The following is a 102,002-nucleotide window of genomic DNA, read 5'->3' as shown; positions in this document are numbered from 1 at the left end:
AATCTAAATAGGTCGTATAAATTACAAGGGACAAGGCGATTTGTCTCTTGTACATTCTATAAGCTAAAGGTTGTTGCGCGTGAACAAACCAAACATTTTCAAACGAGAAATCAATTATGTTCTGCTTCTTCTTCCTGCCTTATTTATTGTACCTTTTTCATATAACCGACGCTAAAGAGATTGAGAATCACCAAGGATTGTGCAAGTAATTCAACAAAAGAAAAGTTCAAGTGGTATCTCTACTTGAACTTTAAATGGTTATATTGAGGTGAATCTGGCGTTAAATCAATTCTTTCTCACTATCAACACACAGCTTTACCGCATATATGCTTATATATAGTTTAATTCTTCCTGTGTTATTCGTAACTCTACTTTCCGCTGTACCAAACAATATACGCTAAACGCATTTTACCAATAAAGCGAACGAACAAAATGCTTATTTTCGGATCGAGGCATTATATCGGTGAGTGTATACTAACCATGTTATGCTTGCTGTTAATAATGCCGACGAAATCAGAGCTGTAAGAATACTATATGTTTGCCAAATAAGTATCGTTGGCCAATCTAATACACAGCACATTATACATAGGGCAATCGTAGCAATCAGCAAAATAGCTGTTACGATTATTCGCTTTTTTGTCATTGGCTGCCGCTCATTCGTTTTCCTTCTATGTAATCCTAAGAGAAAGAACAGAACGGCCAATAAGCAAAGAATAATTGTGGTAGACGATAAAATGATGTCCAAAAGCTGTATGCCGCTTATTTCATATGACTGCGTTAGATTGCCGTCTAATATATCTTTAACTTTTAGTACCATGCTTCTATTGATATTTGCGCCGTTGGTCAGCAAGCAGACGGCTGTTCGTTCATTTGGCAGTATGATCACTTCGGTTCCAAAATTGGGATTGCCCCCTGGGTGCTCTATAATCGTTTGGTTGGCGTTTACCGACCAGCCCGCCGCATAATACATTTCGTTTACAGCCGGAACAGACATATCCCCCTGATGTGACTTTTCGATAACCGTATGGAATATTTCGGGTATGTCCTGCACAATACCCATCTGTATGCCCATCCAACGCGCCATATCTTTTGTACAAGAAATGATGTAGCCTGCGGGTTTATTCCCGGAATAATCCGGCGCGTTATATGGAGTTGTCATAAAAAAGGAGGAACGGTAGCCCTGTGCCATCTGTCCGGTGGCTTGAGCATCTTCTTTATAAACATACGTCTGGTGAAGACCTAACGGCTGAAATACCTGTTCCCTCATAAAGTCTTCATATCTTTGTCCTGACACAATCTCAATAACCAAACCCAATACGTCATAATTAACGGTCCCATAGCTATACTGTTCACCGGGAGGGAACGCCAACTCAGCATCTACCAGCATTTCCACAGTCTTTTGCAGCAAATCTGGTGTATTGCCTTGTGGAATATTTTGAGAATGCCTACCATTTGTTAGACCGCTAGTATGGTGAAGAAAGTTATTGAGTGTAAGGCTTTGCATATCAACAGGTTCCCCTTGATACTTTAACGTAAACCAAGGTAAATATTTTTGGACAGTGTCAGTCATTGACAGTAGCCCTTGTTCCTCCAACAGCAGAATACCCATGCCGGTAAAGGCTTTACTGACCGAGGCCAACTCATATAGTGTATTTTCACTTGCAGACACCCCACTTTCACGGTCTGCATACCCGGAAGAAAAGTAGAACACTTCATCATCAGCAAGTATAGAGATTGACATTCCCGGCACACCTGATATACGACTGGCATCATCCAGCAACGCTTGTATTGCCCCAGATTGCGTATCTGACAACGACGCATAACTTTGTGTTGCGAATCCTGATAATAATATAAGTATCGTTAATACAAAAACAATAGACTTTTTCATAAACTCTCCATTTCGAAAAAATTATGCGAGGATAATATAAACAACCCGCAGTACGCCTTATCTGCCTAATTCGTCGTTCCATTATACTTAATGCTAGACGTTCAATGATTAGTTTACTATTGTAAACTTCACAGACCCATGTATATATTTCTTGTTTCGCAAAAAAGGCCCCTCTGTCCCATCTTCCATATCCTTTATAGTATTTTATTAGGTATAGGGGGCTAAGCCCTATTTATGATACGTTTTCCCGCGTTTGAACTTCAACTATCCTGCCCGTTTGCTGAATAAAGGCAGCCGATCACATTGACTGACCGGCTGCCTTATCGTGTTTATTGAGCTATCGTTACCCGTCAGATCAATAAGAAAGAAAAACAGTATCCTCCTAATGTGACAAGAAAAAGCTTTACTTTGATCGTTGATACAAGGATCAGAAGGTTCAGAAGTTCAACGAATTAACAAGCACAAGTAACGTCTTTTAAATTTCTTATAGCTATAGCATTCAGTCGAAGCGCTTCTACGATTGAATCTCTTACTGCTAATAATTCAAATCTTTCACGACTACCCATAGGTAATCTGCAAAGCAATGCTTCAATTCTTTTAAGACTTTCCTTCAGAACCACTCTTTGCTTACGCAAAGCATTCAAAGCTCTTTGAATTCTTCTCTTCTCTGCTGCAGTCATATACTACCACCTCTTTTCGATTGTGATAGTATAAGAGATGCGACAGAGCTTCTATCTGCTTGTACAATCCGGAAGGTAAATAATTGATTTCACTGCTTTTTGCTAGCTTCCATGATAGGAACGGACCAGTCTACATTGGTATACAACCGGTTGACTATTGTGCGTATTAATTGAAGCTGATCAGGAATTTGTGTAAGGCCTTCAGCACGGAATTGGAAATATTTCTTTTGATTATTTGACTGAGACTCGATAAATTCAATATAACCATCTTTCCATCCTACCCCTTTAGTAGTAAGAGCTCCTTGTTCAGTGAGTTTGTACTCCTTGCCATCAAGTGTCTTAAATATCCATTCACTATTTATAAACTCATTTCTCAATCTTCCTCTAAAATGTAATACACCTTCCTTCGCTGATACATTGTTATCGGGAGATGACTCCACTGTAAAATCATTTAACATCAGTTCATCCCCGTCAAATGCAAAGGGAATCGGCTGTTCTTTCAACTTGGCAGGCTCAAATTGCACACTAGAACCATCCTTCTCTGGGATAAAGTATCCATCCAATACGAAAGTATAAGGCGTATCCTGCGGTAAATATTTAAATGTATAGCTCCAGTGCATAAGTCCCTTTGTTTCCCCTGGTACATTAGAGTTGGACATAACGCTATCCCTATTAGGAAACTTTCTAGCATTAACACTGTGAATCTCTTCTCCTGTTGTATCCTCAAAGTGGAATTTCAAGCCCTGTTGCTTCCATAGTTCGCCGGGAGAACGAGTCAACGCTTCTTCACTCAATTGAGTATCGAACTCAAAACGGACACCTTGTACCATATGAGTTAATCTTTTCAAGGTCAATGTCAAACCATCCGGAGAAGTGTAGCTACCTGATAGTGGCATAGAGGACGTTTGTTTATTGGCTTCTGTCATATCCATTGAAAAATTGAAGTTCCAATCTCCTTTAAGAAGAGGGATGTTATTTCGTACATTTCCCAATTCAGTAATATGACCATCGACCGTAATTCGATCGGTTTGCAAAGGTTCAGAAAAATTAACAATCAAATAGTAAAAGTCATTGGTAAATCCAATATCAGATAACTTCCCTAAAATCTTCCCTTGATCATCTTTAATCGCAATACTGTTTCCTTCATTTAGGACTAACCTCTTTTTTTCATGCTTCCCATCAGGTCCGAACAACTGTAGAGCAACAATTACCCGCGTAGGATCTGCCACTGCTTCATCTATTTTGACCGTATAGCCTTTATCCTTCACCTTAATATTAGGATGTTCTACCAACCCAAATTCTTGTGCTCGTAAAAGGCCAATGTCCACATTATCTTTTACAAAAAGAGAACGTAACGTATCTGCCAGTGTGGGTACAGAATATAAAATCGCGGCACTTAGTACAACCAGTAATAATGCCGCACCCGTGGTTAATCTCAGTAACCTCTTAAGCTTCGGGTTCTTTCGCTTCCTGTCAGGAACCTTTACTTTCTCTAGTTCAACAAATTCTATTGAAGCCATAACTTGAGACGTGAAGGAATCTGGTAACTTCTCCTCAAACAAAGCTTGCGACCACTCCCCTTGTTCTTCCAAAAGCGTATGATAGATTAAATTGCAATGCGCACAAGCAGCAACGTGGTCAGTGACCTCCAAAGACCGTAAGGTGGGTGTATTTAGGATGTATTGCTCGATCTCAAATGGACTTAAGCACTTCATCGCTCTTCACCTCCTGGTGTGTCATGATTTGCTTCAATCGCTGTTTTGCACGATAAAGATCATTTTGGATCTTACTTAAAGGAACCTCTAAGAGCGTACACATTTCTTCATAGCTTAAATCATTGGTGTAACGAAGCAGCAAAGTCGTACGATAATTAGGCGGTAGCTTCTGCATTAACTGATGCAGCTCTGTGCGATGCTCCGATCGAATGAATTCTTCTTCTGGATTATCTGAAAGAGATAGTTCAGCAAGATCGTCTGGTAAGCTCGCTATAGGACGAGTTTTTTTCCACAAATCCTTCAGTAAATTAGTCGCGATCGTATACAGCCAAGCCGCAAAGTTTTTATCCAGATCATGTGAGGCTAGCTTACGATAAGCTTTTATAAAAGTTTCCTGAGTGATGTCTTGCGCGTCTTGATGATCGGCCCCCATTCCTCTCAAAAGGCCATAAATTTTATTCTTATATCGATTCACAAGGTACGAATAGTCTTCCTTTTGCCCATCCAGAACGTTTAGGATCCATTGCCTTTCTTCCTCTTTTCCAACTTTTGGTACATGTCCTTTCACCTTAAAGCCTCCTTGAAGCACGATACTGTATAGACGATTCCTATCAGAAAAACTCTCACTTTTATCCAAAAAAAGTAGATCTTCAATTATATTGAAGACCTACCCTGTTATTTAACCATATCGTTTAAGTACTAACTATACGAATTGATCACCGCAGTACCTGTAAATTTTTCTGGTTTCATCTCCTATGTTAAGCACACGATCAACCCACCCCTGGTAAAACTGTTCTTCATGAGAAACAAGAATCACAGATCCTCCAAATTGGATTAAAGCTTTCTGTAAAGCTTCTTTTGTTTCAGCATCTAAGTGATTGGTCGGCTCATCCATAATTAGAAAGTTATATTCTGAAAGCAGTAATAGGCACAACTTAACTTTAGATTGCTCCCCGCCGCTGAGTGTACGTATTGACTGTATTACAAGGTTATCTTTAACAACACACTGTGCTAGATAGCGACGTATCTCCTTTACAGTCAGTTTGGGATCATAAGCTGAAATCACCTGAATAGGGGTCATGTTATCGTCTTCCCAAGTTAAATCTTGTTCAAAATAACCCACTTTAATTTGTTCTGCGAACTGAAACCTACCGCTAACCCCTTGGATCTCTCCAACCAACGTCTTTAGCAATGTTGATTTCCCGATTCCGTTGAACCCGGTAATCACCAGCTTTTGACCACCGCGAATGGAGAACTTCAATTTAGGCAACAAAGGCTTATCGTAACCTACGACTAAGTGATCCACTTTAAGCGCCACTTGTGACATGCATGGAAGCTCCTTAAAGCGAATAGACGCTTTGGAGACAAATGTCGGAGCAGCGATTCGTTCCATCCTATCCAGCTGTTTCTGGCGGCCACGGGCAATTTTGGAATTAACACCTGCACCGTTTTTTCGAATGAATTGCTCAGTGGTTTCTATTTTTTTCTGCTGTGCATGATATTGCCGGATATGACTCTCTCGTAAATGTTCCTTCTGCTTCACAAAATCTGAGTATTTCCCGTGGTATTTTTTAATCGTTTCACCCTCAATGTCGCAAATACTAGTGGATATTTTATCGAGAAAGGCATAGTTATGAGATACCACAATGAACGCTTGATTGAATGCAATCAGATACTCAGCGAGCCAGTTAACATGTTCCTTATCCAGATAATTGGTTGGTTCATCGAGCAATAGCACATCAGGTTGTTGAAGTAAAAGCTTGGCCAGTATAACTTTCGTCCGTTGCCCCCCACTTAATTGCTCGATGGGACGGTCAATTCCAATTGCGTTAATCCCAAGACCCGTAACCAGCTTACTGATGTTGCTCTCCATCGAATAATAGTCTAGCGCTTCTAAGCGTTCCTGGTAGTCTGCTGCCTTTTGTAATAACGTTTCGTCGCCAGTTACAGCGCATGTTTCATAAAGCTCATTCATTTTTCGTTCTAGCTCGTATAATTCTGAGAAAGCCTGTCTTAAATAATTATGAACCGTACGGTTTCCGTCCATGACAGCGTATTGATCGAGATGACCGATTGTAATATTGGGCTGCCACTTTATCATTCCATCATCCGGGATCACTTCGCCCGTCAAAATGCTAATTAACGTACTCTTCCCCGTTCCGTTCTGCCCAACAACGCCTACATGCTCACCCTTGTACAGTTCCATAGAAACATTCTTGTATAGAACCTTATCTCCAAAGGCATGTGATAAATTAGAAACCTCAAGTAAACTCATTTTCTATTCCTCTTTTCTGGAATTAATTAAGAACGCAAAAAAGCAGAAGACACTGCACCTTTAGGTGCAAGCCTTCTGCTTGTCAGTACACGATTGAACGGCACAAACATACAAATGTCAGTGTAGAAATTGAGCACTATAACACAAAAGGCTGTAGACGAAAATTGTCTACAGCCTCTTAATCATTAACACCGAAAGATAGCATAACCAAATAAGCATGAAATTTCACACTAAATTGGACCACTATCCTTCGATGATATAAAAGCATTACGCTTTTGATTAAGCTCCGGACAACGTTTCATCGTTTGTATCCGTTTGTTCGGAGCAGCCTCTTGTACATAACTTTTCAGTTTCTACATGAATCATGTTAAACCATCCCTTCGTTTGGTAACAGTTTAAAACGCATGCCGTTACTTGTCAACTTAGCGCGGGAAATCATACATGATTTTGGTCTCTAACAGTTGAATAACTTCTTTTGCTTTATCTATCGCTTCTTCTAGAGAATAAATTAAACGATCCGTTACTGTGACAATATCTTCGAACTCTCCAGGCGTATCTAATATTTCTTTGATGCTTTGTTCCTTTGAGTGTTCAGCTGTATTTATTAGTCGAAGAATAGCATTCATTGAATAGTGCGCTGCTCGCAATGTACGAATAATCTTCATTCTGTTTAATTCTCGTTCAGTATAAATGCGATAACCATTCGGTAGTCTAGGAACCGTTAATAAACCATTTCTTTCCCAGTTGCGTAGGATCTCAGGCGATAAATTCAATAACTGAGTGACTTCACTCCGAGTATAGGTTTGATTAGACGATGATTCCTTGCCACTGAGCCATTGTTCAACCAATTGAATCGCTTCTAAAGCTAATTGATATTCTTGTTTAAGATGAGCCAAATAGACATGAGCAAGTTTAAAAGCCAGCTTGAAATCGCTTGTACCACTGGCTTCTGCAATTGCACGTGCTTTTGCTCGACTATGACCTTGAATAATCTCACAATGAAAAGCTGTTCTTGCTACTTGAAGCTGAAATAAATGGAGCTCTGAAAATACTCGATATCCATTCTCTGCACGAGGAACTGGAGAAATATACTTCCACTCTTCATAAATGCGAACGGTATTCGGATGTACGTTAACAAGATTCGCGATTTCTTTGGTGCTATACATCTGTATCCCACCTTCACTTCCATTTAAAGAATTTGATAGCGCCGCCTATACCAATCAATATACATAAACCAAGAATTATAATGCTAATGAATAAGTGCTGAATAGGTTCTCCAATTGAAACTTGTTTTAGTAAATGAATGCCATGTGAAAGTGGTAAAATATCCATTACCCATTGAAAAAATCGTGGCATAATCTCATACGGAATCGTCGCACCCGAAAATAGAAGCATTGTGAAGTAGGCAACTGAGCTCCATAAATTTGCAGACTTTTGATCAGGAACGACACTGCCGATAAGAATCCCAATACTGTACATCGCACACACTACAAATGCATATGTGAGGAGAAAGACTGTCCATGAACCGCCCATTTTATAATCAAATAATAAAGTATATACAACAGTTACGCCAATAAACGAAACAAGTGCTGAAGATAACTGGATAACGACTTGTGCAAATAATATGTGTAAAGGGGACACGGGTGTTACTTGGAATCTTTTTAAAATCCTCCGGTGGCGATAGTCAGCAATAGTAAGGGGTACACCCATCACTCCTGTTGCAAGTACCCCTATACAAATGACAGCAGGGTAGGAGATTTCAAACATGGATGTTCCGCTGGCTGGCACTTCTTTACTCATGACATATCCAAAAAGAGTCGCCAATATGATCGGGAGTATGATCCCGAATATAAGTATATCCATGCCTTTCCAAACAAGCTTACCCTCTATTTTTAGTAGTGTCCAAAATAATTTCATTCCCATTCCTCCTCACCTGAAAAATATAAATAAGCATCCTCTAACGTTGCTTGTCCACTAAGCTTTATAATTTCTTGAACAGAACCAGACGTGACTGTTTTCCCATCTCTTAAAATGATTAAATGATCGCAGAGAGCTTCTACTTCGTCCATATAATGAGAGGTGAGTACAATCGATAGTCCTTTTTCTTTCATAGTTAAAAGCTGTTTCCACAGCATTTTACGCGCCTTAGTATCAAGACCCGTTGTTAATTCATCTAAAAAGACGAGCTGAGGATTGGGCAAGAGGGCCAACAAAACGGCTAACCGCTGCTTTTCACCACCAGAAAGTGATTTCACAACCTGCTTTTTCTTTTCATGTAATCCAAAGGTATGGAGTAAGGGATCGATAGCTTGTGGTTTTTTGTACAAAGCACGCCATTGAATACAAGCTTCTTCTAGGGTTAGGCGATCTTGAAAATTCGTATCTTGAAATTGCACACCAACTTTTTGAAACACTTCCTTTCGTTCTGTGATCGGTGATTTCCCAAGTAATTCAAGCTCTTGGAATTCACTTTTTTCGATGCCTAGAATTGCAGCAATACTCGAAGACTTCCCAGCACCATTTGCACCTGATAAACCAATTACTTCTCCTTCACCTAAATGAAAGCTTAAATCCTGGACAGCCAATTTATCTCCGTATCGTACAGAGAGATCTTTTACGGATAAAACCATATTCCCACCTCATTTCAGATATTAGGTTTACACTATATCAAATGAAGTAAAGGCTGGTGTTATAATGGAGAGTTTGTTTTTTGAAACAAAAAAAGAGGAGGTCAGCTCGTATTACGAACTAACCATCCTCTGTCAGGTACTTATATAATTCAAAAATCCAACAAATTTATTTTCTTTTTTTAAAATCACTTATCCTCGTCCCTTGTGGAACTGAAATGAACTGGCTCTTCGATACACCAACAAGCTGTGAAGTATAAATACTACTATGTCCAGAGAATAAATAACTCACTACACAAGCTATGAACATGTATACAGCTCCCTCTGACCCGAACAGCTCAATCCCCATTAAAAAGCAAGCGATAGGCGTACTAGTAGCTCCACAGAAGACAGCAATGAATCCGAGAGCAGCCAGAAACGGTCCATATACATGTAAAAATCCAGCCAAAGCATTGCCTAATGTGGCTCCAATCGCAAATAGCGGAGTTACTTCACCACCTTGAAATCCTGTTCCTAAGGTAAAAGCGGTAAAGATCAGCTTCCATAAAAAAGCAAACGGTGAGACATCTCCCTCAAAAGAATCCTTGATTAATGGAATTCCAAGGCCTAAGTAATCACGGGACCCTATAAGGAAAACTAAGGCAATGATAATCAAACCACCCAGTGCACCTTTTATCATTGGATTGCTTATCATGGCGGTAAAGGTTCTTTTTAGAAAATGAGTCAGTTCACTGAAAAGCATACTCACGAGACCAAAAATCACAGAGGCCAATACCACTTTTAGAATAATCAATAAATTTAAGGCTGGAAATTCATTCACTACATAGTGAGTATGATGAACGCCCCACAATCGAGTGGTGACCAGATCACCAACAAAGCTAGCCACAAAACATGGAAGTAATGCCTGTTGGCTAATAAGTCCAATGGTTACTACCTCTAGACCAAATAAGGTTCCAGCCAGCGGTGTTCCGAAAATAGAACCAAAGCCTCCGCTAATCCCGCACATTAACAGTATTTTACGATCCAACGGGCTGATTTTGATTAATTTTCCAAACCACTCCGCGAGGCTTCCTCCCATTTGTACAGCTGTTCCCTCACGTCCGGCAGATCCACCAAACAAGTGAGTGACCAGTGTTCCTAACAATACTAAGGGTGCCATGCGTAAAGGAATGGTCTCTGTCCCATCCTGAATTTGTTCTATAATAAGGTTATTTCCTTTAGCGCTGTTTTTTCCGTAACGCATATATAAGAAACTAACAAATACTCCCCCAAGAGGCAGCAAATAAAGTAGCCACGGATGCTCTAAACGTACATCTGTTACATAGTCTAAGCTTTTCAGAAAGAAAGCCGAGGCAGTTCCTGATAAGAGTCCAACCACACTTCCGAGTACAATCCATTTGATAAATGTACTCCAAAGTGCAAAATGACTCCTTTTCTTCACGAATTCATGCCATGGTGCAGACCATTGATTCATAACAGCAACTCCTAAAGTCAGTATAAATGAGTCTCTACAACAAAACAGACTCCTACCAGTGAAGCACACTCTGGTAGGAGTCATTAGTCTGAAGAGACGGTTGTGGCGAACTCCATCGCCTTGTTATATGTTATTCTTAGTCCTCAGAATCTACGTTATGATACACTTGTTGAACATCTTCTAAATCTTCTAAGGCATCAATCAATTTCTCGAATTGAGCTTGTGCATCTTCAGGAAGTGTTACATAGTTCTGTGGTAGCATGTTAAGCTCAGCAACAGTAAACTCAGTGATTCCTGCATTTCTGAATACTTCTTGTACAGCATGGAACTGATCAGGTTCAGCATACACGATAACCGCTTCATCTTCTTCTAGAACATCACGTACATCAAGTTCTGCATCGAACATCATCTCAATCACTTCATCGGCAGTTTTACCTTCTACACCGATAACAGCCGTTGAATCAAACATGTAGGCTACAGATCCGCTGACACCCATATTCCCGCCATTCTTACTGAATGTAGAACGGATCAAAGGCGCTGTACGGTTAACGTTATTCGTAAGTGCATCGACGATGATCATCGAACCGTTAGGTCCAAATCCTTCGTAACGAAGCTCCTCATAGTTCTCATCACCGCTGCCTTTGGCTTTATCCATCGCGCGGTCAATAATGGCTTTTGGTACATTGTAAGTTTTTGCACGTTCTAAAACAACCTTTAAGGCCCGGTTTGCTTCTGGATCGGGTTCACCTTTCTTGGCTGCTACATAAATCTCAACACCAAACTTTGCATAGACGCGACTTGTGTTGGCGTCTTTGGAGGCTTTCTTTTCCTTAATATTATTCCACTTACGACCCATATTGTTCCCGCTCTCTTTCAACATGAATTAAAAACAATTGTTACTTATTATACCCTTGATTAATAGCTCTAGTAAAGTGCGCTGGTAGGTTAATCCTCTAAGCTGACACAATACACGCATAAAAAAGGCCCCTAGATCAAACAGGAGCCTTCTAAAAACTTATTTTATTTATAACCAAACCTCTTGGGCTGTTTCAATTACGAGACGTATTTTATCCCACTGTTCTTCTTCGGTTAGGATATTTCCTTCCTCGGTGGAAGCAAACCCACATTGAGGACTTATGCAAAGCTTCTCAATATCTACATATTGTGCCGCTTCTTCAATACGTGCTTTGAGCTGCTCTTTGCTCTCAAGACCACCATGTTTCGTAGTTACTAGTCCCAATACCACAAATTGATCTTTAATAAAACGCAAGGGTTCAAAATCGCCCGCCCGCTCATTATCATACTCCAAGAAGAAAGCATCCACTTTAGTATTCGAAAAAAGCTCTTCGGCCACAGGCTCATAACCACCAGCTGCGAACCATGTGGAGCGGAAATTACCTCGGCATACATGAAGCGCGATCGTCATATCATCTGGACAACTGGCAATGCTCTCGTTAATCAGCCTAACGTAATCCTTAGCCAATTGATCTGGATCTGTACCTCTACTTCGTAAATGGGCCCTATGTCTGCCACTACACAGCGTTCCCCAAGTTGTATCGTCTAACTGGAGGTAACGGCAGCCAGCATCATAGAACGCTTGGATTGCAGTTCGGTAAACAGCAATAATATCTTGGAATAGGGTTTCTTGATCCGGGTAAACTTCATTCCCGTTAAAATCCTCCACAAAGTGAAATAAAGCGGGTGAAGGGATCGTCATTTTCGGAATTCGGTCTCCCGCCATTTGTTTCAAAGCGATAAATTGGTCGATCATTGGATGATCTTCAAAGGCAATCCGGTCCACGATTCGAAAAGATTCCGCGCGCTGAGCGGCTTCCGCTCTTCCTTGATTTAAGTTAATCTTCTCAGTTCCTTTAATCCCTATAAAGAAATCGAGATGCCACCAGGAACGGCGAAATTCCCCGTCTGTGACCGCCAATAAACCCACTTCTTTTTGCAGTTCCAGTAGTTTGGCGATTTCAATATTCTCTATTTCATGAAGCAGACTGCCCGTGATTTCACCATTGTCATATTGGAGGCGGGCCGTTTTAATCTCATCCGTTCGTAAGAAGCTGCCAACGATATCGTATCGAAAGGGTGGAGCATTTCTCTGGGTGCCAATTACGGGTCTAATCATACCGATCCTCCTACTGCTATAGTAAAAAATGATTTAGATCAAAATAACTTCCAGAAACCAGGTCATTCAAAATCTCGATATACTTAGATGCCATTACACTCGGTCTGCGATCTTTATGCGCTATCCAGCCAACCGTAAATACTTCATTGCTCTCAAAAGGAATCGTCTTCAGTCCATCACCATTTAGATCGGATGCCAGAATTCCTGTGCCTACCGTATAGCAATCCGTACCCATTAATAAATTGGTCAGTGTCGCCCGGTCATTCACCTTAATATTCTTCTCAATTTGTGAAAAGCTTAACATTTCCTCTGAGAAGTGCAGTGAATTGTTCTCACCCTGTTCAAAAGTGATATAAGGGAACGGCACAATATCATCCTGAGTAATAACTTCCTTACGAGCCAGCGGATGTCCAGTTCGAACATAAAGATGCGGATCGGTATTAAAAAGTGGTGTGAATTTCAGATTGCCATCACTAAACAGTTTATTCATATGCTTATAGTTACTCTCGTTAATATAAAGAATTCCTAAATCACTGCGCAAGGTACGTACATCTTCGATAATCTCGTAGGTTTGCGTCTCTCTCAAGCTAAAGTTGTATTCTGAGACGTCATTGTGCTTCATGAGATTTACAAAGGCGTCAACCACAAAGGCGTAGTGCTGCGTAGAGATGGAAAAATAGATCGGACTACGCTTTTTCCCCGTATAACGATTCTCCATAAGCTCCGTCTGTTCAATAATTTGGCGGGCATAACCCAAGAATTCCATTCCCTCAACGGAAATACTGATTCCACGGTTAGTCCGCTCAAAAATCGTTATCCCCAGTTCACTTTCTAACTCTTTAATGGCATTGGACAGGCTCGGTTGAGAAACAAAGAGCTTCTTTGCCGCCTCATTCATGGAGCCACTATTTGCAATTTCGATAGCGTAGCGGAGTTGTTGCAACGTCACTCCTATTCCCCCTGTTCCAGACCTGTTAGTTCTGTATTCTGTTCTTGCTAGGTGATATCGTAGCATATTTTCATATGGCAATCCAAGATAATCCTTATCTTATTTACGTATTAAGAGTGCTTTAGCGTGTACGCTTCTTAGCAGCATCAATTTTGGAGGGGTCAAGTCCCTTCCAAATATTCGGCATATCGACTTGCTCAGGGTGCTCAAATACAAGAAAAGCCGTAGGTAAATATCGTTCCCCATATTGAGAAGATGGCTTGTTCATAATCTCGTTGTCTTTTACCAGAACGGTAGAAGAACCTCCATCCAAGTTTGCTGCAATCACAGCCCCATGCTTAAGAAGGATTTGTTGCACATCGTATAGATTTGCCCCAATACTATAAGTAGGTTGTCTTCCATCAATAACAACAAATATAATCGCTCCGTCAGCACGCTGACCCATCGCTGTTCGAGGAGCAATACCCCAGCCTTCTGCCGCGTTCTTAATTAATCCTTTTCCATTGACGATCAGACGAGGGCTAAAAGTAACCGCCTCCTGAACACCCATATTGTTAATCTCATCTAAAGTATAATTTCCAGCAACCATCTTCCCTTGTTTATCTAGACCTACGATTTGCGTGGATTTCTTGCCACCGAGACCGTTGTAATATAACTTACCTTGTGAAATCACAATACCGATAGGTTTAAAGCCGTTACCTTTCCAGTTGGGGTCAGCGAATCCACCACCGTTAACTCCAGCGATAGCACCTGTGCGCTTCACCATACTAGTTACTTTCTCACCTGACCCTACTTTATCCGGAATTCCCAAACGGACTTTAGTAGGATCATTAACGATCATGACATATCCTGAATATCCAGTACCTGAGACATTTTCTATCTCGACCAGTGGTTTCTCTTTTACTTCAGGTTCAGGAGTAATGGTATGTGTATCCTTTTCGACCCCCATCTCTTCAAATTGGGCGCTATATTCAGTCACTCTGTTCTTTAATCCGTCCTCACCAATAATATATTTAGCCATGTAGCGGTGCTGTGTTGTAATCAGTGTATCAGCGATTGAATAGCGCAGATTTTTAGCCGAAGGTGCAAAGTAAAACCAACCGCCTCCAGCAATCAACAAAATTAAGCAGAATAAAAACACTTTGGATAGTGTTCGGAAGAAGCTCCGTTTCTTACGTTTTTTTGTTGGCTTCTTTTTGCGTACGGTGGAACGTTGAGGTAATGATGAAGTGCTCACTTCTTTTTCCTCCCTGACTATTTCGGAATTTGAAAATAAATGTCTAACTTTATCATAGACGATAATTTCCATGAAAAGTTTCTGTTAAGGGAATTACTAGTTATACGTAAGTTTCTGAGCATACACAAAAATATCGCCGCACGATTCTAATCATACGACGATTGTTAGTTTTCTTTTATAATTTCGCCATTATTTGTGGTCTCTTTATTCGCTGCAATACATAACAAATGAAGAATAGATTTATTCCCAGCAAAATAATCATAATCCCCGCTGACCATACTAATGGATGCTTTACACCAAAGGTAACCAGTAAAGAAGGTCCCAACGTCAAGAAGCTTAGTGCTGAAGCAATATGTAATCCTTGTCGTGGATTTTGCATTACCATGGATAATATTCCTGTTATAAAGATCATGAATATGCAAATCAGAAGATTATCAAAGATTAATATACTTTGTGCTGTTGAGAACCAAATGAGGCTGGTTTCATGCATGAAAACATATTGGATGAAGTTTGCGCTGAGCCAAGTAAACAATGACGATATTACCAGCATTACTAGTGAAATCAGGATTGCAATCATACTCTTCCCAATGAACATTGACTCTGTTCGTATTGGCGTTGACAATAAAGATTCAAAGGTCTTATATACTTTTTCTCCTCCAATCGAATATGAGATCATATTTACTGTTATTCGAGGCACACCTAGAGCCATAATGATGATTGGATAATAAAAGTTCAATTTACCAAAATAAATATACGCTAACATCATAAAGATAGCTGGTGCAACGATTATGAAAAGCATGCTAAACCGAAATCGCTTTAAAGCTACGAAATATTTCCATTCATGATGAAGGACACTAGACATTTGTGATTTCATCAGATACACCTACCTTTTTATATGACTCCGCAAAATACGAACGATCCATTTTCTTCACTTTTATAAAGATAAAATAAGAGTTAACCCCCATCAAAACGACTAAAAATACTGCTGATAGTAAATAAGTAGCCACCATCAAATGCTGAGTAAATAAATTAAAAAGAATAACAATATAAATGTAAATCGGATAAAAAACTAAGGTTAGCTTACTATTAGCCGTCCGGATATCATCAGAAGTAATGGATCTATCTACTCCGATTAAAGTGACGGTTAATAAAATATGAATAAATAGAATCAACATACCTACCCATTCCCAAAAATTTATTTGAAAATACTCTTTTGTGAAAATCTTCACTAATAGCATTAGAATGAATATGGATAAATAACAAACTCCACTGCTAACGATGCAATACATACATTTTCCATAAAATAGGCTTCTGCTCTTAATTGGTGAGGATAATATTGTTTCTATCGTTTTCATTTCTTTCTCACCCGCAAAGCTATGGGCTGTCCATTGCTTTAACAGAGTAAGCGGAAATAAGATTGATCCGCTCAACAAGACAATATCATTCAATCGAAATAAAGGAGCAACGATCCCTATGAGAACTACAGCACATAAATGAAAGATCAGGGTGCCTTTATCCTTGAAATACTCTTTTATCTGCATCCTAAAGACGGTTTCTATTTCATTCATTTGGTTTCTCACCATTTTCCACCTGCATATACAGCTTTTCGAGGTCAAATTCCTTAGTTTCAATATTCTTCACATCTATCCCTAATGTGGCTAACACTTTAATCAAATTCGAAATCGCAATATTTTCTGTTAGTTCAACGATAATCGTGTTTTGCTGCACCTTATATTCAATATTTATTTCAAGACTAGACAACGCCTTATGAAGGCGTTCCAAATCAGCGGACAAATCTTGGTTGCAGATAATACGGACTTTACTACTGGCTTGCTCTTTCAATGCTGCCATTGTGTTAGTATATACGTTTTTCCCATGTCTCATTATTGTGATCTTATTACAGATCTTTTTTACTTCTTCTAAATTGTGTGTGGTCAAAATAATGGTGGTCCCATACTTCTGTACTAAATCATGCAGCATTACTCTTAAATGATCGATGCTTACTGGATCTAGTCCATTCGTCGGCTCATCTAATAGAAGGATTTTGGGTTTGTGAAGTAAGGCTCTAGATAAAGCAACCTTCTTCTTCATCCCTGTAGAAAAGCCCTTTACAGGCAAATGCTTCTTATCTAGTATTTCAAAATCACTCAATAGCTCGTCTATTCGTTTGTCGTAATCACTACGTTTCATACCATATATTTGAGCAAAATAACTTAAGTTATCATATATACTCAAAGGCTCATATAACCCAACGTCTTCTGATAAAACACCACACATTTTACGAACAGTGTCACCCTCTAGATTGGGATTACAACCAAATACAGATACTTCTCCCTCATCAGGCTCTAAAAGTCCTAATAAGAAACGAAGAGTAGTTGTTTTCCCAGCTCCATTATGTCCCAATAAGGCGTAAACATCTCCCGTCTGAATGGTAAGGCTCAATCCATTGATAGCATTCACATTCCCGAATGTCTTTTTCACATCTTTCAGTTCAATTTTCCGCATCGAATATTCCTCCTTAAGAAACCCAAAATAAGTATAGCAGACTATACATTAATTGTATAGTCTGCTATACTTATTTTTGATTGTGATAAAATTTTTTATTGATACAATAAGAAAGTACGACGTTGTCGCATTTGGTTTTCATCAAGAAAGCAATTTTCGATATTAATTATTACACGGGAGTGTGACATGAAAACAAGAATAAGAGAATTACGAAAAGAGCGAAAAATATCTCAAGAGGAATTAGCAAAAGCGGTTCGTGTCACTCGTTTAACCATTATTTCAATTGAGAATGAAAAATACACAGCTTCTTTAATCCTTGCTTATAAAATAGCTAAGTATTTTGGATTAATGATTGAGGAAGTATTTGATTTCTCTGAGGTGGAGGAAAATGATGAATCAAAAATATAAAGCGCGGATTCAAAAACGCCTACGTGCCAAAATAGTTATCGCTGTTATTGGTGGACTTGCTGTAATAGGTACCTATATCATTAAATTGCTTAATACCACGGCAGATTTTGCTTCTATTGATGCGTATATCACAGGATTTTTCTTTGGTATTGAGGGCGTCTGTGTGATGAACATAATACAGCTTAGAAAGCTGCTTAAAGACGAGAATGCGCTTGAAGAAATGGTGATATATGAAGAAGATGAAAGAAATCAAAGTATCAAATTAAAAAGTTACAACTCCACTATAAATTTTATGATTTGGTTGCTTTCATTTGGAAGTATTATCTCATCTTTCTTCAATCAGGTTATCTTTTTCACATTGGCAAGTGTTCTTGTGGTCTTGTTAGTCATGTCTTCATTATTCAAATGGTTTTATACTAGAAACTGAGTGGGATTCAAAGCTTTTTTCCATTTAAGTAGCTGTCTCAGTAGTAGAATTCCTACTTGTGAGACAGCTCCTTTGCACTTCTTTTTAACTGCATGATTGTTTAGTGTCTTCCCGCTCCGCCACCACTGCTGGCGCTACCTCCACCACCTGATGAGCCACCGCCGCCGGAAGAGCCTCCTCCACCTGATGAGCCTCTATCATCATTAGAGTAACTGCTGCTGGAAGAACTTGAAGAATGTCTTCCTGCGCCTCCGCCACTGCTGGAACCTCCTCCACCACGGTTCTCGTTGCTTGAGGAATAACGTCCTGCTCCGCCACCTCTAGTAGATCCGCCTCCACCACTGTTTCCCCAGAAGCTTGACTGTGAGTTATTGGATGGTGTGTTTCTATGATGGTGGTGGTGATTATTATAACGTCTGTGCCAACGTCTACCATAACCGTAATCCGCTTGACCGTACCAATTCCCATACCGACGAATATTTCTTGGGCTATACGGATTAAATGGCAAACCGTACATTTCAATATATTTATTGCGTCGTGAAACACCATATCCGAACAGTATGAGCGGAGCAAATATCAATAAGTAAATTAGAAGACCTTTGCCTACACTAACACTAGTCTCCTTTGATGAAGTGGTTGTTGAGGAAGAATTGGCGGCTGTAGTACCTCCACTATTTCCCGTCGCTCCAACGGATTGATCCGCTCTAGCCAATAAGAAGCTGTACAAAGCATTAGAAGTTGCCGTAGCTCCCGTTCCGTAATCTTTTTTCACAAATTGGGGCTCAAGTACAGTATCCAAAATATTGCTGATTGCATCATTAGTTAGAACCTTGTCGATGTCCTTCCCTTGCAGAACATGATAGTTGTCTCCACCTATGTCTAGCACGAGCATAACATCCTTAGGGCCAGCAGCAACGGAGGCAAACTTCATGTAGGTATAATCCTGAAGTGTTTTATCTCCTGCATTCTTTACAGTAACCACATAAATTCCGCTGCCAGTTGTAGTTTTATATCTGTTGCTAGATTCGTTCAAATAATCCTTTGTTACTTTTTTGAGTACACCGGCATTATCGGATACATAGTTTTTGGTGCCGACATTCTCCACCCAGGTCCCACCCATGGCTTGGATAAAAGCGCCATAAGTTTTACGTGCACCGTTACTATAAGTTTTAGCTGCAAAATCCGGTTCAAGATATTGAGAGAGAATATCTTTAATCTTACTGTTAGGCAACGTGTCCTCAATACCCTTACCTTGTACCGCCCAGTAGTCATCATCTTTTATAGAAAGCAGTAGCAAAAGCCCGTTATTCTTATCCGCAGAGCCTACGCCCCAGCTATTGAATAGCGAAGTTGCATACTCTTCCATCGAAACTCCATTTGTAGAATCGACTGTCACCACTACGACTTGAGCGCCCGTATCCTGATGTAATCGAATCCCATAGTTCACCATGTAATTCTCAGCTTTCTCGTCGATCACATTTGCAAAATCATTCACATAAAATGACCCGGTATGCTTAGGTACAGCTGTCTTGGCTGAAGTTAAAACCGGAAGAAGCAAAACACTTAACATCAGGGTGGCAAGTATGGTAAAAAGCATTTTTCTGAAAATTCTGTAGTTCATATGTACCTCCTGCTCTATCATAATCTCTTTTATTTATCGGTTACGCTCAGTTTACACAATAGTTCCATTTTGTTCTATTCGATAAACCACACAGTAATATGTTATATTAAGCCCCGGCCTCCTGATTCACACAAAAAAATTAGCGCTTTCAGATTTAGATATAGCTATAATAATAAAAATAATAATCATCAGGTTAATCAATATGCTTATGAAAAACTCTGATAATTTATTTTGATCTCTACGAAAAACTAATCGATTTAACTGAAACCCTAATGATATTCCCTCACCTATTAAGTTGATTGGTAAATCTATAAACGAATAAAGCGCTATTACAAATAGTAATTCCCAAAGCAAATGCCCAGCAAAAAAAGAGAAGATTACAATACCAATATGTATCAACGGCCACATTAAAATGATTGTACTGAACACGGATTTCCCTTCTATTAAAAACCCAAGCATCATTCCAACACTAATCAACAAACAAATAAAACTCAAAGAGGACCCTAAGGGTACAGCCGCGTGGCTCAATAACTTTCCATCGAATTGATCAAATACTTCAGTACCATATATAATTTACTTCTCAATTCAGCTAAACGATATGTACTTATTTCACTATCATGAAATCTTTCTCTCCCTCATGAATAGGCAGATCGCTCATCGTCACTTTTTTTACTGATGCCCGTTTCAATGATTGCATGCAATCAACTAAAAAAGAGATTTGCTGCTCTTCTCCTTGTACCTCTACCTCTACACTTCCGTCGTTTAAATTTTTCACCCTACCCGTTAATCTCATTCTTACTGCAATCGTATATATTTCTAACCGAAATCCCACATTTTGAACTCTACCCGAGAAAACCACTTTCTTTCTAACGATAGGGCTTGAAGGAAAATCCAGTAACTGAATACGATTGGCATGCCAAATCACATAATTATTTCTAACTTTTTTGAACACATTCACACGTTTCATACTCCTTTTTTAGAACTTCTACGATTTATGCTATATTGTACCATAGCCGTTGGTAAAATAAGGGGATAAAATGATCACTCTTCAATCACTAAATACACAAAAAGACTCAGCTTTCCGCTGAGCCTCCAATTTCGTATTAACTTCAAGTCAAAGGTTAGTTCAAGCTATTCGTTAATATCAAACAGAGTAGTTGTTAAGTAACGTTCACCCGTATCCGGCAGAATCACCACAATCGTCTTCCCTTTATTTTCTGGACGTTTAGCAATTTCTGTGGCTGTATATACCGCGGCACCCGACGAGATCCCTACAAGCAATCCCTCGGTTTTGGCAATTTCACGCGCTACATTAAATGCGTCTTTATTCTTCACCTGAAAAATTTCATCGACAACCTCTTTATTGTAAATCTCCGGAATGAAGTTAGCCCCAATTCCCTGAATCCCATGCGCACTAGGCTTGCCCCCAGATAGGACTGGTGAATCAAATGGCTCGATTGCGACAATATGCACCGAAGGATTCTTAGCCTTCAAAGCTTCCCCAACCCCTGATACGGTGCCGCCAGAACCAACACCCGCAATAAAAATATCAACATTCCCATCCGTATCCCGCCATATTTCCTCTGCAGTTGTTGTTCTATGAATTTCAGGGTTAGCTGGATTGCTGAATTGTTGTGGAATGTATGCATGTGGGGTTTGAGCAGCCAATTCCTCCGCCTTTCTCAAAGCACCGCTCATCCCTTCAGCTCCAGGTGTTAATACAAGCTTAGCACCAAGTGCAGCCATTACCTTACGGCGTTCAATACTAAACGTATCCGGAAGAACGATAATCAGCGAGTAGCCAAGACTGGTCGCAGCCATGGCAAGGCCGATGCCGGTATTGCCACTTGTTGGCTCAATAATTACAGAATCTTTATGAATTAAACCTTTATCTTCAGCATCTTTGATCATCGCATAACCTATACGATCCTTAACGCTACCTCCAGGATTAAAAGACTCTAGCTTGGCAAGGATTTTTGCTTCAACATTCTGAGATTTACTATATTTCGAAATTTCCAATAACGGTGTGTTGCCAATCAAATCAGTTATGCTTTTGTATATATTAGCCATAATATTCTCCTCATTTCTTATTACCCCATCAGCTTACTTTGTATTAAGTCTAACAGGGTTTAGAGTATATTATCAACTTGTTGTATTCCGTCTAACAGAAACACTGGACTCTCGCACGATTAAACGCGGATCAAGCTGCACCCTCTGATACTCTCCAGTAATATTATCCTGTATCCGTTGTAAAAGAAGCTGCGTAGCTAATCGAGCCACTTCATTCCCCATGATAGAAACGGAACTAATTTGAGGCGTTGTGATGGTTGTCCAAGAGTTATTATCTACCCCAACCACAGCTACATCTTCTGGAACACACACACCCAGTTCTTTAAAACGGTTTACAATCCCTATAGCGACCATATCATTTACAGCATATATTGCATCTGGCATATGGGTCAGGCTGTAGAAATAATCTGCGGCTTGTACCCCCGTTTGAAGGGAGAAATCCTCTCCAAAATAAACCAAAGAAACATCCACTTGATTCAAAGCCTGCTGATAAGCAAGATATCGATCCTCAATGAGGTCTTTCTGAGCACCCGCATAAGCAATTCTAGTTCGACCAATACTATTTAGATGCTCCATAATTAGCTGACCTTCAAAACGTGACAGGCTAACGATATCTGCTTTCACATTCTCCGTAATACGCTTACCGTAGTTAATGATGGAGACCGGAACACTAGATTTATTAATTAGCTCTACCATCGTCTTTGGATAAGCAAGAGGCATGATAATGAGTCCATCGACATGTAATTTCTTGATCTCACGAATCATTTCGAGCTCTGTCCGCGGATTTCCGGAAGTATTAATCTGAATGACTCGATAACCGTCCTGTTTAGCGGCTTGCTCCACGGACCAGGCGATATCTGGAATGATAGCATTTCGAATATCAGGAACAGCCAAGGCAATTTGCTTCGTTTGGCGAATCTTTAGGCTTTGTGCAGAGGTGTTTGGGGTAAATCCCATCTCCTCGATCACTTGAAGAACCAATGCCTTTGTCTTGGAACTGATTCCCTCGGAATTATTTATAGCTCTGGAGACAGTAGCAATCCCTACTCCCGCTTTTTTTGCTACATCCTCTATGGTTACTTTGTTTTTATTAGCCAAGTTGATAGTCCCCTCATTTTCGGAATCGTTTCCGTTATCATTGCTATTATTAAATCTGCCCGTCTCCTTCAAGCCGTTTTTCCAATATATTTATTATAACATACAAGTGCTTATAAAAGCACTTGTAGCAAGTACAACACAGTCTATATATGCCTCATATCGCTGAGTTTAGGTGAAAATTTTCACTAATTTTCGATATTAATATTTTAGTATTTAAATTTGACAATATGAAAATTGTGTGACATATTTGATTCGGAAACGTTTCCTCTTTTCCGGAATAAACACACTATTTATTATCAATTTATGAATCTAGGAGATGAATGATATGCAAGCATTAAGATGGCATAACGTCAAAGATCTACGTTTAGAAACGATTGATGAACCCGCTGCGTTTGAAGAAAAAGTGAAAATTAAAGTGGAATGGTGCGGAATTTGTGGCAGTGATCTTCACGAATATGTTGCCGGTCCAATTTTCATTCCTGAAGGCACGCCTCATCCCCTCACAGGCGAAAAAGCTCCAATCGTGATGGGCCATGAATTTTCCGGACAAATCGTTGAAGTAGGCCAAGGGGTTAGCAAGTTTAATGTTGGTGATCGAGTCGTCGTCGAACCTGTATATGCATGTGGAGAATGTGTGGCGTGCAGACAAGGCAAATACAATCTTTGCGATAAAATGGGCTTCCTAGGTCTCGCCGGTGGTGGAGGTGGATTCTCAGAATACGTTGCAGCAGACCAACATATGGTCCACAAAATTCCTGACAGCTTATCCTATGAGCAAGGCGCTCTGGTAGAACCTTCTGCAGTGGCTCTGCATGCTGTTCGTTCCAGTCAATTGAAGGTTGGAGATAAAGCTGTAGTATTCGGTGCGGGTCCAATCGGTTTGCTTGTAATTGAAGCTTTGAAAGCATCTGGCGCGGCTGAGATCTATGTTGTAGAGCTTTCTGAGGAACGTAAGAGTAAGGCTGGGGAGCTTGGGGGTATCGTAATCGATCCTAAGCAATATGATGTGGTTGAGGAAATTCAAAAACGTACAGATGGTGGCGTGGATGTTGCTTTTGAAGTCACAGGTGTCCCTCCCGTTCTAACACAAGCTATCAATTCCACTAAATTAAGTGGTCAAATTATGATCGTTAGTATTTTCGAGAAAGATGCTACGATTACACCTAACAACATCGTACTTAAAGAACGTAATTTAACGGGTATTATCGGATACCGTGATGTATTCCCAGCAGTAATTAGCCTGATGGAACAAGGTTACTTCCCTGCGGACAAATTAGTGACTAAAAGAATTAAATTGAACGAAGTAATTGAACATGGGTTCGAGGCGCTTTTAAAAGAAAAAAATCAAGTGAAGATTCTTGTAAGCCCTAAACAATAACCATAAGCAGCCAAGTGGCTGATCTATAGAAGAAGAGTCCTTCTCAATATGAGAGGGACTCTTTGCTTCTTTTATCAAATCACGCGTACTTCTCATTTAATAAATAGTGCAGATTCTCTTTGACCGATGGCCATTCTTTATCCAAAATACTAAAGACAACATTATCATGAATCGAACCGTCAGATCTGATTCTATGTTGGCGCAGAACCCCTTCTCTTACAGCCCCTAATCGTTCTACTGCTCTTTGCGACCTCAAGTTAGTCTTCACCACTGTAAATTCTACACGTATGAGCCTTAGGTCTTCAAAGCAATAGTGAAGCAGTAATGACTTAGCCTCGGTGTTCACACTAGTTCTCCAATATTCAGGCGAGATCCAAGTACATCCGATTTCAGCATTACGATGAACCAAATCCGGATGCATGATTCGAGTGGTACCGACGATTTGTCCAGTAGCTTTATCAATGATGACGAATGGAATTTGCGATTCATTATTTTGATTTGCGAATGCGGTTGTGATTAAATCCTGCACCTGCTCGTCCGACGTTATTTTTCGCCAGGTAAATTCCCAGATGTTTGGATTTCTTAATACTCTCGCTAGCCCTTCTACATGGCTGTCATCCATTGGAACCAGCTTGACTGTGTTGCCCTCCAAAATTGAATTACGAGGTTGGATCATTTCGCACACCGCTCTCTTAATGATATATGTTGGATGATAGCCGCAATTTCTTCTACTCGATAAGCGATATGATCTGCTCCAGCATGCTCTAGTTCTCCTTTAGGACCGTAGCCAAACGTCACACCGATAGATTCTACTCCACAACCAATAGCTCCGATGATATCATGTTCGCGGTCTCCAATCATCACAGCTTCTTCTGGAAGAATGACATTCTGATCGAGGACGTACTGTATCACATCTTTCTTTTTAGAACGGGTGCCGTCTAGATTACTACCACCAATATGATCAAAATAATGATCTAGTTTGTAACGCTCAAGAATTTGTTCTGCAAAAACAGTAGGCTTAGAGGTAGCTACATACAACGAATATCCGTTATTCTTAAGACCTTCCAGCAATTGCGGTATACCATCAATCACCCTATTCTCATACAGTCCAACGACGCTGTAACGCTCACGGTAGAAGATAACCGCTTGACGCGCTTGTTCCTCTGAGAACTGATGTAGCTCAATAAAAGAATCGTAAAGAGGTGGGCCTATATAAGGAAGAAGCATATCTAAATGCTCGATTTGAATATCAAATTTGTTTAATGCGTATTCGACGCTTTTTGTAATCCCTTCTTTAGGGTCCGTTAATGTCCCATCCAAATCAAATAAAATACTTCGTAGTCCTCTTCCCACGCTGTCTTGCTCCCCTCGATTGTAATTAATGGATGTATTTATAATACATTCGTTTCTACATACTTTCCACATACTTCTTTAATACGATCAGTGCGAAAGTTATTTTTATATATCGGAGGAGTATTTTATGAATATGACCCATTATATGTCTTTGCTAGCAGATAATCAGCCTTGGAACTTGATTTTATTCATGGCGATCCCTGTGATTTTTGCTGAGACGATCACCGTTACAGAGTTTATTATTTTGTTCACCAAAAATCTAAAGTGCTCTTTACGGACCTTTAACAAAATCTGTAGCATTCTGGCTGGGTTGTACTTCACAGGCGTATTCCTCTACTTGTTTCCTACCGCATTCATCCCTTTGACAGTGAATGGTGAGTGGCACACATGGGTTGACGTAGTAGCCGTAGGCTTCTATTTGAGCGGAGTGCTTTTCTTATTACCGCTAGCTTTGTTAGATCTTGGTCTGATCGCTCGTAAACGAACAGATGAACAGAAAATGAAGCTTCATTTTATATTCATTAGTGGATTCTTGGTTGTAGCGCATATCGCGATGATATTCGGGATGATCAATCCGGAAATTGTGGGCAGCATGGGTGGAATGGGCGACATGATGCACTAACTAAGGGTATAAAACATAAAAAAGCAGATCAAGGTTTAGCCCTTGGTCTGCTTTTCTAATGTGAAGCGAAGGTTATCCCGCACTCTGAACAGAAATCACACTACGCTTCTTGCGCAATAAAAACATAAGTGGTAATCCAAGCAACACGATGATTGAGCCGACTATGAATACATCATTCACACCCATGGTAAACGATAATAATCTTATCGTATCTGCATTATCTGCACCTGAATTGATCAATTCTTTAGAGTGCAGTATGGATCTTGTGGACAAAATAGAAGTGAACACCGCAATCCCAAGTGAGCTTAACACATTCCGAACCCAGTTGTTGATCGATGTGGCATGACCTGACCATTCGACTGGAATTTCCTCCATAGACGCAGTGCTGCTCGGGACGTTAGCTAATCCAATCCCTAAATTGCGAACGACCATCGCCCACATCACAAAGCTGTAAGAAACGTTCGTATGCAGCCGGCTCATCATGAATAAACCGATGAAAATAAATAAAATACCAGCAGAAATTAACTTTACAGGTCCGAACTTCGGATACAACTTACCCACAATTGGGCTTAACAATGCAAGGAGGATCGAAGATGGTAATAAGATAAGCCCGGTCTTTAGTGTTGTTGCTCCTTCTACCGTCTGTAAGAACAATGGTGTTAAATAGGTTCCAGCATACATCGCTATCGTCACCAGACTATAGATACTTAGCATGGCAGTAAAGCGGCGATTTCGGAAGACACGTAAATTCAGCAACGGCACTTCCGTCTTGAGCTCGTGCAAGACAAAGTAAACTAGAAGAGCTATCCCCACAAGTATTAATAAAATAGTCTTCCATGAACCCCATCCCCAGCTGTTACCTTGGCTAAATGCGGTTAGCAATGATAAACTCCCCAGTACAACGGTAAGGAATCCGGGAATATCAAATGACTTCGGAACATTCATTCGATAGTAAGGAATTAACGTTACGGTCAGAATAATAGCAATGATCCCAATGGGAATGTTAATTAAAAATAACCAGTGCCAGCTTGCATACTGAAGTAACCATCCGCTAAATGTCGGACCTATGGCTGGGGCAACCATCGCGGACAGTGACCACAAGCTCACGGCAAAAGGTCTGCGTTCAGCTGGAATCACTTGGAATATAATCGTCATCGTACAGGCCATAATCAGCCCGCTGCAAGAGCCTTGAAGCATCCGAAATACAATCAAAGTTGTAGGATTCCAGGCTATTGCACAGAGTAAGGAGAATATGGTGAATCCCGTCAAGGCGAATAAGTAAAGTCGCTTATAGCTGAATCTGCCTCCAAGATAACCGGCAAGCGGTGCAGTTACACCCGTAGCTAGCATAAAACCTGTGACCATCCATTGCATAGTGTTCAGGTTCGAATGGAAATGATTCATTAAAAGAGGAACAGCAATGTTGATAGTTGTTGTACTTAAAACAGAGACGAAATTTCCGAAGAATATGGCAATCATTATAGGCCAAAAGAGAATTTTACTTTCTTGTTTAACGTCCACGCTACCCCTCCTATATCTTTTCATATGTCTACTTTTACATATATCAATTAACTTAAATAATGTTATAATTGTATGGATAATATGTCAATCTTGACATATCCCCAAAATTCACAATATAAACGGATTTATAATAACTGGAGGGTATCAGAGTAATGAATACACTGTCTTACGGACTTCTAGCTTTACTTACTGCTAACCCGTTGTCTGGATATGAATTAACTCAGAATATCAAACCGTTATGGCGGGCCGGACATAGTCAAATCTACCCTCTTCTAATGAGCATGGAGCAGCAGGGATATATTTCATATCAGCTTATTGAGCAATCCGATAAGCCGGACAAGAAGGAGTACTCCATTACAGAGGCAGGACTAGAGCAATTACGTAATTGGGTGGAAACCCCAGCTGAACCTCCAGTTCTACGGGACGAGCTACATTTTAAGCTGTATAGTTTATGGCTCTCCAAACCAGAGGAAGCAAAGGCCCTTCTGCAGCAACGTGCGGCGTTTTGTAAAAGCGAGCTAGAACGTTACAAGGTCTTGCTGAAAGCCAACGATGTCTTACGTGATGAACGAAGGGAGACTCGTGAGTTAAAAGCTTCGACTTTTGGACGTTATTTACTCATCCGTAAACGAGTGCTTGATATGGAGAGTTCTATACAATTTTGTGAGTGGGCTCTTGAAGAGCTTGAGCCAGCAAAATAGTTTAGTAGATTGCACATAAAAAGAGACTTCGCGTAAATACGCGAAGTCTTTTTCGGCTCTTACTTTTCGACGAATGGTAATCTAGGCAGCTGCACCTCGCAACGAGTTCCAATGCCAGGCTGACTTGTAATTCGAATCTTACCGCCGTGTAATTCCACAAGCTTTTTAACAATGGATAGTCCAAGTCCTGTTCCACCATATTGCCTGGATCGTGATTTCTCAACTCTGTAGAATCGTTCAAAGACATAGGGTAGTTCTACCTCAGGAATACCTATACCGGTATCTTCCACAATAAATAAAACGGAGTCCCCATCGACATCCTCATCTACATGGACAGTAATCTCACCTGCATCCGTATAGCGGATTGCATTCTCCAGAAGATTCATCATAATCTGTTCCATACGCTTTTCATCTCCACGAACCCTACACGAATCTCCATGATACGTAATATTCAGCAGAAGTCCCTTTTCTTTAGCCTTCAATTCCACTCTTCGTACCGCTTGTTCTGTCATGTACTTAAGATCTATCCAGTCCAGCGTAAGTATGATTTTACCTTCTTCCATCTTTGCCAGTTCAAATAAATCTTCTACCAGATGCTCAAGCCGATGCGCTTCCTCGTGGATAATATCCAAATACAGATCTCGTTCCCCTTCGGTCTCATAGAGTCCATCCTTTACAACCTTGGTATACCCCTTCAAATAAGTGATGGGTGTTCGTAGTTCATGAGATATGTTGGCTAAGAATTCCTGACGCGTATCCCTGTATCTTTGCAGATCTACAGCAAGGTCGTTAATAGCTCCTGCCAAAAACCCGATTTCATCGTTACTCCGTATGGAAAGTCTCGTTTCCAATTCACCGGCAGCAATTTTTCTAGTCGCCTTCTGCATCTTGATCAGCGGCCTGGATAACAATAAACTAATGATTCCCGTGATCCCTAGTGCCAATATAAAGGCCCCAATTCCTGCGAGCAACAGCAGATTACGGATAGAAGCCAAGGATTGCTTCATGTTCTCTGTAGAGGACATTACATATAGTGCAGACTGGATAGTTTGACCATTTGAAATTGGTTTTCCAGTGATGAAATATCTGTGTCCAGTAGGATCTGTATACTCAAAATTCACACTTTTTCCGGCAAATATCCGACTAATATCCGAAGCATTGATGAATGAACGATCTGCGCGGTCATGAACACCCGAATGGAGAATGACACTACCGTCTTTTGAAATATTAAATATACTCACGTCCGAAAATTCTGCAAAAGCACTCATCATCTGCTCGTTTGAACTATCCGGTGATTCAGCCATTCCGATAAAATGCGAGGTTAACTCCTCAGTTTCTTTTTGCATCTCGTTATAATAAAAGCTGGTAAACATTCGGTCTATCGTTATCCCAAGAATTAGCAAAACAACTAAAAAAACAGACATAATAACTGACCCGAGCTTCAGTCCGATCATATTATTCTTCATAGATGATTACCTGGGATCTCAAATTTATAACCTAACCCCCATACCGTTTGAACAGGATTATAAGAGAGACCCGCCTTATGTAATTTCTCGCGGATATTCTTAATATGCGTGTCGATGACACGGTTCTCACCCTCATAATCGTTGCCCCATAAACGCTCCACTAGTTCTTCTCTCGTAAAGACACGGTGCGTATTTTGCGCCAAGGCCGTTAGCAGATCAAATTCCTTGAGTGTAAATTCAACCGCTGTATCCAGAATATACACCTCACGAGCATCCGGGTAAATCGCTAGCTCAGGATAGCTCAGAACCTTTTTCTGAGGTTGTTGGGTCGATGTAAGCATTGAACGCCGTACCAAAGAATAAATTCTTGCCACTAATTCCTCTGGCTCGAACGGTTTGGTGAGATAATCATCCGCTCCTATGCCGAGACCACGAACCTTGTCCTTAGTTTCCGAACGAGCTGTCAGCATTAGAACGGGGACAGAGCTTACCTCTCTAACGGTTTTACAGACTTGCCAGCCATCCATATCTGGCATCATCACATCCAGCAGGATTAGATCAAAGTTATGTTGTTTCAGCAAAGTGAGTGCCTCATGCCCCGTTGACGCTTCTCTAGTCGTTATTCCTTCTTTTGTTAAATAAATCCGAATTAAATTTCGCATATTCCATTCATCATCAACGATCAGTACCTGGAGCTTATTCAAGTCATTCACCCTCTTCATTGCCTAGTGACCGGAATGGGAATTGCCGCCTGCAGCCGGAGAGATTTCCAGCATATCATCGATTTCGCTTTGGGCACTCTCTTTGATGGTATTAATGTCCCCTGTTAACCAAGCATGGTTATAAGGACCTTCTGCTGGCGAATCTTGAAATTTAGGTTGAAGGGTCATCATATATTCCATCACGGAATCTGGCAACCCGTCTTTTTCAGTAAAGATAAGCGGTGCATGTTTCCCTAAATGAGAAAAAGGTGCAGCGGCGATCGCCAGCATCGTTGAGTCGGTAGTCAACAAAGACAAATTATGGCCAGGCGTCGTTATGCCCCAGCCGAAACCGTTGCTGGCGTCCTTAAAAGTAGCAAAAGCAATGGCATTCTCATAAATGTCTTTTCCAGCTATACGGGTTACTGTGCCGAATTCCTGTAATTGCTTTTCTACTGCTGTAGATACAACTTTTTCAGGTCCTAAGATATAAATCGTAGCCGAACCTCCACGCTCTTTCAAAGCATTAACCGTAGGGTCTGGAATTTCATCTTTTGTTACATAGAGAAGCGGCTCTGGCATATGGGCGATCCAATTCACTGCAGGCAGTGTGTACTCAGGACTATCCATAGAACCTACAATGACTGCCTTTGGAAGTTCACCGGAAGCTTTTGCATAATAAGTATCAATGGCTTGTGCTATAGCTGCCGGCTCGTCCCCTTCAATTCGGTCTACTTTCAGATCCAGTGTCTTTAATTGTTCTTCGACATTGGAAGCCATGGGTCCGACGAGCACTACTTGTACACCATTATTACCTTCTGCGCCTAAAGGATTCAATCGCTTAAGCTCTGCTATCGTTGCCTCAGGAACACCCTCTTTAGTTGTAAAAAGAATAGGGCCATTATTCGGATGATGGATCAAATCCGCACTAACTGCGGCAATCTGCCAATGGCTTACATCCGTTAATACTACACTTGAAGGTCTGTTGTTCTTCGTCTGTGCAGTCCAAAGGGTTTGTGAAACAATAATTGCTGCCTCAGTAGGGTCAGATGTATTTATACGAGTTGTGTTTTTTGTTGCGATCCACGGTTGATCCACTGACGATATAGAAGCTTTCTTATCTGATCCAGATGGGGCGTTATTGCTCGATTGACAGCCAGCTAACACTGCACTTAAAAGCAATGTAACAGCAACTATGGGTATGATTTTTTTCATCCTAAACCCTCCATTTTGAATTTCTCGCTTGATTTAGAGTAGTTTAGTCTATAAATGTGTAGAAAGTATGTAGAATTTAAAATATATAAAATCTTTATATGATGCAAAAAGAGCACCTGTAAGCCACGAAAGACTTAGGATGCTCCATGCTCTTTTTCTTTAGAAATTCCGTTTCTACGATTACCAGTGTTTAGCGATAAAGGTATCCCGCCCGGATTGCTCACGATCCTCTTTATAATGCTTGGGATTCTTGTGATGATAGTCCTGATGATATTCTTCCGCCCGATAAAAGGTTGGCGCTGGAAGGATTTCCGTCACGACAGGACCTGAGAATCTGCCACTCACAGCAACCTGCTCCTTCATGGCAAGGGCTGCTAAACGTTGTTCTTCATTATAGTAAAAGATGGCTGTCCGGTATTGTGTTCCTCTATCCTGAAATTGTCCACCGTCATCCGTGGGATCAATCTGAGGCCAATATAATTCAAGCAGCTTCTCGTATGAAAAAAGCGCTGGATCAAACGTAATTTGTACCACCTCGTAATGTCCTGTTGTTCCTGTTTTGACTTCTTCGTACGTTGGGTTCTCGGTTAGTCCTCCAGCATATCCCGATACAATCCCTTGGATACCTGGTAACTCCTCGAACGGTGTAACCATGCACCAAAAGCAACCACCTGCAAACATTGCTTGTTCCATATGTTCAAGTCTCTCCCTATCCATCATTATCTAGTAAATAACATATGCTATGACGATAATGCTTCTAGGTTATAATGTCAAAGGAAATCATTCTTTTACATTCGAATTCGATGCTTTAAGGCGTTATAATATAACAAACAACGGAATTAGAAAGGAACACCCTATGAATAAAAATCGCTTGGGCCAGTCAGATTTATATGTAAGTGAAGTAGGTCTCGGATGCATGTCCTTAGGTACGGATGAGGCAAAAGCCACTTCCATCGTCCATGAAGCACTTGATCAAGGCATTAACTTTTTAGATACAGCTGATCTGTATGATGAGGGTCGTAATGAAGAGATCATTGGTAAGGCGATTTGCCACCGCCGCGGTGAGGTGATATTGAGCACAAAAGTGGGTAACCGCAGAATTCCAGGTCAAGAAGGCTGGAGCTGGGATCCATCAAAATCCTATATTAAATCCGCAGTCAAAGACAGCCTAAGACGCCTCCAAACGGATTATATCGATCTGTATCAGCTGCATGGCGGAACGATTGATGATCCGATGGATGAGACTATTGAAGCCTTTGAAGAACTTAAGCAAGAGGGGCTAATCCGATATTATGGGATCTCTTCTATTCGACCTAATGTGATTAGAGAATATGTAAAAAAATCAAATATAGTCAGTGTAATGAGTCAATACAGCATTTTAGATCGACGTCCTGAGGAAGAAATTCTCCCTCTGCTGGCCGAGCATGGGATCAGTCTTATTGCCCGGGGTCCTTTGGCGGGTGGCATCCTTTCGGAGAATGGCCGCAGCAAGGCAGAGAAGAAGTACTTAGATTACAGTAGTGAGGAGCTTCTGAAGTTGCATAATCAGCTTGTGCAGGAAACGAGTCACTCACGCCCACTAGCACAAACGGCGCTTCATTATCCGCTTGGTCATCCGTCTGTGGCGGTTATTATCCCTGGAGCGAGTAGTATGGAGCAGTTGAAGAATAATGTAACGGCTGCTAAGTCAGCCCCACTGTCTTCAGAGGAAATCGAAATGATCCGCGGGTTGAGTAAAGCGAACCGCTACACACTACATCTGTAAGGTAATCAGTCATTTATAAAATTTAGAGCGCCAGTTAAGAAACTGACGCTCTTTTTTATTTTCTTTTACCGATGTATAACAAGTGTGATGAGATGCCCAAGATTGAAGGATCATTTGCTTTGGATATGAGAAAGTTAATCAAGCTCTCTTCCCCCTCTTGGTGAGTCCAATACTGTTGCTGCTCTGCAGATAACATGGCTGCAATGCTTGATGAACCAATTAAATCTATCGACTCAAATCCATTCCTTTCCATGAAAGGCTGAATCTCATCAATGTTAAAATAATAAGCACCTGTAAACCGGCCCTTGTCACTATGATTAAAGATTCCACTCTCATAGAATTCATTGATGGTGTTCATATTATCGTTCGGTTTCCATTGCTGCGGGGATTGTAACGAATTAATGGTCATTCTCATTCGACTTTGAAAAGCCACAAATACTAAGCCATCTTGCTTGGTCACGCGGTGCAACTCTTTTACTGCTAAAATTCGTTCCTCTTCCTTCTGCAAATGATACAAAGGACCAAGCATCAATGAAACATCATAATTCTCATTAGGTATTCCTTCTAAATCTATAGCATTTAAGTTATAAAACCCGTCAAATTGCTCAGTTAATTCTAGTTCAGCTGCCTTTTTCGTTGCTACTTCAACTAATTTAGGTGTGATATCTGAAAGGGTTACTGTATATCCGAGCTTAGCCAGTTCCATAGCGTATTTACCGGGTCCTGCGCCATTATCCAGCACCTTCCCAGCTGATGGCATATATTTCTTGATATAATGGAGATTAATTATGAACTCTAAGGGTTCTCTATCCAGCCTGCCCCACTCGTCAAAGCTAGAGTAATAATCAATAATATTGCTCATCTACATAACACCTGCTTTCTTTTGAGATATATTATCTTCGATACGTCCAAATTTTTCTATAGTTCTTTTTTACATTTTATCATTAAAAAGTTTATCGACGGTTTATTGATCATGTCCTTGTGGGGCTCGTCAATTTCAGAGAACTCAACTAGTCCATAGGTTTCAAACTCTTGTGTAATGGATTCAGCCTCATAAAAAAATATTTTTACGCCATAATCTGTCTCGTAATAATTTTTATCCAATAGAGTACCTTTTCCAAACATAGGCGCTTTTTTCGAAACTGTTGTAAAAATCATATAACCACCTGGCTTTAACTGGTTGTAGCAATCCTTAATGAACTTTTCTCTTTCATTTTTATTCAACAAATGAATAAGACCATGGCAAAATATTCCTTCATAGAGGTTATTATCATAAGGCATGTCATTCACTGAACCATGAAAAATGCTAATATCAAGTCCATTTTCTCTCGCCAAATCAATCGCTGTTTGAGAAATCTCAATACCCGTTACATTTATCCCACTCTCAATAAAAACCTTTGCATTTCTGCCATATCCAATCCCTGGTACCAATATGTCTTTAACATTCCTCTCAAGGAAAAAGTCCTTAGTGGCGATCGCAGAGTCTGTAGGTTCAAATCCCCACATTGTTTGTTTTTCTATAAAGCTTGATTCCCAGAATTCCGTCATATTTCATTCCCCTTTATATTAAAGTCATTACGGATTTATATTATCTTTAATTGTTTCCAAAAAAGAACGGATCTTTACTCCGTCTTCATTGTTTTCGCCAAATCTGCAATTTTCTTGTTCTCCAAGTACTGCTCCATCTGTCTTTCAGCGTCAATCACAACCTGTTGAATCAAGCACTCGCTACCGTGATCCAGGCTACATTCGAACAAAGATGCAGTCCCTTCGATCGCATGGATAATATCCAGAAAAGAGATCTCTTCGGACTTCCGTCGGAGACGATACCCACCGTTTGCACCGGGTGCAGATTGAATCAATCCAGCCTTGACTAGCTTGGTCATCATTTTGGACAGATAGGTTTGCGAAACACCCAGCTTCTCAGCAAGTAATTGAACGCCTACAGGCTTATCGGACGCCGCCGTCACCAGATAAAGCATTGCATGAAGCGCATAGTCTGTCGCTTGGGAATATTTCATTCAGCACCTCCATTAACGACTTTGAAAATCCATAATAACTCTAATCGTTAAAAAAGACAAGCATATCAATGTGCACCATCGGCTTTTTAAGCTGCATTTGAAAGATATTCAAATCTATTTCATTTCCTTTACAACTGGTTCCGATGTTGAAATAATATCAACGACATGGTCAATACAACAGATCCCATAGTGCTTATATGGTTTTGGAAAATCCTTTGATGCGAATATTCTATTAGAAATAAAATCAAGATACCTTGATTTCTTATAAATCCTAAATGTATTTCCGTCAAATTCCTCGTAATCATCCCAAGAAGTAAAGAATTCATTTTTAATCGAATATGCAATATAGGAGTGAAAATCAACTTGTATTATGGGAGAGTTTTTCTCACCATCCATAAGTGGCTCAGCTATATCACTAACTTTGCTTTTACAAAAAGATAACCTTAGTTGATTTACCTCTGGCTCTATTAGACCAAAGAAAAATACATCCTGCAATTCTTTTAAATCTGTATATTCCATCTCATCTCCTCCTCAACACGAATTTGTTCTTACTCCATGTACTACTATTTCCTTTGAAGCCAATACTCTACTCTTTCGCTTTACGGTTAGCTTTAACATGTTTAAGCTGAGCAACTATAATGACACTAATAATGACCAGAAGGAACCATGAACTGATCTTACTAACACTAACCACATGCCATACCTGATTCTGATCAGGATATTTCCAAGCATTAAAGAATGTAGCGATATTCTCAGCTAACCAGATAAAGAAACCTACTAAGAAAAAAGCCAGTGTCAAGGGCATCCGATAAGTAGTGTTTCGTACCCGATAAATGATCCAAGTTTTCCAAAAAACAATGAGTACAAGCCCCTTTAGCCACCAGCGAAAATCAGGAATGAAGTGATGCGTGAAAAAGTTCAGATAGATAGCTGCTCCGAGCGCTCCCGCAGCAGCAAGTCCCGGCCAACCCGTCATATCCATTTTCAGTCTACGCCAAATTTGACACATATAGCTCGCGACGCTCGCATACATAAACCCGCTATACAGTGGCACTCCAAACACCTTGGTTAGCCCGGGTTCAGGGTATGACCATGACCCCATTCTTATCTTATAAATTTCCAGAAGCAAACCTATAATGTGAAATACACAGATGACTTTAATTTCATCTAGCGTCTCTAATCCAGTACGGTACATAAGATATTGAACGATAAGCAATATAATAAGAATGGCATCATATCGGTATATGTAAGGCAGATCTATTAAGTTAGAAAGAGCTAAAGTCCCAAAGATCGCAATAGGAAATATGCAACTCATCGCCTGATGATAGCCAAAATGCAAAAGCTGCGTTATTGATTTCAAATGATTCTCTCTCCTTTCCAGGCAATGCTGATCTTTTTAATCTGCGGAGTCGATTACTCATTACGATTTAAGCATCTTCGTCCATTAGGTATTCTAAAATATCTCCAGGCTGACATTCTAAAGCTTTACAAATCGCATCAAACGTTGATAATCGAATCGCTTTTGCTTTTCCATTTTTCAATATAGAAAGATTGGCCATTGTTATTCCAACCCTTTCTGTAAGCTCTGTAACGCTCATTTTTCTTTTAGCTAACATCACGTCAATATTCACAATAATCGCCATTATCATCACCTCAGACTGTTAAGTCATTTTCTGATTTTATTTCTATGGCATTTTTCAAGAGCTTTTGAAGAACAGCAGCAAAGACCGCAATCACAATTGGAGCACAAGTCATGACAAGTCCGAGTACAATTAGACCTGGTGCATCAGCTTCCTGTGCCATTTCGTAAATAAGTGGCATACCCGCCGCATATAAGATACTGATGATGATTGCACAGTAAATTATATTTTTTAAAGCCTTAATAGATAGTTCAGAGAACGCTTTGTTCTTGTCAATGTAGCTTAAAAGTCTTAATGCCTGATATAAAGCTACGAAATAGGCTATCACCGTTACATAAACTCCTATAAGAAGGGGATAAACTAAATATACGGGATATTCTCCAGCTGCCTTGTTAGGAATCGTAGGTAACCAAAAAATACACAAAGCAAGAACCGGGAGTCCAATAAGAATTACAACTATCTTCAAAAAGAGTGTTTCTCGTTTCATAAACTGCACCTCACAAAGTTAATAATCTGGATTCAATTTAGCACATAATATATCGTCTTACAATATATTTTGATTGTATTACAATTATTTTTTATCTTTATTATATCACCCCCTTTTATTTCCCACCTCCAATCATTGCACATCAAAAAGGCCCCCTCCTCATAAAGATTGAGAAAAGAGCCCTGCCTCTACCGTTCATTTATTTCTTAAGTCTCCTCGTCACTTTTGTATTCTAAAATATCGCCAGGCTGACAATCCAAAGCCTTGCAGATCGCCTCTAATGTTGATAATCGAACCGCTTTCGCCTTTCCATTTTTCAATATAGACAGGTTAGCCATTGTTATTCCAACCCGCTCCGAAAGCTCGGTCACGCTCATTTTTCTTTTAGCCAGCATCACGTCAATATTAATAATAATCGCCATTGTTTTCTCCTCAGACTGTTAAGTCATTTTCTGATTTTATATCAATAGCTTCCTTCAAAAGCTTTTGGAGCACTGCAGCAAACACTGCAATCACCATGGAAGCAAAAATCACAACCATCCCAATGACAAAGAACCCCGGGGTATCATCTCTCTCCGCGACGAGATAGAAAAGCGGCAATCCTACTACATAAATTCCACTGATTGAGATTGCACAGTTCCTGATGTTTTTTAAAACCTTTACAGATAATTCTGAGAAAGCGTTGTTATTGTCAATATACCCTAACAGTTTGATCGCTTGATACAATGCAAAATAAAAAGGTATCGCCGATGCATACAAAACAATATACAAGAGATATTTAATATAGGTTTGATCGGGATATAATTCTGCCGCATAATTCGAAATCGCAGGCACAAAAATTATACACAAGGCAAGAACTGGAAGCCCAATAAGAACAACAGCGATCCTTAAAAAAAGCGTTGATCCAAGTTTCATAAAACACACCTCACAAAGTTATTTTCAAAATTGAATCTAACATATAGTTTATCGTTTTACAATATATTTTAATCGAAATATAGTGTTTAATGACTGTTTTATATTTCACGACTAAAAGGCCGAGGAAATTGACTATTAGAAGTCATTAGCTCGGCCTTTGTCCTTTTTATATCTCTTTTTGTTTCTTTATGTCTCTTTATATCTAATTTTCTATTCTAAAAATTATGCTAGAACTGACCGAGATCGATAAAATTCAAATCCATGTTAGCTTCATCTTCAGCCTGATTTGCGGCCTCTGTTGATATTGCTTTTCCTTCGTACTCAAGGTTACCGCTTGTCAAATTAAATACATATAGACGATTACCTTTGAAATTCTTATAACCCATAATATAGAGATGGTCTTGTTTAAAAGCATAGGTAATGTTTTCACTTAAATCTATATTTGTATTCTTCAGAGTAGTCTCATATTCTTTACTCACAAGATCGTAAGAAATAACTGTGAATCCTATATTTTCCTTACTCGATACAGCTTTTTGCAGGAAATAAATTTTCTGTCCATAGGCATTCATAATATTATTCAATAACATTTCATGCCCTTGGAATGCGAGCGGCGAGATTTGTCCTGTCTTAACATCCACTTGATATACCTTTCTATGATTATCTCTACTAATCCTTAAAATCCATTGCTCAGTGTGCTCCAGATTTTGATTGGCTAACCATGCGTATTGAGTATCCCCGTCTGCTGCTACAGATTTACCGCCTGGTAACGCGAGCGGCTCATTCTTAATCTCTTTTGTTGTTAGATTGACACGGAGGATCTGCGGTTCAGATACATAGCCTTTGGCACTGTGATTCATAAACACCATAGCAACAAGCTGCTGATCAACAAGCTGTACATTTTGAACATAAATATCTGAAACATCATAATCTACATTGATATCGGATGTGATTTCAAACGTATTGTTCTTCTGCTTGTTGAGTACAGAAATACTAAGCTTTGCATTTCTCTTCGCTGATGAATCATTTGATCGCTTCGTATCTACTGTCGCATTAACATAAGCAAGCATTTCCTCATTCTCATAGAAACCAGATGTGTTTGTCTTACCGCGCATGAACTGACGATGCACTTCAATCCACTGATCCATTTGCGTTTTCATTGGTCTTTGATTTAAGCTTTGGCTTGTCGCAGACTTTTCATCTGGATAATCTGTACCTTTTGTAGTGATATAAGCTCGTTTGATACCAAAAACACTATCCTTACTCATGTAATTTCCGTATACTGCTATACCTTCAACGAGGGAAGCATCCCCTTGAACCGTCGTCAGCTTATAAATAGGTGGTGTCTCTTGTGAAGCCTGTACATAATACGTCCCGATTGTAACAACCGTGAACACTACAAGAACAGCGGTAAGCATATATTTTCTCATTCCTTAACCTCCATACCCCTTCTATTATACCGATATTTTCTTACGCAATAGATACAAGCTGTACCAAAGCGAACCTCCAACAATGATCACTATTAGTCCGAGACAAACGCCTATAATTTCTCTTGGATAGAAGTAGCTATCGTATCTGCTATAACCCATGCGATAGGGTATTGAGGCCAATCCAGCCAGAATCGCTAAGTATAGTACGATAAAGCCCATCCCTTTCAGTCTGTAGCTTCGCTCCATTAGAATCGCTGTGAACAAGACGATCAAGCCCGTAATGCCCAGTCCATAGTATAGTAAAAACTCAGAAAAGTAGGGCGGAACCAGAACTTTAAGTACAGTAGGATACTTCAAATAATCAAATATCGAGATGTTCCGATATAATTCAGCAGGAAGGATCGACTGTGCTATCAAACGCTCCAGTGGAACAAGGATAATTTGCAGGGCGACAAGTCCAAATGCGAATAGCAAGATCGTAACCAGTTTGGCAAAATATAAATTCGCCCGATTGGATGGCAACGTGAGCAGACGATATACTACCGTATTTTTACCTCTCCAGTCACGGTACCAGATGAAGCAGCTATATATTAGCAACACTGTTATGCTCAAAAATATGGGTCCGAAATATAGCAATCCATTATAGCGAGCATACATCATACTGTTTAGCTGAATATATCCTTTCACATTGTGATATTGCTCAAGCGTCCATTGATTCACTCTTATTGTTTCATTGGCAGAATCAAGCCAATGATTAGCACCAATGGTGACGGCTACAAGTTGCAAGGCGACTGTCAGCACCATGAGTCCAATATATATTTTGGCAAATCGGTTCATTTCAAAATTCAATAGCTTCACAAAAGCTCTCATTTCATGTACACCTCTCTCATTACGTCCGTAATGGACTTACCTTCCTGCTCGCGAACTTCTTCACAGTAGAATTCACGTTCTACCTTCCCATACTGCAGTAAGACTACTTTATCAATTAAATGCTCAATATCGTTAATTTCATGAGTTGTGATAATCACACCACGATTCTCTATCAATTCGCTCGTGAATACATCAGTTATTTGCTCGCGGCTGAACATATCAATCCCCGAGAACGGTTCGTCCATTAGGATGTAATCACATTCCAAGGCAAGTCCGAGCAACAAATTTAACTTCGCAGCCATCCCCTTAGACAATGAGGATACTCGATCTGAAGAGCTCAGTTGGAAGAACTTAAGCATTTCCTCTGCACGTTCAGCGTTCCAATTCCTATAAAAGTCAGCCATAAAGCTCAAGCAATCAGCAATTCGCATATTGGAGGGCATCGTTAACGAATCTGGAATGAAGGTGATTTTCTCATACATCGCAGGTGTTAGTGACGCATTATCGATTAAAACTTCACCTTTGTATGGTGTCAGTCCCATGATGGACTTCAGCACCGTCGACTTCCCAGCACCATTGATTCCGATCAGGCAGGTAATCTCTCCCTTGGCAGCTGTGAAGCTAACGCCATTTAGGACCTTCTTGAATCCATAATTCTTCACCATCTGATTCACTTGGATCATCTTGTGTCACCACCCTCTGGAGATAACTTTCGCTCCGATGTATATTTTGTCTTTATGATCTCTACCAGTTCTTCAACTGGAATTTGAATATTCTGAATGGAACCGATGAATATATCCACTGCACTTTCGATTAATTCAGCACGAATCGAGCTTAGGATCTGCTGATCCTGTGTAATTCGGCTCGGGGAATTTCCTTCTGTTACGATCAAACCCTGTTCCTCCATTTCCTTATACGCCTTCTGCGCCGTGTTCGCATTAATCTTCATTACGGATGCCAGTTCACGCCGTGAAGGAATCTTATCTCCTGCTCCGATTTGCCCTGTAGCAATCTGTTCTTTAAAGTAACGGACAACTTGAATATATACCGGCTCTCGAATATTAAAGCTGACACCTGATTTTTGTTCTTTTGTCATACAACCAACTCCATATACTAAGTGTGTGTACTAAGTGGTTCATACATCTTATTTATGTACTATACGTGTAATACACTTTTCTGTCAATCGTTCAGATTTGAGTATAGGCTTCTAAGATTATCGTTCTTAGCCATTGTATTTTGTGCAACAGAACTTATTTAAATCGAGCTGAATGATACTTCTGTTGTATTTTGTACAATCGATCCAATGAAAATTGCCCATTATAGCACATTTCCCGTAGTTTGATTGCACAAAGTACAGTAGATGGTAGTTAATGAGCGAGAATAGTGATTTCTATTGTACAATCTGCAATGGGAACGTAAAGTTGAGTTGTATCCACTAGTTTAAGTATTGATAATTCCCTATACCGCAAAAAAAGCATAGCATCTCAGAAAAGATATCGAGGGTAATAAACAATTATAATTAAACATGCGGGTGATGGCGGACTTTTATCCCCATCTCTCTAATTTTAAAGAACGATAGTTATTTTTTATGTAGTTAAAGCCAGAATAGACAGTTATGATTAATGTAATATAGATAAGGATTTGATCGAAAGGTATATTCGTAAAAAAGGTGAATGGATGATTATTTAACATAACAGCTGTAATTGCAATCACTTGAGACACCATTTTAATTTTTCCGTATCGATCAGCTTGCAACACTATTTTCTGAGAGACAGCGACAAGCCTAATCCCTGTAATGATCACTTCCCTTGCTACTATAATTAATGCTACCCATGCGTATAATCTATGCTGACTGACTAGCAAGACCAACGCAGCAGATATGAGCAACTTATCCGCTAATGGATCAAGTAACTTTCCAAGGTTCGTAACCTGATTATACTTTCTAGCAATATACCCATCTAGTTTGTCAGTGGCAGAAGCGAGTAAAAAAACAATGGCTGCATAATAAATCCCCTCTGGCCAATCAGGATATTTTGTGAAAATCACTATAAAGATAGGGATTAATAATATTCTGGCGATTGTTACTTTATTTGCAAGATTCATAATTCCCTCCTGAATTCATTTTCAAGAATATAGCCTTCTTTGGAATTTTTTATAACGATATCAAAGTTTCGATGAAAAGGATGCATGAATAACTCATATTGAATTCTACGGTCTTCATGAGATTTTCTTAAATATTTGATGTCTGTTCCTCTTTCAGAGACATCACGTATACTCCTTCTCATCAATTCAGTGTCTCCATCTGTATATAAGTAAACCTTCAGATCAAATAAATTTGGGTCTGCAAAAGCAACGCTCATGCCCTCTACAATATTTACTCTGTTTTGTGAAGCTATCATTGTACTCTTTACATAATTCGTGTCTATTGTATAAAAATCTAAACCATCACGCATCATTCGGATGTCTCTCTCTAGAGCAGATATATTATGAGCAGAAGGATGACAAGCTGTCATTTTATTACTATGACGTTCATTGTTATATTCATAATCGATTATAGTGTACTTTCTAAGATGAGAGCCGATAATATAGGGATCAGTATTCATATAATTCACATTCTCATGACCCAGGAGCTTTAAAAGATTATGGGCAAATGTTGTCTTTCCAGATGCACCATGACCCGAAATCCCAATAGTAACTCTTTTTTCCTCACTGCTTATCAAATTGGCTATTTCATTTAATATTTTATCCATAGTTCCCTCCATCTTGTCGTTATATGTACGCTCCTCTATTCTAGAGGCTTGTTATACCAAAAATAATCTTAAACGCGTTATAACTTTTCTTACTTTTTTTAAAACCTTCCTTTAAGTCTAGGATAACTACAGTTTTGCCAATCCAAATCCTGAGATATAACGAACGGAACCTTACCGGTTTCACAATTCCTTTTTCTTCAAATTCACTTCCATCCTCTAACTCCGTTTCAGTTCTAATAAACCATGTATTGCCGAGACCAAATTCAATATATTTCAGAATCTATCTCCCCCCATGAAAGAGTAGCCCTTACGCCCATTCATATTATCATACTAATTAGGATTAATATGTTAAATAACAATATTATCAAACTACCTTATTTGATAAAAGAACAGGCTGCCGAATAATTGTGGCAGCCTGTTGTGATTGTGTTATGATGTTATTTCCCTTAGATAAAACTCATATAATTGATCAATCGATGAACTTGAAAAGATAGATGTAGCTTGTTCGATTTTCTCACGTTTCCAATCGAACCAACGCATTTCCTTTAACTTTTCGATTTCACGATCTGCAAATCGTTTCCTAATCTCTTTAGCAGGGTTGCCACCAACTATTGTATATGGTGCAACATCTTTTACAACAACCGAACCTGCCGCAACAATAGCACCTTCACCTATTTTCACACCTGGCATAATCATTGCATTCATCCCAATCCAAGCATCACTTTCTATGATCGTATCCCCTTTGGGTTCATAAGAGGTTTCAATCTGGTCTAAAAAGGGATACACGGTAATCCATTCAGGATGATGATTGTGATTTCCACCCATTAAAATAATTACACCACTTGCAATACAAACATAATTTCCTATAATCAATTTATCTAAATGCCACCCAAAATCTTCGATCGGGTTAAATAACTTTCTTGACGGTTCATCTCCCCAAAGATATCTGACGCACCCGTCTTCAAAAGGATGACTATCGTAATAACCAGAGTAATACGAGTAATCCCCTACCTCAATCATTGGGTTGGTGACAATATCCTTCAAATACTTCGTTTCTGACCAGTGGTTAAACAATTGCTGTTTCATTCTTTCCCCTCGCTTCTAAGTAATTTATAGCATTTATACTTAGAAGCTTGATACAGTAGCGACATTCTTAAACCGTTTCAAACGACGAACCATCGTCCTCATCCTTTTCCTAATTGATGGGGCCATTGTAACAAACGAATGATTTGTTCGTCAAATCCCCTACGATCTAACAGAACTTTTATTTTTCTACCATACTGACAATCTTGTTCTGAAGTCATTTTCATTCGTAATGTACTGAACATCTTCATATCCATTTGCAATCGCATTATGGTACAGCGCTTCAAGCTTTCCTTGATCTTTACAATAAACTGTAGCATATTCACAATCAACGACTAAAAGTACAAGCTGGCAATCACTATTTAAGAACTCCTCATAGGTCTGAACATCAGTTACGTCCTTCTCTTGCGGAAAAGCTTTGAAGTTCGCAAAGATGATATAGTATTCGTTATTCTCCAAAAGTTCTTTCAGAACTCAACAAAAAACCTATGAATTAAATTCATAGGCTTTCTCGAAGAAAATCTCTGTCAATTATCAGACTTTCGAGCGATTGATCATTTTTTAACTATTCACTCGCTCTTTTCCACCTAGACCCAAAGTAGTTGCCGTTAATGTGTGCACTTCATGCAAAAGCTCTGGATTGTCCAGTAGTGACAGGCCATAAGAAGGAATCATTTCTTTTATTTTCGGTTCCCACTCTTTTATATGCTGAGGGAAACATTTATTAAGTACTTCAAGCATCACGTGAACAGCCGTAGAAGCACCTGGGGAAGCCCCAAGCAATGCTGCAATCGAACCATCTGCGGCGCTAATAACCTCTGTACCGAATTGAAGAATACCTTTGCCGTCCTCTGTATCTTTGATTACCTGCACGCGTTGGCCTGCTACGACCAGATCCCAATCCTCTATTTTGGCATTCGGGATAAACTCTCGTAATTCCTCCATGCGTTTTTCCTTCGATAACAACACTTGCTCGATTAGGTATTTGGTCAAAGACATGTTTTTTGCACCTGCAGACAACATCGTTAGGAGATTATCCGGTTTTACGGAAGTGATCAAATCAAACATTGAACCGGTTTTTAAAAATTTTGGTGAGAAACCAGCAAACGGTCCAAATAGCAACGATTTTTTGTTGTCAATAAATCTAGTGTCCAGATGCGGAACAGACATTGGAGGTGCTCCAACCTTAGCTTTACCGTATACTTTTGCATGATGCTGGGCTATAACTTCTGGTTTATTACACACCATAAATATTCCACTTACCGGGAATCCACCAATATGCTTCCCTTCAGGAATACCTGATTTTTGCAGGATATGCAAGCTTCCTCCCCCGCCACCAACAAAGACAAATTTTGCAGTATGATGTTCAATAGTACCGCTGTCGTTCTTCACTCTCAAGTCCCATGACCCATCGCTTGTACGTTTGATTCCATCCACACAATGTTTATAATGGAGTTCTACATTTTTACTCTTTAAGTGATCAAATAATATACGCGTTAAAGCACCAAAGTTAACATCTGTGCCAGAGTCTATTTTTGTTGCTGCTATAGGTTCATTCGATGGACGATTTTGTATAATAAGCGGTATCCATTCCATTAATTTGCTAGAGTCATCGGAAAATTCCATACCTTGAAACAATGGATTTTTTGAGAGCGCTTCAAATCTTCTCTTCAAAAAAGCTACATTCTTCTCCCCTAGTACCAAACTCATATGGGGCAAGGGCATAATAAAGTCCTGCGGATTATGTATCAGCTTACGATTTACCAAATAAGACCAAAATTGCATTGAAAGTTGAAACTGTTCATTAATTTGGATGGCTTTACTTATATCCACAGTTCCGTCGGATTTTTCGACAGTGTAGTTAAGCTCGCAGAGCGCCGCATGTCCAGTTCCTGCATTATTCCATTCATTAGAGCTTTCCTCACCTGCATTTTCGAGCTTTTCAAACACTTTAATCTTCCAATCCGGCACTAATTCTTTTAAAAGTGTTCCTAAAGTCGCACTCATGATTCCAGCACCAATTAAAATGACGTCTGTTTCAGTTGCACTTTTGCCCATTATTACCATCCTTATCCCCTGAATTTTGCAGAAAGGATGTGGGCGCTCCTTCTTAGGCGTCACACCTTTTCTGTCTCAATTATACCCTTATCCGAGTGTATTACAATTATTTATAAATTTAATATCTACTATTATATGAAAAAAATAAATTATTTAAAAGCTTGCAAAAAAGAGAGAAATAAGTCCTCTACGGTAAGGAACTTAAGCTACAGCCATAAACCCGCTTCATGCAAGGATTAATAACACCTAAGCATTATTAATAAAATAAATAAACATGCTGCCCGCCGCAGCAAGATCAACGATTGCCCATAAGAAGCTTTTTCGAATTAACATGAGTAAAGCCGCAATTAAGCTAACGAAACAAGCAATGAGCATAATAAAAAAGGTGGTGAATAATCCGCCAGAAAGAAACATCAGTACGTATAATATGACAAAGGTAAAAACAATAGTCTGCACAATGGAAATTAGCTTGGTGTTCGTTCTAATGTTCTGTAATATTTTCTCCATATTGTATGCGCCCTCCAGATATCTTGCTGTATATAACCTATACTTACTTTAGATTATTCCACTAAGGAGAATTAATCAAATCTATCCTCGGCAAGTCGTAGTCTTCTTAGTGTTTAACCCAATGCGGGAAGTCCCTAAACACGAAAAAGCTGCTTCATTTGTAGATAAATCTACATATGAACAGCCTTCGCTATATTTATGACTTATTTGTTCCTCTGCGATGAGCTATAAATATGCTTCACCAGTTCCAGCGCTTTTATCCCCTCAGGACCATCCAGCCAAAACTTTGATCCACTGAAAATGTGGTCATAGAAGTCCTCGATTAGTCTCTTATGCCCAGTCCCCCAATACGATTTGCCTTCCGTAGGACTGAATATAGGCTCACAAACCAAGGTTTCCTTCCCATCTTTCCAAAGATACAAATGCTCTCGACGGAGGTTAAGAGTCCCCTCTTCAAAAACTAGCTCCAACTCCACGGGAGTGTTCTCGAGATAGGTATTTGTGCCATAAAATAGCCCGCGAACATTATTGGCGAAGTCAATACAAGCATGGGCAGTATCTTCTACTTCAATGACGCCATCCAGCACATCTGTGGTAATACTGCCTTTCACGGATTTAATTTCACCCCCATACCACTGAAGTAAATCCAAGGTATGAATGGTCTGATTAATTAGAACACCTCCGCCTTCCGTGGACCATCGTCCCCTCCAATTGCTATCTTTGTAGTAACTTTCATTTCGATGCCAGGTTACGACACCTTTCATACAAAGCAGTTTCCCTAATGTACCAGAATCAATCGTCTTCTTCATATAAATGGAAGCATCATTATAACGGTTCTGGAACACCACACCAAGCTGGCCGGAGCTCTCTTCCGCTGCTTTCAGCATACGCTTGGCTGAAGGAAGATCGACGGCGATTGGCTTTTCTGTTAACACATGCTTCCCTGCACGTAATAGCTCTACAGCCATTTCTGCATGCAGATAATGAGGTGTACAGAGATGTACAACATCAATACGATTATCATTTAGTATTTCTCTATAATCATCTGTGGCATCGCAGGCATATTCTTTTCCTGCTCGTGTAGCTTTATCAGCATCAATATCTACAACTGTAAGTAGGTTCACCTCTTTTATAGCTGATATTACTTTAGCATGGAGAGGAGATATCGCCCCGCAGCCAATAATCGCTACTCCAAGTTTGTTCACCTTTACCACCTCCATTCATTATTCCATTCGCTATTTAAGTTGATTAGGGGTTAGATTCATCGCCTGGGCTTGAGCCTTCAAACATAGTTCAGCAGCTTTGAAGACATGTGCTTGAGTCATGGCCAGCTCCGTCCGGTTCAGACAATCGAGGATAAGCTCACCAAAGAACGGAAATCCAACCTTTCCAGCTACATGCTCATAATGCTCCCCTTCCCCGTTCACCCAGTACACATGATCCGGTGTATTTGAACGACCAATATCAGTATATTTGCGCAGTTCAATGTAGCCTTCCGTTCCCATAATCATGGTGCGCCCATCTCCCCAGGTTCCGAGCCCGTCAGGCGTAAACCAATCTACACGGAAGTATTGGGTTGAACCATTGTCCCCAACAAGCGTAACATCACCAAAATCCTCCAATTCAGGGTAGGATGGATGATTATAATTTGCTACCTTACTGTGAACAACTGTAGCATCCTGACACTCTGTATAATACAAAAATTGTTCTATTTGATGACTGCCGATATCACACAGGATGCCGCCATATTTCTCCCGCTCAAAGAACCATTCCGGCCGACTAGAAGCATTTAATCGATGCGGACCTAATCCAATGACTTGAAGAACACGACCAATAGCCCCTTGACGGATCAACCGGCCTGCATAGATTGCGCTTTCAACATGAAGACGCTCACTATAGTAAACCATGTACTTCCGATTGGTTGCTGCGACCAAAGCTCTAGCAGCATCCAGCTGTTCTAGTGTTGTAAAAGGGGTTTTATCCGTAAAATAATCCTTTCCATGAACCATAACCTTATTTCCTAAGGGGCCTCGTTCTGAAGGAATAGCTGCCGCTGCAACTAAGCGAACCTCTGGATCTTCCAATATATCATCCATAGTCTCAGCAGCCCTAACTCCAGGATATTTGGCTATGAATGCTCTAACTTTCTCTTCATCCGGATCATATACCCATTTCAGCTCAGCACCAGCCTCAACGAGACCATTACACATCCCATAAATATGACCGTGATCTAGGGCAATAGCTGCGATGATGAATTCACCCGGCTTCACTACGGGTTTAGCTTCATATGTGGGTGCATAGGTCATCCCATCTATTCTATTCATCAGAATCCTCCTAATGGCTTCTTATCGATTCTATAATAGGCTAATAAGATAGCGCAGACTCACCTCTAAGCTCTCAAAAGGATCACGTCTACAAACATCCTGCTCCACAACGTACCATTCAACACCCGTCTCACGACAAGTAGTAATGATTTCCGCATAGTTCATGTTTCCTTCGCCTATTTCAGCAAAAACCTGTTTCCTATCAACTATCGCCATATCCTTTAAATGCACGACTTGCATTCTGCCATTAACTTTACGTATCCATTCCACCGGGCTCGCACCACCAGCCTGCAACCAATATAGATCAAGTATGAAACCAACTGCAGGATCAGTCTCATTGAGCAGTACTTCCATTCCAGTAAAACCTTCAAAGCATTCAAATTCAAAATCATGGTTATGATAAACAAATTGCAGATCATGTTGTTCTTTTAGAGTTATTGCAATTTCAGATATCAATTTCGCGAATTCCCGGTAGCTTTCAAGCCCCGTACGAAATTCTTCCGGTAAACTTCCAAGTCCAATATATTTGCAATTCCACAGCTTATGCTCTGCGGCTAGCGCATCCAGATCATTCAATAACCGATCCCAGGACACATGGGTCGCACATATCGTCAGCCCTGATTCATCCGCATATTGTTTAACAAGCTTCGGATCGATTGGTCCAATTGCTGAAATCTGAATGCTCTCATAACCCATTGCCGATACCTTTTGAAAAGTTGATCTTAAATCCTCCGCAGTTTGAGTATAGTCACGTAACGTGTACATTTGAGCCGCAATCGTCGAACGTTTCATAGGATTTAACCTCTCTCCTTCGATTTAATGAGTTCCTTTAACATTCAATGTTTTAGTTTCTGAGGCTTCCTTTTGGAAAGTCGAATTTTTTACTTTGTCCATCAGCTTTTCGTAGAATAAATCCGAATCCATCGGAAGCTCCACCCAATTGTCCGTCCAAGCCGATAAATACATGGCATTTGAAAGGGTAAGCCCCTTAATCCCTTCCTCCCCGGGAGCAAGTAAAACCTCATCATGCAAAATGGCATTCGTAAAGTTCCGTAGAATCCCTATATGCTGCTCCCCTCCGCCATCTTGTACAGGTATCTCACATTTCCAACATTCCGGACTACCGAAACCTCCCGTAAACTCTGCGTTGAACTGCGGCTCCGGTGTACGTAAACGCCAAAAGGTTAGCTTCCCGTCCTCCACTACGATTTTCCCATTATCGCCATTGATTTCAAAACGATTAGTTCCCGGTGCCTCTCCAGTTGTAGTAATAAACAGACCTGTAGCGCCATTCTCGTATTCCACATAAGCGGTTACATCATCTTCAACCTCAATGTTGCGATATTTTCCAAAGTGGCAAAATGCTCTTATCCGCTTCGGCATCATGCCTGTCGTCCATTGCCATAAATCTAGCTGATGAGGATCTTGATTAAGCAATACCCCGCCACCTTCACCCGCCCATGTCGCCCGCCAGCCACCAGAGTTATAGTAGTTCTGCGATCTATACCAGTCGGTAATAATCCAATTCGTCCGGCGAATCTCACCTAACTCACCAGACTGAATAAGATCTCTCAGCTTCTGATACAAAGGATTCGTACGCTGATTGTACATGATTCCAAATTTGCGGTCAGACTGTGCTGCAGCATCGTTCATCTGTTGAACAGCTTTCGTATAAACACCTGCAGGCTTCTCCACTAGTACATGATAACCATACTGAAAAGCTTCGATTGCAAGTGTAGGGTGATCATAATGCGGAGTACAGATTAATACCGCATCCATGATACGTGACTCGAATAATTCCTTCGGCGTAGAATATTTCCTAACATTCTCAGGTAATTGCTCTTCAGCCCATTTCAAACGTTCTTCTCTTATATCACATACGGCTGTAAGCTCAGCCCCCTTAATCTCACTCAGAAGACTTTGCGCATGTGCGGTTCCCATATTTCCAATACCAATAATCCCATAACGAACTGTCCCCATCTCTGATCACTTCCTTATTAATGGTTATGGTTAGAGGATATACTTTATTTAAGGACATGAACATGATCGAAATTAAGAACTATTTGTATTTAAGTAAGATGTTTTAGTTAAATGAAACCGTTATAATGAGGATATAAAAGCTTTAAAGGAGTTAAATGATGAACAATTCAGGGAACTTATCAGGACGTCTCCTGCAGAATCTCAAGGTTACTGTGACCCATGCCCAACTTAGTAATAGATATCCCGGATGGAACCGCACGCTGGAAACCCCCGCTTTTAATCGGCTATATTTTATTGATGGGGGTGAGGGGAAAGTAATTATAAACGGGATTACCTACTATCCGAAGCCAGGTCAGCTAATGATCATGCCTGCGGGGAGCACACAAACTACCGAAACTTCTATCGATGATCCATATATCCGTTATTACTGCCACTTTGATGCTGACATTGGAGAATGGCCTTTATTCCATGCGGAGAAAAAATTATACATCTGTGATTCGCCTAATCCAGATTCAATAAGGGCAATTTTCGTGGAGATGATCGAACAATTTCAAAAGGACGATATCTTATCTATCCTTCGCACTCAGGCTTGTTTGCTTAATCTCATTGCCACTTGTCTTGAATCAAGCGACAGTAGTCATACAGACTTTATGACGCAATTCATACACACCGGAGACCATGGGAAGCTGGCTCATGTGCTCCATTACATCGATAAATGTCTAAATAAGTCCATAGAGATTGATGAACTAGCAGAGCTTGTCCACCTGCACCCGAACTATTTTATACCTTATTTCAAAAGATTCATGGGGGTGACTCCTATGGCCTATGTTCAATTGAAACGTATGGAGCACGCCAAAAGACAGCTTTCTTACACAGATTACAGCATTTCAGATATTGCGGAACAGGTCGGCATGGAATTGGCTCATTTCTCTAAATATTTCAAAAAGGCGATGGGTCTCTCCCCATCCGCTTATCGAAATAGTACGAAGTAATTTACATAGAGATGTTCCTCTGAATGAGATGAACTATAATAAAAAAAACAGCATGAAACAACATTATATTAAGGCGGCGGATGATCATACATATTAGGACGGCTTCATTTAGCGACACACAAGATATTGCAAAACTATCCAGTGAGCTCAGATATCCTTTAAATATCGAACAGCTAGCAGATAGACTTCAAGATATCAGAAATCGTAAAGATCATGCTATTTATGTAGCTGAGTCGGATAGCCAATTAATCGGATGGATTCACGCCAATGTGCGAATGTTAATTGAATCTCCACCCTTTGTTGAAATTTGTGGTTTGGTGGTCGATGGGCAGTATCGTGGAGAAGGGATCGGCAGACAACTTGTTGAAACCTGTGAACGCTGGGCAGCACAAATTGGAGTGAACAAATTAAGAGTGCGTACCAACCAGACTAGAGAAGATGCGGTACGTTTCTATACACGTATTGGATTTTCGCAGAAGAAAGCTCAGTTCGTGCTTGATAAGGAATTTTAAATACATTCGGGACTTTTAGTGAGGGAATTCTATGATTGTGGATACATTACGGGTTTTCGTTACAGTTGCTGAGCAAAGTCATTTTTCTAAAGCAGGAGAATTACTGAATCTATCTCAACCCGGTGTCAGTCTACATATCCGGAATCTTGAGAATGAACTAGGCGCAAAGCTTCTACACCGATCTCCGAAACAAGTGAAATTAACCGAAGCAGGTACAATACTTTATAATCACGCCAAACAAATATTGGCCCACTTCGAAGAAGCTCATCAGGAAATACAAATGCTTCAGGATGAGGTTACTGGCAGTATACATATTGGTGCCAGCTTTACGATTGGAGAGTATATATTACCCTCAAGACTTGCGGAATTCGCAAATCAATACCCACAAGTCAAGCTTCAGGTGACGATAGGTAATACTGAAGAAATTATTGGTGGGGTTAGAGCCAATGAATTGGATATTGGGTTTATCGAAGGAGAAGCCCATGAAAATGATCTGATCGTCACTCCTTACATGAAGGACGAGATGATTATCGTCTCCCCTGCCAACCATCCTTTGTCCAAAATAGTCTATGTGGAACATGGAGTGCTACAAAATCAGGTTTGGGTTCTGCGTGAGCTCGGCTCTGGAACGCGTGCATTCAGTGATCATTTCATTCAAAAAGAAGAGATTTCTGTCAAAAGATCCTATGTCTTCAACAGTAGTCAAGGGGTTAAGGAAGCCGTTGCCTCTGGTTTGGGAATTGCGATGCTCTCCAGATGGATTGTGCGCAAAGAATTAGCAAGTGGTGAAATCTGTGAGCTCCCCATCAGACATCATCATCTTGAAAGACAATTCTCGATTATTCGCCATAAAGAAAGCTCCTCCTCCATGGCTACCCATGTCTTTATTCAAAAACTACTTGTCTCTAGGAAAGATAAGTAATCAAGTAAATCTTATAACTATGCCGGTCAATCACCTAAGGATTGTCCGGCATTTTGTAATTTATTCGATTCATTACCTCTCTAATGATAATGTTATAAATTATAACATATACTATTATATTTTATTAGAAAATAATATAATAAAATATAATAGCATACGTAAGTAAATAATAGATATCTTTTATTATGAGTATATTTAAGCGCTTTATTTATATGTAGTAAACTTGTTATTATAATACATTTATAGATATAATCCAAACATTAATCGCGTTTATGTCACTTAAATTAACATAATCGTGAAGTTACATGCTCAGGCCAATCTATTTAACGCTATTAAACTAGCAGCTAGTGGAAAGACGAAGTATTACGGTACTGTGCTCATGCTAAATGATGAGATTCATACGGCTAGAGAGGTTACCAAGACGAATGCCTATCGTACAGACACTTTTGAATCTCCACAATTAGGAATCCTCGGATATATCGATGAGAATAATATAAGAATTTATCGGGCGAATTCCAGAGCACTATTGACCGCTGACAAATGGGCAACGCCATTCGATCTAACGAAGATTAAGAGCAGCGATATGCCTAAGGTAGAAATTGCTTATGCTTATCAAGATGCCGGCTCTGGGGCAATTACAGGTTTTGTCTAAGATGGAGCACTTCGTGTCTACCACGCATACGGGTTCCGGATCCAACTATGCTTCAAGTGACGGTATCATTGCCGGAGATAATCTGAACGCAGCTCATGCCCGGATTCTATTAGAACTGGCACTGTCATTCAGCAGTGATTTCAACACGATTAAAGGCTGGTTCGACACCTATGGCTCAGGTCAAGTCACCATAGCTGACAAATAAGAACAAACCCTTGTTCACACACAAAAAAACGATTCATGCCATAAATAGCATGAATCGTTTTTTCACTAATTTTTGCTTAACTCATGTTCAACCAAATGTCCATCTTCCAGATGTAGCACCCGATCACACCATTCGAGCATCCGTTCATCATGAGTGACCATTACGGCAGCTTTACCCTCATTCTTAACTTCGTCAGCAATCATTTGCACAACTTCTCTACCTCGTTTGAAATCTAAGCTTGCTGTTGGTTCATCTGCAAACAAGATTGCAGGTTTATTCATCCAAGCTCTTGCGATAGCTACACGTTGCTTCTCTCCGCCTGATAGTTGCTCAGGATAATGGTTTCGACGTTTCCAGATATCCAGACGCTTCATCAAATCAGCTGCCCGTTCCTTAGCTTCTTTAGAACTCATCTTCCCCTGTTTAGCTACAAAGAGAAGCTGCTCTTCTACCTTCAAGTAAGGCAATAGCTGTGCGCTTTGGAACATAAAGCCTATTTTTTCTAATCGTAGCTCAGTCAGCTCACTTTTACTTTTATCTGTAAGTGATTCTCCGTCGATGAAAATTTCACCACTGGTTGGCGTAAGAAGCGCACCCGCCGCTGATAGGAACGTACTCTTCCCTGTTCCAGATGGTCCAAGGACAGCAACGAATTCTCCTTCATTGACTATAAGATTCAAATTGTTCAGAACAGATACTGTTGTATCGCCGTCTCCGTAGGTCTTGGTTACTTGCTTCATCAATAATTTTGCACTCATGCTCCAGCCCTCCCAATTGCTTCTAATGCATCTACTTTTGCCACTTTAGCGACAGAAATAAGTGATCCTAAAAGAGACATCCCCACGAACAAGCCGCTGGTTAATAGAATCGTAGAAGGTTCCAGTTGGAACGGCATAGTGTCTGGTAGTACCTGATTCATTCCAAAGGTTAGCAGCAAGCTAATACTAAGACTTGCAATGGCCAAAATCATAACTTGCCCTACTACGCTCCAAGCCAAGTAAGACATTTTTGTACCCATGGCTTTCAGAATGCCAAACTGGCTTGTTTTCTGAATTGTAATGACATAGAAGAACACAGCCAAAACAAACCCAGCGATTACGAACAGAAAGGCAATCATCATAAGCAGGGAACCTTGTTCTGATGAATAACCCGGAATATTAGAGATCGCTACTTTTTGTGTAATAACTTCCACATTTTTTGAACTAGCAGAGATCTTATCCACTTGCCCTGCGTTTGCATTGAGTGCAATGACATTAAAAGGCACTCCTGATGTAGCCTCACTACCTTGATTAACGCCTTGTCTCATTTCCTGCCAATCTTTATTGTTAATATAGACTACTGGGGTATGGCTGTATGAGCTATTCTCAACATATCCTGTAACTTTAAATTCCTTCCCGGTTGCCTGATCTTGGATCGTACTGCCAATCTTAATACCCGACTGTTCCAAGTCACGATCAACGATGACACTTCCCTGCATATCATTCGTAATCTTGTCACCTTCAATCACTTTTGGAGCCAGTAAACCGTTCATATCGACTGCGAAAAAAGTCACATCTGCTTTAGCATCCGCATCGTTCGTAGTCACTGTACTCATCTGTAGAGCGAGTGAAGAAGCGTTATTATCTCCTACTACTGCTCGAACACTACCCAGCTCCGTATCCGTTAACTGAGAACGTCTAAACGTCTGATCCGCATCCTTCTGCACCACATAATAGTTCGCCGGCATATTCTCTATTGCTGAGATATTAGCATACGCTAATCCTCTGGCCAGGCCCGTTACGAAAAGCACAAGAAAGGAAACCAATAACATGATTACCATTATTAACAGGTATCTGGCTTTAGAATGTCGCATTTCCCTTAAGGCTAGAAACATATTACCACTCCTTCTAATCTGTATAGTCACAGTTTAGAAGATGAAAATGAACGGAGTATGAATAACGAGTTACAAAAGCGGAAGAGTTACAGTAAAGGTCGTACCTTTGCCAATTGTACTGGATACCTCTATGGTTCCGTTATGTGTCTCTACAATTTTTTGCGTAATCGCTAGTCCAAGACCGCTACTATGCGTTTCTCGTGTACGTGCCCGGTCGACTTTATAAAAACGGTCAAAGATGAGCGGTAAATCTTCTGCAGGAATGCCTTCCCCAGTATCCGAAAAGGTTACTACACAATTCCCTTCGTCTAGCTTTGCGGAAATCATAATGGACCCCTCAGCAGGTGTATATTTGATAGCATTAGTAATGAGGTTCATCCACACCTGATACAATAGATTAGAATCACCATGTACGCTAATGTCCGTAAGAATTAAACGAACCGCTAATTGCTTCTCTGTTAATCTCCACTCCATGATTTGTACAACCTGCCGCAGCTGTGCACGCAAATCTATCGGTTTCTTCTGCAGGGAATCCGGATCATAATCGAGGGAAGATAACGTTAGCAGCTGTTTACTAAGCATCGATAGACGATGGCTTTCTTGATCAATGATATTGAGGTACTCTATCCGTTCATCCTCTGGTAATGTAGGATCTTTAAGGGTTTGGGCAAATCCTTGAATAGAAGTTAATGGCGATTCGATTTCATGCGATACATTCGCAACAAACTCTTGACGGGCACGATTGGTCCGTTCCAGCTCACGACTCATAATCATAAAGTGTGAGGCTAACTGGCCAATTTCATCCCGGCGCCACGTATTTAATTTAATATCATATCTGCCTTTTGAAATCCGTTTAGTCGCCGTTGTCAAACGAGTGATGGGTCTGACCACATGCAGTACGCTGATCATGACGAATCCTAGACTGAATAACACGGTAAAACCGATGATGACAGCAAAAAACACGCGCAGTTCACCGAACTGAACCTCTGCATCCGGCCGCATGAATAATGCAAATGTCTCATGATTGACTTCAATAGGAACACCTATCGTATTGCGTAATTGATTATCAAAAAAACCTGTAATAAATGCGCTGTCAGGAAACTCAGCAACACCGTGATACACTTGTCCATTCAGGACCTTCTCTAATTGTTGCGGATCTAAATCCTCTTTCCGAAATGGCTTGCCGTAAAACCGGGATTGACCTTCTGCATCAGTTAAATAGATCTTATATCCCAGTACAGCTACACTTCGCAGGTAATCCTCCACAGATTCCGGGTGAGATTCTGCAAACTGCTGGATTTCAATGGCCATCCCCGTAAGCTTCGCATCGTTCTGCGATTTAATCTGAGCTTGGTAATAAATATTAGACACCAAGAAGCCAAGAAGGCTGCTCACCACAATGGCCGAGCAAAAGAGAATGCACATTCTCACATACAAAGACTTCACGAGCTCACCATCTCCAATTTATATCCAATTCCCCGTACCGTCCGAATCACAAAGTCATTCTGATAATCCACAAATCGTTGACGCAATCGCTTGATATGTACATCCACCGTGCGTTCATCACCTTCATAATCCATTCCCCATACTAGCTCAATCAACTCACTGCGTGAATACAATCTTCCAGGATATTGGGCCAGTTGTGCGAGCAGTTCAAATTCCTTTACCGGTAACAATAGTACTTCATCACCATCAGTGATCTCATAATTTTTACGATCGATAACAAGTGAATTCAAGCGAATCCGATCATCTGAAGCGATGGAATAACGCCGAAATAAAGCTTTGATCCGAAACAACAATTCTTCCGGCTCAAAAGGTTTCGTTACATAATCATCTGTCCCCCGCAAATAGCCTTGTTCTTTATCACTTAGCTGTTGACGGGCTGTTAACAAAATGATCGGTATATCATACGTTTCTCTTATATGCTGGCATAGCTCTAACCCATCTACGTATGGCATCATCACATCCACAATGGCTAAATCCGCAATGCTTTCTTTCAGTTTATGTATCGCGTCCTGGCCATCGCTGGCCTCCATTACTTGATAACCTTCTCTGGTCAATACATGCTTTAATAATGTACGAATATTACTATCATCATCTGCTACTAAAATCTTTTTCATCGTTTACACTCCCTGAATAACGGATGAACCCATAGTATCAACTTTAAAGGGTTAGAACAACTAAAGAACCGAAAGAGACCATTTTGGGCCATTGTTCATATACTACTCTAACACTAACTTAACAGGAGGTTATTAAGAAATGTATTGGATACCCTTTTCTCAGAACAGATCTGAATTCAAACCTATATGGTCAACCTCTCTTCCACAAGCATTAAATTTAATTCAAGAAGCTGTGCAAGGTGAACGAAATGATGAGCTTTTCTATGATGAAATTATCCAACTAGCCCCGAACGCCGAGCAAGCCTCCATTATCACCTCCATACGAGATGACGAACGGGGGCACAACTTCATGTTCCGGGGGATGTTCAAAGAAATTACCGGGCAAGATATCACAGGGATTAGTAGTGAGCAATATCAACGGATCAGTTCCTATGAAGAAGGATTAGAAAAAGCACTCCAAGGTGAACTGGCTGCAGTCGAAAAGTATCGCAAAATATGGTTTGGTCTGCCTGTTGGAATATATCGCGATACTGTATATGGGATTATATTAGATGAATTAAAACATGCCAGTAAATATAATTATTTACTTACTTTAGATCGAACCACTATATAGTAGAATTAGTCAGGATCATTATTTAAACCTGAAGAAAAGTGAAAAGACTTTCCTTCAAAGAGGTAACAGGCCGTCCCATTAGTCTCTCCATATCTTTTGAAGTAGAAGCTGTATCTATTTTCCCGAGGAATGAATAAATCCAGTGCTGAATGCTTGAATCCTGCCGATGAACGATTCTTTTTCCTGTCAGCTCAGATAATACCTCCGCAAGTTCGCTGAAGTCCCAAGAGCGCGGTGCGGTTAATTCATAAATTTGATTAAGATGACCTGTAGTAGTAAGCACGACCGCCGTAGCTAAAGCGAGATCCTTTCGTGTCACCGAATTAAATAACCAGTTCCCCGGATAGGTGATTAACTCACCGCTTTGGATCGCCTCTTTCAGACCTAGTACATCCACAAAATCCATATACAAAGCGTTGCGTAGAAACGTATAGTCAATACCTGATTTAAGAATCATCTGCTCTGTAAGTAAGTGAACATGATTAGTTGGAATTTGTCCTTTAGGTGGAAATGCGAAGCTTGTATACAGCAAATGCTTCACCCCTGCCTTTAACGCTGCATGAACAACCTCAGTATGTTGATTTAATCTGACGTTATCATCGGGATGTTCCATGTTTTCGAGACCACAACATTATTAATATCTAGCTATTGCTAAGCTTTTCTAATAAAACGATGAGTTGCCGAAGCTCTTCTTCATCCAGACCCTGCATACGTTCAGCGACCGCTTGACGATTTCCGGGAAGATGCTCCAAAAGTAATCGTTGTCCTTCACCCGTAATTGTAATAACGCTTTTTCTACCATCCTGAGTATGGTTCGAGCGGGTAATCCAACCATCTTTCTCTAGGGGTATCAGCAACAGACTAATATTAGCTTTGGTAACCCCGATATTGTGAGCCAATGTAGAAGGTAAAATCGTTCCGCCCTGTTTAGATATTTCTACTAGGATACGAATTCTTGCACCATTTAATCCTTTCGACTGCCAATATTTATCAGAGACAGAAACTAAGCTTGCAGTAGTATCAACTAAAGTGAAAAATGCCTGAGTATGTAGCGGCTGATTCAATACCAACGGTTGTAAATGATCCATCTTTGATTTTCAACTCCAATTTAGTTAAGTGCTTAACTATTTTAAACCATACTACAAGCTCTACTAATTGTAAAAAAAAAGAAACTGCCACATCTCGCAGAAAATGTCTACGGATAAGGCAGTCTCAGATCAATTATGTTTTCTGTTAGATTAACACCGTTTTTGTAGACACGGCTTCTTCACTGTATTGTTTAGTTCCTTCTAATACCACTTCAAGCTTGATGATCTCCGAACGGCTGGCTAGACGGATTGGAGGTCCCCAGGTCCCATATCCAGAGGAAACAACGACATGCAACTTATCTTTGCGGAGGTAACCCCAGTCCAGTTCGAACAACCGCTTGGTGATCCAGTGATTAGGAGCAATCTGTCCACGGTGCGTATGCCCTGAGAGCAGAATATCTACTCCTTCCTGGGCAGCGACATCAAATCCGGTAGGCTGATGATCCATCATGATCACAGGACGTGTCAGATCAAGGCCATTCAATAAAGAGTTAACGCTCAATCTGCCACCGGCTTCCATCGTCTCGGCAGTCTTATCTTTTCGACCTACAATATACGTTCCCGCCACTTCTTCAACTTCATCCTGTAGAACTTTAATGCCTATGCTTCTCATTAAATCTGTATATTCCTTAATTGAACCACCGTAATATTCGTGATTGCCCAGTACCGCGTAGACACCATGACGTGCTTTTAGTTGTTTCAGCTGTTCACTCATACGATTGCGAATAAAAGGCTCAATACTATCGTCAAGTACATCCCCAGCCAGCAATATCACATCAGGCTTCATAGCATTCATCTGGGCAACCATTTTTTTGAGATGCCGATTGCCGACGATATTCCCTAAATGTAGATCGGATGCAACCGCGATGGTAAGTGGTGTACTAGTTCCGATGGATTTATCAATGGGAATAGGATGTGTACGAACTACTGTACTCCAAGCGTTGATCGAACCCCAGACTAGAAAAACAACCAATAATATTAGCAATGTACCACCCGCTTCTGAGATGTAGCGCGTTCGATCGACACCCATCCAGCCCAGCAGCACATATAACAGATCAGCTAATGGCAACATGATAATAGCAAATTCCATGCAAGCTAGATAATACGACCCAATCACTTTGAAGAATCTGGCTAACGGCTTCACTATTGTAGGCCACGGTATCATTCCAATGACATACGCAAAGGCAACAAGCAGGAACAATGTCCAGAACAGAACAGCGGAAGCACCTGAGAACCATTCATGGACAAGCAGCCAACCGTGATACCCAATGTAAAAATTTACAAGGCCCAGAATAAGCAGCATAGCAAACCCTGAAGCTAACATTCGTAATGTTTTCATCGTTCCACTCCCCTTTACCATACTAACTCTATACGTCTTATCTCAAATCATAACACAAACCGTTAACCCAGTATAAATTACGGTGCTGTCTTCGGAAAACGTATCAAATAACATACCACAATTCTTTATCACATTCCCCGTCAAAAAAAAGAAAATGCCCGTCGGCATCTTCGTTGGTGGTAATCAGTTAGACAGCTCGATCACGGGTGGCCATACACTCACCAATTAGCTTATCGCATTTATTAATGTGATTCAGAAGCCAGTCGGTTAACGTACGGTTAAGCTTAATCGTTGAGAGAACGGAGACTCCCTTAGTTTTGATCGTTTCTTCTAATTCAAGAACGGCTTTTACAAAATCGGCATGCGTCTTACGATGTTCCGCCAATTCAGGAAAATCAATCTCTTCCATCAATTGCTCTTCATTGCTAAAATGCTCGATGGTATATTCCTTCAAGAATTTCAGCGTTTCTTCGATCTTCTCTTTCCCTTGCTGCTTACTGCATGCATCAAAAAATTCGTTCAATTTCGCCAGCAACTGTCTGTGCTGACAGTCTATTTTCTCTACACCGATATCATAAGAATCCTTCCATTCAATCACAAAATCACCATTCCGTTCCCTAAAATTTACATATTGATAAATACAATTAATTCTCCACCTTTCCGCATAAAAGATCTGTTAATAACATCACAAGGAAAATCCCATATCCATCCAAAGGAAAGTCACACTTTATTGGCCGTTTCTACTTCATTACAGGTTCTATGTGGACAAGCACATTTGAAACTTGGTGCCGGTCTTTCAATTGTTCTTCGATTTCTTCCGTAATATCATGGCTCTGCACCACACTAAGCTCGGAATCTACTAATACAGTTGTATCTACTAGCACGTTATTCCCGTGGATGCGAGCTTTGATATCTTTTATAGATTGCACACCTTCAATTTCAGCGACGGTTTCTTTCATGAGTTCAAGCTCTTCGGCATCAAAACCATCCGTTAAGTCATGTGTAGCTTTACTAAAGATATCCCATGCCGTCTTACAGATAATCAGGCCAACAATAATCGCTGTAAGCGGATCAAGCCATGGAATTCCAAATCCAGAAGCTACAATCCCGACAAAAGCACCTATGCTAACTAAAGCATCTGATCGATTATCTAGTGCTACAGCTCGCATAGCGTTACTATTAATAGAACGGGCCAGTCTAATGTTATACATATACACGCCCATCATTATCACAGCACAAAAAACTGCCGTCCAGGCTGCTATAAGATCTGGACTTTCCAGTTCGGGTTGAATAAATTTGTTCACACCCTGGTACAGCACTTGAAGTCCTACCACAATCATAATGAATGAAGCAATTAAGGATGCTACGGTCTCTGCTCTAAAATGCCCATAGCTATGATTGGAATCCGGCGGTCTCCTGGAGATCTTAAGGCCGATTAGTATGGCGATAGAAGCGATAATATCCGTACTGTTGTTCAGTCCATCTGCAAGTAGCGCTTGAGATCCCGCGACCGTACCAATAAACAGTTTTATGGCGGATAGGAATATGTAGGTAACTATGCTTAGCCATGCTCCTTTTTCACCTTGTTTGATGTCGTTGTAATTTTCCAAAAAAAAGAACCCCCAAAGAATAGTATTGTTCTATACTACACTCCGAGATTCGGGTGGGTCTAGAGAAACAGTGTTGCTAAGAGGCGTAATAGTTCCCTCCGTCAAATAGAGTTGCTAGGTCATAACTGTTTTGCGGAATGTAACATAGTTTGCCTTTGTTCAACTTTAATTCCATTCTTATGAATAGTAACTTTTTGCCATTTATAATGTCTAATTATAGTAATCACTATTTTGAGGAGCGTGAAACGATGATTCAGTCTTTGCACAAGACTATGATTAAAGTTTTAGCTGTTACATGCATTGCATCCCCAATAGCTTACAACGGATCATTATCCGTCATTTCCGCAGAACAAGCCGTCATAAGTACAAGCTATCCTTATTACAATGAAGTCAAAGCACCCACTCTTACTCCTGTATGGTCGTTTTCGACCGCTATCTTAAAAGAAGATCGGATTACTGAGCAGAACGTTACAGCCCTTGCCGAGAATGGGAAAGTTTTTGCCTTGCAGCGGAATGAAAAACTAGTCGCATTGAATGCTATAACAGGTAAAAAAATGTGGGAATTCGGAAGTGCATTAGCTCCATTGTTCACTTACAGTAATGGATATATCTACGGACTGACCCAAAGTGGCTCTCTGTATGCTGTTAATGAAGCTGGTAAAAAAGCATGGTCGGCTTCATTATCACTACCTAAAGCCACAAGTATACAACGGTTAGGCTCCACCATTTATGTAACACAAGAGAGTCAACTTGCAGCGGTCGATGCTGTCAGTGGGAAGATCAAATGGAAGGCTGTCGAGGAGAGCAATAACTTTACAGGCTTATCAGAACTTATGGAAACCGATGGGGTTGTTATTCGAAGTTATCTCTCTCAGGGAGCCTTAACAACTGCCGCTCTTGCCGCTTATGACAGTCTGACAGGCAAAAAACTATGGGACCAGACCCGACAATGGTGGCCACTAGCAGTAAAGGATGGCCTTCTCTACTCCATGACCAATACGTTAATGCTTGATGATAACCCTGTAAATCGTAATGTAAAAGTTTCTGTATTCAACGTAAAAACGGGTGAACTTAAAGGAGAACGTTTATATAAATGGACAGATACCGAGAATAAAGATGGAGTGTTCGCATTTGGTGGTGTCAATGGGACGGCGTTCTTGGACGGAAATGACTTCTATATTTTTCAGGGCAGCAAGCTTGTGAAATATAATTTCTGGAATTATTCAGCGGAAGGTAAACCTGTTCAAACCTGGACCTCTATGGCTAAAGAGAAGGATTATCCACTTCACCAAGTTCATCAACAAAGAATGTTATATTCCAATTATGATACGGGTACGCTATCCGCACTTAAACTTGGAAATGGGCAGGCTGTAGTGCTCAATAATGGGGAGAATCCTGTCGTTCAGACGGATCTTTTTGGAAACGTGGTGTATAGTGGACAATCAGATGGCCTATTTCACGCTTATGATCTGTTGACTTTGAAGCCTATTTTTACCGTGAATACAGGATCTCGTAACTTTACTCCTTCGCTTAAAACCGGAGGCATGCTGATGATTCGAACGGATAATAAGCTGCTTGCCATTAAACTACCTTCAGCCATAAAATAAAAAAGCCTGATTTCTCAGGCTTTCAGATCTTCAATACCTTCACTTACTCAGCAGGTGCTGTAAAAGTACGTGCAGCAAACTCAGCATCTAGCATGTAGAAGGCGTTGCTATCTTTATCAATTCGTTTCAGTTTACTAATGATGTTGCTAAAGAGTGCTTCCTCTTCTACTTGCTCGTCAATGAACCATTTCAAGAAATAGATCGTTGCATGCTCACGCTCATCCAGCGCCAAGTCAGCCAAATGATAGAACCGTTTTGTGTTTTGTTGTTCATGCGCAAAAGCATGTTCAAAAGCATCCAGCATCGAACTGTACTCGTTCTTCGGTTCAGGTAGAGCTTCAAGTGTTGCCCGATTATCGCGATCATTAAGAAACTTATAGATTTTCATGGCATGGAATCTTTCTTCTTCAGCTTGAATCAGGAAAAAGTTTGCGAATCCATCCAGACTTTCACCGGAACAATAAGCAGCCATAGCTAGATAAACATGAGCGGAATAAAACTCGAAATTCATCTGTTCATTAAGTGCGTTCACTAATCCATCTTTCATCTTTCCGTCACCTCATAATTCAATTTTTTATATGTAAAGATTTAAGTTCATCTTATCACCGAGTATCTAAGTCAGCAAGGATTCATCCTTCTGACATCTAAATAAGCAACGAAGGGACGTCTTTTTTAATGAACAGATTCACTCGCAATACCCTAAAACTGAAATTCTCTGGCACCCTCTTATTGACTTCAGCTATGTTATCTATGGTTCTGTTAACTAGCTGCTCCAATAGCAGTAACAGTTCTCAAGCTGTCGCTACAAATGCGCCGACTGCTGAATCTACACCTACGCCAGTTACCAGTTCCACAGCAGCTCCCTCCTCAGAGAGTGATCCAATTGCTGTTCAGGTTTCCAGTATGAGCCTTGAAGAGAAAATTGGACAAATGCTCCTTGTTGGTATCGATGGAACCGTTCTAGATGATCAAGCAAAAAGGATGATTGCCGAAGACAAAGTCGGTGGAATCATCCTTTATAAGAACAATATTCAAGACCTGAAGAGTATGGTCAGCCTCATTAATTCCATGAAAGAGAGTAACAGAGGCAACCCTGCCCCTTTATTTATGAGTATCGATCAGGAGGGCGGAAAAGTCAGCCGGATGCCTAAGGAGTATGCTTCTTTCCCCTCTAATGGAAAGGTCGGTACCCGCAAGGATGCTAATGCTGCCGAAATGATGGGCAAGCTGCTCGCTAGAGAAGTATTGTCAGCAGGATTTAATATGAACTTCGCTCCCGTCCTTGATATCAATAGCAATCCAAATAATCCTGTAATTGGTGATCGTTCCTTCGGTAGCTCCGCTGAACTAGTCAGTACGCTAGGGATTGCCGAAATGAAAGGCATGGAGAGTGAAGGTGTAGTGCCTGTTGTCAAACATTTCCCTGGTCACGGAGATACTTCCGTCGACTCCCACCTTGAGCTGCCGATTGTGAATAAGAGCGCTGAAGAACTCGCTAAGTTAGAATGGCTCCCTTTTCAAGCTGCGATAAAAGAGGAAACAGATGCCGTTATGGTCGCTCATATTTTGTATCCGAAACTTGATCCCGATAAACCCGCATCTTTATCAAGTAAAATCATTGGTGAGCTACTTCGTGATGATATGAAATATCAAGGACTCGTAATCACAGATGACCTAACTATGGGAGCGATCATGAAGAATTATGACCTTACCACAGCTGCGGTAGATACTATAAATGCAGGCAGTGATATCTTACTTATCGCTCACGGCTATGATAATGAGAAGCGGGTACTAGAATCGCTTCTGGACCATGTAAAAAAAGGCAAGGTACAGGAATCACGGATTGATGAGAGCGTCTATCGGATTTTAGCCTTGAAAGCTAAATATAATCTATCCGATGAGCCAGTTCCGGTTCCTGACCTTACCGAGCTAAATAAAAATATTAAATCTTGGCGACTCACGATTGAGAAATAGGCTTAGGTCTATTCCAATCTATTGAAGCACAACAACATCTCCAACCTTTAACCCTGAGACGGCCTCTGTTTTGTCAGCCGTCTCCATGCCCACTTTGATATCTCTTCGTTCATATTCCCCATTGCCTTTATCCACCATCACGTAGGAGAGATCCCCTTCATGCATGACTGCGATGCTGGATACAACGATGGCATTTTCCTTGCGAACCGTCTCGATTTCTCCGCTCAAACTTAGTCCACCAATTAAACGCTCGTTAGGTTGCAGTGAGATTACCACTTCAAATTGCGGAACCGAAGTAGCGGTAGTATTTTGACCCGAAGCAGTCTTAGCAAATTTAGATACCTTAGTCACTTCTCCAGACAGCTTTAAATCTTTTAAAGCTGTCATTTTAACATCGACCTTCATTCCCGTCTTAATACGGAAGACATCTTGTTCACCTACAAGTGCTATGAATTCAAGCTTGTTCATATCTACAATTTTGCCGATGTATTGATTATCTGTTACCGTTTGCGGAATTTCACTCGCACTGTCAAATAGAAAAACACCTGTTGCAGGAGCATGGTAGAGGGCTGTATTTAGCTTAGCCTTCTTTTCTTTTAATTCACGAGCCTGTATTTCAGCATTTACTTGGTTAAGCTCATTCCCTAGTCTTGCTGATTCTTGGGCTGCAAGTGCCTTTATACGTTCAGCTTCTGTTGCACCAAGGGCTGCATTCTCCTCGTCCTGCTGACTAACAAATTCATTTAGTTCCGCTTCTAGCTGAGCCTTACGAATGGTCGCCTCTTGAGTAGCAATTTCATTCTTTAGGGCTTCCTGATCGAGGGTAAACAGTAAATCCCCCTTCTTAACTTGAACACCATTCTCAACCTTCCACTTGGTTACCTTTGAAGCATATGGTGCATATACAAGCGTTTCCTGCTCATATTGTGAATTCCCTTTGACCTGAACAGAGTTGGTGATGGTTTCCTGTGTCACTTCAAAAGTTATCGCCTGTGGGGGTTCAACAGGTTCTAGCTGTGCCTCGGTTTTATACATCTTGGTGTATACAAAATAACCTGCTGCAATAATGATCAATACCAATACAATCCACTTGATTCTCCTCTTCATCACTTCTGCTTCCTTTCAACTAAAAAAATAGCTAATCCCGTTTTATCGCCGTGAGCGCATTTGTTCTGGATGCGCTGATCGCCGGATAGATTCCCGATAGTACGCCTGTCATTACCGCAAATGCGATCCCTATTGGAAGGGTCATCAGAGGAATAGTGATTACTAAGGGCTCACCCATCCCCATTCCTCCTGTGGAACCAATCAGCTTATTTATGCCAAACACAATCAAGTACGAAAAGCCTATACCGAGCAGCCCACCAAGCATACCGAGCAATGCCGCCTCTGTAATGAACATATTTCTGATTTGCCCCATATTGGCGCCTAGCACCTTCATAATACCGATCTGGCGACGACGCTGATGGGTGGACATGGTCATCGCAACAATGATCGAGATCGAAGCAATAATTAAAATGAATATACCAATACCAAGCGCTGCTTTTTTGAACATACTGAAAGTAGACGCCATCGCCTCTTTTTGATACAAATTCGTACTTGTATTTAGTGTGAGTTTCTGGATAAGCTTCTCCACTTGCACAATATTGTCAGTATTGTCGACCTTTACAATGGCTGAGTTATAAACACCCTTCTGCCCAACGGTTCCATTCATTAGTTTCAGTTGTTCTACTAGCCGCTCACCCGTCTCTAACGACACGTACATCTTCTTGTCGTACATCGCCATATCAGGGTTCCCCCCAGTATCCAATATCCCAACAATTTGAATGGGTGAGCTGACTAAGGACTGTCCACTTTGAGAAGCAGGATCATATGATTGTAATTGAACCTGTTGTTTGTACATATCCGACGGAAGCATGCTTAAACTGTTGTATTGTTCCATAATTTTATTATTATACGGATCTGAATTCAGCTGTTCAAAAAGACGTTGCCGAGTCTCGACATCTATTAACCCTACAGTTGCTCCATAGTTTAGCACTGCCATTCCAATCAAATCAGAAGGACCACCTTGCTTGAACGTCTTGTCGTATTTCGTTAGCAACCGAAGGTCCGTTCCGATAAGCTGTACATCTGTAATTTTATTATCGATAGTAGTCATTTGTATGTAGCCAAGCTCTTGAAAAGGTGCTGCTGCGGTAACATGCCGCAGGCTTTGGATAATTTCTAGTTTCTGAGCCGTCAGCCTGCCGGGATCGAGCTTTGCATCAGAAGCAGAAGCTCCACCCCCTCCCCCTTGTGAAGGGATGCCGCTGTTCGGAGTCACCGTTATTTCATCCATTTTGAAATTCCGGTTAATTTCCCGCTCCGTATAGCTTTGCGCGGAATCTCCTATACTTAAAGCAACAATAATAGCAGCACAGCCAATCGATATACCTGCCATACAAAGACCTGTGACAACTTTCCGTCGTTTGACTTGCTCCCAAGCCAAACGTGAAATATCACTAATCCTCAATGCGTTCCCCCCCTTCGAGTTCTGTATCCGAAGAAGTTGGTTTCTCAGTAATCATATATCCGTCCTGAAGCGTGAAAATCCGTTGCATTTGTTCAGCAACTTTGAGCTCATGTGTTACTACGATGAAGGTGGTCTTCATCTTCTTGTTCAGGTTAAGCAGGATATTGATAATTTCCTCTTCTGTCTTTGAGTCCAGATTTCCGGTCGGTTCATCTGCGAAAATAACGGACGGTTCTGTGATCAAGGAACGTGCAATACTGACACGCTGCTGCTGTCCGCCAGACAACTGTGAAGGGAACAGGTCGGCTTTATCCGGAATGCCGACCCCTTCCAGCAAGGCCAGAGCTTTTTGCTTACGTATTGATGGTGAAACGGATTGGAACACAAGCGGCAACTCAACATTTTCCCGGACAGTCAAGCTAGTAATCAGCTCATAAGCTTGAAAGATAAACCCGATATGCTTCCTACGAAATTCAGATAGCTTGTTTTCGCTCATCTTCACAATATCTTGGTCAGCAATGTAAATGTGGCCTTCCGTAGGCTTCATCAGACCTGCCATCAGGTTGAGCATGGTTGACTTACCGGAACCCGAGCTCCCCAGTAATGCAACCATCTCCCCCTTTTTCACAGAAAAATCTATTTGATGAAGGACTGCCGTCGTTTCATTACCATTCTTAAAAGAATGCGTTACATTTTCCACTCGCAACATTGGAGCTGCTCCTTCTCGTACATTAATAGATATGAATTCTTACTTCTCAGTTACTGATCTATCGATCTTTATGCTATATGCCTGGCTGGCTAACTCGATCCGTTCTCCTTGGAACTCATCATACAGCGTGATTCTGTAGGCGCCACCTGACAAGTTTTTATACATATTATTGGTAAAGGTTGCAGTATACGAGTTGTTATTTCCTTCGAGAAGCTCAGTCCCGATGTTCAAGCTTCGTTCCTGTGATAGACCATATGGATCTGTCATTTTGAGCACCAGCTTATGGGTGAAGGTTCCCATGTCATAGGTACTGTCACGAAGAAGGTTATAATTCATAACGATATCTATTGTGTTACTACCTTGCATAGATCGCCCTTCCGAACTTAGAACAGACATCGTGTACGGATATAGCGCCACCTTCGTCAAGTTATTCTCCGGTGGAGTAGAAACTGGATTTAGACTCAATGAAGCAATGTTAATGAACCCAGTTGGTTCCTGCCCAGGTTCAGACAGCTTATTTCCAGTAATCCCTGGACCTAGATACATACTAACGTCTGATGGAATAACGGATTTAGGCAATTTTGCCCAGTACGTAATTAATTGCTTACCACCCGGTGTAGCTGAAGTATCTGGCTGATTCACTGTTGCTTCGAATAGCTGGCCATCTCCCGTTTTAAAGTAACCCTGAAGGCGAGCCATTTTGCTTTGTCTTTTTTCCTCACTGCTAAGCAGTAGTTCTGTATATACGATATTAGAATTGAGACCTTCATAAATAATGGTTTTGTTCTCTTGAACACTAGCGTTCTTGCCTTTACCGGTAATTGCATAACTTCCCCCACGTTCAATAGTCGCTACAGCATTCATCGTACTGTTCGTGCTAAGCGATAGGAACGAGCTCTTCTCTTCTTTTACCGTTGTAAAGAGGTTCACTTTTAATTTATCGAACTCTTGCGTATAAGGGATTTTGGCAAATACATAGATCTCCGCATTTTTTCCTGGCGCAATGATCGAGGTTTCCTTGTCCATAAACAGTTCTGTTGAAGAAGATACATCGTCATTGTCTACCTGGACAGATCCTTTTAATTCTGGAAGCGTTAATGCCACCGATTGGGAATTCTTAATATTTATTCTTGCAACAACGATATCATCATCTTTCCAAGGAAAACGCTGTAATGACAGCAAGTTATAAGTGAAAGAGCCGTATTCATTCGATGCGCTATACTCCACGCCTTGTTGAATCTCGGGTCGTAGCGTATAGGAAATTGTGTAGTAAGCAACGGGTACTGTCAGCTTGGCTGTATTGCCCGTACTTACATTATTCCCTTCAGATCCAGTTCCCTCACCTGCACTGCCCGAATCTGGATTAGCTGGAGCTGAAACAGCCTCTATCATTTGCAATTGCAGCGAACTCTGCTCAACCTCAAGCGGAATTTGTGCGGTAAGCGGAATGATTTTTTCCTCCAAAGGCTTTATAGTTAAGCCGCTTAATCCCTTCGCATTGATCGGAAAGGCTGTCCCTGTTGAAGATTTAACGGCAAGCTCATAAGTTGGCAGCGTAACTGTCGTCTTCCCTACATTTTTCACTCGAAGCTGGAAGGTCCAAATCCCTTTATTATTCTCAGCGTATACGTTTGCGTTGTTTAACTGAGTTTCTATCGGATTATTATTAATGGTGATTTTCTTGGTCACACCTTTACCTACCACCAAGTTAGGTGTTGTAGCTGCTGGCAGCTTGTACGAAGATTTAGCGATCTCTAGCTTCAGTGCTTCATCTTTTTGCGTAAATTGCAGCTTCATATTGTCCGTCTTCATATAAGGAGGAATCTCGGCAAGATAATAGATAATCTTCTTCTCCTGCGGCTGAATCTTGTAACTAATCTGAGAACGATCAAGTGCTAATTCATACGAACTGCCACCTGCAGAGAGTAAATAAGCCGCATAACCCGGATCACTGAGTACCTTGCTGCCCTTATTAGTCAGGCTTATTCCCACCTTGGCATAAACTTTCCCATTATATTTATAGAGCTCCAAGGACTCACTTTTGGCGATGACAGGAATGTCATTCATTGTGGTGCTAACATTTTTTCCATTTACGGCAGTTGGGGAATAATTAGCTGGCACAGTAAAACTTCCTGCATGCTTTAAATAACCTTTGGTTTTGGAATCCCATACATACATGGGAATCTTAATCCCTTTTAAAGAATTGGTCTTGCCTATGTTGACGTAATATGTAACCCGCAAGCTTTCTTTAGCACCAATCTTCTTCTTAGCCGCGTCAGCGCTCAGAGGGTTACCTGGAATAACAGAACCCCCTGGCGTCGTCACTCTCGAAAAATAGTACATTAGGTTTGCGTTTTTACTGCTCCCATTCGAATAATTCAGGGTATAGGTTAAAATATTCCCACCAGGTTGTGACCAAACATTGACATCTTCTAATGTAGCTTTGATATTTGCACCTAAAGAAATGGAACCCAGATTGCTAGGGGGTGTTACTGTCGCCGCAGCTACAGCTGGATTGGTACGAACAGCATTAGCGGATGCCGCTGAAGCTGTATGGCCAGTCAGTTGACTGATGACAAAGGTACTTAATAGTAAAACAACATATGTACTGCTATGCTTTCTCATTTACTTCCCTCCACGAGTATTTTGCTAGAATTATTATAGTAGTAACTGCAAATCCAATTGTATCCATGTTGTAACACTTTTGAAGCGTTTGTAACCTATTTGTTCCTATTTGCACGAATTTGAAGAATATTCTATTCTATAATTTCAATTCATCTTTCAGTGCAGCCACATCATCCGCAGAAGGGTTTTCTTCTCCATATCTAACTTTTTCATATAATTCAATTAATGAATTCGACGTATTAACCGTACGTTCTTCGGCCTTATGTTTAACCTTGTTAAGAGCAGTCCATTTTATAATATCGCTTTCTGTTTCCTTCGGCGTAAGATAACTCTTAACTTCATAACCATGATCGTGCTTCAAATGAAGCCAACGCCGATATAACCAACGAACACGTTCCGTTTCACTATTCATCTGCTCCCAGCGGTCTTTTCGATGTCTTGGTGTAAGGCGAGTACTCCAGAAATCCTTAAGACCTTGAAGCGTTTGTTCCCATGTAAATACACTTTTTTCCTCATCAAGATAAGTTGTATTGTCCTTTGGAGTATGCTCTCTGCGCAGCATGGATAACAAGGCATCCATGGCTCTCTTTAATTTCCCGCCGGCATTTCTATACAACCACCGAAGTCCATAATAAGCTGCAACGCCCAATAACACTGCTCCAGCAACATATAAAGCAACATCTAATATAGCAGCTAGTAGACCAGGCTTTTCATCTCCAACAAAAGGTAGTTCCGGACTCGCTTGAGGCTGTTCTACGGGCGGAGGTAGCGGCTCACTTGACCCTGAGAATAAATTACTAATCCATCCGAAGAACGAACGTACCATATTCCATAGCAGTGTCCCTATAGCTTTTCCGACTCCCGCCGCTAACACTGCCGCAACAATTCCTATTCCAATGACATAAATACGATTATACCTTTGTAATCCTTTTGGCAAAGCTTTGCCCTCTTGAGAAAGCGTACTATATTGTAAATAACTACTATTATAAATAAATAATGTGAGCAATAGACACAAACTACCGCACCAGGTCAGGAGTGTAACACTCTCCTCCAAATCGGTAATTCTCCCAAAGACAATGGTCGCAACAAAATAGATTACCATACCTATCCAATACTTCTTACTGGATTGTTCTCTAGAGTCAGCAGTCATACCGAGAAAAGCGCATATAAAACCTGCGACACCTAAAGGCAGACTCTCGATAGACAGACTTCCTGCTGACAAAGCCCCAACCACCGTCCCAAGGATTAGAGCAGACAGCAGCTGCTTCCATCTAACACTACATTGTTTTCGTAGCAGAATACCTACTAATGATATTAGTGGTATGGCGGTCAGCCACATAGGTTCAACTTGCTTGGGTAGTACATAAACCTGAAACAGAATCCATACAGGTAAAACTAATAATAGTTCTAGGATGGAGAATATCCAGAGTTTGACCGTATTCCATACGTAACCAGATAACGGAAGTTTCATGCGCTCTCTCCTCCCTGTTCCGGAATATCCAGCCATTCTACACCATTGCCCAACACCAATAAGAGGTCAGCAGCCTCTTGTAATTGTGCTCCTCTATGACAGCTAATGATCAGAAAGTCTGTATCACTTATTCCACTCTCGGCCTGCATGGCTAGCAATCGACTCATAGGAAGCGTTCTGTCTAGCTCCAGTTTCGCTAACAGTTCTAGCAAGTCTTCCAGCTCAGCCATAGATTCTGCTTCAACAGGATCTCTTTCGCCCCCGTTATCCAATCTGCCGTTACAGATAAATCCCGTCTCAATTCCATGGCGCATGGCGTATTCGGCAATAGTGGCTGCATACCGTATCCCTTGCTCGATACGTTCAACATCTGTTACCGCTCTCCACATGGAATCACTGTCCTCTATATTCAAACAAATGACGAGCCTGGAATCCGCAGTGTAATCTTTCTTATGCACCTGCATAGTCCCTGTGCGCGCTGTTGCCTTCCAGTTTATAAGCCCCATAGAATCTCCTGAGCTATACTCGCGAATACCTGCAGTCAGGAAAGGATCTTCTACGATCCATCTTTTCACTGGAAGTTCACCCAGCCAGCTATGTATCGGAAGCGGAAGATCGTCTAAATTCAACAAATTAGGATAAACTAATAACTCTAATTGGAGAGGATACGTTTTATTTTTCCGGATCAATCCGAAGGGATCTCCAGTGGTCATGGTGACCGATTCCAAACGGTATATCCCGCGCCGCTCGCAAGTTACTTGATGCCGCCGTTTAATATGACGGTAAGATTTAAGAAAGAACAAGCTGATATGATTCTGGTAGATTTCACCCGTGCTAATGCCGAGATTATCCTGACTTCCAAATGCCAAGCCTCTGGCAATACTAGATTCCAGTCGAAGCCAAGGTAAGGGCAGGAGCTTTGCATTCACGATCTCCTCAATCATCTCAAGGTTATCCCCTTCATAAGCGACTTTCGTCGAGAAATACCGAGTGTAACTAAGCGCTTTCAGACCATTCCGTTCATAGATCACGGCAAGTAGGAACAGGAGCGCTATTGTAATAAAAATGAACCAAGGCAACGCCATAGCTCATTCCACCTTTCCGCCTCTTAAGGACGCAACAAGTTCTGTTGGCACTTCTACCTCACGAAGCACTTGTATCACAATTTCTGCGGCCTGACCCTCTTTTGAACCTAATCCACGATGAAGCAGTAGACGATGTGCAAGCACCGGAACAGCTACGGCTTTAATATCATCTGGTGTAACGTAAGATCTACCTTGAATTAGAGCATATCCTTGAGATGATCTGAGCAATGCTCCGCTTGCACGTGGGCTCGCCCCTAGTTTTACTGCCGTAGATTTACGAGTAGCTTCCGTAATCCGAACGATATAGGCTAGCAAATCATCACTAATACTCACAGAAGCGGCCAAATGCTGTGCAGCTTGAATATCTTGAGCGCTAGCCACAGCAAAAGTCTCTTCAAGCGGATTATTCTCACGGAAACGCTGTAAAATATGAATTCCTTCGTCAAATGAAGGATAACCCGTAGTAATCCGCATCAGAAATCTATCTAATTGAGCTTCGGGCAACGGAAAAGTGCCCTGGTTATCAATCGGATTCTGAGTAGCAATAACGAGAAAAGGTGCTTCAAGACCATGAGTCACACCATCGATCGTGATTTGCCGCTCCTCCATACATTCCAGCAGACTGGATTGTGTTCTTGGTGTTGCACGGTTAATTTCATCAGCCAATAAAATATTCGCAAATACTGGACCTGGTCTAAACTGAAATTCACCTGTCTTTTGATTATAAAAATTAATCCCGCTTAAATCTGAAGGCAGCAAATCTGGTGTAAATTGTATACGCTTAAATGTACAATCTAAAGATTTTGCAAGGACCTTGGCTAGCAAGGTTTTACCAGTACCCGGAACATCTTCCAGCAGAACATGGCCATTCGCAAGTAATGCGGTTAGTAGCAGATCTACTCCATCCTCTTTTCCAACAATGACTCTAGCTAGATTGGTTCTAATAGATTTGATGAGTTCGGTAACTTCTTGAAGATTCATGTAAATGCACCATCCAATCTGAGGAAATTATTGTAATAAGTCCTTTCATCATAACAGAAAGTGTATCCAATATATAATTCACAAGAAAAGGCCCTGCCAATTAAAAAGGCAGCACCTAGATTTCCCTCTCTGTTTTCATTTACCTCGCCGTTTTATTCCGATATCGAAAGTAAGCCGTGATGGCATAATAGATCGGGATGCTTTCAACAATTAGCCAAATGACAACAATAGCATAACTATTATAGTGTTTATAATAACTGCCTATGTGTCGTGAATATAAAAAAGCTATCGATATTGAAGCTATTGTTAAGAAGGGAATGTACATTTTTCTAGCTTTTGTATTAAACAAGCCCGATACACATCTAGAGGCTACGTAGATAAGAAAAGAGCTGTGAATGAACATAGAAGATGACCATATTCCAATTAAGAGCGGATCCGAATTACCTAGCAAATTATCTTGTTTGGAGCTACGCACCAATTCAAGGAAAGGATATTGCAGTTGCTGACCCAAATGTGGACCAAAACTCATCATCGTCAGTGACCAACCAATTAAGACAGTGACTAGGACAAATACCCCTGTTAATACTAATTTTTTGAGCATCTTCGCTTCAAGCTTTAGATCGGGCACAACAAACAAGAGGACAATCCATTCTCCAAACCATGACATGACTACAATAGAGTCTTTCAGGGCAATCCCGGGATCATGATAATGAATGAAGGCTGGCAGCATATTGAAGTCCGCATTCGGTAGAAATAAATTAAATAAAATGATCATCGTGATGAAAAAAACAAGAAAAAGACCATCCGCCATATACGCTATCGTTGTAAAGCCTAAACTTGCCGTATACATAATTACTAGCCCAATTACACATTGAATAAACAGAGGCGGAGTTCCTCTCAGATAATTAGAACCAAAGAATAGCACAAAGTTCTCAATATCATAAGATGCATAATAAACACACCAGCTTAAGAGCAATAGAAGCATGAACTTGTGTGGCCATTTACCTATGATCTCTTTTCCAAAGCTAACCCACGCTTGATTAGGGCGCAACATACCGACGTAAAAAGTAAACCACAATAAGATCAACCCTAATAATGACCCCACTATTAATGCAATCCAGCCTTGATAGGATGAAGTAGCAATTAGAGTCGGAATCAAAAAAATAGTGGTTTGAGAGCTGAAGAAAATAATGAAAAAACGGAACAGCTGCCATTTCGATGTTCGCATAACTTCTCCCTCTAAACGTCTTATTTTGCTGTTCCAAAATCCACAATGCTAAAATCTGTCTTCACCTTTATATCAGCCTCTTGAGCGTAATAATTATCCCAGCGCTCTCTAACTTGCTTCCATTGCTTTGGATCGTTCCATTCCAGTAACAGTCCGAGCTGTAGAATATCGGCACCTGCTTTTTGGGTATTACGAATAGCTTCGGTAAGATGATCAGAGACTTTCTCTTTAAGCTTTGCAATGATAATTTGGCCGAGTTCCTCTGCATCCCTATTCTTAGGGTCCCTTAAATAAATAACACTAGCTTTCCCCTTTAAATTGACTGTGAAAACAGGACCTTTATCCGTTTGATTTAACTTCTTTGATGATTTCGTGCTTACAAATATAACACTTGCGCCACCATTGCCCTCATCCCAATCGACGGAGTAAACTGCCAGCTTAAGACTGCCTGCCGCCCAAGCTAATGCCCTTCCCTCTTTAAGCTTAAGAACTCCTTTCATCTTATCTTTTTGAAACAGCATTGCCCCTTGGATTCCTGCCCAATACTCCGGTTTTCCATCCTTAGATGCTGCTTCTTCTTTTTTACCAAAGGAAAGATTGTTTATAGCAAAACCAACACCTGATGATTCTGCAAACAAGCAATCCTTAACCGTAGTAGAAAACAAATATCTCTCTGATCCAAAGTTCTTTAGTACATCCGAAGGCAATTGCTCGTAAATAGGTGCTAGTGTACTCATTTCTTTGGCACTTCCGGGGCTAGCCATAACATACGCACCCAGAGGAAGACTAGGTTCTCTTTCAATCCATAGCAGTAGTTCACTTATGCCTTGTTCAGCAAAGGTTTTCCCTAAGACAATTACTTTTAATTGAGCAAGACTAAGTTTACGTGTTAAATCTTTTTGAATTAACAACATAGCGTCTGCAATCGTTCCTGAGGTCTTAGAAACTGTAGAATAAGTTTTCCCGTCTCCTCCTCCGCCACTTGAAGGTTGTCCAGCTGCGTTAAGCCGATTGGGCAAGGGTGAGTTAATCGTAATTTCAATAGTACCTTGTTCTTTGCCTTCATCAATAAACATTCCGTATACAAATGTTAGTTCATCCAATTCTACCTTTGACGACCAGCAGCCTGTTATATTTAGGAGCAAGATTAGAATCACTCCTATCTTCAGGATTCTCATTTCTCTTTCTGTCTCCTTTTATTCCTATCTGTATAGAGGTTGCTGCGTTTCGTCATAAAGTTCGAGGGAAAGCGGGCTAATGTATCCTTCCAGTCCTGTAACACAAATGGGGCAACGGGTTGCAAATATGGAGCACCTAACGGCCTTAAATTAGCTAAATGTCCATAAATCAAAAAAGCTGTAATATATACCCCGAGCAGCCCCATGGTTCCACCCATAATCAGTAACGGGAAACGAAGTAGTCGGAAAGTCAGACCAAGCTCATAATGGGGGATGATATAAGTGGCAATTCCAGTAATAGAAACAACAATAACCATTGGTGCAGATACAATTCCTGCTTGGACCGCAGCCTGACCAATAACGATACCCCCAATAATTGAAACCGTCTGCCCAACAGGCTTTGGAATTCTAGTCCCAGCCTCTCTAAGCGCTTCAAAGGTTAGCTCCATAATTAAAGCCTCGGTAAGCGCTGAGAATGGAATGTTCTCTCTCGCTGAAGCAATGGTAATTAACAGATTCGGTGGAATGATTTGAGGATGAAAGGTTGTAATCGCTACATAAAGTGATGGAAGAATCATGGAAATGATTGAGAACATAAATCGAACAATACGAATCCAGCTTGCCGCATAAAAGCTTTGGTAATAATCCTCAGAGGATTGCAGCATTGTAAAAAGGGATGTCGGTGCAATCATCGCGGTTGGTGTTCCGTCTTGTAAGATTCCGACCCGACCTTCCATCAGCGAAGCCGCTACTGAGTCAGGGCGTTCTGTATATTGAAATACCGGAAAAGGGGTGAAGTTTCCCTTTCTCAAATGTTCCGATAGGTAACTAATACCCAGTATCCCGTCAATATCTATTTCATCGAGTTTCTGTTTAATCTCAGCTAGAACTTCTTTTTTGTAAAGTCCTTCAATATAGACCACATACACATCAGTTTTTGTATATTTCCCAATTGAATAATGCATGGTTTTTAGATCCGGATGTTTAATTTTATGTCGAATCAAAGAGAGATTCGTTTCAATATCTTCAATGAAAGCCTCTTGGGGACCAATCACTACAAGTTCGTTTTGTGATTCGGTCACTGATCTTTTTTGATATTGGGTAATTTCAAAATAATAAACATAAGGAAGATCCTCTATATAAAGCACTACTTTCCCTGCAACGATCAAATCTACAATCTTTTGTAGGTCATACATCTTAAAATAGGAGACGGGAAAAACAACGCCTTGATCTAACCGTTCTAAGAAGTCAGGCCATTCTAACTTTGCATTGGCTTCTGCAATTAGCGGTATTGCAATACTTTCATGAAGTGTCTTAGAATCGATGATGGAGGGTAAATAGATCAACTGACAGGTATGCCCATGAACAGAAATGTTCTGATACACCGTATCACTGCTTCCCACCAGTTGATCTTTAATGGTCTCTAAAATTCCTGACATTGGCTGTATACCTCCTTTTTTTGCGTTGTATCAATCTGGCTTAGTTTGCCAATGGTTTACCAGGTTTATACTTTCTACTCCATTTAGCTGCAGACAAAGAAAGAACCGGAATGAATAACCGGTTCTTTCGTGTTTTTGTATGAGGTTTGTTAGCCCATCAACTTTGGATTAAAGGCTTTAGCACTTTCAAAGATGCTTGCAATTGCTCTGAGCACTGTTCATACATTTTTTTTGCTTTTTCATTATCTGTCGACAAACTGAACATTTCCAGATCCGCTTCACATTTTTTGAGCAAAGCATATAATTGTGGTTTATCTTGTGGCTGTGGAACTTTAAAGTTATCAGCATACAAATCGACCGTCAGCTCACCGTAAGAATCAACTTGCCCGAGAAATACATTCTCGACGGTTAGCCCCATTTTCTCAAGCGCTCCATCAAGCCAGTTGCGTGTCAGATTTAAGGTGTCTAGCGGTTTATCTAATACTTTCCCATCCATGATGACAGCTTGTGATTCTTTCTGTGGGGCTACCCTTACACCCAAATCCTTTGCCGATAGCGGGAGATACTCCTTCTTAAGCAGAATATTTATCGCTCCGTCAGACTCCATAATCGCAAACTCAACTTCAGATATGTTGAATACATCTTTAGCACGAAGTTTCGCTAATAATTCATCTGTAGTCAAGAGTTCCTTTTTCATATTATCTTCGAGTATTTTACCGTCCTTAATAAGTACAGTAGCCTTAAAATCAATAAAATCTCTTGCTTTCTTACTCTTGGTCTGAACAAATTCAATACCAAGCGAACAGGCCACCCAAACCACAAGTGCAATCAGGCCCAAATGCCAATACTTATCCGTGTCCATAGAAATGTAGGCGGCCAAGCTACCGATGGTAATTCCTGTAATGTACTCAAAGAACGAAAGCTGTGAAACTTGTCTCTTTCCCAACAATTTCGTTAATAAGAAAAGGACTACCACAGCAAAGAGTGTTCGAACTACAACCTCCAACCACTCCGGCATTACAAATACCCTCCTTTTAAATCAACCCTTGTTTATTAACACTCATTATTTGTTAAATACGGTTTATTCAATCCTAAATTAGACTACTTTTTTATGGAAATCGGGTTACTTGAAACGTTTGTATTTTTTTCCTGCATAACTAAAGTGGGGGTTGAGGACAATAGGAAACGTCATGCTAAAAACTTTAAACAGAGGAGAGAAACCTAATGACAGTAGCCTCACAAGTAAAAACATGTTTATCTTCTTTAAAAGGTGCACAAGCGAGCCTTGAGCAATTTGCACTTGAAACACAAAACGAAAGTGCAAAAACGTTATTTACAAATGCAGCTGAGCAAACGCAGCAAATCGTAACACAGGTTGAAAATCGCGTAACTGAATTAGAGTCTGAAGAACCTCAATACAAAGGCTTCTAAATTTATCACTTGAACAATCAAAGGGGTCTTAAAGCTAGCACTAACTAGCTTTAAGACCCCTTTCTCTATAACACAACAACAATGCGCCTTACTTTCTTTTTTTGGCAGGAATCAAGATCTGAACTGAAGTGCCAATTCCGACACGACTAAAAATAGTTACGCCATACTCAGGCCCATATTGCAGTTTAATCCGTTGATCCACATTACGGACGCCATAACCGGTGTTCGTATGACCCTTCGAATCGAATATTTGATCAATCCGTTCCTGTCTGATGCCTATACCATCGTCAATGATTCGGAAGAGAATACTATCGCCTTCTTTACGTCCTACTATCCGCAAATGAATGTGATCGCCGCACCAAGCATGCTTTAGCACGTTCTCGATAAAAGGTTGTAGAATCAGTTTAATAGTCTCGTAAGGCCAGATCCCTGTATCAAAATCAAACATAACCTCCAAGCGGTCACCATATTTAATTTTCTGGATTTCTAAATAGGCGTTGGCTTGCTCAATTTCGGTTGGAACCGGAATCATCGTACGGCCTTCATTTAGTGTTAAACGATAAAACTTCGCTAACTCCAGTACCATCTTCTGCAGCTTCTCATTTTGACCAAACTTGGCTAATTGAATAATAGACGATAATGTATTGTACAGGAAATGTGGGTTGATTTGCGATTGTAGGATTTCAAGCTCCGCTTCTTTCTTCTGGAGCTGCGTCAGATATACCTCTTTAATCAACATATCAATATTCTCACCCATATCATTTAGCGCAGTTGCTATCTGAGAGAATTCATCCTTCCCCCGATATTTTATACGCTTGTGAAGATCACCTTCCCGATAAGCATTAAGCACATATACGAACTTATTAATCCGAATCGAAAAATAACGGGATATAAATATGCCTACAAAGCTAAAAACCACACAGCATATGAGACACATTAAAATAATAAACAAACGTACCTTCATTGCATCCTTTTCAAGGATTGCAATTGGAACAAGCGCGATTAATTGCCATGCTTGGTTAGCAACCATAATCGTTTCTTTAATCGTAAGGTAATCCTTATTTAGTTCGGCTTCATTAGTATAGTTCTCCGGTAGTTCACCCGATTGATACATCGTTCTTCCAAACTCATTTTTTATAATTAAATTACTTCCTTTTCCTATCTTCGTATAACTGACACTGTCAAATAGATCTGGAATTCTTACATTAATCCGCAGGAATCCTATCTCTTTAGGCTTAAGAGGTTCGTATGTATCAATTAGTCTACGGAGCAACGAGATGCGGTTATTCTCTACATCGCTCTCGATCTGCCACCATTTCATAGTTTCAGCGTACTTTTCAGTTGGAAAATCATAGTACCAGGATTTACCTTCAATTCGTTTCATGTGGTAGAGATGATAAAAGCTACTATTATCCAAATAGCCCTCAAGTGAATTCGAATAGATCTCAGGGATCGATTCATTCTTTAAGAATAGCGACATTCCTATCTTCACACCTGTAGATTGAATAGCTACGTCAAGCTTCGGCAGCACCTTCTTAGACATCCGATCGTAATTTTCCCAGCCTTCCTCATAACTCCGAAGATTTCGATAAAAATCAAAATCACTGTATAATTGCGTTGATATTCGAGTAACTTCGTCCATTTTATAATCAATATTGTCACGTATCTGCAATAACGTTCCTTTAATATTCGTATTGATATGTTCGCGCAATGAATCATTATACATGGAATGAGAGACGAACCCTATCAAGGATATAGGAATAATAATAAAAAACATATACGTCAGCATTAACTTATACCCAATCGGCACATATTTATGTCTTCTTCGCATTTTCATAGAACATCATCTCCCATCACTTGTCGCGCTTACGATACTCCATAGGTGTCATACCATAAGCCTCTTTGAACTGTCTGCTGAAATAAGGGAGATACCGATAGCCTACCTTGCTAGCGATTTCATAGATTTTGCATGTCGGATCTTTTAAAAGCTTGCCTGCTTGATCCATTCGAAGCTGTGTAAGTACTTCGCTGAACGTTTTCCCAGTTTCCTCTTTGAATAGGTAACCCAAATAGTTAGGGGAGAAAGAGAACTGCTGCGCAATATCTTTAAGCGTAAAGTTATCGCTCATTCTGTCCTGCATCGTTTGGATGATTTCTCTAATCAATTTATGGTTCACTGAATCTGATTTACTACGCAGGTACTCTGAGATCTCAAACGTTTTGAGTACGAGCCATGAGCGAATATCGCTGATCGTATCGAATTGGTGTAAAACATCTAAACTATGTATCTCCATACCTAAAATTTCAAATAAATCCTCACTAACATCCTTTAACTGCTGATCCAGCTTCCAAATGATATACATTGCCAGATTATGAATCGTGAATTTGGATCTTAAACTACTTACAGAGCGGAATAACTTGTCTATCTCATCATAAATAAGAACTAACTCATACTCTTTCACCGCTTTAAACAGCGTATCCATACGGGTATCTAACATACGGGCATCGATCATCCCCGGTTCGCTGCTAACGGTTTCATACATAATTAGATTGCCCTTGCCAATAAACATTTTCCCGTCCACAGCTTCCATAGCTTGTCGATAGGAGATATGAATCTGTTCCATAGAAAATGTTGGTTTGCCTACACCTACAGTCATTGTGACTGGAAACTCCGCTCGAATCGAGGCGTAAATATCCGCAGTAAACTTTTCCATTTCCTGCTCGTTAATCAATAATGCAATCCGATAGGCCGATACCTTGTAACAATGTGGCATTCCGTGCTTCTGACCTATTCTATTCACTTCATAAAGGAAGTCCTTGGCCATTTGATGTTTAGATAGATTATCCTGTCCTTGAAGCCAGTTGAAGTAGTCAAGCTCCAAGACAGCTACACGAACAGGCCAATTCAGCTTATCCAAACCGTATGACTTCACAAGCGACAACATTCCGGCCTGGCTACCCTCTTCCCATTCTCCTTCGAATAAGCGGATTAACAAATCATTTTTGGCCATTGGAATCATATGCTGATAGGCTTCTTCAACATCACGGCGCTTACGTTCATCGTCTAAATCCTGCCTTACTTTCTGAAGTGCAGCAATGAGTTCACTATCATCCATGGGCTTAAGGACGTAACTATACGCCTTTAGTGACAAAGCTTGCTTAACATAACTAAAATCTTGGTAACCGCTTACAAATATCACGCGTATATCCTTTTTTTTCTCTATGGCAATTCGGGCCAGCTCAAGACCCGACATATTCGGCATATTCACATCACTTACGATAATATCAATCACATGCTGATCTAAAATATCGCACGCGGTAAACGCATTATTTGCAGCCTCCACAACTTCCATACCAAGCTCATTCCAAGGAATAAATTGTCTCATACCTTCTAGATCCAACATCTCATCGTCTACTAATAATACGTTGTACATCAACAAGTCCCCCTTTGAAATGCATTAATCAATCCTGTAAATTCTACCATTACTCTTTCCCAGTATACCATTCATAAATTTGTCTAACAGTCTATAAACAATCAGTCATCAGAATACAACGTAAAAACGAAGGCTTGCCTATTAGCAAACCTTCGCATTACTAATTATTATTTTCCTAAAGCTTTCTTGTTTTCTGTCCATACTTTTGTAACATAATCAAGGAATTTCTCATAGCCAACCTTCATGGAATCATCATGAGCTTTGTCAAGAATGGCTAATGCTTCTGCATCGGTCTTCGCATACATTGATTTCGCTCTAGCAGTTAGCCAGATATCTCTTACGCTTTGTCTGATAATGCCTTCTTCACTGTCTGGAGCCGGATCCCAGTTTAGGAACTCTGTAAAGTCGCCTTGTGAAGCCCACGTTACTTCCATCTGCCAGCGGTTACTAAAGTCGATCTTGTCAGCTGGAAGGGTTTGCAACATCATTTTCTTCGTATTATCCAAGAAAACCGTGTTTCCTACCCAAACCAAGTCACCAGCCTTGCCACTGATTTCAGATAATGCTTCTGGCTCATTCAGATATTTTTCTTTATTGAATTTAGGAGTAAGTCCATCTGCTTCAAATCCATCCCAGTAAGCGTCTGGTCCGGGAGGGCCCCAGTTAAGCACCATAGAACCTTCTGCACCTGTCATCCAATCAAGCATTGCGAATACAGCTTCTGGATTTTTAGCGTTTTTAGTGATTGTAGCAACGTTCCAGCCTAACTGATTGTACGTTCCCGGAGTGATTTTACTTTGATCCAAGCCCGGTTTGTAGATTGGTTTAATAAACATATAACCCTCTTCCGGATTTTTCTTCTTCATCTCTTCATCAGCAGTAGCGAGCAATTTCATCGGATCGAATGTCGCAATCACAGCGAACTTGCCATTCATCGCTTTCTCTCTAATTTGGTCTTCTGTTTGGGTGTTCGCATCCTGTGTCATAAGCTTCTCACGCATTAATTTAGCACCAAAGACAACGGACTCACGGAACCCTTCATCTTTGTAAATGGAAGCCATTTTGTCGCCATCAGGTACAGCGTATATTCTAGTATACGAAAGGTTATTCTCTTTAAAAGAGGAGAACAACTGATCAATACCGTTACCATCTTTAGCTAAGCCAGTCTCAAACGGAATAACATCTGGGAACTTCGCTTTAACAGCATTTAAGTAAGCATACAAATCATCCGTAGTCTCTAGCTTTGGAGAACCAAGTTCTTTGTATATTTTCTTATTGATCGCATAACCGGCATTGCCGTTTGGCTGTGTTGTATAGTAATTCGGCAGCTGATAGATTTTCCCATCAGGAGAACGAAGCAATTCCAAATGTCCAGCTGTTAAGTACTTTTTAAAGTTTGGATATTTATCAATGTATTCATCCAAAGGAACTAGCATATCTGCTTGACGAAGACGCTCTACGTCAGCACCTTTCTCCGTCCACACAATATCCGGTAGCTCGTTACCAACGATCATCGTTTGCAGCTTTTGAGCATTATTACCACCAGAACTAATTCCAGTGACATTGATTTTCAAATTATCTAAAATCCATTTAGAAGCAGCATCTTTGCCCCATTTCGGCATTTGATACCAGCCGTAGTTTCCATAGAATGATACTTCAAGCGGTTCTTTCCCTAACTCATACAAATCAGCCGCTGGAGCTTCAGTCGCTGTGTTAACCGCTGTTCCTCCTTCTTTCGCTGGTTCAGCAGTTGCAGCTGGAGCACTTGAATTGTTGCCACTACACCCCGCCACCACTGTCGACAATAGCAAGGTAGACAACGTTCCGAGAAGCATCTTTCTCTTAGTCTTCAATGTATTTTCCCCTTTCAATTTGTAATCTATGTTCAAAGCAATACGCTCTAAACCCCATCTCATTCTATCATCCTACTCTTTCAATGATCCGACTAAGACCCCTTTAACGAAGAATCTTTGCAGGAATGGGTATACACATACAATCGGAATGGTTGCAACCATGATCGTAGCCATCGTTAATGACTTCGACGTTATTTTCTTGGCTGAGTTAATATGAGCAATGGAACTTGCATCTACATTAGACAGCTGTTCAGAAGCAATATTAGAGAACAATATCTGTCTCAAGATGGTCTGAATCGGCATTAACTCTTCTTTCGTAATGTAAATACTCGCTACGAACCACTCATTCCAGTGATTGACTGCTGTGAACAATGATAATGTTGCGATGACAGGCCCTGACAAGGGAAGTACGATTCGGAGAAAAGTTCCCCAGTATCCGCAGCCATCAATCTTTGCTGACTCCTCTAAACCTTGCGGAAGACCTTGGAAGAAGGTCCGGAATATGATCATATTCCATACGCTGACAAGTGCAGGAATAATAAACACCCAAAATGAGTTGAAGAGGCCTAAACTTCTGATAAGCATGTATGACGGAATGAGTCCCCCACCGAAATACATTGTAATGATACACATAATCATGTAGTATTTGCGACCCATTAGTTCGCGCTTCGACATCCCATAAGCAAATATCGAAGTAGCCAATATGGCTGTTACTGTACCAATTACCGTCCGCAATGTTGCAATGACGAATCCACCCATTAAACGAGAATCTTCAAATACGATCTTATAATTCTCAAGCGTGAACTCACGGACCCAGAAAGTGATTCCGCCTTTGGAAGTATCCATCCCCTCATTAAAAGAAATCACAAGTGAATTCCAAAATGGATAAAACGCGGAGAAAGCTAGTAAGGTCAAGAATACATATATGAATCCAATAAACAATCGGTCTCCTATGTTAGTACGTTTCATAATTCAGTCCCCCTATATTGAGTAATTCATTACCACAAGCTGTTTCCTGCTCTTCTGGCAATGAAATTTGCAAAGGTAAGTAATGTCACACTGATAACGGCCTTGAATAATCCGATAGCAGTCGCATAGGAGTACCTGAAGTTATCTATACCGACACGTACAACATATACATCAACTGAATCTGATACCTCTCGTAGAGCCGGATTGGAAGCAAGGATCAAAATATCTTCAAATCCTGCATTCACCAGATTACCGATAGCCAGAATCATAAAGATGATCACAACTGGCATAATGGAAGGCAACGTTATCAAATATATTTGTTTAAAACGACTCGCACCATCCATCGAAGCAGCTTCGTATAAGTGCGGATCAATACCAGCAATGGCAGCTAAGTAAACGATTGAGGCAAATCCAATTTCCTTCCATACATTGGTTGTAACTAAAATTCCCCAGAAATATTCGGTCATAGAAAGGAAATTAATCGGTTCATCAATAAATCTCAATTTCTCAAGCAGCATATTTATACTGCCATTATCTACGGATAGCATCGAAGTAACCATCGAGCCGATAACCACCCAAGATAAGAAGTGAGGCAAGTATGTAACGGTCTGAATTACTCGTTTAAAAAACATCTTACGAACTTCATTCAGCATTAACGCCAGAATGATTGGTGCGGGAAATCCAAAACAAAACTTCAGTAAACTAATGATGATTGTATTTTTCATAACTACTTCAAATTCAGGTGCATTAAAGAAGTAAGTAAAGTGCTTTAATCCAACCCAATCACTGCTAATAAAGCTATTCCCTAACTTGTAATCCTGGAAAGCAATTAGAATACCGTACATGGGGATATAAGCAAAAATAAAAACTAATACGAGTGCTGGCAATACCATAAGCTGTAGATCTATTTGCTTAAAAAAGCGTCTTATCCCGCTGGTCTTATGCTTGCCGAGATCCGGTCTTGATGTCTTGTCTGGTGCGACGCTTGCATTCGCCATATGTAAGTCCTCCTAAACCTAGATTCATATAAATAAAGCATCTTTCATGGCTTTCTCTCTTTTTGCAGCCTTGGCTCTCCTCTACTCTCCCTCCGTTGATTTGCTATCTTATGAATTAATCTTAATATCTAAGCGCTTTCAAAGGTATATGACAAAACAACTATTATTGATACTTTGACACTTTCTTGAAATAGCTCGTCCAATTTAATAAAAGCATAATTAATAAAAGCCCTATGCAGATATCTCTGCATAGGGCTCTTCCATCAATTCGTTAGAGCATTCAATATGTTATCACTTATTTTGTCTGTAAGTACCCTTTGGATCTTTCCATCATCCAGATAAACTATAGAAGGTACTGAATCTACTCTCAGCTTGGCAGCAAGTCCGGGTGATTTATATACGTCAACCTTTGTGACCCTGGTCTCAGTATGGGATTGTTCAAACGCTTCAATGCGCGGTAATAGCTCCCGACAAGAAGGATCAGTTGCATTCCATAAATAGACAACGGATGGTTTTCCTTGATTTAGAATTTGATGCTCGTAAGTCTCACATTCAGAGATGTACTTCTCTGCACCATACCCTGCAATGGCACCATCACCGACAGCTGTAGCCACTTGCTTAAGGAACTTATCACACACATCCCCTGCTGCGAATACACCAGGTATATTCGTTTCCATTTTTTCATTGACAAGTACATATCCATTTCGATTCAACTCGACTACACCTGAAAAAATTTCTGTGTTCGGTGTATAGCCAATAAATAAGAAACATGAATCGACCTTTATATTTTGCAAATCATTCGATTTTAGATTTTTTAAGACAACGGAACTCAAGCGCTCTTCGCCCTCGAAAGAACTTACTACCGTATTCCACATGAATTCCATTTTAGGGTTTTCTAGTGCCTGCGTTTTGGCAATTTCATTACAATCCATTTTGCCAAGATCATGAATGACAGAAACGATCACTTTATCTGCAAACTTAGTCAGAAACATCCCTTCCTCAATAGCTGCATCACCACTGCCAACGACCATAACTGTCTTCCCTGTATTTGCCGCAGCGTCACAGGTTGCACAGAAAGAAATCCCTTTATCATATAAGAACTTATCTTCATTAGCAGCTCCAGTAATTCTTGGCTTGCCACCACTAGCAATGATTATGACCTTGCACTCATAACGAACCCGAAAGGTCTCCACTACCTTAATATCTTCCGCTACCGAAACAGATTTTACATCTGTCATTTTAAAATCCACACCAAATTTCTTAGCTTGTTTATGAAATAATCCCATAAGGTCTGTACCGGTCGTACCTTCAGGAAAACCAGGATAATTTTCTATTTCATTAGTATAAGTGGCAAGACCACCTACCAGTGATTTTTCCAAGAGAAGAGTCTTTAATTTTGCTCGTCCACAATAGATTCCCGCTGTTAATCCAGCAGCCCCGCCACCGATAATAACGACATCATACTTTTCAGTCTTCTTTTCCATTTCTTTTGTCCCTCCTGTGAGTCTGTTCCTTAATAAAATAGGCTGACTCTCGTCAGCACTATAAGCTCAGCCTATTTCACTTTTCACATAAAGAATTTGGCTAATAATTTACTGCCTATAAATGCACCTACCAGCAAGAACAATCCAAAAATCCAACCTGAAAGCGATAATGAAGCTATTGCCGTAAACAATGCACCAATATTACATCCATTAGCCAGTCTAGCTCCGTACCCCATAAGCAAACCACCAAGAACCGCTGCTACAACCTGCTTTTTGGACTTAATTTTCTTCAGCTTGAATTCGGAAGCAAACAAAGTTGCTGCTAAAGCACCTAATATAATCCCTACATTTCGAATGGAACCACCATCATTCAAAAATCCGGAAGATAATGTTTTTTGAGCTTTCTCAGTACTAAAGTACGCCCAGTTATCTACATTTCCTCCTACCAGGCGATACGCCCAAGCTCCCCAGTCTGCAAAAGCACTTGTTACTCCCCATCCTTTAGAGAAAACAGCCAGATGTGCTGTAGCGAACACAGCGAGAAGTACAGCTCCAGTTACATAAGTAAACGGTTCTTTGAGCAATTGCTTGTAAAAGCGGTTAGACGATATCTTCAACCAGAATTCATTCACCGTATCATTCACCGTCCTTTCCTACTCAGCGATCCTATTTTACCTTCTCAATAACAACTTCCCACTCGCCATCATCGACCTCTTCGATTTCCACATGATGTCCCTGTTTTCTCGCCCATTCTGGTACGTTTTTCATTGCGCAGCTATGATCAATAGCAACAACAAGAACGTCTCCAACATTTAGTTCAGTCATCTTCTTTTCTGTTCTCATTAACGGAACCGGACAAGCTTCTCCCATGCAATCAAGTGTAAATTCAGACATTTAAAAAACCACCTTTATATTTTTTTGAATTACTGTTAGTGAAAATATTCACGTAATAACTTAAACTAATCTGCGCTTCCCATCTTTTTCTCTTGCCATTTAACTGCAGCGATGTACAACAGAAGAATTATCAGGAACTGAACAACCAGTGCTCCAAGCCAACCGAATACATCAGGCAAAAATACAGTTGGTGCATCCTTTATAACGTTAGCTCTCCACCACCCCATATCATGTGATCCCCAAAGTGAACCAATGACAAAGAATACAAGCGACAGCATCTGCATCGTGAACCCTTCACCTACACGCATCAATGTACCCGAAGCGCAACCACCTGCAATAACCATGCCAATTCCGAATAATACAGCGCCAATGATCAAAGCCAAGCTGATCTGACCCACATTATCCATCCCAGGAATCGGCTTACCTTCCAGAAACGCTGGGTACTTAATCGCTGTAAATCCGATGGTTGCAAGGGAAAAAGCAATCAGAACCGCTCTTGTAACTGATGTGCTGCCTGTAATACAGGGATCTCTTAGTGATGCAGTAAAGCAGAAACGTGATCTTTGCAAAATAACGCCAAACGAAATACCGAAAAGCAGGTAGACAACCATTTTATCGTGGGAATGGTCTAGGAAAAAACCAAACCCAATAATGAGAGCTGTGACCAGCAACGCGATGGGCAACTGACTCTTTTTAGGTTTTCTTGGAGCTCTGGTTCGGGTTGATCTCGTTTCGGGACTTACGGTTTGCCCCATAGTCTAACACCTCCATCGTTTTTATGTAATTGACTATGTGAAAATAGTAACACACTTATTTGAGCTGTAGTTATCGGCTTTCTTTATGCTGTATAAGTGTTACTAATGGCACAGATGGAGCGCAATCAAGTATGCTATAGTGTGCACTAACAGCGGACAACAGGAGGAATAAGTATGAATATGGAAACGCTTAAATTCTTTTTAGATATTGCAACGTTAAAGAGCATTTCTAAAGCCGCTCAGAAATCTCATATCACCCAATCCGCACTTAGTCAGCAGTTGAAATCCTGGGAGAGTACCTTAGGGTCTGAGCTTTTTGTGCGAAGCAACAAAGGGGCCAGCCTAACCGAAGCAGGAATTATTGTAGAGAAATATGCGGGGCAAATCATCAAATTGTATGATGATATGGTCACAGAGATCAATCATTTACAGCCAACACAACATGAGCTGTCTATTTATGCGATTCCAGAAGTCTGTAATTATGCCCTGCCATGTACCTTATATGAGGTAAAAAAACATTTTCCCAATTGCCATATTACTCTAAACGAAGGGGCATCGTCACTAGTAGAAGAACGTTTGCTTCTTGAAGAAGGTGATATCGGGTTTATTTCCGGTCCCTCTCCAAAATCAGAATTAAGCTCACATATGGTATTTTCTGATCAAGTTATGTTGGTGGCAAGCCATACGACCGTTTGTCCTGATAAAATCACACTGAATGAGCTCCCCAATTATCCTTTAATCTGGTCCTCACAGCTTCACTGTGTGCAAAGAGCTTTGAATACCGTGTCAGTGGGCGAGCTTAAATTAAATATACTATTTAATCTAGACTCTCTTGAGGCGGTAAAGCTTGCTGCCATTAGAGGGCATGGTCTCGCCTTTCTCCCTTATATGTCCATAAAAAAAGAGTTGTATAGTAAACAACTCAAGATCATTCCTATTGATCAGTTCCAGGTCAATAACGATGTCTACATGATAAAGAAACAAAATCAGCGCTGTGACAACGATACGAAACAATTAGTTCGATATATTGAAAAGACTTTAATAGATACTTTGTGTTGAGCTTAAGCCTCAATCGTAATTTCCCATACTCCATTAAACACTTCTTGAATGGAACAGTTTAAATTTGAACCACGACAGTAATCCGTGATAGAAACTTTCGCGCAGCTATGATCAGTGACTAGCATTACCTTTTCACCCTTCTGAATAGCTTTTTGATGTTTTTTTAACATGAGTACAGGTACTGGACAGATTTCACCCAGACAATCAATTTCTATCATGATGCTGCCTCCATTCCATAGATCATTAAACCTCTAGTAATGACCCAGCATAATCTTCTTCACAAAAGGGGTTAATGCAAGGCAGTTTAATTGTTTAATTTCTATCCACTCTGCCCCATCAGAGTCTAGTCCGTCCCCATCGGTCTTAAGCTCAAAGCTCACATCTAGCAAGGAAACATTATAAATGATGCCTATATGGTGTAACTCTTCTAACTGGGTATCATTGTATGGATAAACTAACGTATAGGAAATGGAATCATGAAGCAATCCTTTTAAACTTGTAATTCCGGTCTCTTCCCAAAACTCCCTCTTAAGGGTCTCATAAGGTACCTCTCCAAACTCTATAGATCCACCTGGAAAGTCCCACTTTCCCGTATGAGGGCCTCTTGCTTTCTTAATTAGTAATACTTTATCGTTCTTCACTAAGACTCCATACACTCCAAGCTGAGTATATTTTATCATTTCCATAAATCCACCTCCCCCACAAACACCGCAGTTCCAGAAATAAAAACATCCATTCTATCAGAATCTAATCGATACACTTCTACATTTACTTTCCCATCTCTACCGATTTCTTGTCCTTGTTCTACATCAAATTGGATCGAGTCCATATGCGGATCAATATATTTCAAATAATAAGCCCCCATAACTCCCGATGCTGTACCTGTTACTGGATCCTCGACGGTTTCCGAAAAAGGCGATGAGAAATGTCTAGCGTGCATTAAAGCGTGCGGATCAAGCGTTTGGAGTGAAAATGGGTGTACAGATGCTTTTGGAAGCTGCGTTAAAATGTCTGGAAACAATGAATTTATCGGCTTCATTTTATTAAAGCTATCTATACTCTTAATTGGGACTAATAGAGTCCATGCGCCAGTACTGCCATAAACAATAGGTTTACCTTCTTCTAATTCATCCACATGTAATCCTAAGGCGTGCGCAAGCTTAACCCTATCACCGTCAAATTCAATAAACTCCGGTTGATCTTGCTTCATTTTTATTAGTAAGTGATTATTGTTGTCCATACTGAATTGGATGGGTAGCACACCCACATTTGTTTCGATCTTTACCGAGCTAGCCTCTCCAAGGATACTTTTTGTTTTCAAAGCAAATAAAGATGCCATTGTAGCATGTCCACAAAGATTGATCTCATGGCCAGGAGTATAATATTTAAGCCTTAAATCAGCTACATCTGATGAGATTACAAAAACTGTTTCGTTAAAACCGACTTTATGAGCTATTGATTGCATTTCACTTTCGCTTAAATGATCAGCTTCTAACACTACTCCCGCAGGATTCCCTTTGTTCGGATAAGGAGAAAAAGCATCATAATGAAGGACTTTGACATTGTTCACTGATCTGTCTCCTTTATGTAGATTGAATATAGACTGACTAAGTGAGAAACTCTGCTGTGAAAATCTCTATTTCGCTTAAAACTTCTTGGCGGTTAGATATCGCATTACATATATAAAAACGGTCTTTATTGTGCTCATGAAACTGTTTAATTACATTAGGCTGCTGATCGAAGAATTCTTTATGAAGAGCTTCACAATCAATTTCAGGATGAGTATCATGAAGTTCCTTGAGTTCAAATACAAGGGCGGCTTTTTTGCGCTGGATTATTTCACAGACCACATCTTTTGCGTATATACCGTGAGTTAATAAGATTCTTAATGCTGAAAGGTCATTGGCTTTTTCCTGTGAAATCTTAATTAATTCTGCTTGTATCTGTAGGATTTGTACCGTATTCCAATGATTAATTAATACTTCAAAAATCCAGTACACCCATTCTTGATCTTCGCTGTGTTGATTTAGTACATCTTTAACATATGGAATCATCGGATCCCCTATTTCAAGTAAAAAATCAGCTATTTCCCCCGCGCCTGGCCAATTCCTATCTTGTATCCATTCAAGTAAACCCGGCAATATGCTTTTCACACGTGGATATCCTAAACGTATGACTGTTTCAGCCGCTCCATCCCAATATTCTTTTGAAATAGGCTGTAATAATAAATGAAGATCTTCATCCCTTATGTATTGTAACTTCTTCATTGCTTCTTCCTTTTCATCTTCGGGCGTGCCCCAGGATAACTTTTTGATTACATTAGATACATTTTCCATTACATCCACCTTCTCGTCATCATTTCGTCATCACTGCAAGCTTCATGGATAACCTAATTGGTAGCGCAGCATTTCCCATCTGGTTCAAATCCCCCACCATAAATAAATCTTTAACCGGTTAATAAAAGGCAAAAGACCCTGTCACCCAAAGGCATACGGATAACTCTAAACCATTGATTTCTTTCGTTTCATTATCCATATTATTAATAACACAATAATTAAAGACCCTAGTATAGAAATCCAGATCGTTTTACTTTCCAATTGACCATTGGCATATTGACCTTTATTAATGGCTTTGACAAATTCAGCTTCGTGGGTCTTAATGGCAATGATTTCTTTTGGATCAATATTCTTAATTGAATAATATGGTGTGCCCTTAGGGTAAGTATTTGAAAAGTTGCCGCTATACGTTCCTTCGTGGTCTGAATATCGTTTTACTTGCCCTATCTTCTTGTCAATTTCATTCGATGGGATGAGTTCGTCGTCTGATATTTCATAAATATCACCTGCGTAAACAACAAAAGAATAAGCCCAGTCCGCGTTCATAGAGCGCATTGGCATTAAAGCAACAATGGTTAAAATTACAATAACGAACTTCTTCATTACAACCTCCTCTATCTACGAGATTCAATTGATTCAATTGCTTTATAGAGTTCATTAATGCTCCACCTTTATTTAATCCTTCAATAAGTTCCGCTATGCCTGATTTTCCTACGACCCAAACCATCTAGCAACTTATAAATAGGCGATCTCATCAAAACATGGAGTTCTACGATAATGCCAAAAAGCCCCCTTCAGATTTCTCATTTTAGACGGAGGCTTGAGTTTAATCTTCATTCTTATTGGTGTTAGAGTGTGAAATAAGCTTTTTCCATTTACGAATCTTCGAACGAAAAGTCTTAAACGGTGCTACTGAATTAATATGAATCCATTTGACCATCGGCCATCTTGGATTGTTTCCTGTCCATTTCCGCACGCCTTGCGTAAAAAGTTCTTCATCACTTAAAGAATCAATCCAGTTCTGCCATTGTTGTTCTGTCTCTTTCAATAAAGATCTTAATTCGGCTAATGAGTTAATGGCATAGGTATGATAAAACGTTTGATATAATCCGCCAAGGTGATTCCATTTATAGTCCGGTGAAGGCATAATGACAGTTAACCCTGCTTTTTCATCCCTATCCCATTTCATCACTAGGTTTAGCCATCCCAATTGATAGGCAAGAATTTCTGCAGGAGTACGATCGACGCCTTCCATACGAGTGTCTTTTTGAGCATTCTCAATGCCTTCAAATTCAAGATCGAGAGATAGATAGGCAGTATGTATAGCATTTTTCAATGCCTCTTTAGATGGGTAGTCGTGTGTAGACATCATAACTCTCCTTTATGAACCAGCACTAAATCACTTTATAAAGGTATTTTTTACACGCTCTGATTTAATAAAATACGCAATCCAAATTGCACTCGCCATCACAGGTCTAATAATATTCCGGAGTGACTTTCCAGTTTCAAGTTCTCTTACAAGAGGAATTTGTATAAGAAGTACGTAATCAATGATTCCGACTAAGGGTACCAGCACATAAAAAATAATTAATAATCGAGGTAATATCGATTTCTTCCCATAGAAATTAATTAGTATGTATACACTGAAAATCAATATAGCTAGAGTAAATACTATTTCAAAAACAACGGTAGCTCCCCATAAAGGATGATAAAATTCTGATTCGTTTGATGTTAAAGCAGTCCAGACTTCAGTGTCAAACATCATAGAAGTATTCTGGAAAAACTGCATGATCTGAATGACAATCGTCCCATAAAGACCAATCTGAACAAGGATTAGCCATCCCCCAAGTCCTGACACTCCTAAAGGTTTGTAATCTTTTTTCTCTTCGATTATCTTTGTTTCCACGACAACGCTCCCTATTTTTACATCTAATGGATTATCAAAGGTTTCCTTATAAAGTTATATTCTCACCCACAACAATACACTTACTGTCACTACCATGCCCGATCTCGTTCGTCTTCACGATAGGAATCCAGCTGATCTCCTTCAAATACGTTTCAACGATTGAAAATTCATTATAGCTCTCAAGCTCAGTAAACGACCCAAGAATCACTCCAGCACATTTTTCAAAAGTTCTAACTTGCTGAAGCTGAGCAAATAAGGAGACGATTTTGTTAGCTCTACCACTTAAACTCTCTAAGAATAAAATCTTGTTCGAAGGGTCTGGAAAATAACTTGTTCCTGCCAGCTTCAAGAAACATCGAATATTCCCGCCAATTACAATCCCACTCATTTGGTTCCCACGGACCCAATGAAAGTCGAAATCGTAAAGATCGTTATGTCCTTCGAAAAATGTGCGATAAAAAGCAGCTTGCTGCTCCGCCCCATCAGAAGATACGAGATTCATCAACTGATAATGATAGGATCTTGAATTACTTTGCGTATATAATGCGTTTAAAATGACTGACAAATCACTCATTCCGTAAAAAGGCTTTGGATGTAATCGAATAATATTGTAGTCTATATACTCCAAGATCTGGTTCGCAGAATCCCCACCTGAAATATCAAAAATTGCATTGATTTCCTCATTTTTAAATAGACGATTCAGCTCCCATGCTCTTTCCTTAGGGCTCCCACTGAAATAACTATCTCTTCTAAACAAGGTGTTGGACATTACTACCTCTAGCCCAAACGAATTCATAATTCTAATTAATTCTTCTACTTTAGGCAGGTTCTCTACTCTCACACCATCAGAACAAGCGATAAGTCCCACTTTATTCCCACGAGTGAGCTTTAAAGCTATACTCATCTCAGTTCTTCCTCTCATTTCTAATATAACCGGTTCTCATAGCTATCCTTTAATGACTTGGATACATCATCTTGAGAGAGCCCCAGTTTTTTTGCATGCTCTGCTATGATTACCGAGGGTTTAGGCAGCATTTCTTTCAATGGCCAATACGTATTGTCCCATAGATGTGATCTCTTAAAAGCTTTAGCACAATGCATATAACATTCTTCCACTTCAACAGCAATGCCCAATCTTGGTAGTTTACCTTGAGCCTCCATATGAACCAATATTTCAGGATCTTTAATAATCCTTGCATGCCCATTTATTCTTAAGGTCTCTTCCAGTCCGGGAATAATAAAAATCAAGCCTACTTTAGGGTTGGAGATGATGTTACGCAAAGAATCAAAACGCCGATTTCCAGGGCGCTCAGGAATTACTAAATGTTTGTCATTTAACACATATACAAAACCTGCAGCATCCCCACGTGGAGATACATCACAATAGCCAGAAGAATCACTTGTTGCTATAAAGAGTATTGGTGATTTGGAAATATAATCTCGGCAATGGTGATCGATGAAGGTTATACTCTTGTTATTTACCAATTCACTGGGATATCCATACATTGATCTTAATTCTTCTTCAGAGTCTATAACTTCTTTGAAAATATTATGGTGCATCTTTCTCCCTCCTACTTTCGCAGTTTAAAAACCAAAAAATCGCTGCAGCGAAAATCCTCCTCAAATGACGGATACTTCTCAATCATTTCAGCAGATGGCTTCGGCTCAATCATTTCTTCGATTTGAAAACCAGCCCGCACAATCGTATTTACATAACTGGATAACGTCCTATGAAAAATCAGAAACTTTTCCTCTTGATCTATAGGGAAGTTTTGATTATAAGTGCCCTCGAAGAAATAATTATCCACTTTCCAATACAGCTTTTCTCCGGTATCCGACTTCACCCATCCGCTGCCAGGGGTTACAAAGCAAGGATGTGGAATTGAGAATATAAATGTCCCACCATCAACTAACAATCGGTTCATTTCATGAATCGCCATCTCATAATCGGATAAATCATGAAGCACCATATTGGAAACGATGAGATCAAAGCTCTTATTTTGGAGAAAGCTAAGCTCTTCACAATTCCCATGTCTAAAAGTAATCTTTAAGTCTTCCTGTGATTTACTCGTAGCCAGCTGAATCATGTTCTGCGAATAATCAACGCCAGTTACTGAAGCCCCTGCTTTAGCTATCATTCTGCTTAAATACCCTTCACCGCAACCTGCATCTAACACCTTCTTATTTTCAACAGAACCCATGAGCCTGATTAAGGCTGGATTCAAGAAAACTTCTCGATGAATATCCCCAGTTTCACCATACGAAGATGAGATCAGTTCTGCGTATTTATCCCATCTTTTTATAGCATCTGTACTGTTCAGTTCACTTTTCATTTGATCACCTGTAGATTTCTGAAATAATCCATTTTACTATCGATAAATCCATTGTCAAAGTCAGCTTGACCAATCAATTCACCTTCACTGAAACATAAAGCAAACAGCCAAAGCTGTCTAAGCGCAACGAATATAGGAACAGCACTAATATCATTGTCACTAAGATCTCTTAAACTCTTATATCCATTTAAAAATGCTGCCCATAACTGTTCAACTTCATCTTTATTATGGCCACTATGAATCTCTCTTGCCAATCTAAACTCGGCGATATCATAGGCTCTCCATCCGTAACCACAAATATCGAAATCATAATGTGTTAGCTTACTCTCGTCAGTGAAAGCCACATTCGTATTCCCATGCAAATCACCATGGCAGATACCCCAGTCTAAACCCGCTTCCAGATTCTTTTCCAACTCCGCTTTTAATCGCATTACTAGGTCATACAAGAATTGATAATCCTCTTGTCGATGTTTCATATATTGTTTGATCGTATGAAGAGGTTTCTCAATTAAATGTTCAAAATCTAGTGTGCCCCTCACATGTTCACTCTTAAAATTATCTGTAGCTTTGTGGATTTGTGCAACTGCCTGACCAAATAAGTAACTGTCTTCTACAGCATGAATAGGCTTTTCATTTCCTTCAGCATAACTAAACATAACGCCATACTTCACACCCTCAGGCACCAGAATTTCATTAATCATGATCCCATCTTTTCGAGGAATAGGAATGGAGACGTTTACACCTTTTTCTTGCAAATCGTTCAATAACTCTAATTCAAAATCAATCTCCGATTTACTCCGTCTATCCGCTCGATAAACACGAAAGATGTATTTTTCCAATACCGTCTCTAAGATGTATGTATCGTTCATGCCTCTAAGAAAATACTGCAGCTGTACTGGTTCTGGAATTTCATAATGTTCTTTAATATGTAATAATAATGCATCTGTTGCTAACAGTGAGTATGTAATAGGAAAAAAATTCAAGTATATCCCATCCCTTTAGGTATTTGATAGTAACACTTACACAATACCATATATAGGTAGTTGAATCATTTCCTTCTTATATTGACGAAACCAATGTATGGTAATATAAGTATAATAATACAGGATTAAATACATGGGGGTGCTCGAATGCGTAAATCACCGTTGATATTGAGTATAATTTTATTATCCCTAACGTTAATTATGGGCTGTAGCTCAGAAGTGGATGATGCCACTAAAGCCGCTGAGAAGTACAAAAATGTGGAATATACCGTTAAGGTTACTGAGAATTTATTTTCCGAAGAATCCATTCTAGCGCGAAATGAAGAAATGAAACCCTATTTTACGGAATACTATACTGAAAAAGCGATTGGGAGCCGAATCACAACTATCCCTTACAATATCGCTAATAAACAAAAGCTTTCTTTAAAACCAGATCACCTAAAGTTCACCCTTTCCGAACAAAAGAAAGATATTGTTGAGTTAAAATATACTTGTGATCTGGTTTTGTTGGATAAGGATGACAAAGAAAGTAAACGTGTCCCTTTAGAGGGAATACTGACTATGTTTGATGTGGATGGTCAATGGTTAGTGCAAGGAGATCGTTTTGACTCAGAGGCTTTAATGAAATTGATTTATGACTAAACCTTCTTATTTTGAAAAAAAGAGGGTGTCCCAAGGTTCCTTTTTTTATGATTTTAGAAGATTTGTAGAAACTTTACCCGCTTAAATAGCGGAGAGAACGGACTGATTGTGGAAAAGCGTCAGCGGTCGCCTTGGTCTCCGGATTTTCACCGCGCTTAGGGAAATGAAAAAAATTTGGAGAGCACAGCGATTGGAACAACGATCCGTTCGCGAATATAGATATTACCCCGATTTTTAGGGAGGAATTCCCTGATTCCATTCATTTAGAGCAATTATCGGCTATTTTCAGGGAGGTTTT

At 40.3% G+C, this 102,002-nt stretch carries 109 protein-coding genes and 1 riboswitch; of the genes, 17 read left to right on the top strand and 92 right to left on the bottom strand.

The genetic code is table 11. The features are described from left to right. Positions 1 to 436: 436 nt before the first annotated feature. The 16 genes from CA600_RS09085 to CA600_RS09010 form a co-directional block, all read right to left on the bottom strand. Complete coding sequence (locus tag CA600_RS09085) at positions 437 to 1,888, bottom strand: serine hydrolase domain-containing protein (RefSeq protein ID WP_094869891.1); 1,452 nt, start codon at positions 1,886 to 1,888, stop codon at positions 437 to 439. 452 nt (positions 1,889 to 2,340) lie between these two features. Beyond that, on the bottom strand, positions 2,341 to 2,568 hold the full coding sequence (locus tag CA600_RS09080; protein WP_094869890.1) for a hypothetical protein: 228 nt from the start codon (positions 2,566 to 2,568) through the stop codon (positions 2,341 to 2,343). Positions 2,569 to 2,657: 89 nt separating this feature from the next. Beyond that, on the bottom strand, positions 2,658 to 4,283 hold the full coding sequence (locus CA600_RS09075; RefSeq protein WP_094869889.1) for a DUF4179 domain-containing protein: 1,626 nt from the start codon (positions 4,281 to 4,283) through the stop codon (positions 2,658 to 2,660). Beyond that, positions 4,261 to 4,851, bottom strand: coding sequence for an RNA polymerase sigma factor (locus CA600_RS09070; RefSeq protein ID WP_179281576.1), 591 nt, complete (start codon positions 4,849 to 4,851; stop codon positions 4,261 to 4,263). Before CA600_RS09070 ends, CA600_RS09075 begins: the two co-directional genes overlap by 23 nt. 135 nt (positions 4,852 to 4,986) lie before the next feature. Continuing rightward, entirely contained in the window at positions 4,987 to 6,558 is a 1,572-nt protein-coding gene (locus CA600_RS09065) for an ABC-F family ATP-binding cassette domain-containing protein (RefSeq protein WP_094869887.1), read from the bottom strand. 422 nt (positions 6,559 to 6,980) lie between these two features. Beyond that, a complete protein-coding gene (locus tag CA600_RS09060; protein ID WP_094869886.1) occupies positions 6,981 to 7,724 on the bottom strand; it encodes a MerR family transcriptional regulator in 744 nt (247 codons plus the stop codon). Positions 7,725 to 7,737: 13 nt separating this feature from the next. Next, complete coding sequence (locus CA600_RS09055) at positions 7,738 to 8,475, bottom strand: ABC transporter permease (RefSeq protein WP_094869885.1); 738 nt, start codon at positions 8,473 to 8,475, stop codon at positions 7,738 to 7,740. Next, positions 8,472 to 9,188 carry an ABC transporter ATP-binding protein gene (locus CA600_RS09050; protein WP_094869884.1) on the bottom strand — a complete coding sequence of 239 codons (717 nt, stop codon included), beginning with the start codon at positions 9,186 to 9,188 and terminating at the stop codon, positions 8,472 to 8,474. The genes CA600_RS09055 and CA600_RS09050 overlap by 4 nt, the downstream gene beginning before the upstream one ends. Positions 9,189 to 9,354: 166 nt before the next feature. Next, entirely contained in the window at positions 9,355 to 10,659 is a 1,305-nt protein-coding gene (locus CA600_RS09045; RefSeq protein WP_094869883.1) for a voltage-gated chloride channel family protein, read from the bottom strand. Positions 10,660 to 10,726: 67 nt separating this feature from the next. Next, positions 10,727 to 10,788, bottom strand: a riboswitch (Fluoride riboswitch). Positions 10,789 to 10,795: 7 nt separating this feature from the next. Then, positions 10,796 to 11,515, bottom strand: coding sequence for a YebC/PmpR family DNA-binding transcriptional regulator (locus CA600_RS09040; RefSeq protein WP_042187963.1), 720 nt, complete (start codon positions 11,513 to 11,515; stop codon positions 10,796 to 10,798). A 168-nt stretch (positions 11,516 to 11,683) separates the two neighbouring features. Beyond that, positions 11,684 to 12,793 carry a 5-methyltetrahydropteroyltriglutamate--homocysteine S-methyltransferase gene (locus CA600_RS09035; protein WP_094869882.1) on the bottom strand — a complete coding sequence of 370 codons (1,110 nt, stop codon included), beginning with the start codon at positions 12,791 to 12,793 and terminating at the stop codon, positions 11,684 to 11,686. Between the two features lie 16 nt (positions 12,794 to 12,809). Next, the gene (locus CA600_RS09030) at positions 12,810 to 13,742 is read right to left on the bottom strand and encodes a LysR family transcriptional regulator (RefSeq protein ID WP_076204126.1); all 933 of its coding nucleotides are present in this window, start codon (positions 13,740 to 13,742) and stop codon (positions 12,810 to 12,812) included. A gap of 121 nt (positions 13,743 to 13,863) precedes the next feature. After that, on the bottom strand, positions 13,864 to 14,979 hold the full coding sequence (locus tag CA600_RS09025; RefSeq protein ID WP_256989793.1) for a phosphodiester glycosidase family protein: 1,116 nt from the start codon (positions 14,977 to 14,979) through the stop codon (positions 13,864 to 13,866). Positions 14,980 to 15,154: 175 nt separating this feature from the next. Further along, positions 15,155 to 15,853 (bottom strand): hypothetical protein, encoded by a 699-nt coding sequence (locus tag CA600_RS09020; protein ID WP_094869880.1) that lies wholly within the window; start codon positions 15,851 to 15,853, stop codon positions 15,155 to 15,157. Then, entirely contained in the window at positions 15,834 to 16,547 is a 714-nt protein-coding gene (locus tag CA600_RS09015) for an ABC transporter permease subunit (protein WP_094869879.1), read from the bottom strand. The genes CA600_RS09020 and CA600_RS09015 overlap by 20 nt, the downstream gene beginning before the upstream one ends. Next, on the bottom strand, positions 16,540 to 17,484 hold the full coding sequence (locus tag CA600_RS09010; protein WP_094869878.1) for an ABC transporter ATP-binding protein: 945 nt from the start codon (positions 17,482 to 17,484) through the stop codon (positions 16,540 to 16,542). The genes CA600_RS09015 and CA600_RS09010 overlap by 8 nt, the downstream gene beginning before the upstream one ends. A 186-nt stretch (positions 17,485 to 17,670) precedes the next feature. On the opposite strand from CA600_RS09010, the gene CA600_RS09005 reads away from it, so the two are divergent. Then, positions 17,671 to 17,892, top strand: coding sequence for a helix-turn-helix transcriptional regulator (locus CA600_RS09005; protein ID WP_076135000.1), 222 nt, complete (start codon positions 17,671 to 17,673; stop codon positions 17,890 to 17,892). After that, a complete protein-coding gene (locus CA600_RS09000) occupies positions 17,873 to 18,319 on the top strand; it encodes a hypothetical protein (RefSeq protein ID WP_143812125.1) in 447 nt (148 codons plus the stop codon). The genes CA600_RS09005 and CA600_RS09000 overlap by 20 nt, the downstream gene beginning before the upstream one ends. A 100-nt stretch (positions 18,320 to 18,419) precedes the next feature. Here CA600_RS09000 and CA600_RS31165 read toward each other — a convergent pair whose 3' ends face one another. The 4 genes from CA600_RS31165 to CA600_RS08975 form a co-directional block, all read right to left on the bottom strand. Then, positions 18,420 to 19,940 (bottom strand): TPM domain-containing protein, encoded by a 1,521-nt coding sequence (locus CA600_RS31165; protein ID WP_179281575.1) that lies wholly within the window; start codon positions 19,938 to 19,940, stop codon positions 18,420 to 18,422. Between the two features lie 604 nt (positions 19,941 to 20,544). Beyond that, on the bottom strand, positions 20,545 to 20,907 hold the full coding sequence (locus tag CA600_RS08985; protein WP_256989792.1) for an acylphosphatase: 363 nt from the start codon (positions 20,905 to 20,907) through the stop codon (positions 20,545 to 20,547). Positions 20,908 to 21,071: 164 nt separating this feature from the next. Then, positions 21,072 to 22,010, bottom strand: a complete 939-nt coding sequence (gene cysK, locus CA600_RS08980) for a cysteine synthase A (RefSeq protein ID WP_094869873.1) — start codon at positions 22,008 to 22,010, stop codon at positions 21,072 to 21,074. A 72-nt stretch (positions 22,011 to 22,082) separates the two neighbouring features. Beyond that, complete coding sequence (locus CA600_RS08975; RefSeq protein WP_094869896.1) at positions 22,083 to 23,108, bottom strand: LacI family DNA-binding transcriptional regulator; 1,026 nt, start codon at positions 23,106 to 23,108, stop codon at positions 22,083 to 22,085. A 325-nt stretch (positions 23,109 to 23,433) separates the two neighbouring features. Between CA600_RS08975 and CA600_RS08970 the strand changes: the two genes are divergently transcribed. Continuing rightward, positions 23,434 to 24,486: a 2,3-butanediol dehydrogenase gene (locus tag CA600_RS08970; protein WP_094869872.1), complete on the top strand. Its 1,053-nt coding sequence runs from the start codon at positions 23,434 to 23,436 to the stop codon at positions 24,484 to 24,486. A 79-nt stretch (positions 24,487 to 24,565) separates the two neighbouring features. Here the strand turns inward: CA600_RS08970 and CA600_RS08965 are convergent, their stop codons facing one another. Together CA600_RS08965 and CA600_RS08960 are read right to left on the bottom strand one after the other, a co-directional pair. Next, positions 24,566 to 25,162 carry a GNAT family N-acetyltransferase gene (locus tag CA600_RS08965; protein WP_094869871.1) on the bottom strand — a complete coding sequence of 199 codons (597 nt, stop codon included), beginning with the start codon at positions 25,160 to 25,162 and terminating at the stop codon, positions 24,566 to 24,568. After that, complete coding sequence (locus CA600_RS08960; RefSeq protein ID WP_256989791.1) at positions 25,159 to 25,839, bottom strand: HAD family hydrolase; 681 nt, start codon at positions 25,837 to 25,839, stop codon at positions 25,159 to 25,161. Before CA600_RS08960 ends, CA600_RS08965 begins: the two co-directional genes overlap by 4 nt. A 127-nt stretch (positions 25,840 to 25,966) precedes the next feature. Between CA600_RS08960 and CA600_RS08955 the strand changes: the two genes are divergently transcribed. Beyond that, positions 25,967 to 26,461 (top strand): DUF6803 family protein, encoded by a 495-nt coding sequence (locus tag CA600_RS08955; RefSeq protein WP_094869869.1) that lies wholly within the window; start codon positions 25,967 to 25,969, stop codon positions 26,459 to 26,461. A gap of 72 nt (positions 26,462 to 26,533) precedes the next feature. On the opposite strand, the gene CA600_RS08950 is transcribed toward CA600_RS08955, so the two are convergent. Next, the gene (locus tag CA600_RS08950) at positions 26,534 to 27,982 is read right to left on the bottom strand and encodes an MDR family MFS transporter (protein ID WP_256989790.1); all 1,449 of its coding nucleotides are present in this window, start codon (positions 27,980 to 27,982) and stop codon (positions 26,534 to 26,536) included. 152 nt (positions 27,983 to 28,134) lie between these two features. Between CA600_RS08950 and CA600_RS08945 the strand changes: the two genes are divergently transcribed. Beyond that, positions 28,135 to 28,683 carry a PadR family transcriptional regulator gene (locus tag CA600_RS08945; RefSeq protein WP_094869868.1) on the top strand — a complete coding sequence of 183 codons (549 nt, stop codon included), beginning with the start codon at positions 28,135 to 28,137 and terminating at the stop codon, positions 28,681 to 28,683. A 59-nt stretch (positions 28,684 to 28,742) separates the two neighbouring features. Here the strand turns inward: CA600_RS08945 and CA600_RS08940 are convergent, their stop codons facing one another. The 4 genes from CA600_RS08940 to msrA form a co-directional block, all read right to left on the bottom strand. Beyond that, a complete protein-coding gene (locus CA600_RS08940) occupies positions 28,743 to 30,149 on the bottom strand; it encodes a sensor histidine kinase (protein WP_094869867.1) in 1,407 nt (468 codons plus the stop codon). Then, positions 30,146 to 30,853 carry a response regulator transcription factor gene (locus CA600_RS08935; RefSeq protein ID WP_256989789.1) on the bottom strand — a complete coding sequence of 236 codons (708 nt, stop codon included), beginning with the start codon at positions 30,851 to 30,853 and terminating at the stop codon, positions 30,146 to 30,148. The genes CA600_RS08940 and CA600_RS08935 overlap by 4 nt, the downstream gene beginning before the upstream one ends. A 21-nt stretch (positions 30,854 to 30,874) precedes the next feature. Next, entirely contained in the window at positions 30,875 to 32,065 is a 1,191-nt protein-coding gene (locus tag CA600_RS08930) for an ArsR family transcriptional regulator (RefSeq protein WP_094869865.1), read from the bottom strand. A 180-nt stretch (positions 32,066 to 32,245) separates the two neighbouring features. Then, positions 32,246 to 32,758: a peptide-methionine (S)-S-oxide reductase MsrA gene (gene msrA / locus CA600_RS08925; RefSeq protein ID WP_094869864.1), complete on the bottom strand. Its 513-nt coding sequence runs from the start codon at positions 32,756 to 32,758 to the stop codon at positions 32,246 to 32,248. Positions 32,759 to 32,921: 163 nt separating this feature from the next. Here msrA and CA600_RS08920 point away from each other — a divergent pair, with 163 nt between their 5' ends. Continuing rightward, positions 32,922 to 33,830, top strand: coding sequence for an aldo/keto reductase (locus tag CA600_RS08920; protein ID WP_094869863.1), 909 nt, complete (start codon positions 32,922 to 32,924; stop codon positions 33,828 to 33,830). A gap of 55 nt (positions 33,831 to 33,885) precedes the next feature. On the opposite strand, the gene CA600_RS08915 is transcribed toward CA600_RS08920, so the two are convergent. The 24 genes from CA600_RS08915 to CA600_RS08800 all read right to left on the bottom strand — a co-directional run bounded on the left by CA600_RS08915 (position 33,886) and on the right by CA600_RS08800 (position 51,892). Beyond that, positions 33,886 to 34,692 carry a class I SAM-dependent methyltransferase gene (locus tag CA600_RS08915; RefSeq protein WP_094869862.1) on the bottom strand — a complete coding sequence of 269 codons (807 nt, stop codon included), beginning with the start codon at positions 34,690 to 34,692 and terminating at the stop codon, positions 33,886 to 33,888. Positions 34,693 to 34,748: 56 nt separating this feature from the next. Then, the gene (locus CA600_RS08910; protein ID WP_094869861.1) at positions 34,749 to 35,378 is read right to left on the bottom strand and encodes a class I SAM-dependent methyltransferase; all 630 of its coding nucleotides are present in this window, start codon (positions 35,376 to 35,378) and stop codon (positions 34,749 to 34,751) included. 74 nt (positions 35,379 to 35,452) lie between these two features. Next, positions 35,453 to 35,851, bottom strand: coding sequence for an RrF2 family transcriptional regulator (locus CA600_RS08905; RefSeq protein ID WP_042127470.1), 399 nt, complete (start codon positions 35,849 to 35,851; stop codon positions 35,453 to 35,455). A gap of 114 nt (positions 35,852 to 35,965) precedes the next feature. After that, positions 35,966 to 36,370: a hypothetical protein gene (locus tag CA600_RS08900; RefSeq protein WP_094869860.1), complete on the bottom strand. Its 405-nt coding sequence runs from the start codon at positions 36,368 to 36,370 to the stop codon at positions 35,966 to 35,968. A 67-nt stretch (positions 36,371 to 36,437) separates the two neighbouring features. Continuing rightward, positions 36,438 to 37,211 (bottom strand): DUF817 domain-containing protein, encoded by a 774-nt coding sequence (locus CA600_RS08895; protein WP_094869859.1) that lies wholly within the window; start codon positions 37,209 to 37,211, stop codon positions 36,438 to 36,440. A gap of 67 nt (positions 37,212 to 37,278) precedes the next feature. Beyond that, positions 37,279 to 37,494, bottom strand: a complete 216-nt coding sequence (locus tag CA600_RS08890; protein ID WP_042187934.1) for a helix-turn-helix domain-containing protein — start codon at positions 37,492 to 37,494, stop codon at positions 37,279 to 37,281. Between the two features lie 10 nt (positions 37,495 to 37,504). Then, positions 37,505 to 37,978: a DUF2975 domain-containing protein gene (locus CA600_RS08885; protein WP_094869858.1), complete on the bottom strand. Its 474-nt coding sequence runs from the start codon at positions 37,976 to 37,978 to the stop codon at positions 37,505 to 37,507. A gap of 206 nt (positions 37,979 to 38,184) precedes the next feature. Then, positions 38,185 to 38,400 carry a helix-turn-helix domain-containing protein gene (locus CA600_RS08880; protein ID WP_042127458.1) on the bottom strand — a complete coding sequence of 72 codons (216 nt, stop codon included), beginning with the start codon at positions 38,398 to 38,400 and terminating at the stop codon, positions 38,185 to 38,187. 10 nt (positions 38,401 to 38,410) lie between these two features. Further along, on the bottom strand, positions 38,411 to 38,893 hold the full coding sequence (locus tag CA600_RS08875; RefSeq protein WP_094869857.1) for a DUF2975 domain-containing protein: 483 nt from the start codon (positions 38,891 to 38,893) through the stop codon (positions 38,411 to 38,413). 227 nt (positions 38,894 to 39,120) lie between these two features. After that, positions 39,121 to 40,320: a hypothetical protein gene (locus CA600_RS08870; protein ID WP_094869856.1), complete on the bottom strand. Its 1,200-nt coding sequence runs from the start codon at positions 40,318 to 40,320 to the stop codon at positions 39,121 to 39,123. 24 nt (positions 40,321 to 40,344) lie between these two features. After that, complete coding sequence (locus CA600_RS08865) at positions 40,345 to 41,190, bottom strand: hypothetical protein (protein WP_094869855.1); 846 nt, start codon at positions 41,188 to 41,190, stop codon at positions 40,345 to 40,347. Further along, on the bottom strand, positions 41,187 to 41,873 hold the full coding sequence (locus tag CA600_RS08860) for an ATP-binding cassette domain-containing protein (RefSeq protein WP_094869854.1): 687 nt from the start codon (positions 41,871 to 41,873) through the stop codon (positions 41,187 to 41,189). Before CA600_RS08860 ends, CA600_RS08865 begins: the two co-directional genes overlap by 4 nt. Further along, a complete protein-coding gene (locus CA600_RS08855) occupies positions 41,870 to 42,286 on the bottom strand; it encodes a GntR family transcriptional regulator (protein WP_094869853.1) in 417 nt (138 codons plus the stop codon). The genes CA600_RS08860 and CA600_RS08855 overlap by 4 nt, the downstream gene beginning before the upstream one ends. 449 nt (positions 42,287 to 42,735) lie before the next feature. Next, entirely contained in the window at positions 42,736 to 43,293 is a 558-nt protein-coding gene (gene pgsA / locus CA600_RS08850) for a CDP-diacylglycerol--glycerol-3-phosphate 3-phosphatidyltransferase (RefSeq protein ID WP_094869852.1), read from the bottom strand. Then, complete coding sequence (locus CA600_RS08845; protein WP_094869851.1) at positions 43,290 to 43,940, bottom strand: uridine kinase family protein; 651 nt, start codon at positions 43,938 to 43,940, stop codon at positions 43,290 to 43,292. Before CA600_RS08845 ends, pgsA begins: the two co-directional genes overlap by 4 nt. 40 nt (positions 43,941 to 43,980) lie before the next feature. After that, on the bottom strand, positions 43,981 to 44,217 hold the full coding sequence (locus CA600_RS08840) for a DUF3977 family protein (protein ID WP_094869850.1): 237 nt from the start codon (positions 44,215 to 44,217) through the stop codon (positions 43,981 to 43,983). A 152-nt stretch (positions 44,218 to 44,369) separates the two neighbouring features. After that, positions 44,370 to 45,026 (bottom strand): CatB-related O-acetyltransferase, encoded by a 657-nt coding sequence (locus tag CA600_RS08835; protein WP_094869849.1) that lies wholly within the window; start codon positions 45,024 to 45,026, stop codon positions 44,370 to 44,372. A gap of 186 nt (positions 45,027 to 45,212) precedes the next feature. Next, positions 45,213 to 45,482, bottom strand: a complete 270-nt coding sequence (locus CA600_RS08830) for a DUF2691 family protein (RefSeq protein ID WP_256989788.1) — start codon at positions 45,480 to 45,482, stop codon at positions 45,213 to 45,215. 102 nt (positions 45,483 to 45,584) lie between these two features. Further along, positions 45,585 to 47,081, bottom strand: a complete 1,497-nt coding sequence (locus CA600_RS08825) for a malate:quinone oxidoreductase (RefSeq protein WP_094869847.1) — start codon at positions 47,079 to 47,081, stop codon at positions 45,585 to 45,587. 246 nt (positions 47,082 to 47,327) lie between these two features. Further along, on the bottom strand, positions 47,328 to 47,588 hold the full coding sequence (locus CA600_RS08820; RefSeq protein WP_094869846.1) for a hypothetical protein: 261 nt from the start codon (positions 47,586 to 47,588) through the stop codon (positions 47,328 to 47,330). Positions 47,589 to 47,791: 203 nt separating this feature from the next. Next, a complete protein-coding gene (locus tag CA600_RS08815) occupies positions 47,792 to 48,793 on the bottom strand; it encodes a Gfo/Idh/MocA family protein (RefSeq protein ID WP_094869845.1) in 1,002 nt (333 codons plus the stop codon). Positions 48,794 to 48,823: 30 nt separating this feature from the next. Next, complete coding sequence (locus CA600_RS08810) at positions 48,824 to 49,912, bottom strand: Gfo/Idh/MocA family protein (RefSeq protein ID WP_094869844.1); 1,089 nt, start codon at positions 49,910 to 49,912, stop codon at positions 48,824 to 48,826. Between the two features lie 30 nt (positions 49,913 to 49,942). Further along, the gene (locus CA600_RS08805; protein ID WP_094869843.1) at positions 49,943 to 50,704 is read right to left on the bottom strand and encodes a sugar phosphate isomerase/epimerase family protein; all 762 of its coding nucleotides are present in this window, start codon (positions 50,702 to 50,704) and stop codon (positions 49,943 to 49,945) included. A gap of 24 nt (positions 50,705 to 50,728) precedes the next feature. Next, a complete protein-coding gene (locus CA600_RS08800; RefSeq protein WP_094869842.1) occupies positions 50,729 to 51,892 on the bottom strand; it encodes a Gfo/Idh/MocA family protein in 1,164 nt (387 codons plus the stop codon). Positions 51,893 to 52,050: 158 nt separating this feature from the next. Here CA600_RS08800 and CA600_RS08795 point away from each other — a divergent pair, with 158 nt between their 5' ends. From CA600_RS08795 to CA600_RS31760, 5 genes are all read left to right on the top strand, one after another. Beyond that, positions 52,051 to 52,884, top strand: a complete 834-nt coding sequence (locus tag CA600_RS08795; protein ID WP_094869841.1) for a helix-turn-helix domain-containing protein — start codon at positions 52,051 to 52,053, stop codon at positions 52,882 to 52,884. 80 nt (positions 52,885 to 52,964) lie between these two features. Next, on the top strand, positions 52,965 to 53,396 hold the full coding sequence (locus tag CA600_RS08790) for a GNAT family N-acetyltransferase (RefSeq protein ID WP_094869840.1): 432 nt from the start codon (positions 52,965 to 52,967) through the stop codon (positions 53,394 to 53,396). 31 nt (positions 53,397 to 53,427) lie between these two features. Continuing rightward, positions 53,428 to 54,318 carry a LysR family transcriptional regulator gene (locus CA600_RS08785; protein ID WP_094869839.1) on the top strand — a complete coding sequence of 297 codons (891 nt, stop codon included), beginning with the start codon at positions 53,428 to 53,430 and terminating at the stop codon, positions 54,316 to 54,318. Between the two features lie 295 nt (positions 54,319 to 54,613). Then, entirely contained in the window at positions 54,614 to 54,970 is a 357-nt protein-coding gene (locus CA600_RS31765) for an asparaginase domain-containing protein (protein WP_256989787.1), read from the top strand. A gap of 13 nt (positions 54,971 to 54,983) precedes the next feature. Further along, on the top strand, positions 54,984 to 55,175 hold the full coding sequence (locus CA600_RS31760) for a hypothetical protein (protein WP_256989786.1): 192 nt from the start codon (positions 54,984 to 54,986) through the stop codon (positions 55,173 to 55,175). Between the two features lie 65 nt (positions 55,176 to 55,240). Here CA600_RS31760 and CA600_RS08775 read toward each other — a convergent pair whose 3' ends face one another. The 4 genes from CA600_RS08775 to CA600_RS08760 form a co-directional block, all read right to left on the bottom strand. Next, on the bottom strand, positions 55,241 to 55,933 hold the full coding sequence (locus tag CA600_RS08775; protein ID WP_094869838.1) for an ABC transporter ATP-binding protein: 693 nt from the start codon (positions 55,931 to 55,933) through the stop codon (positions 55,241 to 55,243). After that, complete coding sequence (locus CA600_RS08770) at positions 55,930 to 57,048, bottom strand: ABC transporter permease (RefSeq protein WP_094869837.1); 1,119 nt, start codon at positions 57,046 to 57,048, stop codon at positions 55,930 to 55,932. The genes CA600_RS08775 and CA600_RS08770 overlap by 4 nt, the downstream gene beginning before the upstream one ends. 69 nt (positions 57,049 to 57,117) lie before the next feature. After that, positions 57,118 to 58,494, bottom strand: a complete 1,377-nt coding sequence (locus CA600_RS08765; RefSeq protein ID WP_094869836.1) for a sensor histidine kinase — start codon at positions 58,492 to 58,494, stop codon at positions 57,118 to 57,120. Next, complete coding sequence (locus CA600_RS08760) at positions 58,491 to 59,168, bottom strand: response regulator transcription factor (RefSeq protein WP_094869835.1); 678 nt, start codon at positions 59,166 to 59,168, stop codon at positions 58,491 to 58,493. Before CA600_RS08760 ends, CA600_RS08765 begins: the two co-directional genes overlap by 4 nt. Positions 59,169 to 59,307: 139 nt before the next feature. Here CA600_RS08760 and CA600_RS08755 point away from each other — a divergent pair, with 139 nt between their 5' ends. Continuing rightward, entirely contained in the window at positions 59,308 to 59,781 is a 474-nt protein-coding gene (locus CA600_RS08755; RefSeq protein ID WP_094869834.1) for a ferritin-like domain-containing protein, read from the top strand. Between the two features lie 22 nt (positions 59,782 to 59,803). Here the strand turns inward: CA600_RS08755 and CA600_RS08750 are convergent, their stop codons facing one another. The 5 genes from CA600_RS08750 to CA600_RS08730 form a co-directional block, all read right to left on the bottom strand. Beyond that, on the bottom strand, positions 59,804 to 60,394 hold the full coding sequence (locus tag CA600_RS08750) for an NmrA family NAD(P)-binding protein (protein ID WP_094869833.1): 591 nt from the start codon (positions 60,392 to 60,394) through the stop codon (positions 59,804 to 59,806). 28 nt (positions 60,395 to 60,422) lie between these two features. Continuing rightward, positions 60,423 to 60,869 (bottom strand): MarR family winged helix-turn-helix transcriptional regulator, encoded by a 447-nt coding sequence (locus tag CA600_RS08745; RefSeq protein ID WP_094869832.1) that lies wholly within the window; start codon positions 60,867 to 60,869, stop codon positions 60,423 to 60,425. A gap of 145 nt (positions 60,870 to 61,014) precedes the next feature. Next, positions 61,015 to 62,208, bottom strand: a complete 1,194-nt coding sequence (locus tag CA600_RS08740; RefSeq protein WP_094869831.1) for a metallophosphoesterase — start codon at positions 62,206 to 62,208, stop codon at positions 61,015 to 61,017. A 187-nt stretch (positions 62,209 to 62,395) separates the two neighbouring features. Next, positions 62,396 to 62,806, bottom strand: a complete 411-nt coding sequence (locus CA600_RS08735; protein WP_094869830.1) for a bacteriohemerythrin — start codon at positions 62,804 to 62,806, stop codon at positions 62,396 to 62,398. A gap of 142 nt (positions 62,807 to 62,948) precedes the next feature. Beyond that, positions 62,949 to 63,818, bottom strand: a complete 870-nt coding sequence (locus CA600_RS08730) for a cation diffusion facilitator family transporter (protein WP_094869829.1) — start codon at positions 63,816 to 63,818, stop codon at positions 62,949 to 62,951. Between the two features lie 248 nt (positions 63,819 to 64,066). Here CA600_RS08730 and CA600_RS08725 point away from each other — a divergent pair, with 248 nt between their 5' ends. Further along, on the top strand, positions 64,067 to 65,425 hold the full coding sequence (locus tag CA600_RS08725; protein WP_094869828.1) for a PQQ-binding-like beta-propeller repeat protein: 1,359 nt from the start codon (positions 64,067 to 64,069) through the stop codon (positions 65,423 to 65,425). 43 nt (positions 65,426 to 65,468) lie between these two features. Here CA600_RS08725 and CA600_RS08720 read toward each other — a convergent pair whose 3' ends face one another. Then, on the bottom strand, positions 65,469 to 65,972 hold the full coding sequence (locus CA600_RS08720) for a ferritin (protein ID WP_042127399.1): 504 nt from the start codon (positions 65,970 to 65,972) through the stop codon (positions 65,469 to 65,471). 128 nt (positions 65,973 to 66,100) lie between these two features. Here CA600_RS08720 and nagZ point away from each other — a divergent pair, with 128 nt between their 5' ends. Continuing rightward, positions 66,101 to 67,399, top strand: coding sequence for a beta-N-acetylhexosaminidase (gene nagZ / locus CA600_RS08715; protein ID WP_094869827.1), 1,299 nt, complete (start codon positions 66,101 to 66,103; stop codon positions 67,397 to 67,399). A gap of 18 nt (positions 67,400 to 67,417) precedes the next feature. On the opposite strand, the gene CA600_RS08710 is transcribed toward nagZ, so the two are convergent. The 11 genes from CA600_RS08710 to CA600_RS08660 form a co-directional block, all read right to left on the bottom strand. Next, positions 67,418 to 68,506, bottom strand: a complete 1,089-nt coding sequence (locus CA600_RS08710) for an efflux RND transporter periplasmic adaptor subunit (RefSeq protein WP_094869826.1) — start codon at positions 68,504 to 68,506, stop codon at positions 67,418 to 67,420. A 31-nt stretch (positions 68,507 to 68,537) separates the two neighbouring features. Then, positions 68,538 to 69,911 (bottom strand): ABC transporter permease, encoded by a 1,374-nt coding sequence (locus CA600_RS08705; RefSeq protein ID WP_179281574.1) that lies wholly within the window; start codon positions 69,909 to 69,911, stop codon positions 68,538 to 68,540. After that, positions 69,901 to 70,620: an ABC transporter ATP-binding protein gene (locus CA600_RS08700; protein WP_094869825.1), complete on the bottom strand. Its 720-nt coding sequence runs from the start codon at positions 70,618 to 70,620 to the stop codon at positions 69,901 to 69,903. The genes CA600_RS08705 and CA600_RS08700 overlap by 11 nt, the downstream gene beginning before the upstream one ends. A gap of 39 nt (positions 70,621 to 70,659) precedes the next feature. After that, positions 70,660 to 73,245, bottom strand: a complete 2,586-nt coding sequence (locus CA600_RS08695) for a hypothetical protein (protein ID WP_094869824.1) — start codon at positions 73,243 to 73,245, stop codon at positions 70,660 to 70,662. 136 nt (positions 73,246 to 73,381) lie between these two features. Beyond that, positions 73,382 to 74,716: a hypothetical protein gene (locus CA600_RS08690; protein ID WP_094869823.1), complete on the bottom strand. Its 1,335-nt coding sequence runs from the start codon at positions 74,714 to 74,716 to the stop codon at positions 73,382 to 73,384. After that, entirely contained in the window at positions 74,713 to 75,801 is a 1,089-nt protein-coding gene (locus CA600_RS08685) for a DUF58 domain-containing protein (protein ID WP_094869822.1), read from the bottom strand. The genes CA600_RS08690 and CA600_RS08685 overlap by 4 nt, the downstream gene beginning before the upstream one ends. A gap of 3 nt (positions 75,802 to 75,804) precedes the next feature. Further along, complete coding sequence (locus tag CA600_RS08680) at positions 75,805 to 76,782, bottom strand: AAA family ATPase (protein ID WP_094869821.1); 978 nt, start codon at positions 76,780 to 76,782, stop codon at positions 75,805 to 75,807. Positions 76,783 to 76,921: 139 nt separating this feature from the next. Beyond that, entirely contained in the window at positions 76,922 to 78,010 is a 1,089-nt protein-coding gene (locus CA600_RS08675; protein WP_094869820.1) for a GerAB/ArcD/ProY family transporter, read from the bottom strand. Between the two features lie 20 nt (positions 78,011 to 78,030). Further along, positions 78,031 to 79,188, bottom strand: a complete 1,158-nt coding sequence (locus CA600_RS08670; RefSeq protein ID WP_094869819.1) for a Ger(x)C family spore germination protein — start codon at positions 79,186 to 79,188, stop codon at positions 78,031 to 78,033. After that, a complete protein-coding gene (locus CA600_RS08665; protein WP_094869818.1) occupies positions 79,185 to 80,627 on the bottom strand; it encodes a spore germination protein in 1,443 nt (480 codons plus the stop codon). The genes CA600_RS08670 and CA600_RS08665 overlap by 4 nt, the downstream gene beginning before the upstream one ends. Before the next feature lie 157 nt (positions 80,628 to 80,784). Continuing rightward, on the bottom strand, positions 80,785 to 81,645 hold the full coding sequence (locus tag CA600_RS08660) for a DUF421 domain-containing protein (protein WP_094869817.1): 861 nt from the start codon (positions 81,643 to 81,645) through the stop codon (positions 80,785 to 80,787). 206 nt (positions 81,646 to 81,851) lie between these two features. Between CA600_RS08660 and CA600_RS08655 the strand changes: the two genes are divergently transcribed. Then, complete coding sequence (locus CA600_RS08655; protein ID WP_036678243.1) at positions 81,852 to 82,058, top strand: DUF1657 domain-containing protein; 207 nt, start codon at positions 81,852 to 81,854, stop codon at positions 82,056 to 82,058. Between the two features lie 88 nt (positions 82,059 to 82,146). Here the strand turns inward: CA600_RS08655 and CA600_RS08650 are convergent, their stop codons facing one another. The 9 genes from CA600_RS08650 to CA600_RS08610 form a co-directional block, all read right to left on the bottom strand. Next, on the bottom strand, positions 82,147 to 83,895 hold the full coding sequence (locus CA600_RS08650; protein ID WP_094869816.1) for a sensor histidine kinase: 1,749 nt from the start codon (positions 83,893 to 83,895) through the stop codon (positions 82,147 to 82,149). A 16-nt stretch (positions 83,896 to 83,911) separates the two neighbouring features. Beyond that, complete coding sequence (locus CA600_RS08645; protein WP_094869815.1) at positions 83,912 to 85,492, bottom strand: response regulator transcription factor; 1,581 nt, start codon at positions 85,490 to 85,492, stop codon at positions 83,912 to 83,914. 167 nt (positions 85,493 to 85,659) lie between these two features. After that, positions 85,660 to 87,345 (bottom strand): extracellular solute-binding protein, encoded by a 1,686-nt coding sequence (locus CA600_RS08640; RefSeq protein WP_094869893.1) that lies wholly within the window; start codon positions 87,343 to 87,345, stop codon positions 85,660 to 85,662. 72 nt (positions 87,346 to 87,417) lie between these two features. Next, positions 87,418 to 88,314, bottom strand: a complete 897-nt coding sequence (locus tag CA600_RS08635) for a carbohydrate ABC transporter permease (RefSeq protein WP_042127373.1) — start codon at positions 88,312 to 88,314, stop codon at positions 87,418 to 87,420. A gap of 29 nt (positions 88,315 to 88,343) precedes the next feature. Beyond that, entirely contained in the window at positions 88,344 to 89,312 is a 969-nt protein-coding gene (locus tag CA600_RS08630) for an ABC transporter permease (protein ID WP_094869814.1), read from the bottom strand. 263 nt (positions 89,313 to 89,575) lie between these two features. Then, complete coding sequence (locus CA600_RS08625) at positions 89,576 to 90,796, bottom strand: FAD-dependent oxidoreductase (RefSeq protein WP_094869813.1); 1,221 nt, start codon at positions 90,794 to 90,796, stop codon at positions 89,576 to 89,578. Positions 90,797 to 90,879: 83 nt separating this feature from the next. After that, positions 90,880 to 91,440, bottom strand: a complete 561-nt coding sequence (locus CA600_RS08620) for a YeeE/YedE thiosulfate transporter family protein (protein WP_256989785.1) — start codon at positions 91,438 to 91,440, stop codon at positions 90,880 to 90,882. Positions 91,441 to 91,462: 22 nt separating this feature from the next. Beyond that, a complete protein-coding gene (locus CA600_RS08615) occupies positions 91,463 to 91,690 on the bottom strand; it encodes a sulfurtransferase TusA family protein (RefSeq protein WP_094869812.1) in 228 nt (75 codons plus the stop codon). 65 nt (positions 91,691 to 91,755) lie between these two features. Then, positions 91,756 to 92,445: a YeeE/YedE thiosulfate transporter family protein gene (locus CA600_RS08610; RefSeq protein ID WP_042187846.1), complete on the bottom strand. Its 690-nt coding sequence runs from the start codon at positions 92,443 to 92,445 to the stop codon at positions 91,756 to 91,758. 174 nt (positions 92,446 to 92,619) lie between these two features. Here CA600_RS08610 and CA600_RS08605 point away from each other — a divergent pair, with 174 nt between their 5' ends. After that, positions 92,620 to 93,504 (top strand): LysR family transcriptional regulator, encoded by an 885-nt coding sequence (locus CA600_RS08605; protein ID WP_094869811.1) that lies wholly within the window; start codon positions 92,620 to 92,622, stop codon positions 93,502 to 93,504. Between the two features lie 2 nt (positions 93,505 to 93,506). On the opposite strand, the gene CA600_RS08600 is transcribed toward CA600_RS08605, so the two are convergent. The 11 genes from CA600_RS08600 to CA600_RS08550 all read right to left on the bottom strand — a co-directional run bounded on the left by CA600_RS08600 (position 93,507) and on the right by CA600_RS08550 (position 101,062). After that, positions 93,507 to 93,722: a sulfurtransferase TusA family protein gene (locus CA600_RS08600; protein WP_094869810.1), complete on the bottom strand. Its 216-nt coding sequence runs from the start codon at positions 93,720 to 93,722 to the stop codon at positions 93,507 to 93,509. Between the two features lie 33 nt (positions 93,723 to 93,755). Beyond that, positions 93,756 to 94,190 (bottom strand): NUDIX hydrolase, encoded by a 435-nt coding sequence (locus CA600_RS08595; protein ID WP_256989784.1) that lies wholly within the window; start codon positions 94,188 to 94,190, stop codon positions 93,756 to 93,758. Continuing rightward, a complete protein-coding gene (locus tag CA600_RS08590; protein WP_094869809.1) occupies positions 94,181 to 95,074 on the bottom strand; it encodes a PhzF family phenazine biosynthesis isomerase in 894 nt (297 codons plus the stop codon). Before CA600_RS08590 ends, CA600_RS08595 begins: the two co-directional genes overlap by 10 nt. Before the next feature lie 37 nt (positions 95,075 to 95,111). Next, the gene (locus CA600_RS08585) at positions 95,112 to 95,840 is read right to left on the bottom strand and encodes a DUF5071 domain-containing protein (protein WP_094869808.1); all 729 of its coding nucleotides are present in this window, start codon (positions 95,838 to 95,840) and stop codon (positions 95,112 to 95,114) included. A gap of 165 nt (positions 95,841 to 96,005) precedes the next feature. Beyond that, positions 96,006 to 96,443 carry an LPXTG cell wall anchor domain-containing protein gene (locus tag CA600_RS31160; RefSeq protein ID WP_179281573.1) on the bottom strand — a complete coding sequence of 146 codons (438 nt, stop codon included), beginning with the start codon at positions 96,441 to 96,443 and terminating at the stop codon, positions 96,006 to 96,008. A 223-nt stretch (positions 96,444 to 96,666) separates the two neighbouring features. Continuing rightward, complete coding sequence (locus CA600_RS08575) at positions 96,667 to 97,209, bottom strand: ClbS/DfsB family four-helix bundle protein (RefSeq protein WP_094869807.1); 543 nt, start codon at positions 97,207 to 97,209, stop codon at positions 96,667 to 96,669. Between the two features lie 30 nt (positions 97,210 to 97,239). Further along, entirely contained in the window at positions 97,240 to 97,746 is a 507-nt protein-coding gene (locus CA600_RS08570) for a DUF2569 domain-containing protein (protein WP_179281572.1), read from the bottom strand. A gap of 46 nt (positions 97,747 to 97,792) precedes the next feature. After that, positions 97,793 to 98,650, bottom strand: a complete 858-nt coding sequence (locus tag CA600_RS08565; protein ID WP_094869805.1) for a S66 family peptidase — start codon at positions 98,648 to 98,650, stop codon at positions 97,793 to 97,795. A gap of 20 nt (positions 98,651 to 98,670) precedes the next feature. Continuing rightward, on the bottom strand, positions 98,671 to 99,306 hold the full coding sequence (locus CA600_RS08560) for a pyridoxamine 5'-phosphate oxidase family protein (protein ID WP_094869804.1): 636 nt from the start codon (positions 99,304 to 99,306) through the stop codon (positions 98,671 to 98,673). 11 nt (positions 99,307 to 99,317) lie between these two features. Further along, on the bottom strand, positions 99,318 to 100,079 hold the full coding sequence (locus tag CA600_RS08555) for a class I SAM-dependent methyltransferase (protein WP_094869803.1): 762 nt from the start codon (positions 100,077 to 100,079) through the stop codon (positions 99,318 to 99,320). Continuing rightward, on the bottom strand, positions 100,076 to 101,062 hold the full coding sequence (locus CA600_RS08550; RefSeq protein ID WP_094869802.1) for a phosphotransferase: 987 nt from the start codon (positions 101,060 to 101,062) through the stop codon (positions 100,076 to 100,078). Before CA600_RS08550 ends, CA600_RS08555 begins: the two co-directional genes overlap by 4 nt. Positions 101,063 to 101,209: 147 nt before the next feature. Here CA600_RS08550 and CA600_RS08545 point away from each other — a divergent pair, with 147 nt between their 5' ends. Beyond that, on the top strand, positions 101,210 to 101,704 hold the full coding sequence (locus CA600_RS08545) for a hypothetical protein (protein WP_094869801.1): 495 nt from the start codon (positions 101,210 to 101,212) through the stop codon (positions 101,702 to 101,704). Positions 101,705 to 102,002 lie beyond the last annotated feature (298 nt).

This window comes from Paenibacillus sp. VTT E-133280 (assembly GCF_002264385.1).
Taxonomy (GTDB): Bacteria; Bacillota; Bacilli; order Paenibacillales; family Paenibacillaceae; genus Paenibacillus_AQ; species Paenibacillus_AQ nitricinens.
This window is presented reverse-complemented; position numbering and strand designations above follow the sequence as displayed.

What these genes read in the sequence shown, in the direction of transcription:
- CA600_RS08855 (WP_094869853.1), bottom strand. Translation starts at nt 42,286, where the DNA reads ATGACAAAAGAACAAAAATCAGGTGTCAGCTTTAATATTCGAGAGCCG.
- CA600_RS08800 (WP_094869842.1), bottom strand. Translation starts at nt 51,892, where the DNA reads ATGGGGACAGTTCGTTATGGGATTATTGGTATTGGAAATATGGGAACC.
- CA600_RS08655 (WP_036678243.1), top strand. Translation starts at nt 81,852, where the DNA reads ATGACAGTAGCCTCACAAGTAAAAACATGTTTATCTTCTTTAAAAGGT.
- CA600_RS08740 (WP_094869831.1), bottom strand. Translation starts at nt 62,208, where the DNA reads ATGAAAACATTACGAATGTTAGCTTCAGGGTTTGCTATGCTGCTTATT.
- CA600_RS08725 (WP_094869828.1), top strand. Translation starts at nt 64,067, where the DNA reads ATGATTCAGTCTTTGCACAAGACTATGATTAAAGTTTTAGCTGTTACA.
- CA600_RS09075 (WP_094869889.1), bottom strand. Translation starts at nt 4,283, where the DNA reads ATGAAGTGCTTAAGTCCATTTGAGATCGAGCAATACATCCTAAATACA.
- CA600_RS09055 (WP_094869885.1), bottom strand. Translation starts at nt 8,475, where the DNA reads ATGAAATTATTTTGGACACTACTAAAAATAGAGGGTAAGCTTGTTTGG.
- CA600_RS09085 (WP_094869891.1), bottom strand. Translation starts at nt 1,888, where the DNA reads ATGAAAAAGTCTATTGTTTTTGTATTAACGATACTTATATTATTATCA.
- CA600_RS08690 (WP_094869823.1), bottom strand. Translation starts at nt 74,716, where the DNA reads ATGAAACTTCCGTTATCTGGTTACGTATGGAATACGGTCAAACTCTGG.
- CA600_RS08575 (WP_094869807.1), bottom strand. Translation starts at nt 97,209, where the DNA reads ATGTCTACACACGACTACCCATCTAAAGAGGCATTGAAAAATGCTATA.
- CA600_RS08900 (WP_094869860.1), bottom strand. Translation starts at nt 36,370, where the DNA reads ATGGAATATACAGATTTAAAAGAATTGCAGGATGTATTTTTCTTTGGT.
- CA600_RS08880 (WP_042127458.1), bottom strand. Translation starts at nt 38,400, where the DNA reads ATGGCGATTATTATTAATATTGACGTGATGCTGGCTAAAAGAAAAATG.
- CA600_RS08940 (WP_094869867.1), bottom strand. Translation starts at nt 30,149, where the DNA reads ATGAAGAATAATATGATCGGACTGAAGCTCGGGTCAGTTATTATGTCT.
- CA600_RS08585 (WP_094869808.1), bottom strand. Translation starts at nt 95,840, where the DNA reads ATGGAAAATGTATCTAATGTAATCAAAAAGTTATCCTGGGGCACGCCC.
- CA600_RS08985 (WP_256989792.1), bottom strand. Translation starts at nt 20,907, where the DNA reads ATGAAACGTGTGAATGTGTTCAAAAAAGTTAGAAATAATTATGTGATT.
- CA600_RS09020 (WP_094869880.1), bottom strand. Translation starts at nt 15,853, where the DNA reads ATGAAATCACAAATGTCTAGTGTCCTTCATCATGAATGGAAATATTTC.
- CA600_RS09040 (WP_042187963.1), bottom strand. Translation starts at nt 11,515, where the DNA reads ATGGGTCGTAAGTGGAATAATATTAAGGAAAAGAAAGCCTCCAAAGAC.
- CA600_RS09045 (WP_094869883.1), bottom strand. Translation starts at nt 10,659, where the DNA reads ATGAATCAATGGTCTGCACCATGGCATGAATTCGTGAAGAAAAGGAGT.
- CA600_RS08890 (WP_042187934.1), bottom strand. Translation starts at nt 37,494, where the DNA reads ATGGCGATTATTGTGAATATTGACGTGATGTTAGCTAAAAGAAAAATG.
- CA600_RS09080 (WP_094869890.1), bottom strand. Translation starts at nt 2,568, where the DNA reads ATGACTGCAGCAGAGAAGAGAAGAATTCAAAGAGCTTTGAATGCTTTG.
- CA600_RS08930 (WP_094869865.1), bottom strand. Translation starts at nt 32,065, where the DNA reads ATGAAAAAAATCATACCCATAGTTGCTGTTACATTGCTTTTAAGTGCA.
- CA600_RS08955 (WP_094869869.1), top strand. Translation starts at nt 25,967, where the DNA reads ATGAATATGACCCATTATATGTCTTTGCTAGCAGATAATCAGCCTTGG.
- CA600_RS08615 (WP_094869812.1), bottom strand. Translation starts at nt 91,690, where the DNA reads ATGTCTGAATTTACACTTGATTGCATGGGAGAAGCTTGTCCGGTTCCG.
- nagZ (WP_094869827.1), top strand. Translation starts at nt 66,101, where the DNA reads ATGAACAGATTCACTCGCAATACCCTAAAACTGAAATTCTCTGGCACC.
- CA600_RS08610 (WP_042187846.1), bottom strand. Translation starts at nt 92,445, where the DNA reads ATGGGGCAAACCGTAAGTCCCGAAACGAGATCAACCCGAACCAGAGCT.
- CA600_RS08805 (WP_094869843.1), bottom strand. Translation starts at nt 50,704, where the DNA reads ATGAAACGTTCGACGATTGCGGCTCAAATGTACACGTTACGTGACTAT.
- CA600_RS08875 (WP_094869857.1), bottom strand. Translation starts at nt 38,893, where the DNA reads ATGAAACTTGGATCAACGCTTTTTTTAAGGATCGCTGTTGTTCTTATT.
- CA600_RS08595 (WP_256989784.1), bottom strand. Translation starts at nt 94,190, where the DNA reads ATGGAAATGATAAAATATACTCAGCTTGGAGTGTATGGAGTCTTAGTG.
- CA600_RS08860 (WP_094869854.1), bottom strand. Translation starts at nt 41,873, where the DNA reads ATGATCCAAGTGAATCAGATGGTGAAGAATTATGGATTCAAGAAGGTC.
- CA600_RS09010 (WP_094869878.1), bottom strand. Translation starts at nt 17,484, where the DNA reads ATGCGGAAAATTGAACTGAAAGATGTGAAAAAGACATTCGGGAATGTG.
- CA600_RS09035 (WP_094869882.1), bottom strand. Translation starts at nt 12,793, where the DNA reads ATGATTAGACCCGTAATTGGCACCCAGAGAAATGCTCCACCCTTTCGA.
- CA600_RS08945 (WP_094869868.1), top strand. Translation starts at nt 28,135, where the DNA reads ATGAATACACTGTCTTACGGACTTCTAGCTTTACTTACTGCTAACCCG.
- CA600_RS08700 (WP_094869825.1), bottom strand. Translation starts at nt 70,620, where the DNA reads ATGTTGCGAGTGGAAAATGTAACGCATTCTTTTAAGAATGGTAATGAA.
- CA600_RS08915 (WP_094869862.1), bottom strand. Translation starts at nt 34,692, where the DNA reads ATGAGCAATATTATTGATTATTACTCTAGCTTTGACGAGTGGGGCAGG.
- CA600_RS08600 (WP_094869810.1), bottom strand. Translation starts at nt 93,722, where the DNA reads ATGATAGAAATTGATTGTCTGGGTGAAATCTGTCCAGTACCTGTACTC.
- CA600_RS08650 (WP_094869816.1), bottom strand. Translation starts at nt 83,895, where the DNA reads ATGAAAATGCGAAGAAGACATAAATATGTGCCGATTGGGTATAAGTTA.
- CA600_RS08695 (WP_094869824.1), bottom strand. Translation starts at nt 73,245, where the DNA reads ATGAGAAAGCATAGCAGTACATATGTTGTTTTACTATTAAGTACCTTT.
- CA600_RS08865 (WP_094869855.1), bottom strand. Translation starts at nt 41,190, where the DNA reads ATGAGAGCTTTTGTGAAGCTATTGAATTTTGAAATGAACCGATTTGCC.
- CA600_RS08675 (WP_094869820.1), bottom strand. Translation starts at nt 78,010, where the DNA reads ATGCGAACATCGAAATGGCAGCTGTTCCGTTTTTTCATTATTTTCTTC.
- pgsA (WP_094869852.1), bottom strand. Translation starts at nt 43,293, where the DNA reads ATGAATCTTGCAAATAAAGTAACAATCGCCAGAATATTATTAATCCCT.
- CA600_RS08565 (WP_094869805.1), bottom strand. Translation starts at nt 98,650, where the DNA reads ATGAGTATAGCTTTAAAGCTCACTCGTGGGAATAAAGTGGGACTTATC.
- msrA (WP_094869864.1), bottom strand. Translation starts at nt 32,758, where the DNA reads ATGGAACAAGCAATGTTTGCAGGTGGTTGCTTTTGGTGCATGGTTACA.
- CA600_RS08560 (WP_094869804.1), bottom strand. Translation starts at nt 99,306, where the DNA reads ATGCACCATAATATTTTCAAAGAAGTTATAGACTCTGAAGAAGAATTA.
- CA600_RS08680 (WP_094869821.1), bottom strand. Translation starts at nt 76,782, where the DNA reads ATGAATCTTCAAGAAGTTACCGAACTCATCAAATCTATTAGAACCAAT.
- CA600_RS08605 (WP_094869811.1), top strand. Translation starts at nt 92,620, where the DNA reads ATGAATATGGAAACGCTTAAATTCTTTTTAGATATTGCAACGTTAAAG.
- CA600_RS08795 (WP_094869841.1), top strand. Translation starts at nt 52,051, where the DNA reads ATGAACAATTCAGGGAACTTATCAGGACGTCTCCTGCAGAATCTCAAG.
- CA600_RS08745 (WP_094869832.1), bottom strand. Translation starts at nt 60,869, where the DNA reads ATGGATCATTTACAACCGTTGGTATTGAATCAGCCGCTACATACTCAG.
- CA600_RS31165 (WP_179281575.1), bottom strand. Translation starts at nt 19,940, where the DNA reads ATGAACTACAGAATTTTCAGAAAAATGCTTTTTACCATACTTGCCACC.
- CA600_RS09060 (WP_094869886.1), bottom strand. Translation starts at nt 7,724, where the DNA reads ATGTATAGCACCAAAGAAATCGCGAATCTTGTTAACGTACATCCGAAT.
- CA600_RS08635 (WP_042127373.1), bottom strand. Translation starts at nt 88,314, where the DNA reads ATGAAACGTACTAACATAGGAGACCGATTGTTTATTGGATTCATATAT.
- cysK (WP_094869873.1), bottom strand. Translation starts at nt 22,010, where the DNA reads ATGGCTAATATATACAAAAGCATAACTGATTTGATTGGCAACACACCG.
- CA600_RS09050 (WP_094869884.1), bottom strand. Translation starts at nt 9,188, where the DNA reads ATGGTTTTATCCGTAAAAGATCTCTCTGTACGATACGGAGATAAATTG.
- CA600_RS09065 (WP_094869887.1), bottom strand. Translation starts at nt 6,558, where the DNA reads ATGAGTTTACTTGAGGTTTCTAATTTATCACATGCCTTTGGAGATAAG.
- CA600_RS08785 (WP_094869839.1), top strand. Translation starts at nt 53,428, where the DNA reads ATGATTGTGGATACATTACGGGTTTTCGTTACAGTTGCTGAGCAAAGT.
- CA600_RS08665 (WP_094869818.1), bottom strand. Translation starts at nt 80,627, where the DNA reads ATGTCAGGAATTTTAGAGACCATTAAAGATCAACTGGTGGGAAGCAGT.
- CA600_RS08720 (WP_042127399.1), bottom strand. Translation starts at nt 65,972, where the DNA reads ATGAAAGATGGATTAGTGAACGCACTTAATGAACAGATGAATTTCGAG.
- CA600_RS08660 (WP_094869817.1), bottom strand. Translation starts at nt 81,645, where the DNA reads ATGCCGGAGTGGTTGGAGGTTGTAGTTCGAACACTCTTTGCTGTGGTA.
- CA600_RS31160 (WP_179281573.1), bottom strand. Translation starts at nt 96,443, where the DNA reads ATGAAGAAGTTCGTTATTGTAATTTTAACCATTGTTGCTTTAATGCCA.
- CA600_RS08905 (WP_042127470.1), bottom strand. Translation starts at nt 35,851, where the DNA reads ATGAAATATTCCCAAGCGACAGACTATGCGCTTCATGCAATGCTTTAT.
- CA600_RS08770 (WP_094869837.1), bottom strand. Translation starts at nt 57,048, where the DNA reads ATGTTTCTAGCCTTAAGGGAAATGCGACATTCTAAAGCCAGATACCTG.
- CA600_RS08670 (WP_094869819.1), bottom strand. Translation starts at nt 79,188, where the DNA reads ATGAGAATCCTGAAGATAGGAGTGATTCTAATCTTGCTCCTAAATATA.
- CA600_RS08630 (WP_094869814.1), bottom strand. Translation starts at nt 89,312, where the DNA reads ATGGCGAATGCAAGCGTCGCACCAGACAAGACATCAAGACCGGATCTC.
- CA600_RS08965 (WP_094869871.1), bottom strand. Translation starts at nt 25,162, where the DNA reads ATGATCCAACCTCGTAATTCAATTTTGGAGGGCAACACAGTCAAGCTG.
- CA600_RS08555 (WP_094869803.1), bottom strand. Translation starts at nt 100,079, where the DNA reads ATGAAAAGTGAACTGAACAGTACAGATGCTATAAAAAGATGGGATAAA.
- CA600_RS08970 (WP_094869872.1), top strand. Translation starts at nt 23,434, where the DNA reads ATGCAAGCATTAAGATGGCATAACGTCAAAGATCTACGTTTAGAAACG.
- CA600_RS08835 (WP_094869849.1), bottom strand. Translation starts at nt 45,026, where the DNA reads ATGAAACAGCAATTGTTTAACCACTGGTCAGAAACGAAGTATTTGAAG.
- CA600_RS09015 (WP_094869879.1), bottom strand. Translation starts at nt 16,547, where the DNA reads ATGAATGAAATAGAAACCGTCTTTAGGATGCAGATAAAAGAGTATTTC.
- CA600_RS08810 (WP_094869844.1), bottom strand. Translation starts at nt 49,912, where the DNA reads ATGAATAGAATAGATGGGATGACCTATGCACCCACATATGAAGCTAAA.
- CA600_RS08645 (WP_094869815.1), bottom strand. Translation starts at nt 85,492, where the DNA reads ATGTACAACGTATTATTAGTAGACGATGAGATGTTGGATCTAGAAGGT.
- CA600_RS08910 (WP_094869861.1), bottom strand. Translation starts at nt 35,378, where the DNA reads ATGACGGAATTCTGGGAATCAAGCTTTATAGAAAAACAAACAATGTGG.
- CA600_RS08920 (WP_094869863.1), top strand. Translation starts at nt 32,922, where the DNA reads ATGAATAAAAATCGCTTGGGCCAGTCAGATTTATATGTAAGTGAAGTA.
- CA600_RS08545 (WP_094869801.1), top strand. Translation starts at nt 101,210, where the DNA reads ATGCGTAAATCACCGTTGATATTGAGTATAATTTTATTATCCCTAACG.
- CA600_RS08750 (WP_094869833.1), bottom strand. Translation starts at nt 60,394, where the DNA reads ATGGAACATCCCGATGATAACGTCAGATTAAATCAACATACTGAGGTT.
- CA600_RS08820 (WP_094869846.1), bottom strand. Translation starts at nt 47,588, where the DNA reads ATGGAGAAAATATTACAGAACATTAGAACGAACACCAAGCTAATTTCC.
- CA600_RS09000 (WP_143812125.1), top strand. Translation starts at nt 17,873, where the DNA reads ATGATGAATCAAAAATATAAAGCGCGGATTCAAAAACGCCTACGTGCC.
- CA600_RS08760 (WP_094869835.1), bottom strand. Translation starts at nt 59,168, where the DNA reads ATGAAAAAGATTTTAGTAGCAGATGATGATAGTAATATTCGTACATTA.
- CA600_RS08790 (WP_094869840.1), top strand. Translation starts at nt 52,965, where the DNA reads ATGATCATACATATTAGGACGGCTTCATTTAGCGACACACAAGATATT.
- CA600_RS08710 (WP_094869826.1), bottom strand. Translation starts at nt 68,506, where the DNA reads ATGAAGAGGAGAATCAAGTGGATTGTATTGGTATTGATCATTATTGCA.
- CA600_RS08870 (WP_094869856.1), bottom strand. Translation starts at nt 40,320, where the DNA reads ATGAGAAAATATATGCTTACCGCTGTTCTTGTAGTGTTCACGGTTGTT.
- CA600_RS08885 (WP_094869858.1), bottom strand. Translation starts at nt 37,978, where the DNA reads ATGAAACGAGAAACACTCTTTTTGAAGATAGTTGTAATTCTTATTGGA.
- CA600_RS08775 (WP_094869838.1), bottom strand. Translation starts at nt 55,933, where the DNA reads ATGAGTGCAAAATTATTGATGAAGCAAGTAACCAAGACCTACGGAGAC.
- CA600_RS08625 (WP_094869813.1), bottom strand. Translation starts at nt 90,796, where the DNA reads ATGGAAAAGAAGACTGAAAAGTATGATGTCGTTATTATCGGTGGCGGG.
- CA600_RS09005 (WP_076135000.1), top strand. Translation starts at nt 17,671, where the DNA reads ATGAAAACAAGAATAAGAGAATTACGAAAAGAGCGAAAAATATCTCAA.
- CA600_RS08685 (WP_094869822.1), bottom strand. Translation starts at nt 75,801, where the DNA reads ATGGCGTTGCCTTGGTTCATTTTTATTACAATAGCGCTCCTGTTCCTA.
- CA600_RS08825 (WP_094869847.1), bottom strand. Translation starts at nt 47,081, where the DNA reads ATGGGCAAAAGTGCAACTGAAACAGACGTCATTTTAATTGGTGCTGGA.
- CA600_RS08755 (WP_094869834.1), top strand. Translation starts at nt 59,308, where the DNA reads ATGTATTGGATACCCTTTTCTCAGAACAGATCTGAATTCAAACCTATA.
- CA600_RS08845 (WP_094869851.1), bottom strand. Translation starts at nt 43,940, where the DNA reads ATGGATAAAATATTAAATGAAATAGCCAATTTGATAAGCAGTGAGGAA.